Annotated in this window: 102 protein-coding genes, 2 tRNA genes and 3 pseudogenes (1 of these 107 only partly in view); 59 read left to right on the forward strand and 48 right to left on the reverse strand. The window is 58.5% G+C overall.

The annotated features are described in order from the left end of the window. The 5 genes from Enr8_RS04265 to Enr8_RS04285 form a co-directional block, all read left to right on the forward strand. Positions 1–504 carry the 3' end of a glycosyltransferase family 4 protein gene (locus Enr8_RS04265; protein ID WP_146429356.1) on the forward strand. Its footprint begins 660 nt before the window's first position, so 504 of the gene's 1,164 nt are visible here — the last part of the coding sequence; the start codon falls outside the window, past its left edge; its stop codon occupies positions 502–504. After that, a complete protein-coding gene (locus Enr8_RS04270; protein WP_146429357.1) occupies positions 501–2,753 on the forward strand; it encodes an O-antigen ligase family protein in 2,253 nt (750 codons plus the stop codon). Before Enr8_RS04265 ends, Enr8_RS04270 begins: the two co-directional genes overlap by 4 nt. Positions 2,754–2,839: 86 nt before the next feature. Continuing rightward, positions 2,840–4,003, forward strand: a complete 1,164-nt coding sequence (locus Enr8_RS04275) for a DUF1573 domain-containing protein (RefSeq protein WP_186767424.1) — start codon at positions 2,840–2,842, stop codon at positions 4,001–4,003. Positions 4,004–4,106: 103 nt separating this feature from the next. Continuing rightward, on the forward strand, positions 4,107–5,789 hold the full coding sequence (locus Enr8_RS04280) for a multiheme c-type cytochrome (protein ID WP_146429359.1): 1,683 nt from the start codon (positions 4,107–4,109) through the stop codon (positions 5,787–5,789). A 14-nt stretch (positions 5,790–5,803) separates the two neighbouring features. Further along, positions 5,804–6,232: a hypothetical protein gene (locus tag Enr8_RS04285; protein ID WP_186767425.1), complete on the forward strand. Its 429-nt coding sequence runs from the start codon at positions 5,804–5,806 to the stop codon at positions 6,230–6,232. 249 nt (positions 6,233–6,481) lie between these two features. On the opposite strand, the gene Enr8_RS04290 is transcribed toward Enr8_RS04285, so the two are convergent. From Enr8_RS04290 to Enr8_RS04305, 4 genes are all read right to left on the reverse strand, one after another. Continuing rightward, positions 6,482–6,979 carry an FAD-dependent oxidoreductase gene (locus tag Enr8_RS04290; protein WP_146429360.1) on the reverse strand — a complete coding sequence of 166 codons (498 nt, stop codon included), beginning with the start codon at positions 6,977–6,979 and terminating at the stop codon, positions 6,482–6,484. A gap of 261 nt (positions 6,980–7,240) precedes the next feature. Beyond that, the gene (locus tag Enr8_RS04295) at positions 7,241–8,797 is read right to left on the reverse strand and encodes a TrkH family potassium uptake protein (protein WP_146429361.1); all 1,557 of its coding nucleotides are present in this window, start codon (positions 8,795–8,797) and stop codon (positions 7,241–7,243) included. Between the two features lie 192 nt (positions 8,798–8,989). After that, complete coding sequence (locus Enr8_RS04300; RefSeq protein ID WP_146429362.1) at positions 8,990–11,164, reverse strand: S9 family peptidase; 2,175 nt, start codon at positions 11,162–11,164, stop codon at positions 8,990–8,992. Positions 11,165–11,298: 134 nt separating this feature from the next. Next, the gene (locus Enr8_RS04305; RefSeq protein ID WP_146429363.1) at positions 11,299–12,315 is read right to left on the reverse strand and encodes an aldo/keto reductase; all 1,017 of its coding nucleotides are present in this window, start codon (positions 12,313–12,315) and stop codon (positions 11,299–11,301) included. A gap of 98 nt (positions 12,316–12,413) precedes the next feature. On the opposite strand from Enr8_RS04305, the gene Enr8_RS04310 reads away from it, so the two are divergent. The 3 genes from Enr8_RS04310 (at position 12,414) to Enr8_RS04320 (ending at position 13,300) form a co-directional block, all read left to right on the forward strand. Beyond that, positions 12,414–12,686 carry a hypothetical protein gene (locus tag Enr8_RS04310; RefSeq protein WP_146429364.1) on the forward strand — a complete coding sequence of 91 codons (273 nt, stop codon included), beginning with the start codon at positions 12,414–12,416 and terminating at the stop codon, positions 12,684–12,686. Positions 12,687–12,809: 123 nt separating this feature from the next. After that, positions 12,810–12,977 (forward strand): type II toxin-antitoxin system RelE/ParE family toxin, encoded by a 168-nt coding sequence (locus tag Enr8_RS26565; protein ID WP_146429975.1) that lies wholly within the window; start codon positions 12,810–12,812, stop codon positions 12,975–12,977. Then, on the forward strand, positions 12,974–13,300 hold the full coding sequence (locus Enr8_RS04320; RefSeq protein WP_146429365.1) for a PF20097 family protein: 327 nt from the start codon (positions 12,974–12,976) through the stop codon (positions 13,298–13,300). Before Enr8_RS26565 ends, Enr8_RS04320 begins: the two co-directional genes overlap by 4 nt. Positions 13,301–13,303: 3 nt before the next feature. Here the strand turns inward: Enr8_RS04320 and trmB are convergent, their stop codons facing one another. The 11 genes from trmB to Enr8_RS04370 form a co-directional block, all read right to left on the reverse strand. Next, entirely contained in the window at positions 13,304–13,948 is a 645-nt protein-coding gene (gene trmB / locus Enr8_RS04325; protein ID WP_146429366.1) for a tRNA (guanosine(46)-N7)-methyltransferase TrmB, read from the reverse strand. Between the two features lie 29 nt (positions 13,949–13,977). Further along, positions 13,978–14,472, reverse strand: a complete 495-nt coding sequence (locus tag Enr8_RS04330; protein WP_146429367.1) for a 3-hydroxyacyl-ACP dehydratase FabZ family protein — start codon at positions 14,470–14,472, stop codon at positions 13,978–13,980. A gap of 60 nt (positions 14,473–14,532) precedes the next feature. Next, the gene (locus tag Enr8_RS26570) at positions 14,533–14,631 is read right to left on the reverse strand and encodes a 50S ribosomal protein bL37 (RefSeq protein ID WP_369299122.1); all 99 of its coding nucleotides are present in this window, start codon (positions 14,629–14,631) and stop codon (positions 14,533–14,535) included. A gap of 113 nt (positions 14,632–14,744) precedes the next feature. After that, positions 14,745–17,624: an MMPL family transporter gene (locus tag Enr8_RS04335; RefSeq protein ID WP_146429368.1), complete on the reverse strand. Its 2,880-nt coding sequence runs from the start codon at positions 17,622–17,624 to the stop codon at positions 14,745–14,747. 127 nt (positions 17,625–17,751) lie between these two features. Next, a complete protein-coding gene (locus Enr8_RS04340) occupies positions 17,752–18,150 on the reverse strand; it encodes an STAS domain-containing protein (RefSeq protein ID WP_186767426.1) in 399 nt (132 codons plus the stop codon). A 188-nt stretch (positions 18,151–18,338) separates the two neighbouring features. Beyond that, positions 18,339–18,524, reverse strand: coding sequence for a hypothetical protein (locus Enr8_RS04345; protein WP_146429370.1), 186 nt, complete (start codon positions 18,522–18,524; stop codon positions 18,339–18,341). A gap of 51 nt (positions 18,525–18,575) precedes the next feature. Beyond that, on the reverse strand, positions 18,576–19,025 hold the full coding sequence (gene nrfH / locus Enr8_RS04350) for a cytochrome c nitrite reductase small subunit (protein WP_146429371.1): 450 nt from the start codon (positions 19,023–19,025) through the stop codon (positions 18,576–18,578). Between the two features lie 220 nt (positions 19,026–19,245). Continuing rightward, complete coding sequence (locus Enr8_RS04355) at positions 19,246–20,082, reverse strand: PAS domain-containing protein (protein WP_146429372.1); 837 nt, start codon at positions 20,080–20,082, stop codon at positions 19,246–19,248. 216 nt (positions 20,083–20,298) lie between these two features. Continuing rightward, a complete protein-coding gene (locus Enr8_RS04360) occupies positions 20,299–21,447 on the reverse strand; it encodes an iron-containing alcohol dehydrogenase (RefSeq protein ID WP_146429373.1) in 1,149 nt (382 codons plus the stop codon). Between the two features lie 97 nt (positions 21,448–21,544). Then, entirely contained in the window at positions 21,545–22,984 is a 1,440-nt protein-coding gene (locus tag Enr8_RS04365; RefSeq protein WP_146429374.1) for an aldehyde dehydrogenase family protein, read from the reverse strand. A 236-nt stretch (positions 22,985–23,220) separates the two neighbouring features. Next, positions 23,221–24,354: a phenylacetate--CoA ligase family protein gene (locus tag Enr8_RS04370; protein WP_146429375.1), complete on the reverse strand. Its 1,134-nt coding sequence runs from the start codon at positions 24,352–24,354 to the stop codon at positions 23,221–23,223. A gap of 310 nt (positions 24,355–24,664) precedes the next feature. Between Enr8_RS04370 and Enr8_RS04375 the strand changes: the two genes are divergently transcribed. The 3 genes from Enr8_RS04375 to Enr8_RS04385 all read left to right on the forward strand — a co-directional run bounded on the left by Enr8_RS04375 (position 24,665) and on the right by Enr8_RS04385 (position 27,639). Next, entirely contained in the window at positions 24,665–25,171 is a 507-nt protein-coding gene (locus tag Enr8_RS04375; protein ID WP_146429376.1) for a hypothetical protein, read from the forward strand. A 918-nt stretch (positions 25,172–26,089) separates the two neighbouring features. After that, on the forward strand, positions 26,090–27,142 hold the full coding sequence (locus Enr8_RS04380) for a DUF1559 family PulG-like putative transporter (protein WP_146429977.1): 1,053 nt from the start codon (positions 26,090–26,092) through the stop codon (positions 27,140–27,142). Between the two features lie 23 nt (positions 27,143–27,165). Beyond that, complete coding sequence (locus Enr8_RS04385; protein ID WP_146429377.1) at positions 27,166–27,639, forward strand: hypothetical protein; 474 nt, start codon at positions 27,166–27,168, stop codon at positions 27,637–27,639. 12 nt (positions 27,640–27,651) lie between these two features. Here Enr8_RS04385 and Enr8_RS04390 read toward each other — a convergent pair whose 3' ends face one another. Beyond that, a complete protein-coding gene (locus tag Enr8_RS04390; RefSeq protein WP_246119942.1) occupies positions 27,652–28,620 on the reverse strand; it encodes an alpha/beta hydrolase family protein in 969 nt (322 codons plus the stop codon). A 175-nt stretch (positions 28,621–28,795) separates the two neighbouring features. After that, on the reverse strand, positions 28,796–29,248 hold the full coding sequence (locus Enr8_RS04395) for a hypothetical protein (RefSeq protein WP_246119943.1): 453 nt from the start codon (positions 29,246–29,248) through the stop codon (positions 28,796–28,798). A 255-nt stretch (positions 29,249–29,503) separates the two neighbouring features. On the opposite strand from Enr8_RS04395, the gene Enr8_RS04400 reads away from it, so the two are divergent. The 3 genes from Enr8_RS04400 (at position 29,504) to Enr8_RS04410 (ending at position 32,596) form a co-directional block, all read left to right on the forward strand. After that, positions 29,504–30,073 (forward strand): hypothetical protein, encoded by a 570-nt coding sequence (locus Enr8_RS04400; RefSeq protein ID WP_146429379.1) that lies wholly within the window; start codon positions 29,504–29,506, stop codon positions 30,071–30,073. Between the two features lie 57 nt (positions 30,074–30,130). After that, complete coding sequence (locus Enr8_RS04405) at positions 30,131–31,909, forward strand: DEAD/DEAH box helicase (RefSeq protein ID WP_146429380.1); 1,779 nt, start codon at positions 30,131–30,133, stop codon at positions 31,907–31,909. A gap of 99 nt (positions 31,910–32,008) precedes the next feature. Next, a complete protein-coding gene (locus tag Enr8_RS04410; protein WP_146429381.1) occupies positions 32,009–32,596 on the forward strand; it encodes a hypothetical protein in 588 nt (195 codons plus the stop codon). A gap of 25 nt (positions 32,597–32,621) precedes the next feature. Here the strand turns inward: Enr8_RS04410 and Enr8_RS04415 are convergent, their stop codons facing one another. Next, the gene (locus tag Enr8_RS04415; protein ID WP_146429382.1) at positions 32,622–32,888 is read right to left on the reverse strand and encodes a hypothetical protein; all 267 of its coding nucleotides are present in this window, start codon (positions 32,886–32,888) and stop codon (positions 32,622–32,624) included. A gap of 457 nt (positions 32,889–33,345) precedes the next feature. Continuing rightward, positions 33,346–33,588 (reverse strand): hypothetical protein, encoded by a 243-nt coding sequence (locus Enr8_RS04420; protein WP_146429383.1) that lies wholly within the window; start codon positions 33,586–33,588, stop codon positions 33,346–33,348. A 400-nt stretch (positions 33,589–33,988) separates the two neighbouring features. Between Enr8_RS04420 and Enr8_RS04425 the strand changes: the two genes are divergently transcribed. Both Enr8_RS04425 and Enr8_RS04430 read left to right on the forward strand, forming a co-directional pair. Beyond that, complete coding sequence (locus tag Enr8_RS04425; RefSeq protein WP_146429384.1) at positions 33,989–34,579, forward strand: RNA polymerase sigma factor; 591 nt, start codon at positions 33,989–33,991, stop codon at positions 34,577–34,579. A gap of 8 nt (positions 34,580–34,587) precedes the next feature. Then, positions 34,588–36,339, forward strand: a complete 1,752-nt coding sequence (locus tag Enr8_RS04430) for a serine/threonine-protein kinase (protein ID WP_146429385.1) — start codon at positions 34,588–34,590, stop codon at positions 36,337–36,339. Here the strand turns inward: Enr8_RS04430 and Enr8_RS04435 are convergent. Together Enr8_RS04435 and Enr8_RS04440 are read right to left on the reverse strand one after the other, a co-directional pair. Continuing rightward, positions 36,336–37,793 (reverse strand): sulfatase-like hydrolase/transferase, encoded by a 1,458-nt coding sequence (locus Enr8_RS04435; RefSeq protein WP_146429386.1) that lies wholly within the window; start codon positions 37,791–37,793, stop codon positions 36,336–36,338. The two genes, Enr8_RS04430 and Enr8_RS04435, sit on opposite strands and share 4 nt — an antisense overlap. A 163-nt stretch (positions 37,794–37,956) precedes the next feature. Next, the gene (locus tag Enr8_RS04440; protein WP_146429387.1) at positions 37,957–38,394 is read right to left on the reverse strand and encodes a hypothetical protein; all 438 of its coding nucleotides are present in this window, start codon (positions 38,392–38,394) and stop codon (positions 37,957–37,959) included. A gap of 235 nt (positions 38,395–38,629) precedes the next feature. Here Enr8_RS04440 and Enr8_RS04445 point away from each other — a divergent pair, with 235 nt between their 5' ends. Both Enr8_RS04445 and Enr8_RS04450 read left to right on the forward strand, forming a co-directional pair. Further along, on the forward strand, positions 38,630–39,490 hold the full coding sequence (locus tag Enr8_RS04445) for a tetratricopeptide repeat protein (RefSeq protein ID WP_186767427.1): 861 nt from the start codon (positions 38,630–38,632) through the stop codon (positions 39,488–39,490). 164 nt (positions 39,491–39,654) lie between these two features. After that, on the forward strand, positions 39,655–39,879 hold the full coding sequence (locus Enr8_RS04450) for a hypothetical protein (RefSeq protein ID WP_146429389.1): 225 nt from the start codon (positions 39,655–39,657) through the stop codon (positions 39,877–39,879). Between the two features lie 7 nt (positions 39,880–39,886). Here Enr8_RS04450 and Enr8_RS04455 read toward each other — a convergent pair whose 3' ends face one another. The 3 genes from Enr8_RS04455 to Enr8_RS04465 are packed head-to-tail and all read right to left on the reverse strand — an operon-like array spanning position 39,887 to position 44,025. Beyond that, positions 39,887–40,855, reverse strand: a complete 969-nt coding sequence (locus Enr8_RS04455; RefSeq protein ID WP_146429390.1) for a CNNM domain-containing protein — start codon at positions 40,853–40,855, stop codon at positions 39,887–39,889. Next, positions 40,852–42,117 carry a CNNM domain-containing protein gene (locus Enr8_RS04460; protein ID WP_186767428.1) on the reverse strand — a complete coding sequence of 422 codons (1,266 nt, stop codon included), beginning with the start codon at positions 42,115–42,117 and terminating at the stop codon, positions 40,852–40,854. Before Enr8_RS04460 ends, Enr8_RS04455 begins: the two co-directional genes overlap by 4 nt. A gap of 30 nt (positions 42,118–42,147) precedes the next feature. Then, on the reverse strand, positions 42,148–44,025 hold the full coding sequence (locus Enr8_RS04465) for an ABC transporter permease subunit (RefSeq protein ID WP_146429392.1): 1,878 nt from the start codon (positions 44,023–44,025) through the stop codon (positions 42,148–42,150). Between the two features lie 253 nt (positions 44,026–44,278). Here Enr8_RS04465 and Enr8_RS04470 point away from each other — a divergent pair, with 253 nt between their 5' ends. The 6 genes from Enr8_RS04470 (at position 44,279) to Enr8_RS04495 (ending at position 50,828) form a co-directional block, all read left to right on the forward strand. Beyond that, positions 44,279–44,836 (forward strand): RNA polymerase sigma factor, encoded by a 558-nt coding sequence (locus Enr8_RS04470; RefSeq protein WP_186767429.1) that lies wholly within the window; start codon positions 44,279–44,281, stop codon positions 44,834–44,836. Between the two features lie 11 nt (positions 44,837–44,847). Next, the gene (locus Enr8_RS04475; RefSeq protein ID WP_146429394.1) at positions 44,848–45,420 is read left to right on the forward strand and encodes an anti-sigma factor; all 573 of its coding nucleotides are present in this window, start codon (positions 44,848–44,850) and stop codon (positions 45,418–45,420) included. Continuing rightward, entirely contained in the window at positions 45,417–46,085 is a 669-nt protein-coding gene (locus tag Enr8_RS04480; RefSeq protein WP_146429395.1) for a hypothetical protein, read from the forward strand. The genes Enr8_RS04475 and Enr8_RS04480 overlap by 4 nt, the downstream gene beginning before the upstream one ends. Before the next feature lie 79 nt (positions 46,086–46,164). Further along, positions 46,165–48,873 (forward strand): DUF1549 and DUF1553 domain-containing protein, encoded by a 2,709-nt coding sequence (locus Enr8_RS04485; RefSeq protein ID WP_146429396.1) that lies wholly within the window; start codon positions 46,165–46,167, stop codon positions 48,871–48,873. A gap of 63 nt (positions 48,874–48,936) precedes the next feature. Beyond that, a complete protein-coding gene (locus Enr8_RS04490) occupies positions 48,937–50,235 on the forward strand; it encodes a DUF1501 domain-containing protein (protein ID WP_146429397.1) in 1,299 nt (432 codons plus the stop codon). A 98-nt stretch (positions 50,236–50,333) separates the two neighbouring features. Beyond that, positions 50,334–50,828, forward strand: coding sequence for a hypothetical protein (locus Enr8_RS04495; RefSeq protein WP_146429398.1), 495 nt, complete (start codon positions 50,334–50,336; stop codon positions 50,826–50,828). An 88-nt stretch (positions 50,829–50,916) separates the two neighbouring features. On the opposite strand, the gene Enr8_RS04500 is transcribed toward Enr8_RS04495, so the two are convergent. The 3 genes from Enr8_RS04500 to Enr8_RS04510 form a co-directional block, all read right to left on the reverse strand. Next, positions 50,917–51,687, reverse strand: a complete 771-nt coding sequence (locus Enr8_RS04500) for a 3-keto-disaccharide hydrolase (RefSeq protein ID WP_146429399.1) — start codon at positions 51,685–51,687, stop codon at positions 50,917–50,919. 193 nt (positions 51,688–51,880) lie between these two features. After that, positions 51,881–53,020, reverse strand: a complete 1,140-nt coding sequence (locus Enr8_RS04505) for a hypothetical protein (RefSeq protein ID WP_146429400.1) — start codon at positions 53,018–53,020, stop codon at positions 51,881–51,883. A 19-nt stretch (positions 53,021–53,039) separates the two neighbouring features. After that, positions 53,040–53,603, reverse strand: coding sequence for a sigma-70 family RNA polymerase sigma factor (locus Enr8_RS04510; RefSeq protein ID WP_146429401.1), 564 nt, complete (start codon positions 53,601–53,603; stop codon positions 53,040–53,042). Positions 53,604–53,841: 238 nt separating this feature from the next. Between Enr8_RS04510 and Enr8_RS04515 the strand changes: the two genes are divergently transcribed. The 3 genes from Enr8_RS04515 (at position 53,842) to Enr8_RS04525 (ending at position 56,138) form a co-directional block, all read left to right on the forward strand. Continuing rightward, entirely contained in the window at positions 53,842–54,801 is a 960-nt protein-coding gene (locus Enr8_RS04515; RefSeq protein WP_146429402.1) for a DUF1559 domain-containing protein, read from the forward strand. Positions 54,802–54,994: 193 nt separating this feature from the next. Next, positions 54,995–55,279, forward strand: a complete 285-nt coding sequence (locus tag Enr8_RS04520; RefSeq protein ID WP_146429403.1) for a hypothetical protein — start codon at positions 54,995–54,997, stop codon at positions 55,277–55,279. Positions 55,280–55,346: 67 nt separating this feature from the next. Continuing rightward, on the forward strand, positions 55,347–56,138 hold the full coding sequence (locus tag Enr8_RS04525) for an endonuclease/exonuclease/phosphatase family protein (RefSeq protein WP_186767430.1): 792 nt from the start codon (positions 55,347–55,349) through the stop codon (positions 56,136–56,138). Positions 56,139–56,153: 15 nt separating this feature from the next. Here Enr8_RS04525 and Enr8_RS04530 read toward each other — a convergent pair whose 3' ends face one another. Further along, a complete protein-coding gene (locus tag Enr8_RS04530) occupies positions 56,154–58,088 on the reverse strand; it encodes a tetratricopeptide repeat protein (protein WP_146429405.1) in 1,935 nt (644 codons plus the stop codon). A 98-nt stretch (positions 58,089–58,186) separates the two neighbouring features. Then, positions 58,187–59,749, reverse strand: coding sequence for a UxaA family hydrolase (locus Enr8_RS04535; protein ID WP_146429406.1), 1,563 nt, complete (start codon positions 59,747–59,749; stop codon positions 58,187–58,189). A 224-nt stretch (positions 59,750–59,973) separates the two neighbouring features. Here Enr8_RS04535 and rpmF point away from each other — a divergent pair, with 224 nt between their 5' ends. The 6 genes from rpmF to Enr8_RS04565 all read left to right on the forward strand — a co-directional run bounded on the left by rpmF (position 59,974) and on the right by Enr8_RS04565 (position 65,125). Further along, positions 59,974–60,165, forward strand: coding sequence for a 50S ribosomal protein L32 (rpmF, locus tag Enr8_RS04540; protein ID WP_146429407.1), 192 nt, complete (start codon positions 59,974–59,976; stop codon positions 60,163–60,165). 69 nt (positions 60,166–60,234) lie between these two features. After that, positions 60,235–61,143, forward strand: coding sequence for an ACP S-malonyltransferase (gene fabD / locus Enr8_RS04545; RefSeq protein WP_146429408.1), 909 nt, complete (start codon positions 60,235–60,237; stop codon positions 61,141–61,143). Between the two features lie 40 nt (positions 61,144–61,183). Next, on the forward strand, positions 61,184–61,954 hold the full coding sequence (fabG, locus tag Enr8_RS04550; protein WP_146429409.1) for a 3-oxoacyl-[acyl-carrier-protein] reductase: 771 nt from the start codon (positions 61,184–61,186) through the stop codon (positions 61,952–61,954). A gap of 223 nt (positions 61,955–62,177) precedes the next feature. Next, on the forward strand, positions 62,178–62,414 hold the full coding sequence (locus Enr8_RS04555; protein WP_002651224.1) for an acyl carrier protein: 237 nt from the start codon (positions 62,178–62,180) through the stop codon (positions 62,412–62,414). 30 nt (positions 62,415–62,444) lie between these two features. Beyond that, the gene (fabF, locus tag Enr8_RS04560) at positions 62,445–63,686 is read left to right on the forward strand and encodes a beta-ketoacyl-ACP synthase II (RefSeq protein WP_146429410.1); all 1,242 of its coding nucleotides are present in this window, start codon (positions 62,445–62,447) and stop codon (positions 63,684–63,686) included. A 218-nt stretch (positions 63,687–63,904) separates the two neighbouring features. Then, positions 63,905–65,125 (forward strand): IS256 family transposase, encoded by a 1,221-nt coding sequence (locus tag Enr8_RS04565; protein WP_146429411.1) that lies wholly within the window; start codon positions 63,905–63,907, stop codon positions 65,123–65,125. On the opposite strand, the gene Enr8_RS04570 is transcribed toward Enr8_RS04565, so the two are convergent. From Enr8_RS04570 to Enr8_RS04585, 4 genes and pseudogenes are all read right to left on the reverse strand, one after another. Then, on the reverse strand, positions 65,122–67,569 hold the full coding sequence (locus Enr8_RS04570) for a WD40 repeat domain-containing protein (protein WP_146429412.1): 2,448 nt from the start codon (positions 67,567–67,569) through the stop codon (positions 65,122–65,124). The two genes, Enr8_RS04565 and Enr8_RS04570, sit on opposite strands and share 4 nt — an antisense overlap. 71 nt (positions 67,570–67,640) lie before the next feature. Next, on the reverse strand, positions 67,641–67,943 hold the full coding sequence (locus Enr8_RS04575) for a mechanosensitive ion channel domain-containing protein (RefSeq protein ID WP_146429413.1): 303 nt from the start codon (positions 67,941–67,943) through the stop codon (positions 67,641–67,643). Between the two features lie 45 nt (positions 67,944–67,988). Further along, positions 67,989–68,261 (reverse strand): annotated as a pseudogene (locus Enr8_RS04580) (integrase core domain-containing protein); the annotation flags it as partial. A 213-nt stretch (positions 68,262–68,474) separates the two neighbouring features. Beyond that, entirely contained in the window at positions 68,475–68,936 is a 462-nt protein-coding gene (locus Enr8_RS04585) for an RrF2 family transcriptional regulator (protein WP_146429414.1), read from the reverse strand. 149 nt (positions 68,937–69,085) lie between these two features. Here Enr8_RS04585 and Enr8_RS04590 point away from each other — a divergent pair, with 149 nt between their 5' ends. From Enr8_RS04590 to Enr8_RS04600, 3 genes are all read left to right on the forward strand, one after another. Then, positions 69,086–69,661, forward strand: a complete 576-nt coding sequence (locus Enr8_RS04590; RefSeq protein ID WP_146429415.1) for a protoglobin family protein — start codon at positions 69,086–69,088, stop codon at positions 69,659–69,661. Positions 69,662–69,846: 185 nt separating this feature from the next. Continuing rightward, positions 69,847–73,836 carry a PVC-type heme-binding CxxCH protein gene (locus Enr8_RS04595; protein WP_222434793.1) on the forward strand — a complete coding sequence of 1,330 codons (3,990 nt, stop codon included), beginning with the start codon at positions 69,847–69,849 and terminating at the stop codon, positions 73,834–73,836. Positions 73,837–73,966: 130 nt separating this feature from the next. Further along, positions 73,967–74,040 (forward strand) — tRNA-Arg (locus tag Enr8_RS04600). A 161-nt stretch (positions 74,041–74,201) separates the two neighbouring features. Here the strand turns inward: Enr8_RS04600 and Enr8_RS25240 are convergent. Further along, positions 74,202–74,369, reverse strand: coding sequence for a hypothetical protein (locus Enr8_RS25240; protein WP_186767431.1), 168 nt, complete (start codon positions 74,367–74,369; stop codon positions 74,202–74,204). Positions 74,370–74,582: 213 nt separating this feature from the next. On the opposite strand from Enr8_RS25240, the gene Enr8_RS04605 reads away from it, so the two are divergent. The 4 genes and pseudogenes from Enr8_RS04605 to Enr8_RS04615 all read left to right on the forward strand — a co-directional run bounded on the left by Enr8_RS04605 (position 74,583) and on the right by Enr8_RS04615 (position 76,676). Next, positions 74,583–75,575, forward strand: coding sequence for a response regulator (locus Enr8_RS04605; RefSeq protein WP_146429417.1), 993 nt, complete (start codon positions 74,583–74,585; stop codon positions 75,573–75,575). A 302-nt stretch (positions 75,576–75,877) separates the two neighbouring features. Further along, positions 75,878–76,024: pseudogene (locus Enr8_RS25720) on the forward strand (type II secretion system protein); the annotation flags it as partial. Between the two features lie 121 nt (positions 76,025–76,145). Further along, positions 76,146–76,274: pseudogene (locus Enr8_RS25995) on the forward strand (H-X9-DG-CTERM domain-containing protein); the annotation flags it as partial. Between the two features lie 138 nt (positions 76,275–76,412). Then, entirely contained in the window at positions 76,413–76,676 is a 264-nt protein-coding gene (locus Enr8_RS04615; protein WP_186767432.1) for a hypothetical protein, read from the forward strand. Positions 76,677–76,772: 96 nt separating this feature from the next. Here Enr8_RS04615 and Enr8_RS04620 read toward each other — a convergent pair whose 3' ends face one another. Genes Enr8_RS04620 through Enr8_RS04630 form a run of 3 tightly spaced genes read right to left on the reverse strand, consistent with a single transcriptional unit; the run spans position 76,773 to position 79,373 of the window. Then, positions 76,773–77,207 (reverse strand): hypothetical protein, encoded by a 435-nt coding sequence (locus Enr8_RS04620; RefSeq protein WP_146429418.1) that lies wholly within the window; start codon positions 77,205–77,207, stop codon positions 76,773–76,775. 46 nt (positions 77,208–77,253) lie between these two features. Next, the gene (locus Enr8_RS04625; RefSeq protein WP_246119945.1) at positions 77,254–78,276 is read right to left on the reverse strand and encodes a M28 family peptidase; all 1,023 of its coding nucleotides are present in this window, start codon (positions 78,274–78,276) and stop codon (positions 77,254–77,256) included. A 59-nt stretch (positions 78,277–78,335) separates the two neighbouring features. Beyond that, positions 78,336–79,373: a glycosyltransferase family 9 protein gene (locus tag Enr8_RS04630; protein WP_186767433.1), complete on the reverse strand. Its 1,038-nt coding sequence runs from the start codon at positions 79,371–79,373 to the stop codon at positions 78,336–78,338. A gap of 157 nt (positions 79,374–79,530) precedes the next feature. On the opposite strand from Enr8_RS04630, the gene Enr8_RS04635 reads away from it, so the two are divergent. Both Enr8_RS04635 and Enr8_RS04640 read left to right on the forward strand, forming a co-directional pair. Beyond that, entirely contained in the window at positions 79,531–80,274 is a 744-nt protein-coding gene (locus tag Enr8_RS04635; protein ID WP_146429421.1) for a class I SAM-dependent methyltransferase, read from the forward strand. Positions 80,275–80,442: 168 nt separating this feature from the next. Continuing rightward, the gene (locus Enr8_RS04640) at positions 80,443–81,939 is read left to right on the forward strand and encodes a MauE/DoxX family redox-associated membrane protein (protein ID WP_146429422.1); all 1,497 of its coding nucleotides are present in this window, start codon (positions 80,443–80,445) and stop codon (positions 81,937–81,939) included. Here Enr8_RS04640 and Enr8_RS04645 read toward each other — a convergent pair. The 5 genes from Enr8_RS04645 to Enr8_RS04665 form a co-directional block, all read right to left on the reverse strand. Next, the gene (locus Enr8_RS04645; RefSeq protein WP_246119946.1) at positions 81,936–82,220 is read right to left on the reverse strand and encodes a type II toxin-antitoxin system RelE/ParE family toxin; all 285 of its coding nucleotides are present in this window, start codon (positions 82,218–82,220) and stop codon (positions 81,936–81,938) included. The two genes, Enr8_RS04640 and Enr8_RS04645, sit on opposite strands and share 4 nt — an antisense overlap. 159 nt (positions 82,221–82,379) lie before the next feature. After that, complete coding sequence (locus Enr8_RS04650) at positions 82,380–82,622, reverse strand: ribbon-helix-helix domain-containing protein (protein WP_146429423.1); 243 nt, start codon at positions 82,620–82,622, stop codon at positions 82,380–82,382. Positions 82,623–82,750: 128 nt separating this feature from the next. Further along, on the reverse strand, positions 82,751–83,182 hold the full coding sequence (locus tag Enr8_RS04655; protein WP_146429424.1) for a hypothetical protein: 432 nt from the start codon (positions 83,180–83,182) through the stop codon (positions 82,751–82,753). 61 nt (positions 83,183–83,243) lie between these two features. Beyond that, the gene (locus tag Enr8_RS04660; protein ID WP_146429425.1) at positions 83,244–84,164 is read right to left on the reverse strand and encodes a DUF1559 domain-containing protein; all 921 of its coding nucleotides are present in this window, start codon (positions 84,162–84,164) and stop codon (positions 83,244–83,246) included. A 304-nt stretch (positions 84,165–84,468) separates the two neighbouring features. Next, the gene (locus Enr8_RS04665; RefSeq protein ID WP_146429426.1) at positions 84,469–85,284 is read right to left on the reverse strand and encodes an MBL fold metallo-hydrolase; all 816 of its coding nucleotides are present in this window, start codon (positions 85,282–85,284) and stop codon (positions 84,469–84,471) included. Positions 85,285–85,634: 350 nt separating this feature from the next. Between Enr8_RS04665 and Enr8_RS04670 the strand changes: the two genes are divergently transcribed. The 3 genes from Enr8_RS04670 to Enr8_RS04680 all read left to right on the forward strand — a co-directional run bounded on the left by Enr8_RS04670 (position 85,635) and on the right by Enr8_RS04680 (position 92,771). Beyond that, on the forward strand, positions 85,635–89,345 hold the full coding sequence (locus tag Enr8_RS04670) for a preprotein translocase subunit SecA (RefSeq protein WP_146429427.1): 3,711 nt from the start codon (positions 85,635–85,637) through the stop codon (positions 89,343–89,345). Between the two features lie 134 nt (positions 89,346–89,479). After that, on the forward strand, positions 89,480–90,790 hold the full coding sequence (locus tag Enr8_RS04675) for a 3-deoxy-D-manno-octulosonic acid transferase (protein ID WP_146429428.1): 1,311 nt from the start codon (positions 89,480–89,482) through the stop codon (positions 90,788–90,790). A 973-nt stretch (positions 90,791–91,763) separates the two neighbouring features. Beyond that, entirely contained in the window at positions 91,764–92,771 is a 1,008-nt protein-coding gene (locus Enr8_RS04680; protein ID WP_146429429.1) for a methyltransferase, read from the forward strand. Positions 92,772–92,774: 3 nt separating this feature from the next. Here the strand turns inward: Enr8_RS04680 and Enr8_RS04685 are convergent, their stop codons facing one another. The 3 genes from Enr8_RS04685 to Enr8_RS04695 form a co-directional block, all read right to left on the reverse strand. Continuing rightward, positions 92,775–93,230, reverse strand: coding sequence for a carboxypeptidase-like regulatory domain-containing protein (locus Enr8_RS04685; protein WP_146429430.1), 456 nt, complete (start codon positions 93,228–93,230; stop codon positions 92,775–92,777). A 54-nt stretch (positions 93,231–93,284) separates the two neighbouring features. Beyond that, complete coding sequence (locus Enr8_RS04690; protein ID WP_146429431.1) at positions 93,285–94,274, reverse strand: DUF1559 domain-containing protein; 990 nt, start codon at positions 94,272–94,274, stop codon at positions 93,285–93,287. A 168-nt stretch (positions 94,275–94,442) separates the two neighbouring features. After that, on the reverse strand, positions 94,443–95,441 hold the full coding sequence (locus Enr8_RS04695; RefSeq protein ID WP_146429432.1) for a DUF1559 domain-containing protein: 999 nt from the start codon (positions 95,439–95,441) through the stop codon (positions 94,443–94,445). A 312-nt stretch (positions 95,442–95,753) separates the two neighbouring features. Here Enr8_RS04695 and metK point away from each other — a divergent pair, with 312 nt between their 5' ends. From metK to ruvX, 6 genes are all read left to right on the forward strand, one after another. Then, positions 95,754–96,932 carry a methionine adenosyltransferase gene (gene metK / locus Enr8_RS04700; RefSeq protein WP_186767434.1) on the forward strand — a complete coding sequence of 393 codons (1,179 nt, stop codon included), beginning with the start codon at positions 95,754–95,756 and terminating at the stop codon, positions 96,930–96,932. 97 nt (positions 96,933–97,029) lie between these two features. Beyond that, entirely contained in the window at positions 97,030–97,938 is a 909-nt protein-coding gene (locus Enr8_RS04705; protein WP_146429434.1) for a hypothetical protein, read from the forward strand. Positions 97,939–98,033: 95 nt separating this feature from the next. Next, positions 98,034–99,665, forward strand: coding sequence for a hypothetical protein (locus Enr8_RS04710; RefSeq protein WP_146429435.1), 1,632 nt, complete (start codon positions 98,034–98,036; stop codon positions 99,663–99,665). A 256-nt stretch (positions 99,666–99,921) separates the two neighbouring features. Next, positions 99,922–101,322, forward strand: coding sequence for a UTP--glucose-1-phosphate uridylyltransferase (locus tag Enr8_RS04715; protein WP_146429436.1), 1,401 nt, complete (start codon positions 99,922–99,924; stop codon positions 101,320–101,322). A gap of 12 nt (positions 101,323–101,334) precedes the next feature. Further along, positions 101,335–102,417, forward strand: a complete 1,083-nt coding sequence (locus Enr8_RS04720; protein ID WP_146429437.1) for a mannose-1-phosphate guanylyltransferase — start codon at positions 101,335–101,337, stop codon at positions 102,415–102,417. Continuing rightward, on the forward strand, positions 102,414–102,893 hold the full coding sequence (ruvX, locus tag Enr8_RS04725; RefSeq protein ID WP_146429438.1) for a Holliday junction resolvase RuvX: 480 nt from the start codon (positions 102,414–102,416) through the stop codon (positions 102,891–102,893). The genes Enr8_RS04720 and ruvX overlap by 4 nt, the downstream gene beginning before the upstream one ends. A gap of 145 nt (positions 102,894–103,038) precedes the next feature. Here the strand turns inward: ruvX and Enr8_RS04730 are convergent, their stop codons facing one another. After that, positions 103,039–104,313: an MFS transporter gene (locus Enr8_RS04730; RefSeq protein ID WP_146429439.1), complete on the reverse strand. Its 1,275-nt coding sequence runs from the start codon at positions 104,311–104,313 to the stop codon at positions 103,039–103,041. Positions 104,314–104,461: 148 nt separating this feature from the next. On the opposite strand from Enr8_RS04730, the gene Enr8_RS04735 reads away from it, so the two are divergent. From Enr8_RS04735 to Enr8_RS04745, 3 genes are read left to right on the forward strand one after another with little or no spacing between them, the layout of a single operon-like run. Next, on the forward strand, positions 104,462–105,745 hold the full coding sequence (locus tag Enr8_RS04735) for a phenylacetate--CoA ligase family protein (RefSeq protein WP_146429440.1): 1,284 nt from the start codon (positions 104,462–104,464) through the stop codon (positions 105,743–105,745). Further along, positions 105,735–106,967: a cysteine desulfurase-like protein gene (locus tag Enr8_RS04740; protein ID WP_146429441.1), complete on the forward strand. Its 1,233-nt coding sequence runs from the start codon at positions 105,735–105,737 to the stop codon at positions 106,965–106,967. The genes Enr8_RS04735 and Enr8_RS04740 overlap by 11 nt, the downstream gene beginning before the upstream one ends. Positions 106,968–106,970: 3 nt before the next feature. Then, complete coding sequence (locus Enr8_RS04745; RefSeq protein WP_146429442.1) at positions 106,971–107,294, forward strand: gamma-butyrobetaine hydroxylase-like domain-containing protein; 324 nt, start codon at positions 106,971–106,973, stop codon at positions 107,292–107,294. 231 nt (positions 107,295–107,525) lie between these two features. On the opposite strand, the gene Enr8_RS04750 is transcribed toward Enr8_RS04745, so the two are convergent. Then, positions 107,526–108,176, reverse strand: a complete 651-nt coding sequence (locus tag Enr8_RS04750; RefSeq protein ID WP_146429443.1) for a hypothetical protein — start codon at positions 108,174–108,176, stop codon at positions 107,526–107,528. A gap of 299 nt (positions 108,177–108,475) precedes the next feature. Here Enr8_RS04750 and Enr8_RS04755 point away from each other — a divergent pair. After that, a tRNA-Leu gene (locus Enr8_RS04755) sits at positions 108,476–108,559 on the forward strand. 65 nt (positions 108,560–108,624) lie between these two features. Here Enr8_RS04755 and Enr8_RS04760 read toward each other — a convergent pair. Then, positions 108,625–109,698 (reverse strand): thioredoxin family protein, encoded by a 1,074-nt coding sequence (locus Enr8_RS04760; protein WP_186767435.1) that lies wholly within the window; start codon positions 109,696–109,698, stop codon positions 108,625–108,627. A 722-nt stretch (positions 109,699–110,420) separates the two neighbouring features. Here Enr8_RS04760 and Enr8_RS04765 point away from each other — a divergent pair. The 4 genes from Enr8_RS04765 to Enr8_RS04780 all read left to right on the forward strand — a co-directional run bounded on the left by Enr8_RS04765 (position 110,421) and on the right by Enr8_RS04780 (position 114,070). Continuing rightward, a complete protein-coding gene (locus Enr8_RS04765) occupies positions 110,421–110,684 on the forward strand; it encodes a hypothetical protein (RefSeq protein WP_146429445.1) in 264 nt (87 codons plus the stop codon). Next, entirely contained in the window at positions 110,681–111,100 is a 420-nt protein-coding gene (locus Enr8_RS04770; RefSeq protein ID WP_222434794.1) for an HNH endonuclease, read from the forward strand. The genes Enr8_RS04765 and Enr8_RS04770 overlap by 4 nt, the downstream gene beginning before the upstream one ends. A 62-nt stretch (positions 111,101–111,162) precedes the next feature. After that, complete coding sequence (locus tag Enr8_RS04775; RefSeq protein ID WP_146429446.1) at positions 111,163–112,191, forward strand: aldo/keto reductase; 1,029 nt, start codon at positions 111,163–111,165, stop codon at positions 112,189–112,191. 289 nt (positions 112,192–112,480) lie between these two features. Next, the gene (locus Enr8_RS04780; RefSeq protein WP_146429447.1) at positions 112,481–114,070 is read left to right on the forward strand and encodes an alkaline phosphatase D family protein; all 1,590 of its coding nucleotides are present in this window, start codon (positions 112,481–112,483) and stop codon (positions 114,068–114,070) included. Positions 114,071–114,286 lie beyond the last annotated feature (216 nt).

Consider the following 114,286-nt stretch of genomic DNA (forward strand, 5'->3'; position numbering starts at 1 on the left):
CCGCAGTTGTTTACCGCCGGGTTCCTGCTGGTGCTGACGGGCTCGATGCTCGGATTCTTGTGGCACAACCGTCCGCCGGCCAAGATCTTTATGGGGGACGCCGGCAGTTACTTGATTGGCTTTTGTATCGCCATCATGACGATCATCGCCACGTTCGCCGGCTATGACGACAACTCGCGGCATGCGGTTCTCGCGCCGCTATGTATCCTGGCGGTGCCGCTGTTCGATCTGATTACGGTGTTAGGGATTCGAATTCGCGAAGGCCGCAGCCCGTTTCAGCCTGACAAGAGTCATGTATCGCATCGGCTGGTGGAGCTTGGTTTTACCAAGACGCAGGCCGTGCTGACGATTTACCTGATGACGGCGACCTGCGGCTTCGGGGCGGTGCTGCTGCATCGGGTCGATTGGATTGGCGCTGTGGTCGTGATGTTGATGGTATTTTGCGTGTTGGCGCTGATCGGCGTCATTGAATCGACCGCCCGTCGCTCTCGAAAAGATCCATGAAACGCCGCAAGTCGACGTCAACTCGTTCCAGCGACACTGCGCCGCTGGCTGCCGATAGCGGCTCTGTCGCGTCGGTCAAATATCCGTGGATATCGCTGCTGCTGTGCGGGTATGTCGCCTGGTTGACGGCGCTAACGCCGCTGATTGGCAGCGAAGGCCCGCCTGGCCGCGGCGTCGAGTTGCCTTGGGTGGCGATGTGGTTGTGGGGTTTGGCGCTCTGGGGCGTCAGCGGCATTCTCAACGGGCAGCTGACGATTTATTGGTCGAAGTGGGAGTCTTTGCTGCTGGGGCTGGTCGCGTGGCTAGCGATTGGCGTACCGATGGTCGCCGGCAGCGGTGAAGTTCGCCCGGCGATCAACCAGTTTTGGACCTATGCCGCTCTGGTTGTCGCTTACTTTCTGTATCGCCAGCTGTTTCGCTCCGACGTACGCAAGCGAGCGATCACGGCGGTCTTGGCCGCGACGGTAACCCTGTGTGCGACCTATGCGGTTTATCAATACCGTGTAGAAATCCCGCAGATGCAGGCCGACTATCAGGCGAATCCGGAAGAGGCCCGCCGCATCGCCGGAATTGTCGGCGACGCCGACGATCCACAGGTCAAGAACTTTGAGTCTCGGTTGATGAGCACCGAGCCTTCGTCAACGTTCACGCTGACCAATTCGTTGGCCGGTTTTCTGGCCGTCGGTTTGATCGTGACCGCCGGCATCGCGATCAGCCAGATGCGTGAGCGGGCTTTCTGGCAAGTCGCCGCTTTGGCGATCGTCGCATGCTTGTTGTGCGGCGCGCTCATCCTGACCAAGAGCCGCACCGCGGTCTTGGCGACGATCGTCGGTATAGGGATGTGGGGCCTCTTGGCGAGCAGTCTGCGACGGCATCTGCCTTGGAAATATCTGGTGGGCGGCGTGTTGTTGATGGTGTTGGCGGTCGGCGGCGGATTTACCAGCGGGCTATTGGACCGAGAGGTATTCACCGAGGCGCCCAAGTCGATTCTGTACCGGTTGCAGTATTGGCAAGGGGCGCTTGACGTAACGGTCGAACGCCCGTTGTTTGGGTGTGGGCTCGGCAACTTCCAATCGTTTTACCCGCGATACATGCCGGCGTCAGCCAGCGAAACAATTGCCGATCCGCATAACTTTTTGCTGGAGATCGCCGCTTCGGCAGGCGTGCCGGCAATTTTGTTGTTTCTTGGTTTTGTCGCCGTCTGGCTGATGCGTTTTCCGACCGGCGCCCAGGAGAGCGAAGATGCAATTGGCGAAGATCAGCCGCCGGAAGCGACCGAAACCCAGAGCGTGATCGCGATCTATGGCGGCGCGGCGGCGGCGATGTTGGTCGCGCCGATCGTTCGAGCGCTCATGCAGGAAGAGGCGCCGACCTGGGGGATTTGGCTCGGCGTGCCGTTGGCGGTGGTCGTGCTGGGGGCAACCTATCGCTGGGCGCAGCAGGGGAAATTCGATTGGCTGACGCTGCGGATCGCGGCGATCGTCTTGATGATCAACTTGTTGGCCGCCGGAGGCATCAGCTTTCCGTCGGTCGCGATCTGGCTATGGCTGATTTGGGGCCTCACATTTGGTGATGCCGACGACCGGACTTGGCGAAGCGATCGCTTTGCAATCCGGGCCGGGGCCGCAGGGGCGGCGGTTGTGCTGCTGTATGGGATGGCGTCGACGGCGCTCTTTCCGGTGTTGGCTTCTTATGGGCATTTCTACGACGCGATTGGGGCAAGTCTTCCGGCTCAGCAGCGACGCGAGGCGGAACTCGCTATGGACAAAGATCCTTACAGTGCCGAAGGCCCCCAACTGTTGGCCAATTCGTATCTACAGCATTGGAAGCAGCGACCCGATCCGCCGATCGTCGCTGGCGCCAAGCAAGCGGCCGAGGAAACGACGCGGCGTAGTCCGCGAAGTGCGACGCTGCAGAACTGGTTTGCCAACCAATACTGGGAACTCTACCAAAAGTACCAGGAGCCGGAGATTCTGGCGCTGGCGATTGAGCGGCAAGAGGCGGCCTGCCGTAACTTCCCCACTCGGGGGTATTTCCACGCCGAGCTTGCCCAAATGTACGCCGCCGCCGGACGAAAAGCGGACGCCGCGAAACAGGCGGCCGAGGCCCTCCGTTTGGACGGAATGCACGACCATAGCGAGCTGAAGTTCGAAAATCGCACGTTCAGCGACGGTCGCTCGGTTTTGGCGGCCACGCAAGAACTGGCCGATCCGCCGCCGGAAGAGAAAAATCAAGCTTCCGAGCCCTAATCGGGTTTGGCTCGGTTATCCTAGAAGAAGTCCTCGTCCTTTCGCCGATTCCGACGAAAACCTTCACGCCGCAGGAGATGAGTCCGATGCGACCGGCACTTGTTCTGATCGCCAGCTTGTTGCTGGGCGTCGCCATTGGCGCCGCTTCCACGATTCCCCAATGGACCGCCACCAACGATTTCGGCTCGATCAGCCATCCTGAGGTCAAGCGAGCCAGCTCGGCGGGTGAACCAATGCCCAAGGCGGTTGTCGTCGGTGACGCGATCTTTGAATTCGGCAAGATGAACGTCGACGCGACCGAGCGGCATACGTTCCAGATTCGCAATGACGGCGATGTGCCGCTGCAACTGGAAGAAGCCGGCACCACCTGCAAGTGTACGCTTAGCACGCTGGCCAAAAAGATGATCCCGCCCGGCGAGACGGTCGAAGTCGAATTGGAATGGCACCCGATCGCCTATGCCAACGAATTCACGCAAACCGCCACGCTGCGGACCAACGACCCGCGTCAACCCGAGTTGGAACTGAAGATCCATGGGGCCGTCGTCCGGGCGATCTACATGGAACCGAACGAAGTCAACTTCGGCCACGTGACCGCCGGAGACGAGCTTTCGGCCGCGGTGAAAGTCGTGTCGGTCGTCAGCGACGATTTCAAAGTGACCGGCGTCAAGATCACCGGCGACGAGACGGGGGAAGCGACCGCGAAGGTCGTTCCGCTAACCGCCGAAGAGTTAGAAGCGACCGAAGGTGGGCGCAGCGGCGACAAGGTCGAGATCTATCTTCCCAAGGGCCTACCGATCGGCGCGACCAAGATGCGGGCCGAGATTTCGACCAACGATCCGAAGACCACGATGCTGACGCTGCTGATCTCGGTACAGATCGGGGGCGACATTAACTTCATCTCGGCGGTCAAAATTGACCAAGACAAGAACGTCATGATGTTGGGGACCGTCTCGGGCGAAACCGGGAAAGAAGTGAAGGTCAATGTCTTGGTCAAAGGACCGCATCGCGACGAAACGGTTTTAAGCGTTGATAAGATCTTCCCTGATTTCCTACAGGTTGACCTCGGCGAACCGAAGAAGCTGAATCAGACCGCCGTCCTCTATCCGATGACTTTGAAGATTCCGCCCGGCACGGCGCCAGCATCGTATTTAGCTGGCAATACTGGGGAACTTGGAGAGATTCGCCTGGGTGTCAAGGGAAATCCACAAACCGAAGAAGTAAGCTTACGGCTCTATTTCGCGGTGGAGTAGAACGGGCAAATCCGGTAGAAGAGTGGGATTGTTGACCCATTTTCGCCGGGGCGAGAGGAAGCTCTGCACTAAACCTGCACCATTCGGCACGCAAGGCCAATCTATGTTGACGATCCCAGTCCGCACTCTCCCAGCGATTCTGGCGTTGGTTTCGCTCTCGCTTCCGTTGTTTATTGGATGCGAAAAGCCGCAGCCTTCACAACCTGGCGAACCGCCCAAGCCGAAAGGCACCGAAGAAAAGCCGCCGGCCGAAACTTCCCCGGCTGAAACCCCGTCGGCAATGGACAAGGGAACAACGCCTCCGCCGGCCTTGAACCCGCCATTGAATCAAACGCCGGCCGAGACCAAGACGCCGGCCGAGACGGAAACGACCGAAGCCGCCGACCCACCGCCGCTGCCGGCTCGCGAGTTGTTCGCCGGCTGGGAAAAGCCGCGGTTGGCTCTCTTTCTAACGGGCGAGCAACATGGCTACATCGAACCCTGTGGCTGTACCGGTCTCACAAATCAAAAGGGTGGTCTTAACCGCCGGTTCACGTTCCTCAATCAACTTCGGAAAGACAAAGGCTGGGATGTCGTGGCGCTGGACGCCGGCAACCAGGTTCGTCGTTTCGGTCGCCAGGCTGAGATCAAGTTCCAAACGACGGCCAATGCAATCAAGCAGATGGACTACGAGGTGATCACCTTCGGCCCCGATGACCTGCGGTTGTCGGTCGACGAAGTCTTTGTCGCCGTAGCGGACGAAGATCCGGAGAAGACCCGCTTTATGGCGGCCAATGCGAGTCTGCTAGGAGTCACGCCAAGCTATCGAATTATCGAGCAGGGCGGGTTGAAGATCGGCGTGACCGGCGTTTTTGGCGATCGCCGTCGCGACCAAGTCTCTAACAACGAAGTTGAATTCCAGGGGGCCGTGGAAGGCCTGGAAGCGGTTTGGCCCGAACTGGAAGCGGCAAAGTGCGATCTCTACGTCCTGCTGGCCAGTGCGTCGCTCGAAGAGAGCCGCGAGTATGCCCGTAAGTTCCCCGGCTTTCGCCTGATCGTGACCGCAGGCGGCGTCGGCGAGCCGACCTTGGAAATGGAAAAGATCGAAGGAACCGACGCCGAGATGGTGCAGGTCGGCGTGAAAGGAATGTTTGCCGGCGTGGTTGGTCTTTACGGCGATCAGGCGCAAGAGATGAAGTACGAACGGGTGCCGCTCGATTCGCGGTTCCCGGACTCCGATGAGATGATGCAATTGCTGGCCAACTACCAGCAACAGCTCGAGGCGCTTGGTTGGGACGGTCTCGGCATCAAACCGATCGAACATCCGACCGGGCGCGAATTTGTTGGCAGCAACAAGTGCGGCGAGTGCCACTCGACCGCATTTGAGATCTGGGAGAATACGCCTCACTCGCATGCGACGCAAACGCTGGTTCATCCGCCAGAGCGGTACGAAGTGGCTCGGCACTTCGATCCCGAGTGCATCGCCTGCCACGTGGTGGGTTGGAACCAGTCGCAGTACGTGCCGTACAAGTCAGGCTATCTCTCGCTCGAAGAAACTCCGCTGATGCAAGGAGTCGGCTGCGAGAACTGCCACGGACCTGGCGCCACGCACGTTGCGGCGGAAGAGGGAGAGCTGATGCTGTCGGACGAGGAAATTACCAAGCTCCGCCAAGACATGGTCTTGCCGCTGGACGCCGCTCGCCAAACCTGTATCAAGTGCCACGACATCGACAACAGCCCCGACTTCCACGTGAAGGGGGCGTTTGACGAGTATTGGGAACAGGTGGAGCACTACGGGAAGGATTAGCGACTATCACGCCGATGAATGACGTCCAAAAACCCAGTGTTGTCGTGATCGCCGGACCCAACGGGGCGGGAAACTCGACGCTGGCGCCCTTTCTGCTTCGAGACCACTTGGGTGTTTTGGAGTTCGTCAACGCGGATGTAATTGCTCACGGGTTATCCGCTTACGCGCCGGAAGCGGCGGCGTTTGAAGCAGGTCGAATTATGCTGACGCGGCTGCGAGAACTTGCCCAGCTGCGAAAATCATTTGCCCTAGAGACGAAGCTTGCCACGCGTAGCTACGCAAGACGATCGACCGAATGGAAGGCTGCGGGATTTGAAAACCATTTGGTTTTTTTGGGTTGCCCAATGAAGAGACGGCGGTCCAGCGCGTTGCCGCTAGGGTGGCTCGAGGCGGACACAATATTCCAGAACCGACGATCCGTCGTCGCTATCGAACTGGAGTAAAGAATCTCGTCAAATTGTATATGCCTATTGTCGATAATTGGGACATAATCGATGGAGTAAGCGTTGCGAACAACGCGATCGTGAGTGGGGGCCGAAACGGCAGAATCACCGTTCGAGACGATGCGACATGGAAAAAGATCCAAGAGATAGCGACGAGCTAAGCGGCAAGAGTGAAATCGCCAGAAAGATGGCGGACCGCAAAACGTGGCTTCGTCTGGCGCGCAAAGCTCAGATCGAAGCGATGAAGGCTCATATTCGAGATGGCGTTCCGTATGTCACCTGGCGCGATGACAAGGTCATCCACGAGATGACGTTGCCCCCGGATGCCGCCGATTTTGAGTAGATGGTGCGGTAGACGAAGACGCCGCGGCGCTTGACGCCGGGGACATTGGGAACGAACGGATACGAACCGGTCGCCATCACGACATGGTCGTATCGAATGACCGCTCCGCGGTCCGAGTAATCGGTCTTCGACTCGCGATCGATCCGATTGGCCCGGTCGCCAAGGTTCAGTTCGACGCCGTTCTCCTGGTACCAATCCATCCGCGCGATCATCAGCTTTTCGGCGTCGCGGTGGGCAAAAAACGAGGTCAGGCCAACGCGGTCGTACGCGGCGCGAGGTTCTTCGCAGAAGGTGACGATACGATACTGCCGAGCGGAGTCTAGCGCGATCATCTTTTCGACGAAACGATGACCGACCATACCGTTGCCGATGACGACGATGGTTTGCGGATCGTGAGAAATCATGACTCTGCTCATATCGAAAGAGGGGAGGAATGCCATTGCCGATCGCGATTGGCGAACTGGGCCACTTCCTGGAAAAGCAAGTCACGTGCCGCAATGATTCGATCGAATACGCACTCTGTTCGCCCATGCTAACCGCTTGTGGTAAAACGACTTGCGAGAGGGCGCACAAAGAATGGCCGCTGGTGAATTCGGAATGTTCAAGCGAAGTTGGCGATCCGATTTCGCGATTGCCGCGCTGTTGAGCAGCGCATTGCGGCTCGACTACGAGGCGGCGCGGCGCCACAATCCAGGCGTGAAGATCACCAGCAACGGGAAGATTTCGATCCGTCCCAGTAGCATCAACGCGGTGAAAACCAGCTTGCTGCCGATCGAAAAGCTGGAGAAGTTCTTTGACGGGCCGAGGGCGCCGAGGCCGGGGCCGACCCCATTGATACAGGCCGCCACTCCGGTAGCGCAGTCGAGCATCTTTACCGGTGGCGAATGGCCCGCTTCCAGCCAGGCGCTGTCGGGCTCCAGTAGCAGCAGCGTCATCCAGGCGATGATGAAGACGCAGCCGATCATGCCGAAGTAGATGAAGACCTCGTTGGTCAGTTCGTCGGCGTCGTCGACCGCCTTGCCGTTGAGCCGCATCGTCGTGACCAGGCGGGGGCGAAACGTGTGCAGGACGTAGTTGTAAAGCGACTTCCACAACACGACGTGGCGGATCACCTTCAAACTGCAACTGGTGCTGCCGGCGCACCCGCCAACAAACATCAGTACGAAGAGCATACCGCGGCTGAACTCGTTCCATTTATCAAAGTCGGCGGTTCCAAAACCGGTATTGGTTTGGACCGAGATGACGTTGAAATAACTAAGGCGAAACGCGGTGGCGATATCAGGAAAGTCGTGATGCCAAAGACCGGCCATCATCACGGCTAAAATGACGCCGAACAAGATGGCCAGGTAGCACCAGAGCTCGGTATTGACCCAGAGCCGCGTCCATTGCCCGAGCAGCACCGCATACAACAATGAAAAATTAACGCAGGAGATCATCATGAACGTGCCGATCGTCATCTCGATCGACACATTTTGAAAGTGGGCGACGCTAGAGTTGTAGGTCGAAAGTCCACCGGTGGCGATCGTGCCGAACGAATGGCACAAGGCGTCGAACAGCGTCATCCCTTCGATCATTAGCAGCGCGGTCAGAATGGCGTTCAGGCCGACGTAGATGCCAGCAAAGATCCAGGCGCTATGCTGCGATCGCGATGTGCCGACCTCTCCTTGGGGGCCGACTGATTCGGTCATCAGAAGCGCCTTGCCGGCCGATCCTTGTCCGAGCAGCGCCACAAACAGGACCATGATGCCCAGCCCGCCGACAAAATGGGTTTCGCTGCGCCAGAAGAGGAGGCACTTCGGCAGCATCGACTCGTCTTCGATGTCGTTCAGGATCGTCGCTCCGGCCCCAGTAAAACCGGACGCCGACTCAAACAGGTCGTCGACGATCAGCCGGGTCATCTGTTCCCGGCTTTCGGTTCCTTTGACGTGCCCCAAGATAAAAGGGAGGGCGCCGACGAAGGTAAAAATCAGCCAGCTGAGACCGACGATGGCGATCGCCTCACGTCGATATAGCTGGCCCTTCGCCTTGCGACCGGCCAGCATCAGCGCGCCGCCCAAGATGGCGGCGATGACCGACGACGACACGAGAGCAACAAAACCTCGCGTGTCGAACTGCTGACCATGCCCCAGCCAGGGAAAGGCCCAAGGGAGCGCAAACAGCATCGCCGACGCTAGTAGTAGCGTGACGACGCCGAGATATTTGCTGAGCAGCGGTAGATTCATCGCCGAAATCGTAGCGAGCGGGGAAGCCGGTTCGCAAGCTTATCTGCCTGTTGAAAAATGCCATCGTGGCATTTTTCAACCTCGCCAGGCTCAGAGCATAGCTCTTCGCGGCTCCCAAAATAACGACTTACGTCGTTATTTTGGGAGCGCATCCGTGCGATCACGCAGTCCGTCGAGAAAATCAACGGACTGTTATTCTTGAAGCGCCGCTTCCACGCCAGGGATGTCGGCTGCGCCAGCAGGGATTTCGAGCTTGGCGCCGACAAACGCATCGCCAATCGGCTCGAAACGACCACCCAGGTTTTCGGCCAGGAAGGCTTCGGTGACTGCGTTAAAGGCGAAGCGATTTTCCGGTTTCGCGAAACCATGCCCTTCTTCGGGGAACAGTACGTAAGTGACCGGAATTTTCTTCTCTTCCATCGCTTTGACGATCTGGTCGGCTTCGGCCTGTTTGACGCGGGGGTCGTTGGCGCCTTGGCCGATCAACAGCGGCTTGGTGATCTTGTCGACGAAGTTGAGCGGCGAACGTTCGTTGAGGAACTTGATGCCTTCTTCGGTCTCGTGATCGCCCACTTTGTCTTTCATGACCGGCATAAAAGGCATCCAGTAGGGCGGAACGTTGTTGAGCAGCGTGACCAAGCTCGACGGGCCGACGATGTCGACGCCGCAGCAGAATTTCTCTGGGGTGAAGGTCAGGCCAACCAGCGTCGCATAGCCGCCGTAGCTGCCGCCCATGATGGCGACCTTGTCGGGGTCGGCGATACCTTCGGCGATCGCCCAGTCGACGGCGTCCAGCAAGTCGTCATGCATCTTGCCGGCCCACTCTTTGTTGGCGGCGTTGAGAAAATCCTTGCCAAAACCGGTTGAACCCCGGTAGTTGACGCTGAGCACCGCATAGCCGCGATTGGCCAGCAATTGGTGCATTGGGTTGAAGCCCCAATTGTCGCGAGCCCACGGGCCGCCGTGCACGTCCAGCACCAACGGCAGCGGTTGCGAAGGCTTCAGGCCGCCGTCGGGATTCGAGCCTTTCGGCAGCGACAAATAGCTGACCAGCTTGAGACCGTCGCGGGCGTCGATCACGACCGGGTGCATCTTCACCAACGGCAATTCGGCCAACTCGGGTTGGCTGGAGAAGAGAAACTCCGCCTTCTTCTCTTCACCACGATGGTAGAGGTAGAAATCGATCGGGCCGTCATCGCGAATATAGGCGACAGTCCAGAGGTCGTCTTTCAAGGTGCGGCTGGTGACCTGGATTTCACCGTCCTGTTGTTCCTTCAGGAACGCCAGATCGGCTTCCAGCGACTTGTCGAGGATATCCCATTCTTGCCGCTCGTAGTTGAACGCAACCGCTTGGATCGTCTTCTCGGTCGGGTGCGTCAGCACGCCCGAGATATCGGCCTTGTCGTTTTCGGCAATCAGTTTCTCTTCGCCGGTCTTCAGGTCGAGCGACTTGAGGGCGGCCGTGTTGCGTTCGCGGCTGTCAAATAAATAGGCGACGTCGCCGCTCTTGTCGAAGCCAGCGATCCCGGTCGTCATGGCGTCGGCCGCGTCGATTTTCAGGAACTCTTTCCAGTCTTGCTTGCCGTCGGTTTCGGTCGGCGTCAGGTACAACTGTCCGGCGTCGGGCGTGTAGGTCATCGCGAAGCGAACTTTGTAGTTGTCGTCGGTCAGGAACCCGGCGAAACCAGGGTTTTCTTGTAGCAGCTCTTTTTCGCCCGTCTCGACGTTCAGACGATAGATATCATGCAACTGTGGATTGCGATCGTTCAGGCCGACCAGAATTTCGTTGGGGAACAGGTCGCTGACGTTGTCGATCTCGGCGCGGATGTTCTCCAGCGGCGTCAGGTCTTTGATTTCATCGGTCGACAGGTTGACGGCGTAGACGTGGAAGTTTTCGTCCCCGTCTTTGTCTTGCGTATAGAGGACGTGGTTGTTGGTGTACGACCAGCTAAAGCTGCGAATGCCGCGATGGGTGTCTTTGGTGATCGGCTTGGCGTCTTTGCCCAGCGACTGAGTCGAGCCGACCCAGACGTTAAGCACGCCGTCGACCGGCGCCAGGTAAGCGAGCTTCGTTCCGTCAGGGCTCAAGCGGGCTCGGGCTTTTTCGGGGTTGCCAAAAAACTTGCGGCGAGGAATCAACGGCACGGCGCTCATATCAAAAGCTTCCTTGTCTGTCGCGGTCGTTTCGGGCTTCATCTCTGGTTTTCCTTCCGCCGGTTTCGCTTCTTCGCCGAGCGAGACTTCCGGCGTGCTGACGTTGTTCGCCGGAGCGGTCGTCTTTTCGGGGGCTGGAGTACAGCCAGCTAGCCAGGCGAGCGCCGCCACGCCAAAAGCGAGCGAACAGAGATGCCGTTGCAGAGCGATCATGATGAGTTCCCTTCCGTGACGTCTTAGCCGCCTAAGCTGGCGGCGCGTTCAATTTTACCCAATCAGCAGCGCCTATCAGGATAAGGGATCGCAAGCGGCACGCCAACGGAGGGAACGACTTTCTATGGATGGGGCTATTTTTTACCAACCTGCACTGCAGCGCCCATGTTGGCGAGGCCAGGCCCGTGGTAGGTTTTCCCCAAAGGCAAGATCATCGGCTCTTCATACGGCCGATGGGGGAGCATCGAGGCGATTTCGTGCAATTGCTCGAGCGTTTCCGGCGGTAGCGGACCAAGCTTGGCCCCGGTGACGCTCGTTTCGAGTTGCTCGCGCGTTTTGGCGCCGATCAACGCGGTTGAAATGTTCGGGTTGCTCAGGACAAAACGGAGGCAGAGTTCAGGAAGATCGAAGCCGGTTTCCTCCAGGAACGTATAGAGCCGTAGCAATTGTTCACGGCGGCGGCGACTCATCCAGCGGGGGCGCTCGAGCACTTCCTTGTCAAAGCGGCGACCTAAAAAGCCTTGTCCCAAGGCTGAGCCGATGATGACTCCCATTCCTTGTTCTTTGGCGGCTGGCAACAACTCTTCTTCCGCCTCGCGAAACAGCAAGTTGTAGTTGAAAGCCGTCAGCAAGACGTCAAACAGGCCCGTTCGCACGAGTGACGTCATCTCGGTGACGGTCGTGCCGGCCAGCCCGATCGCTTTGACCTGGCCTGAGTCTTTTAGCTCTTGCAGATAATCGAGCACCGGCCCGGCAAGCGGTTGGTAGCCGCTCCACCACGGGTATTGTTGAGGGCGATCGGGCTCATGGACTAGCAGGATATCGATTTGCTCGCGACCGAGTAGACGCCGGCTTTCGGCCAACGATTGTTTCATGTGGTCGATGTTCTGCGGATCAAACGGGTGCGGTCGGCCGCCGAACTTGGTGGAGACGATAAATGGTTTGCCTGCCGCTTGCAGCGCGGCCCCCAGCACGCGTTCGCTGTCGGCGTAGGCGGGCGCGGTATCGCAGTAGTTGATCCCCAGGTCCGAGGCGGCGGCCAACAGTTGGGCCGTTTCGGCCTCGCCGCCAGCCAGCGAAGAGGTAAAGAGTCCGCCCAGCGAAAGCTCGCTGACTTCGAGTCCGGTACGTCCGAGGGGGCGCATTTGCATGGTGGGGCTAACCTGGAAAGACGATTCGGCGAAACAAGCCGTTTAGCATAGAATAGTAAGAGCCGAATTACCAATTCACCCGTTTGGATCGTGGCGCTATGGATCTACCTTTAAGCGAAAAAGCGGAATCGCTCATTCAAAAACATCTGGCCAGCGGCAAGTTCGCCACGCCAGAGCAGGTGGTTGAGCAGGCGCTGGCGATATTGGATCAGCAGGCGGCGGAATGGGCGGCGACGAAGGCCAAGATAGAGAAAGGGGGCGACGATATCCAAGCTGGTCGCTACGACGAGATTGCGACCCAAGAGGACGAAGAGCGACTGACGCAAGAGATTTTAGCAAGTCTCCGCCAGGGAAGCTTGCTGGAGCGTTAAATGTCCTACCGCATCACCGCTTCCGCCAAGGCGGACCTGCGCGAGATTGTGGAATACGTCGGCGATAAGTCGGAAGGCGGCGTACGTCGTCTACTTGGTCGATTTTACGACCGGTTTTGAGTTCTGGCGTCTCATCCGCTGGTCGGTCAAAGTGTCGAAGGCACGGCCGACTGGAGGCTAAGCGTGGTGGGTGTCTATGTGATTTATTACCGCTCGGCTGGTCCTCATGTCGAAATCCTCCGCATTCTCCATGGTAACCGCGACATTGCAGCTCTATTGCGACAATCATGACCGATCCGATCGACAATCTGAATGGCGAGAACCCATTTGCGTCTCCCAATCGCGACAAGCCGGATCGGCCCCAGCGCGATTGTCCCGACTGCGCGGCGCCGATGGAGTACGGGATGGTCACCTCCTACGCGCCGATTAAATGGCGGATTCTCGATCGGTCGATGCTCGAGCGGATCTTGGCCGGCGGCGACGAACCGGTGGTAGGCTCCGATTTTGCTCTGCGGCTCGGGCCGTTTCGCAGCGATAGCTTTCGCTGTCGGCTCTGCGGGATGGTGATCATCGCGCCACGCGATGTGCAGTCTGAGGATCCGCCGAAGAAGTAGCGCCTATTGCGGTTTGCGAAACTGGCTGCGGAAGACGTCCAGTTCGTTCTTGCGCATTCGGCGCTCGAAGTGGGTGCGATAGTCGAGATCATGCTCGGCCGGGCGTTCTTCGACGTCGATCGGGCCTGCCAGCTTCGTGTGAGCATGCAGCAGTTCGACCGTCATGTCGAAATACTCTTCAACGTCGGTCCAGAAGTGGAGCGTGCCGCCGGCGGCCAGCACTCGCTCGATCTGTTGCGAGAACGTTTCGTTCATCACGCGGCGGCGATGATGACGCTTCTTCCACCATGGATCGGGGAAGTAAACATGGATTGCTACGGCCGACGCATCGGGGAAGACTTCCGGAAAGATCTTCTGTCCGTCGCCATGCACCATGACCGCGTTGGTACGGCCTTCTTTGCCCAAGCGATACCCGGCGTACTCCGAGTACTTGTAGGCGATCTCGATGCCGAGAAAATCGTGCGCGGGATTGACGCCGGAGGCGGTTCGCATGAACAGCCCTTTGCCGCAGCCGACCTCGATTTCGAGCGGGGCGGCGCGGCCGAACAGCGATTCGGGATCCCAGGGGCGCGGCAGTTTTTCCGCCGTTAGGAAGTTGCGACTATAGTCGACGCTGGGATTGAGTTTGGGAAGCGCTTTACGGCCCATAACGTACGTTTGACAGAGCTAAAGGCCGATTACAGATTGGCGGGAAGAGGAACGCCGCGGATCTCTCCCTCGCAGACCAGACGCTCGTCGATGAAGGCCTGGAAGCGGCAGACGATGATTCGCCCGGCGCGACCCTTGGTCTTCTGGAGCACGATCACGAGGCGGTTGCCCGGTTGGACGATGCCGCGAAACTTGACCTGGTCGAGACCGCCAAAGCCCAGCTTGTAGTCTCCCATCAGATTATGACGAGTGACGTACCACGAGCTGACCTGGGCGGCCGCTTCGCACATCAAGACGCCAGGCATCAGCGGCATGCCGGGCATGTGCCCACGGACCCAGAACTCATCTTCTGCTAGGTCTTTGTACCCGACGCAGATGTCTTTCTCGGTGTCTTCATAGACGATCGCCGTCAACTGCTCCATTTCGAAGCGTTGCGGGTTCAGTTCGCGGATCGCTTCGAGATCAGCGATCACGTTGTTGCAGTCGATCGTCGCGGGATCGAGGATGTAGTCTTCGCGCGGCACGGCGCCACACTCCTCCGCAGGCGGTCAGCGAAACGAAAAATTCACGATGGAGGGAAGAGACTAGGTCTTGATCGAGCGGCGTTTGGCTTTGCGGGCCTTGGCGTTCGCCGGACGACGACCATGATTGGCTTTCTTCAGCTTGCGGTGCGGTTTCGCCATTTCTATATTCCTATTGCAGCGTAGTGATTACGGCTAGGTAGTTACGAATCCATGATTTTAACGCGCCGGCCCCCGAGGGGAAAGGACCGTTTGGAAGACCCCCAAGTGGCGGGTTAGGGAGAGCGGCGGACCGGCACGATCAGCGATTTGTCCGAGCTCACAACGCCGCTGGCCCCGCTTTTTGGCGATTCTTCCGGATCGGTCCCAGAGAAGGGCTCGCTCTGACGAGTCTCCTGCGAGACGACCGCCTCTTTGCCGATGGGATCAAAAATCCCGGGACGAATACGTTTACGCGTCGCCTCCGGCTTTGGTTTGCGGGGCGGCTCTTCTATTTTCCGATTGCCGGTGATCGTTGACAGGAACGCCGGCAGCAAGATTAGCGACGTGAACAGGCAGCAGGTCACGCCGATCGTCAGCACGCGTCCCAGGCTCTGCAGACCTTGGTGATCGGCCAGCATGAGCGAGCCGAAGCCGATCATCGTCGTCAGCGAGGTGATCAGCACGGCGGTCGCGGTCGATGCCGAGATACGATATCGCCGACCGGACTGGCAGCGGAAGTCGTGCAGTACGTGCACGCCGTCGTCGATGCCGATCCCCAGGATCAACGGCAACACGATCATGTTGGCCGGGTTCAGCGGGATATCCATAAAGCCTTGAATGCCAAACAGCATCGCACTGCCAAAGCCGACCGGCGTCAGCGCCAGCAGCGAGTGCCGCAGGCTGCGGAAGTCGAGGATCAGCACCATCAGCACAGCCAACAGCGAGTAGATCGCCGCGTGGATGTAGCTCTTTTGCATCTGCCGTGAGGCGTAGTAGGTTTGCAGCGGCTGCCCAGTCACTTGGGCGTCGACTGACTGCACTTCTTCGACAAAATCGGCCAGCGACTCCATGTCCCAGATATCGCCGTTGGGATAAATCCGCAGCAGGTATTGATTGTTCTTGCCGACGAATCGCGTCACCAGCGCTTCGGGAAAGTCGTCGACATTGGGCGTCGTCGGATCAGAGACCGCGTACAGCGAATGCATTTGCGTCAGCATCTCGCCGGCCGAACGTTGTTGCAGCGAACGCATGATCGCCTCGTAATGCGCTTGCGGCATCGTCCGCAATAGCTCTCGCGCCTGGGAGATTCGCCGGCGGGCCTGCATCGCAGTCGCGTCGTCGGCCGGAAGCAGTTGCTGCGATTGGGCGAGGACCTGCGCCAATTGTGGCGCCGGGGCGATCGGCAAGGTTGGCGGATATTCTGGCAAGTTGGTCAGGCGATTGCGAATTCGCAGAATCTGTGCCGAGCGCGACTCGTCGTCCGGCGGCAGCAGCGAGGCGATCTCCTCCACATGGTCGACGTGCGACAGTTTCTCGAACGTCTCTTTCCGCGCGATCAACTCTTGTCGACTGCTGGCGATCGAAAGGGCGAACCAGACGCTGCGGTCGGTTTCTTCCAGCAGCTTCTTTTCCCACTCGACGCTTTCCAGGTCTTGAGCCTGCAGGTTGAGCAGGTTGTGGTCATAGTAGAGCTTCGATGCGCCGGTCGCCAGGAAGAGGCAAAAGACCAGCGATCCCAGCAGCGTCGCCCTGGGCGCCTGCATCATGGGAGCGATCCAGCCGTCAATTCGCAGCGGATGCGGCATCAGGTAGCGGTTGCGACTGCGATCGCCGAGCACGATCATCGCCGGCAGTAGCGTGAACGCGCCAACCAGGCAGACCAGGATGCCGCCGCCGGCGATCACGCCCAATTCGGCGACGCCGGTGAATTCGGTCAGTGCGGCGGTGAAAAATGCGATCGATGTGGTGGCCGCGCCGGTCACAATCCCGGGGCCAACGCTGCGGGACGTTTCGATCAACGCTTCGCCGCTGTCGCCGATTTTCTCCCGCAGTTGCAGGTACTTGGCGACGTAATGAATGCCAAAGTCAATCCCCAGGCCGATCAGGATCACGCCGAACGAGACGCTGAGGATATTCAGGTGGCCGATCGAGACGGTGACGAAGCCAAAGCTCCAGGCCAAACCGACAATCAACGTGCCGACCGCCAGCAGCGGATGACGCAAGCCTCCAAAACCAGCGATGAACAGAACGGCGACGCCGACCAGGCTCAGGACGCTCGACAGGATCATGTCCTTCTGGCTTCCTTCCATCTCGTCATTTTCCATCACCGGCAGACCGGTCAGACCGATCCTTACCTCGGGATGGTCGTCTTGCACGTTGCGGATGATCCCGCGTAGCCGTCGAATCGCTTCGCCGCCTTGCGAGAAGCTTGATTCGTTTTTGACCAGACGCAACAGGACGAAACCCATGCGTCCTTCGTTGGCGGTGAAGTATTCGGAGTCGAGTTGGCTCATCACCGAGAGTGACTCATTCGGCTCGTCCCAGATCGAAGCGTCGTCGCCATCTTCGCGCAGGGCGTGGAGCAAACCGTCGGCCAGGCGATTCATCTCGGCGGCGGCGGCCTGTTTTTGTTGGGGAGAGTCGATCAGCAAACGCTGATTGGCGCCCCAGAGCAAGCGATCAAACGAGATCGCCTCCCAGTTGCCGTTTAAGACTGGCTCGAGCCCAACCAGCTTGCCTTCCATCTCGGCCAACTCATCGGGCGGTACGTAGTGAAGCGCTTTGGCTCGCACGTTGGCCAGACCGCGCTCATGCAAGACCGCGTAAAACGATTCGCGATTGGCCGAGAGGCGGCTGTAGAGCGCCTCCAGAACAGGCGAGACGTCGTCTTTGTCGTCTCCTTCGACGACGACCACGACATCATCGTCGGCGCCAAACTGCTCCAGGTACTCAAGCCACAACTGGTTGTAGTTGCTGTTGGGATTGATTAGATCAAGCCGGCTTGTTTTGAAGCCGAGCGACTTGGCTGTGCCTAGAACCGACACGGCGGCCAGCAGCAGCCCTAAGACGATGACCGTAACCGGATTGCGAATGACGAGACGCGTCAACTCGGCCAGCGGGATCGCCAGCATCGAGCGGTCGGCAGCGGTCTCGTCGGGCGATCCGGACGCCATGCTAAAACTCTTGGGGCTCTATTTTCGGCAGATTGGGAATCGGCGCGACCATAGAGCGCCAGCGGGGGATTCTAGTGAGACCGCGCTTAAGGGGAAAGAGCGAACCTCCGCTGATGCTAGCAGTTGGCTACGATTTGAGGCCGAACCAATTGCTGAGTGACGGGCTGTTGAAGGCCTCGATCGCCCCTTTTTCATCCTTTTGGATGTCCAGAACTTTGTTCAGCTTCATCAGCTGGAAAATCTCATTGATCTTGGCGCCAACGCCGCACAGTTTCAATTTGACCTTCGCCTCTTTGCACTTTTTCGACAGCCCGAGCAGCTTGCCGATCATCGCCGACGACATGTATTCGACGCCGCGGAAGTTAAGCAGCAGTTTCTTGGCCGTGACCGCCTCAAGAACCAAGCGGTCAAACTCGACCCCGATTCGATCGATCGCCGCTTCGTCCAAAATCGAGGACTGCTGGAAGTCGGCGACGACCACTTCGCTGTTGTCACGGACGCGTAGAAAGCTGTACTTGAAACTCATTGTGCGGTCCTCCGTGCTAAACGCATCGGTGATTTCAGATATTCCTAGTATCTTCGCAAAACCTCCCCTTGGGTAGGGGAAAACTTGATCCTTAGTAAACATGGACTCTCGCGGGGGAGTCCGCCAGCGAAATCTACGCTTCGCGGGGTAGAAAGCCGAGAAGTCGGCGCCATGGGGGGGATCGGTCGTCACTTCATCGACCTCGACCCGTCGCGCACAAACGGGACGCGGGCTTCCTGTTTGCGTTCAATGATGCTGACCAACGTGGCGGTCACGGCGAACGTCACGCCGGCAACGACCAAGGCCAGAAAGCACAAGCACAAGAAACGTCCGCCGGTCGAAGGGGAGGAGTCGCTGGCTGGTTTTCCGCTCATGGCTGTCTCATCGATGGCTAAAGTTGGTTCGCTAGGGTATCTACATTCCGTTTAGCGCAACGCATGCCCGACACTAGGGTGACAATGGACGCACGACATTGTCTCGAATTTCGAGCTGGTCGGTTCCATCGAATGAACGAAGTCGGCGTGGCTGTGCTGACAGGCATGCTGCGCAACGAGGGCGTTGCGCGGCCTGATTTGAATCGGTTCGTGAAAGTCATCCATCGTGAAGGCCAATGAATGAAAGAAGCCGTTGTCAGCTTTGGTGACCCATTTGCCCACAAAGTCGTGCGGCAAGTGACAGTCATTGCAGACGGCGACATCCTTGTGGCTCGACTTCTCCCACGAGTCCATATGCCCCTGCATCACATGGCAGTTGGCGCAGGTCTGCGGATCGTTGCTGAGATAACTCCAACCTTTGCCATAGCCAAAGGTGAATGCGCCTAGAACCGCTGGCCATTCCGAGAAGGATGGCGAGCACGGCGGAGATAATGCCGAAATAGGTCGCCGCCTTGCGACGTTTGCGTCGTCGAGTTGTGCTGGTCGGCTTCGCCATGTCGGTCGGTTCCCACTCCGTTAGAGAACTTTTCTGACGGGGGGATTGTAAGGGAAGTCGCGTCTGTAGGCGAATATAAATTTGAAGTACGCAAAAAAAGAGCGACGCCCGTTTTGCCTCGGACGCCGCTCAGAGCCTCTCGCAGCTGTTGTGTTGTTTCTGCGACTACAGTTTCGTCAGTTGTCCGCTTAGATGAACGAGATCTTCGGCAGTCGCCTTCATGCCGGTGATGATGGTCGATTGCTCTTCGATCGCCGCGCCGACGTAGTTTTGCTGGGAGTCGAAGACCGGATGCACCATCAGTTCGATCGTTTCGGGGCCCAGCGGGAACTGCGTTTTCACCGGCAGGTTGTTCGGGTCAGCCAGCAGACGGCGCTGATGGAATTGATCGATCTCGGCGCCAACAATTTGATCGACGGAAATCGGCAGCAGGCCGCGCAGCTTCGTCAGCGTCTCGCGGGATGATCGGTTGATGTAGAGAATGACCAGGTCGCGATCCGCGAACATGACGTTCAGCGGGATATTGTCGAGCATGTAAGCCGCTTGATCTGTCGATTGTTTATCGCCTACCAGCTGCGTGATGTCGTTCAAGATAGCGACGATTTTCGTCGGCCGCCCATCGGCGCCCAGGAGAGGATTGTAGACGCCTTGTAAATGGAGAGGGCGACCGTGCTTGGTGATGTATGGGAATTGTTCCTCGACCGCCTGGCCCAGGCGAAGCGATTCCCAGCAGCGGGCGAAATTCGGCGAATCGGCCTGTTCGGAATCGAGCAGGAAGCGATGGTTCCGTCCTTCGATTTCGCCGAGTCGATATCCAGCCAAGTGCAGTAATTTTTCGTTGGCGGAGAGGATCGTCCCTTCAAGCGAGAATTCGACAATCGTGGTCGAGCGACGCACCGCATCGGAGAAACCGCGGGGCTCGTGATATTCGGAATTGGAGAGGGGCGTTTCGGTCTCCGATCGCGTCGACGAAAACCAACGAGATGCGATTATTCCCAACATTTCATTCCATTTTTTAGATCACTGCAGCAGAGAGAGGGGGGCTACGGGATGCAATCCGTTTGACGTGACAGGACGCACGGAGATATATGGAACCCAAATGCCAGTAAGGCGATGAGCGTCTGCGGAATTCTGGCCAATTTGCACGACTTCGCGGTTCGTGTGCGAAGAAATGCGCACGACCCTTAGAGAGCCGTCGAGTCGTACCGAATATTCCGGTTAGAGGGCCGCGTCGTAGAGCGACTTCAGCGAATTCGCGTCAACTTCACGGGGATTAAAGCTGCCGGTCCATTGTTTGGCGGCATCAACGCCCAGTTGCGTTGTGCTGTCTGGCGTGACCCCTAGCGACGTCAGGTCGGTCGCCAAGTCAGCCTCTGCGACTAGTTGCTTCACAAAGTCGGCGAGAGCCGCCGGATTGTCCCCGCTGGGGAAACCGTCAATCGGAACGTCGACTTGCAGCAGTTCGCGATACCAGTCGCCGACCTTTTCGGCATTGAAGCGAATCACGTGCGGCAACATGACCGCGACCGCCTGGCCGTGGACGACGCCAAAGGTCGAGGTGAGCGGATTGGCCAAGGCGTGCGCCGCGCCGAGCATCGAGTTCTCGATCGCCAGTCCCGCAAAGCAGGCGCCCAATTGCATTCCGCCCCGCGCTTCCAGGTTGGTCGGATCTTTCAGTACGGTCGAAAAGTTGCTGGCCAGCATCCGCCAGGCGCCACGACTAAACGCCAGCGAGCAACTGTTGCGTTTGCGGGTGACGAACGTTTCGAGCGCGTGGGCGATCGCGTCGATGCCGGTAAGCGCCGTGACGCGCTGCGGCTGGGTAACGGTTAACTCCGGGTCGAGCAGCGCCACTTTGCAGCTTGCTTTGGGATCGCCACACGCCATCTTTACATGCGTCTCAGCGTCGGAGATCAGGGCGAACGATTGCGTTTCGCTGCCGGTCCCGGCGGTGGTCGGCACGGCGATCATCGGCAACATCGCGCTGTGCGCCTTGCCGACGCCCCAGTAGTCTCTCATCTGCCCGCCATTGGTGAGCAGGAAATTGATCCCCTTGGCGCAGTCCATCGCGCTGCCGCCGCCGAGCCCAACGATCAGCTGGACGTCGTTCGCCTTGGCGACGGCGATGCCGGCGTCAACATTGGCGGTCGTCGGGTTCTCTTGCACGCCGTCAAATAGGATCGATTCGACGCCGGCCGCGGCAAGCGAATCGATACCTTTCTGGCTGTGGCCGGCTTTGATGACGCCGGGGTCGCTGACGATCAAAACGCGCTTGGCGCCTAGCTCAACCGCCAGATCGCCCAGTTGGTTGACGACGCCGGGGCCGAAGACGATGCGGGTACGAGGTTGAAAATCAAACGGGATCATTTGGGCCTAGTCCGTTCCAGCTTTGTACGATGTCCCCGCGACTTCTTGCAACAGCGCCCGCCGTGGGAGACGACGGGCGATACCGATTTCGTGATGACTAGACGACGGCCGTTTCCAGCGGCGCCATCTGGTAGGCGCGGTTGCGGAACAGGAACTCGATCAGGTTTCCTTCGTGCGGCTGCAGCCAATCGAGCTTGATCGTTGGGATCGGCCCGATGTTCAAGCGATCGATGTTGGTCGCGTCGATCAATTGGCGACTCCACGCCTCGTCGCCGGTGATCGCTGTGCCGACTAGGGTATAGCCGATGTTCTTCAGCATCTGATCTTGCGGGCACTCGACCACGCTGACGAATGGGAACATGTATTCCTTCTTCGCGACGGCGCGTTCGGGGCTATCGGCATGAACCACCATCGGCTTCAGATAGTCGCACAGTTCACGTTCTTCCAAACGGGGGCCAAACTTTTCGGTCACGTGGGTTACGCCAGATTCGGCCAGGTCTTGTTCGATCATGCCCCAAACCGCCGTCGCCATTCCCTTTTGGGTGAACGCGGCGAGCGACGCCGTCGGATCGGTCGGGTCGGTCGGTTCCACTCCGCCAATCTTTTCTGCGATCGCTTCCGCGATTTCTTTGGTGTGTCGCGAAGCCCAGATGCCGGAGGCGTTGATGCAACTGCGACCGCTGTTGGCGAAAACGCTTTGCACTATCAGGTCGAGGTAGCGTTCCCAGTCGTCTACAACGTCGTCGCCCAGCAAGATCTTGCTGAAGCCGGGGCCGTGCGCCTGAACGCGGGGGTTGCCATGGTACTGATCGATCGTCTGCTGACCGCCGAAGACCATCGAGCGATCGCAAGCCGCCAGCAGCGCTGCGCCAACATCACCGCCGGCGCCTGGATACAGACCGAACGCTTCGGCCGGCACGCCTGCTTCGACCATGGCGTAGAAAATGCGGTACGGCGTCCACGGCTCTTTGCCGCCCGGCTTTAGCACCAAGCCAAGTTGCAGCGGAATCACCGGTAGCCACAAGGTGTGCACGCCGGGCGAGTTCGAAGGCAACACGGCGCCCAGTACCGGGCTTTGTGCCTGGTAGCTCAGCGTGACGCCGCGATCTTCTTCGCCGTAGCCGCGTGAGAGGATATCGAGATCGAGCCCGCGGGTCAGCGAGTCGAGAATCCGGTCCATGTTCGACAGGGCATAGGAGTTTTTCTCCATGTTGAAACGGCACATGTTTTCCGGCAGGCCGGTGCTGGCGCTTTGAGCATGGACGAACTCTTCCGGCGTCTGGGTTCCATCTCCCATCGGCAGCGTCGCGTTCATGAACAGGTCGGCCGCCTTCTTCAGCAACTCGAGCAACTCCGTCGGCGGGATTTCACGCAGGGCGTTGCGAGCCTTCTGGGCGTGTCGCATGTCGCGCTTCAGCAGACCGCCGCCAACCTGGCTCAATTGAGCGATCGGTTCTCCGGTGGCGAAGTGAACGACGTCTTCGACTTCCAGCGATTCGTACGGCTTGCCCCAACGGATGGCGGGAATTTTGAGCATGACGATTCTCGCAGACGAAAATGAAAGAATGGTGATCGATAGTCTTTCACTAGCCCGCAGCGCAAGCAAGGGAATGCGGCCGGCCAAGTGAGAATGGAAAGCGGGAAGTCGCTAGAGCGAATCTGGTGCAAGCTCTAGCGAAATGGTTGTCAGCTTCTGCCGGTTCGACCGCACTGCCTCGCTTGCGCTGCGGGCTAGTGTGGGGCGAACCGGCGGTTCTTATCTTACCACTGCGGTTAGTAAACGCCGACGGTGGTGCTCGACGCGATGCCGTGGAAGGGGCGAACGCCGCTGACGCCGTCCCAGGGGTATTTCTCGAACGGCATTTCGCGTTCGCCCTCGTCTCGTTCCAGGAAACCAGGAACGAAGAATTCCTTGGTCAAGGTCGTCAGTTTGACGCGACCCGTTTCGCCGTACGGTACGACTTGCATCGGATCGTCAAAGCTGACCACTTCGGTGACCGCCCGCGGTTGCGGTGCGTAGTAGCTGATCTTGTAACCTTCGGCCGCGGTGACCGGCTTGCTGCAAGCCAATCCCATCAGCGTATTGCCATAGGTCGGCGTCATGTAGATGCCGCTCTCTTCCGGTGGGCCGCCGAACAACTCTTCGACGCAGTAACGGGTCCACTGCGGGGTGAACTCAGTACCGCCGCTGAAGATGCCGGTTACGCCGACTTCGGCCAGCGTCGTGCCCCGTTCTTCCAGGCCCAAGCAAAGCGATTCGATCAGCTTCGGCGTGCCGAACATGCACTTCACATCGTGTCCAGCCGTCAGGATGGTAATCGCCTGATCGATGCAATGCTTTTTGTATTCTTCCAGGTGCTCCATCCACCCCTTCTTGATCAACTTGACGACCCACCGCGGATCCAAGTCGATGCAGAACGAGATGCCGCCCCGATGTTGGGCCAGGTGTTCGACCGCCAGACGCAAGCGTCGCGGGCCCGACGGGCCAAGCATCAACCAGTTAGCGCCTTTGGGGAAGTATTGATCGGGCAGGGTGTCGCTAAACAGCGAGTAATCGGTACGGAAGTCGGAGATCGCGATGCGGCTTTTCGGAATCCCGGTGGTGCCGCCGGTTTCGAACACGTAGACAGGATCGTTCTCAAACGCCTTGGGAACCCAACGACGAACCGGACCGCCGCGGAGCCATTCGTCTTCAAACAGGGGGAACTTCTGAATGTCTTCGTAGTTCTTCACTTCGGTCAACGGATCGAAGTTCAGCTCTTTCTTCTTTTCGAGCCAGAAGGGGCAGCCGGTCGACTCGTGAAAGTGCCACTGGACCGTCTCGTAAGCATGTTGATCGAGCTTGTCCTTTGCCGCTTGGGCTTTCGCCTGAATCTCGTCCGAAAAGACGCTTTCGCCAGAATTCATCTTCACCACCTGCGCGCAAAACATGGGGTAGGAAAATCGCCGCACGACGGACGCCGAAAGGGGTGAGAAACCGGGCGTCGCGGGCCTGTCCCAATCAGCATAGAAAGGAAAACTTGTTTCGACAACCATTGTCGGACGGAATAATTTGGAAAACAGCCAAATGGGGGTGTTTGCGGGTCTGTTGCGACGAGTCTCTCAGAAGCTGAATTTCGCCCGTTTTGTAGCCGGCGCTCAGAAATTGACCAGGAATCCGCACCTGGCTGCGAAGTGCTGTTTTCGGAGAATTTGGCCGACAAGTAGGCGCCATCGCATGAATCAAGCGGGCAAAACCAAGCCGACAGCCAAACAGGTGGCGAAGACAGTAAGGTCGCGCGCCCGCGGTATACGCCCATCAACCCTGGTCGTGATCATGCTCTTGTCGGGGATCGCATTTCTTGCGATGGGGATCGCCGGCGGTAGCGTCTGGCGCGGATTGTTGGCGGCGCCTTTTGGGGCGATCTTTGGTTGGTTTCTTGCGGTTGAGATTTACCATGGCATCCAGTTGACGAGGGGAACCTCGCGGACCCTCTTCGCTCCCAAGTCAAAATGGATTTGGCTTGTTTCTTTGGTGGTGGCGATTGGCGTGGCGGCGCCGCTCGCCTATCTGTTTGATTTGAGTATGGTGATGATCGGCGTCGCGATTGTCGTACCGTTTGTCGCAACGGCGATCGTATGTGATGTGGCGTTTCAGATCTTTCGTGATCTGGGATCGCTGGCCTCTTGGTGCTGGGGGTTGATTGCCCCTGCAAAGCGGCGTTCTGAATCTAAAGAGCCGTAAGAGCGAATTTCGCGACAGAGATGAAGCGATACGTTAGAACTAGGCAGGAGATATCTCTATACCGCCAGGCCTGCATTTTGGCCGCCTTCTACAAAATCTGCTGCGACCACTGCGATATCGATCCGAAGGTCGAGGAGTGGTTTGACGAAGACCAGGGGTGCTGGATTCGGCATGGTCGAGGGATTTCAACAAAGGGATATGGGTGCTATGACCCATGCGACGAAGAAGTTCGGGAGTGGTTCGCTCGCCCTAACTGCTACAGTACGCTGCGAATTTGGGTTGATGAGAATCGCCGGCCAAGTTCGACCAAGGGGTGGAGATATCGAGTCTTCCTGTGTCGCCAATGCGGTGCGGTAAATGCCTTGCCTTGCAGCGCATTCAGGAACGTCACCGTTCTCTTCTTCGCGACCTTACCGTTTGTCATTGCCGCCTGGCTAGAGAGCAATTCGTTTGGACTTGCATTGCTCACTTTCAGCTCTATCTTCTACCCATGCTTGGGTCTAGGGGCATTGTTTCATTCTTGGCTCGTCTGGTTTAAGTGGCAACCGTGTGCCGCATGTAGCTCGCACAAGTTCATCACCTTTCCGTGGGCAAAATGGCGTAAGAATCGTTGTCCGAATTGCGGCGAGCAATCGTTGCGCGTCACCGTGCGTCATGTGATATTGAACGGAAGTAGTCATGCACAATGACGATCTATTCGGCGCCGTTTGACTAGCATATCGACGCAATAAATAGCCTCAATCTCCTGTTATTTTCTTGACCCATTTCTCGCTCAAATTATATAAACGAAGAGCGAGATGATGACATACCTAGCGCCTTTGATTCGATCCTGACGTTTCCTTCGAAGCGTTTTCCCCGATTGATTGGCGGCGCGATTGCTTCTCTTTCCCTTATCCCCTCGGAACAGCGAGTCGACTTATGCGCTTTTCGAAGAATTCCCAGCTGCGCGATCGGCGATTCGCTTTTACGTTGGTCGAACTTCTCGTCGTGATCGCGATCATCGGCGTCTTGATCGCCCTGTTGTTGCCGGCGGTGCAGCAAGCTCGTGAAGCGGCGCGGCGGATGCAATGCGTCAACCGAATGAAGCAAGTCGGATTGGCGCTGCACACCTATCACGACGCCTACTCCGCTTTCCCGGCACTGCAGATGCAGGTGCAGCCGACCCGACCAGCCGGTTTCGCGGCGCTGTTGCCTTACCTGGAGCAGACGGCGATCTATGACGACATGACCAGCGCGAGTCCGCCGTATGGCGCAAACGACTGGAACCCGACTCATCAGAACACGACGATCAGCGAGTTTGCCTGTCCGTCCGATCCCAACTGGGGAAGCCGTGCTGGCGTCAGTGGGCGTCAGCCGCGTAGTTATCACCTGTCGGTCGGCGACAGTATTCGGAACAACCACACGACAAGTTCGTCGAAGCGCGGGATGTTTGTGCCGCTCGAGAATCGCACATTCGCCGATTTGAGCGATGGGACCAGCAACTCATTCGCCGTATCAGAAGTAGTGATCGGTCCGAACAGCGTGACTCGCTTCCTGAAAGGAAACGTCGCCGTCACACCAGGCATTAACACCAATCCGTCGAGCCCCGCCGATTGTTGGGCGGCTCGCGGCAGCAATGGCCTGGTCGCCTCGGCGGTCGAAGTGACGGCCGAGTCCTACGTCCATCGGGCGCCCGGCAGTCGGTGGGCGGAAGGTCGCGTCTTCTTTACCGGCTTTAGTTCTGTCTTGCCTCCCAATTCGCCTCGCTGCACGATCGCGCACAACGACGGAACCTGGGGCATCTGGACTCCCAGCAGTTTTCACACCGGCGGCGTGAACGTTGGTTTCGCCGATGGTTCGGTTCACTTCATCAGCGAGACGATCGACGCAGGCAACCCCACCGCGACCGAGGCCGCCAGCGGCCCGAGTCCGTACGGCGTCTGGGGCGCGCTGGGCTCGATCAACGGCGGCGAGACGCAAAGCGAATTCTAAGATAGAGCGGGCGGAGAGTGATAATGCGGACGAGTCAATTAGCTTTGCTGTTGATTGTGACGGTTGCCGGCATCGGTTGCGGAAAGGCCCGCGATCCGAATCGCCCAAAAACGGTGCCGGTCACAGCAGTGGTTACCTATCAGGGCAAACCCGTCGAAAAGGCGACCGTCACGTTCGCCGGAGCGGAAGTAAGAGGCGCCGTCGGTCACACCGACGACCAAGGGGAAGTCAAGCTCTGGACCTATGAAGAAGCAGACGGCGTTATCCCGGGAACTTACGAGGTTGCGATCCGCAAACTGGAAGTGCTGGCGCTGCCCGATCCTGAGACTGTTTCGCCGGCCGAATATAGTCGCTTGTCGCGGCAAATGAACTCCGCCCTCTCGGGCGCTCCGCAGCATTTGCTGCCGAAACGATACGCCAGCGAAGAGACGAGCGGGCTAACGGTCGAAGTTAAAGACCCCGGCGAGAACGTGTTTGCGTTTGAGCTAGAGGACTAAGCGATCGCGCTCTCACTTCCACTGCCAGACGTCGCTTTTCTTTAGCGTCGTTTCCTTGCGGGGCTGGTTCGACTGCAGCCACTGTTTGGCGGCGGCGTCGTTCTTCAAATAGGCGTCCCAAAACTTCAGGCTGATTTGCTGGATCGCCGGATGGTGGTCCGGATCACGTCGGCCGACGCGAAGTCCGGTAGTGTCAGAAAAGGCGGAGTGCTGGGCGCCGTCGAAAACCAACTCGTACTTATCGCCGGCCGGCAGCGCCTTGTAGACTTCGCGGCGCGACGCCGGCGTCGTATTGCCGTCGATGTGGCTGCTGTCTTCGGTGCCGGTCATGCAGAGCATCGGGGCTTTGATTTCGCCAAACGAATCTGCGGCTGACATGCCCTTGCTCGTCTGCGGGCTCATCGGCAGAAAGGCGTCGAGCCGCGGTTCGCTGGTGGTCATGCCGAGCGGAAACTTGCGACCGGCGACCGCCGTCGTGGTGACCGCGCCGAAGCTATGCCCGGCCATGCCGATATGTTTGAGATCGAGTTTGCTGTGTAGGGCGCTGTCGTGTTGTTTATTCCAGATTTCCAACTGATCAAGAATGAACGAGACGTCTTTGTTGCGGTCGAGCATGTTCTTGCCGTTGGCCGCTTGTTTCATTGCCTGCAAGATCTGGCGGCGCTCGACTCCTTTCCAGACTTCCTCATCGCTCCCGGCATGCTGCAGGAAGACGCTGACGTAACCATGCTCGGCCCAGAAGTCGCCCAGGTAACGACTGTTCTCTCGCGAGCCCCCCAGGCCATGCGAAAAGAGAATTACCGGTAACGGCTTCTCTGTTTCGGGCAGGTAGATGCGAATTGGGACGACGCGATCCCGCGAGGCGTCTTTCGGCTCTTGATCGATTTGACGAACCTGGGGCGCCGCTGCCGCTACGGTGGGCGCCAGCAATAGGGTGGTCAGCAGCAGGGGGCTGAACAAGGACCGATAGAGCGTCGCCATGGCAAGGTTCCCGTCGAAGATTAGGAGATGGGCGTCCATGGAAAGCTACTTCCCAGCTGGCAGACAGGTTTCAGCGGTTGAGCCGTGCGGCGAGAATTCGCGCAGAAAAAAAGCCCCGTCGGAAGCGGGGCTTGGTGGTTGGGGCGGCGATCGCGATGTCCATTGCAGGCAAGGTTTATTTGCCCGGCGAGTGCGGACTGCCGAGCTGCGCCAGCATTTGCAGCACTCCGTTCAGGTGGGCGATCCGCGGGCCGAAGCGATCGACGAATTCGGTCAGCATAAATTCGCTGTCGATCATGTCTTCGCCGCTATCGTCGATTTCGCTGGCGATCGAGTCGAGAAACTCGGTGTGGACTTTGCTTAGCGCTTCGGCCGCCTTGCGGCATTTATCGGCCAGCTCTGGGTTGGCTTTCCGCCAAGCCGCTAGCTCGGTTTGTCGTTGTTTTTGCTGCGAAATCTGGTTTTGCAGCATTTCCTCCATCAGTTCGGCCTGCCGTTCCTGCAGCGTTACCATACGTTGCAGCAAACCGGCGATATTGCCGCCTGTCGAATCGTCATTACCTGTGGGAGAACCGGCAGTTACGTCGACGTGAGTGAAGAGGGAGGGGAAATTATTCGGGCCAGACATTGATAAAAACTCCAGGGGGGGAAGACCCTAAGTATAGTCACGTTGGCCAGCGATTGTCGAGCATTTGCGGAATTTGGCAGTGCCGCTAGCAAGCCCCGCTCTTGGCGCCTTCGCTGCGACAGTTAAAGTCGACCGCCGCGCAGCACCGATTGTGAAGGAAGCATCGTCGCATGAGGGAATATGGGCGATGTGATAGCACCCCGGATTTGCACCCCTGAGAGAAAGCTGCCTGTGACCGCGAGGGACAAGAGTTCCGTGCCGACTGTAGGATACTTGACGGTGGTCGAAGACGAGCAGCACGGCCTGTTCGGCGGATACCTATTACTTAATTCCAACGGGCGACCGTTGGAATTCCATTGCACGACGCCAGTCAGAGCGAATCGTGCCCAGGAGATTTTGTACGGCCCGACGCTGCGTGAATATCTTTGTGGAGAGCAGATTGCGGCGGCTCTGGTTCGCAAGACGAAACTGGCGCCGCGATTGATCTGCACCGACATGACCGAGGTGCTTGCCGTCCGGCAGCATGTCGAGGCGCCGGTGATTGCGATTCCCGCCGTCGCCGCCGAGCCGCCTGCTAGCGAGTCTACGAGCGACGCCGCTGGTCAATCGTGGCGAGTCGACGCTCCCCATGCCATTGCCGCGCCCAAGTCGGCGGCTTCATTCGCCCTGGCTGGCGCCGACGTGTTGGTCAACGACGCGTATCCGCAGGATCAAGCGGACGTGGCCGGTATCTGGGAGACGTTCGAGGCCCGCATCGATTTGACCGAGCCGTTTGGACGTATCCACGAAGCGATCAGCGAAGCGCAACAGTCGCAACGCGGTTAATCCGACAGGTCGACCCAAGGTCGACGCCCAACAACTTCAGACCCCAAGGATGGGAAGATGAATCTGCCGGAAGCCGATGCGGCGGCGCCGTCGATCGTTTCGTTCGCTAATCTGGAAGTGAGCGTCGAAACGCACAGTCAAACGTTTGACGATTCGCTGGAGCTGGCGACCGAGTCGACGCCGCTGAAGATTGACGCTCCTAAGGTGGTGTCGATTCCTTGTCGAGCGCCGCGCGTGGCGGTCAAGACTTATGTCTTCCCCGAAGCGCCTGATTGGGCGGTCGGACCTCCGCCCGCCAAAAAAACGCCGGCCGACAATCAGAATGCCCTCGAGTCTGGCGTGGAAGATAAAGAGGCGAAGCCGAGCCAGGCCAAAAAGCCGGCGACGCGGATCAAGCCGCCGGCCGACGTGATCAAACTGCAAGATCGGCTCTACTACCTACTGCAGCCTTCGCTGGAGTCGTTGGTCAGCACCGGCTCATTGGAGTTTCCGTTCGAGCCGTTTCCGTACCAGTTTGAAGGGATCGCGTTTCTCTTTCCGCGTACGGCGGCCGTCTTGGCGGACGAGATGGGATTGGGCAAGACGATGCAGGCCATTTCGACGATGCGGATGTTGATCCGCTCGGGAGAGGCCCGCAACATCTTGTTGATCTGCCCCAAGCCGTTGGTGACCAACTGGAAGCGGGAGTTCGCCACGTGGGCGCCGGAGATTCCGGTCTCGATTATTGAAGGGGACCAGGCGCGGCGAACGTGGCAATGGCGCTCGACCGAAGCGCCAGTGAAGATCGCCAACTACGAACTGATGATGCGCGATCAAGAGATCGTCAACGACGAATCGCTGCGGTTTGACCTGGTGGTGTTGGACGAAGCGCAGCGGATCAAAAACTCCGGCAGCACCACGGCGCAGATTGTACGGGCGATCCCGCGAGATCGCAGCTGGGCGCTGACCGGCACGCCGATCGAAAATTGCACCGACGACCTAGTCGGGATCTTCGAGTTCCTGGTGCCTGGTTATCTGTACAAAGGGATGCCGCTCAAACAATTGTGCACGGCGACCAGCGAGTACATCATTCGCCGCACCAAGGATATGGTGCTTGAGGATATGCCGCCGCGGCTGTATCGCGACGCCGACTTGTCGCTGTCGCCAGCACAACAAGAGACGTACGAACTGGCGGAGAACGAGGGGATCGTGCGGCTCGAAAAGATGGGGGAAGAGCTAACGGTACAGCACGTGTTTGAATTGGTGCTGCGGCTGAAGCAGATCTGCAACTTCGATCCGCGGACCGGCGACAGCAGCAAGATGGAACAACTGCGGGCCGACATGGAAGAAGTCGCCGCCAGCGGCAAGAAGGCGATCGTCTTTAGCCAATGGACGCAAACGATCGAACAGATCCGCAAACAGCTGGAGCCTTTCGGGCCGCTCGAGTATCACGGCAAAATCCCGAGCAAACATCGCGACGGCGTGATCGACCAATTTAAGCATGACCCGTCGAAGCACGTCATTCTGATGAGCTATGGCGCCGGGAGCGTGGGGCTCAATCTACAGTTTTGCGAGTATGTCTTCCTGTTTGATCGTTGGTGGAATCCGGCGATTGAAGATCAGGCGATCAATCGAGCGCATCGGATCGGGGCCAAGGGCGCGGTCACGGTTTCGCGGTATCTGGCGATGAACACGATCGAGACGCGAATTGATCAGGTGCTCAACGAAAAGCGGGAGCTGTTCAATACGCTGTTTGCCGAGGCTGGGACTCCGCAGCCGGGCGGGTTGTCGAAAGACGAGATCTTCGGCCTGTTTAACTTGCGAAGTCCCAAGGGACCGATTCGCCTGGCCGCTTGATCAGGGAAATCCTGGCCAGAACTTTGTAAACGGCGGCGCCTGCACTACGATGGGATCGGTTCGCTCCTTCTTTTCCGGTTCTCTGCTCAAGGCGGTTGGATGACTTGGCTGATTATTGGCGGCGGCGTTTGTGCTGGCGTTGTGGTCTTAATCGTATTGGCGATTATCGCCCTGATTCTCTATAGCTCGTACAGCGAAGCCGCGGCGGAAAAGCGAATTCGCGAAGACGGCAAGCCGGTCTTGGCGGTGGTGGTGATGGCCAACGCTGAGTTTTTGCGGACCAAGAGCATCGCATCGGCGCCGGCCTTGGTCATTTTTTCGCAAGAAGATCCTTCCCCCGCGTTGGCCGACGCGATGCGCGATTTAGGCCTCGAATTGTTTGAGCTTTACACGGCCGAAGCGGATGATGTCGCCGGACTGCCGCCGTTTCAGCGAGAGACCGCCGAGCTGATCAAAAATGATCGTTATCAGGAAGGACGCCGTACCCGACTGCCGCTCGAACTGACGCGAGGTCGCGTCATCTACATGGCCGACATCTGGGTCGAACGCGAACGTCTACCGGACCATATCGCGCTATCACGCATCTTGGCGTGCCTGGCGACGGGACAGGACGAAGGGGAGATCATCGCATTGCCGCATCACGAGGAAGCGGCGAAGCGGATTTACGAGGCGGCTGGGGCGCAGTAGAGAGGGGCCTCACCGCGACTGGCAGCTAAGCGATCGTGCAGAAGTCGTGTTCGCGAGTTTCCGTCAGCTCGTGCGACGGATCAATACGCGAAATGTGATCTTCGTCGTGCGTCAGCAAGATGGGAAGTTCGATTTCGGAGGTGGGACGCGGTTTGGGGGGAGGAGAGTGCCAGGCGCCTCGGCAACTGAAGCGAGACATGCAACCGGTGCAGGGAGAGATGGCGACGCCGTCACTAGTAAACTGCTGTCCGCAGAACGGATGCAGTTGGACGGATACGGTCGATTGGCTCATACGCTCCCTTTCCAGGCATAGGCAGGACCAGCGGCGGTGCAATAGCCATCTGGCTACTCATCTATAGCTTGCCGTTGTGCGCATGCAGCGCCGAGGTGCTGAATTTCTGCAGGGATGCGGTAAGTAGAAAATTGCCAGAACGGCAATACTTTTGCTCGAAGAACGAGCCCTGAATCGGCGCTCCTTGATGAGTGGAGCAGGCCCGCGGCGGGGAAGGGGAGAGAAGTTCGTGAAACGATCCATAGGCAAAGCCGAAGTTGCTTCGACGATTCGCCCCTTCCCAGAAAAACAGTGGCGAAGACGCTTAGCTGCCTGTTGAAAAATGCCATCGTGGCATTTTCCAACCTCGCCGGGCTCAGAGCATAGCTCTTCGCGGCTCGCAAAATAACGACTTACGTCGTTATTTTGGGATCGCATCCGTGCGATCGCGTAGTCCGTCGAGAAAATCAACGGACTGTTAGGCGATCGACGAGTGAACTTCGTGGGCCGCACTAACGCGAGTCGATTGGTCGCCGCTGGAGGCGAGTCGAAACGGGGGCAAAGTGGCCGAAGCGGTCGATTTTTTCGCGGTCGTGAGGCCGCAACCTCGGCAGCTGAAACGCGACATGCAGCCGTCACAAGGGCTGTAGGCGGCCGCCAAAGGAGCGCCGACGCGGGTGCAAAAGAACGGCTGGCGGTCGCCGGTGGTGGAATGGGTCATGATTTCCCTCTCGTACATGTGAGAGGCCGCGGCGCATTTGGCTGATTCTGAAGGGCTTTTCCCGCAGAAACAGATGCCGGCGACCCCTAATTCAAACGTGGTCCCAAAATCCGACATCCAAATGGCCAGTACGACAATTCCGCCTCTTGGCGAACTAGCGATTTCTTTTGGATCTAAACGTCCACTTTACCAAATGTTCGGCGTAGTAAAAGAGAAAAACGAAGAACATCAATGAAGATTGCTTGCGGCGAATAATTGCGATTAGAATGACGAATCTCCCCTGATTATGGTAGCTAAGGCTCTGTTCTTTTGACGGTCTAGGATTGGCGGCGAGTCGCCGACCGTGAAATTCACCTTGTACCAACAACTTCCCTCTTGATGACGACAGGCCGGGCAGGGCATGACGCAAGAATCGATCGATATCGCGGAACTCATCCGCCAAATCCGTAGTGGACAACCAGCGGCCGCCGAGCAGTTGTTTCGATATTGCGAGCCCGAGATTCGAGCCGAGATTCGCTATCGGCTGCGCAGCACGGCTGTGCGGCGAGTGGTCGACTCGCAGGATATTTGCCAATCGGTGATGTTCTCTTTCTTCTTGCGGATCGGCGCCGGGCAATACGAGATCGAGCAGCCCCAAGAGTTGCTGCGGTTGCTGCTAAAAATTGCCCGCAACAAGACGCATGACGCCTATCGCTTTCAATTGGCTGATAGACGGGATGTGCGGCGGGTGCGATCACTGGACGATGCGAAAGAGTTGGAAGAGCGGCAAGGGCAAGAGAATGTGATCGCCGACAAGATGGAAATGTCCGAGCTGTTGGAAGAGTTGGAGCGGAAGTTGTCGACCCAGGAATTCGAGATCGCCTCGCTTCGTCGACAAGGCTATCGGTGGGATGAGATTGGGGCCAAGTTGGGCGATTCTCCCGAGACGTTGCGAAAGCGTTTTCATCGCGCCATTGAGAAAATTGGCCGCACGTTAACTCCCAGGTTTTAGTACCGCCGATGCACGCTCCCAAAGACGAAGACTTGCACGCAGATTTGCGTTTGATCGATCAGCTTTGCCAAGATCAAAACCGGCGCTGGCAAGCGGGAGAACGACCGACCGTCGAGGAGTACCTGGCGCAGAATCCTGAGTTAGGGGGCGATGCCGACGATCTGTTTGATCTGGTTTACAACGAACTTCAATTGCGACGATCATTGACCGAGTCGTTTTCGTTGCAAGATTACCAATTGCGTTTTCCGCAGTTTGCCGCCCGACTTGAGCGGCAGTTGCGTTTCCACGACGCTCTCGACGCCGTGCGCGAGTCGAGCTGCATGACGAAGACGCTGTCGCCTACTGTGACGCCGCGGGCAACTTGCGGTCTGGCCGAAGGGCAGACGCTGGGACGCTATCGCGTGCAGCGGCCAGTCGGCTCTGGCGGTTTTGGCGTCGTCTATCTGGCGATTGATACGCAACTTAACCGCGAGGTAGCGCTAAAAATTCCGCGGGTCGACGACTTGCCGGACCTACAGCGGAAACGCTTTTTACAGGAAGCGGAATTGGCCGCGTCGCTTGAGCACCCGCATTTGGTGGCGGTGTACGACGCTGGGCAGGTTGATGAGATCTCTTACATCGCGTCCGCCTTTTGTCCGGGGCGGAACTTGGCGCAGCATCTTGCCAGCCGCGGCGAGCCGTATGACGTTCGCACAGCGGTGGAGATCGCGGCGCATCTGGCCGACGCGATGCATCATGCGCACGAGCGGGGCGTCGTTCATCGCGACCTGAAGCCAAGTAACGTCATGCTGACCGGCAAGCCGTGCGGCGAGCTTCCCTTTACGCCGCAGATCACCGATTTCGGCCTGGCGAAGCTGGGTGAACAGCGGATGCGCGAGACCAGCACCAGCCTGGTGATGGGAACTCCCCTGTACATGGCGCCAGAGCAATATCGCGGCCGCGGGCCGACCGGCGAAACGACCGACATCTATTCGCTGGGCGTGATCCTGTACGAGATGTTGACCGGCAAGCCGCCTTACGAAGGCGAGACCTATTTTGAGGTCGCCAACGCAGTCATCCGCGGTCAAGTTGCGTCGCCCCAGCGATCCAATCGAGAAATTTCTCGCGACTTGGCGGCGATCACCTTGCGCTGTATCGAACGCGATCCTGCCCATCGTTACCAGAACTGCGCCGATCTGGCTCGCGACTTGCGACTGGCGGCGGACGGAAAACGAGTCAGCATTCGTCGCCCCAATGCGTGGGAGCGGTTTGTGCAGTGGGCGAACGAGGGGCAACGGATCTACGACGCCGGAGCGGTCGCTTGTTGGTTGGCGGTTTGCATGACGATTTGGATGGTTTCGGCGAACCTCGGAGCGGCTTGGATCTTCGTCGATTCAGAACATGTGAAAAGCGTCGACCTGGCGTCGGAGCATCTTACCTCCGCGATTCTGATCGTGACGACCGTGTTGCCGCTGTTCCTGGCGGGCGTCGCCGTCCTCCGCGACAAGATCTGGGGCATCTATCTCGGCATCCTTTTCGCCGTGATTCCCGTGGTGATGACCCTTCTTTCGATCAGCGAAGATCCAGTCGTTCATAAGACTATTTACGGAGACAATTTACTGGCCCGGTTCTTGGTCTTTACGCTGATCGGCCTTACCCACCTGGTGTTGCTGGTAATGTTGAGCAACGCCCTGCGCGTCGTTTGGCGCGAAAAGCGGCTTGATCGGCGATATCGTCCGGCGGAACTTGCCCCGTCTGCGGAACAAACGCGAGCGAGCTAAAACAAGGGCGTCGCCATCTCCTGGTCTAGGCTGCGCCATTGGCGAAGGATATCTTCCCGCCGTTTTTGGTGCGCTGGCGCGTCAGCTAGATTCGTTTCTTCGCTGGGGTCGCGAGTCAGATCGTACAATTCCCAATCGGACGAAGCGTCGTGTCCTCGATCGGCGACAAGCTTCCAGCGGCCCTGACGCAGCGCGGCGCGTTTTCCTTGTCTCCAGTAGAGCGTCCTTGGTGGCGGCGATGGGGCGAGATTTTGCGACCAAGCGACGCCGTCGAGCGGATAGGACGTTGGTCGTCCGATCACTTCGGCGACCGTCGCATACAGATCGAGCGAACTGAAGACGTTGTCGGTCGTCGTGCCCGGTTGCGTATGTCCGGGCCAACACAGGATCATGGGAACTCGGATGCCCCCTTCGTACATCGAGCCCTTGCCGGCTCGTAGCGGTAAGTTGCTGGCGGTCGTTTCGCGCGTCGGTCCCCCATTGTCGCTGAAGAACAGGATCAAGGTGTTTTCCATTTGCCCCGACTCCTCGACCGCTTGCAAGATTGCGCCGACGCTTTGATCAAGATCGGCCAACATCGCCAGGAAGATCCGGCGATGGATATCCTCGACGTCAGAGAACTTCTCCAGCGTTTCGTTCTTGGCCTGTAGCGGACTGTGGACGGCGTTGTAAGCAACGTAGAGGAACCAAGGATGGTTCTGATAGCGATCGACAAATGAGACCGACTCGCGGGTGATCGCATCGGTCAAATACGCTTGTTCCGCCACCGCTTGCCCACCACGCAAGATTGGATTGTTTGCGTCGTACGCCGGTTCGTCATGTCCCATATGGGATGAATAAATCAGCTGGTCGTTAATGCGATATCGCTCGCCAGCGCCCTTCGGCAATCCACGCCGCCGCAACCAGGTGGTCGTATCTTGCCAAGGAGAAGGAACGAAATAGTGGCCTTCGTGTAGAAATCCGAAGAACTCGTCGAAACCATGTCGCTGTGGATGAAAATCGGCGGCGCCTCCGAGATGCCATTTGCCGACCAGTCCCGTCGTATAGCCGGCGTCGTGCAGATACTCGGCCAACGTTTTTTGCTGCATCGGCATGCCGGCGCCGGGGTCTTCGTTCCGGGCGCCAATTGGGTTGAACTCGTACCCGAACCGGGTCGGAAACCGACCGGTCAGAAAGCCTGCCCGACTGGGACTGCAATTTGGCGCCGTTACGTACGCTTGGCGGCAGAGAAGCGACTTCGCCGCGAATTTATCCAGATGCGGCGTCCGAACCTCGGTATTGCCGTAACAACCAAGTTCCGCATAGCCCAGGTCATCGGCGACCAACAGCAACACGTTGGGCGGACGTTGGGATGAGGCGTCTTGGGCTGATGCGGCTGGCGTCAACCATTCAGGCGAAGTGTGCGTCAACAACCAGGCGAATATCGCCAGACGCAAGACAAGCGAGCGGGACATCGTAAACCCAAAGCCGAACAGATGGGGCGATGCGAAGTTCGGAACGAGACTCGACGAGAGCGATCAGGGAAGGGGGCGTTCGTCGCTTCGCAAGGGGCAGGGTTCCATCATAGGGCAAGCGCGGGCCCGGTTCCAAGAAAATCAGACGCGTTCGCGACAGTCTTTAAACGGCCATCTGCCGCTTTACCAGGTCATGGGTGATCGCGGAGAACACCTGACGCAAACGATCAAATTCGCGATCCTCTCCCTGGAACATGACCAGCACCTTGGCTTCGGCAAAGTCAAATGCGCGGACCTGGGCCTGGACCAACATGTCTAGGCAATAGAAGTGCATATTGGCGCCGTAGGTTTCGTAGTCGGCGAACGATTCGGTCGCCATCTCGTACTCGAAGTCGTCGTACGTTTCGTCCATCGCCTCGATGACCGCTTCCACCGCTTCACGCAGGTCGGCGTCGCCGGGATGGACGGTGATGTTCCAAAAAGCGTCGCTGGGACTGTAGACCGAGGCCGAGCGAGGCCATTCCTGGGCCTGTTCTTCGACCAGCTTCCAATTCTCAGGGTAAGAGAAGCTGATGCCAAAATTGTCGTATTCGGCCGCCATTGGTCGGGCTCCCCGGGACGATTGATTATCTAAACTCCCGATTTTACCGATCTGGGAAAAAAACGTAACCGGCGCCGCTCTGGTCGGATTGGGCTGGTTTTGATATCGTCCGGCGCCAATACCTTCCTTCCCCTCGAATTTACCGCCCATGCCGCGGCTTTTCGGCCATTGCAGAAACCGTAAATCGTGCCCCGCGGGTACGCAGGTTCTGCTGCGCCTGTCCTTGGCGGCGATCTTGCTAGCAGTTTCGGGATGCGCCGCGTTCTCGCGACAAGGGGCCGCCCATCAACGGGTCGTCAATGGCCGGCTGCTGACCCAGCAAGGGGTTGATGCGCTTCAGCGGGGAGATATCGAGAGAGCCGAGTCGCTATTGGCGAAGGCGAAGAAGTCATGCCCGGTCGACGTGCAAACGCGTTCCCAATACGCCGAAGCCCTGCATCGCAAAGGAGACATCGACGGGGCGATCGTCGAAATGAAAGAGGCGATCCGAATCTCAGGCGACGACGCAGCGTTAATGGTTCGGCTTGGTCGTATCTATTATCTCGCGGGTCGATTTCCCGAGGCGAACGAGCAGGCCCAACTAGCAATCTCGAAATATCCTCGCCACGCCGAAGCTTGGCTGTTAGCGGGCGAGCTGGCCGAGCGCCAGGGGAATTGGAAGGACGCGGAAGCGAGCTATCTTCGTTGTGCGTCTTACGCCGAGGACCTGCCGCCGGTCCATATTCGTCTCGCCCGAACGCAACGCCATCTATCCCAGCCGGACCGTTCGCTAGCAAGTCTAACCCGCGCCGAACGCGCCTATCCGCAAGGCGAAGCGCCGATCGAGTTGCTGGTCGAACAGGGGTATACCTGTCAGGCGGCGGGGCGCTATGAAGCGGCCTGCAACTATCTGATTGCGGCGATGGAGAAGGGGGCGCCGACGCCAGAGTTGATGTCCCGTTTAGCGCAATGCGAATTGGCGGCGGGGCGAATTGCTCGCGCCGAATGGGCTTTGCGGCAAACTTTGTCGATGGATCCGCAAAATGTCCGCGGCCGCGAGATCGCCGCAGAAATCCCCCTTGCTCGGCAGCGAATGGAGCAAACGCTGCGGCGTTAGCGGCGCAATCGCTACGACCGGCGCAACCCGAATCGTTCTGCTGCCTGCGGTGATACGCTTAACGTCTAATGGACGTTTGACAAGCGTGCGTTCGGTTCTACGTTATCCCTAGAAGCGCCAAAGTCGGCGAATTATTCACTGACACGGGGAACCGGGGTTCAATCATGTCACACTTGCTTGACGCGAATTTTGTGGATCGGCGCGATCCGAATCGACAAACTTCGCAACAGCACGAACGACGCCAATTCTCGAACAGTCATAGCGAACTGTCCGACGCGGCGCGTGAGATTGCGGACGCGATTGACGGCTATAAGATTCAGCACCGCCGTCGATTCGTCACCTACGAAGAGATCTTTCAGGTAATCTCGGAGCTCGGCTACCACAAGTAGTGCGCCGTTAGCTTTCGCTGTACAGAATCGGCCGCATCAGTTGGTCGAGCGTGACGATCCCCAACGTTTTGCCGTCGCGGGCTTTGACGACGGCCATGCTTTCTCCGCTGCTTTGCATCCGCAGCAGCGCCGCGATCTGCGTGTCGCTGCCGGCGACCACCGGCAACATGCGATACGATTGAATCGCGTCCTCTGGCGCCAAGATCAAGTCGCACGTTCGCACGTAGCCGATCAGATCTCCTTTGTCCGCGCCCTGTTTCGCAACCGGCATCGCGCTGATCTTGTTCTTCTTGGCGTAGACCAGGGCGGTCTTCTTCTCGGCGCCCAGAATCGCCACCTGGTTTTTCGTAATCGGCGCCGCCAAGGCTCCGACTGATTGGTTGGCGACGGCGAACAGCCCTTGCGCCAGTCGGCGTTGTGCGGCGTTGAGCAGGCCCGCTTCGCCCCCTTCTTCCAGTACATCAACCAGCTCTTTGCGGGCCAGTTGTAGGCGAACCTGGGTCGGCGATTCCCCTAACAGCCACTGCAGCGCCTGGCCCAAAACCCACAGCACCGCCGCGAAGGGGGCAAACAGAATTGCGCAAAGGAAAAACAGGGGACTGCCGCGCAACAGCAGCGTATTTGGGGCATGGAAGAAGAGGCTCTTGGGCAGCGACTCGCCGTAGACGAATAGTAGCGGCGCCAATAGCGTCGGCAGCAAGAGTTCGACGGTCGAATTGCCGGGGAATAACGCTCCGGCGGCGAGCACAATGGAGAGCGACACCAGGTAGTTCGCCAGGTTGTTGCCGATCAGCGTCGTGGCGACAAACAGCGCCGGGTGATTCGTCAAGAAGAGGAGAAACTTCGCCATGAACCGCCCGTCGAGAGCATCCAACACCAGACGGATGCGCGTCACGCGGTAAAAGCCGGTTTCGGTGCCGCTGAAGAACGCCGAGAGAAACACCGAGAAGATGAACAGGCCGATGATCCAGATCATGTCGACTCCTCCTCGTTCTCAATCAGAGACAGGCGGACGATCGGTTGACCGCGAAGCGGTACCGACACGACATGAAAATGAAACGAGCCCCAGGTCACTTCGTCGCCCGGCTCTGGCAATTGCTCCAACTCTTCGTGTAGCAAACCGTTGACCGTCGTCGGACGAACTGGCGGGATCTCGACCCCAAAGCGTTTCGCCAATCGACGCAAGCTGGTCATGCCGGGGATTAGCCAGACGCCTGGCTCTAGTTGCTCAAACGTTTGTCGCTGCAGCAGCCGCTCGCTACGGCCCGAGTGGTAGCTGAAGATCGCCTCGGCCGCGTCGCTGAGCGTCAGCACGCCGATCACTTCTCCCAACTCATTGACGACCGCGGCGACTTCTCGCTGCCGCGTGATCATCTGCTGCAGCACGACCGACGCTTTGGTGCACCAGGGAGCATACAGAACCGGGACCGCCAGCCGCTCCAGATTTTCTTCCGGCAGGTCGGTCGCCGTCATCAGGTTGAAGCCGCCAGCGACATCTTCCGAGTCAGGCTCGGTCACCAGCAAGTAGCCGCTAGGAGGCACTTCGCCGTCGAGATCCGCCTTCGCCACTGGCGGACGAAACGAACGGTATTGCCGACGGGGCCGCATCAGTTCGTTGACCGTTAAGTCGGAGAGCGAAACGATGTTTTGCAGCGCCACTTGTTCTTGCTCAAGCAAAGCGGCGTTCTCGGTCGAAAACTGGATCGCTCGTTCCAGGTCCGAGACCTGCAGGTACGGTTCTGGCTGAAAGCCGGGCCAGATGACGCGGCGCGAGAGGGTGATCACCATCCGTAGCAGCGGTAGGATCGGATCGGCCAGCTTGATGGCCAGCGCCACCGGCAAGGCCAGGATGGTCGCAATCGCCGGGGCGCGGAGCACCGCCAGGCTCTTCGGCAGCATTTCGCTGGAGAAGATGATCATCATCAGCGATCCGGCCGCGAATCCCGCTGCCGCGGCTCCGCCGAAGTCTTTTTCGATCCGAATGCCGACGACCGACGCCAAGCTGAAGTAGAGCACGTTGACGACGAGGTTCCAGAACAACACAGCCGACAACAGGCGATCGGGGTCGTTCAGTAGCTGCGCAGCAATCTGCTGCGTACTATTTCCGGCAGCCAGCTTCCGACGGTCATCGACCTTCAAGTAGAAGAAAGCCGCTTCGGCTGCTGAAAATATCGCGGATAGAGCGAGTAACGCCGCCATGAAGATCAACCACGGCGAGATCGCCGCAATCAATTCCATGACCATGTTCCGGCGTGAGGGCGATTCTCCTTACGAGTCATCTTGCCCCGACGTTCTCCCCATTTCGACGTCAAATTCAAAGATCGCTGGAATCAGCATAGCGCAGGTCGTAAAGCCGTAGGCGAAAACCGTCACCAGGAAGACTTCCAAATTCTTGTTCAGCAGCAGCGTCGTAATCGCGTAGAACGTCGCCAGCGGCACCATGAAGGCCGCAAGTGCGATCGCTCCCGAAGGATTGCGATGCCCGATCGTCACGTACAGCCCCAAACCGCCGCCAGCGATAAACCCGAGGAACGGGAAGAGCTGGAAGTGGAACGAGTCGCTAAACGAGATCATCAGCAATATACAGGTAATCACGCCGAGGAACAGGAAGAAAACCGTTCCCAGGCTCACGCCGATCGCCACGCGGCTGCTGGCATAGATCATGCCGCAGTGAATTCCCAGCGTCGTCACAAACAAATACATCACCGCCAGGCCGAGCGATAGGAAGACGAGATTCTCGGTGTACATTCCCCCTTGCCACCAGAGATAAAGGGTCAGCAGCAGCGGCGCGACCACCATTTCCTTGGTCACCCACAGCACGCCTGCCAGCTTGCCGAAGATAAACTCGCGTGGGGTCAGATCGGTCACCAACAGAATATCGAGTGATCTACCGTCCCGCTCGTTAGTGATCGAGGTGACCGCCAGGGCGTTCACGATCACCATGCTGACCAGGTAGAGCGGGGTGAGCGCCTGAGCTGCGTCCGGAATGATGGCGCCCGCCTGATCGATGACTGACTTGGCGGCATGGCTGGCGATCAGCTGATGCAGCGCCACCGCAGCCGCGGCGACCAACAGCATGTAGACGATGCGAATGATGATCACTTTGCGACCGTACGCCCAGGTCTGCGTTTCGCGCCAAAGAACCGGGTTGTCCCACACCTCGCGATGCTTGGAGGCCATTTTGCGAGTCCGGGCGTCGACATGCTCGGCGCGACGCGTTTCGTCGTCTCCGGCGGCCTGTTTGTCGTTTTGGGCCAGGTCATGTTCGGCGCCCCAGATTGACTCTTGGGTTTCCGCTTTCGGACCAGCGTCACGGCGGGCTTCTCGCGACGGATTCCAGACGCGAACCAGCCCGATCGCCAAGCCGTTCAGCACCAAGGTCGTTGCCGCGGCAATTGCCAGATAGAGCCAGATCGGATTGCCGAAGACGCCGAGATCGGTAGACAGGGTCGGAAACGGGCGAGCCGCTTCCAGCACGGCCCGAATCGGACTCAGGGCGGTCGCCAGCGTCGCCGGGGCCATCCCCAGCGGCAAGTCGCCAATCAGCCTGTTGAGGGCTCCGGCGGCGATCGCTTCGCAGAAGCCGAGCCAAAACACGATCGTCAGGGCGGTCAGGGCCAACGTCTGGAAGGTCTTCTCACGCCACAACGCCAGGGTCGAGCCCAAACTGCCGGCGGCGATCGTCGTAAAGAACGTGACCAGAAAGACATAAATGATTTGTGAGGGGGAAACGCCGCCAAATAGCACGATTGCCGTAAACAGCGGCAGGGCCGCCAGGATCAGCACCAGCACGTTCAGCAGACTGGCCAGCATCTTGCCCAGGACCAGCTCCGAGTTGTTCAGCCGGGTCATCAGCAGCAGGATCAGCGTCTTCTTGTCTTTTTCTTGCGCGACGGCGCTGGCCGAGGAGAAGGCGGCGAAAAAAATCACCAGACTCAGCTGAATCGGCGCCAAAATCTGGAAGAGAACCGCGCCAAACCGGGCCATATCCCCCACGTTGCGAATGATTTGCGTCCCCGCCATCACCAGCCAGGCGGTGCACATCAGCAGGAACAGGGCGGCGACGTAGACGGTGCGGTAAGTGTAAAACTTGCTGCGCCGCGGGGTCACGGCGGCTTCTCGCGTAAAGACAGGCCCGATAAACAACGTGCAGTCCTTGGTCGAACGTTAGCGGTGAAGCGCGGAAAAGCTTCGATTATAGCTAGAGCCGAGCGAATTTAGGACGCCGACCGCCCCGGCAGCGTGTTAAAACCTGAGGTGTTTTCCCACCTGACGCCTATCTGGATCCCCCCAGATGGGACTTTTCGGCGCGATTTCTCAATTTTTCGCCAATATCGATCCCCGTCGGCGGCTCTTAGCTGTGGTTTCTCGAGACGATCCAAAACGACAGACCGAGCCCTTGAGTAAGGCAGACGCCGCATTCCAAGAGGCGGCGCTTGATGCGGCCGCCGTTGAAACGTACTACCGCCAGCATGCCGATCGATTGCAACGATTCGTCTGGGGCGTGGTGCGCGACGCGCCCACGGCGGCCGATGTGGTTCAAGCGACGTTCGTTAAATTTGCCGCCTTGGGCGGCTCGGTAGATCCAGCCGCTCGCAAGAGCTGGCTCTACCAAGTCGCCTATCGCGAAGCCTTAGCGATTCGCCGCCGCTTGGCGACGGGCCGCAAGGTGGACGAGCGATTGCAATGGCTGCACGCAGGGTGGGACTCGGCGGCGCCCGATACCGAGTTGGTTCGCGGAGAGTTGGTGGACGAAGTTCGCCAGGCGATCGATCGCCTGCCGGACGACTTGAAGCAGATCGTTAACCTGCGGACCTACGAAGAGAAGACGTTCGCCGAAATCGCCGAGCAGCTGCAGATCCCGCTCGGGACCGCACTGGGGCGGATGCGAAATGCGCTCGCCAAGTTGAAAACTTCGCTCGCCAAACTGAATCAACAAACGAAACGCGAAAACTAACCGCTGGCAATATGAATCAACTCCCGGAAACTGACGACTTCGATCTCACCGCTTTGCGGTATCTGGCAGGCGAGCTTTCGCCGGCCGAGACGGCGGCGTTTGAGAATCTCTTAGCGGACGACGTAGTGATCGGCGACGCCACCGCGGGCGAACGCCTGGCCGACGTCGTCGAGCTGACCGCAGCGATGTTGACCGTCTCGAGTGCGCCGGATGCGCGGACGACGCGAGGCGGTCTCGCTGCGGCGCCCACACATCGGTTCTCGATCTGGACCGCCGTGTTGGCCGCTTCCATCTTGGTCGCCCTGACAGGCGGATTGATCACGCTGCTCGCTTCTGGCGACGACGCCGAAACCCGGCTCGCCCAATCGTGGCTCGATTCGTCGGAAGCCGTCGAAGAGATGATGCAGGTGGATGACCTGTTGGTCGCCGAGCAAACGCTAGCGCCGCAGCTTGACGTGCTCCCCTTGGTCGAGACGGACGATCTTGATTGGGATACGCCGCCCGCTTGGATGTTGGCCGCCGTAGAGCTGGATCAGCAGGACGATCTTGATCGAGAAGCCGCCGCCGAAGAGGTGAACCAATGATCTGCAACTACGGCCTGACGCTACTCGGGTTTTTTCTCTTGGTTGCTTCCGCGGCAGCGGAACCGCAACCCCGCGTCGTCGCTCAAAACGCCGTTTCGATCGAGGCCAAGTCGCCTGGCAAGAAGGCGTCGCGCGCCAATCAAGATGACGCAGTGAGCGAAAGCGAACTGGCCCGCCGTGAGGAGCTCGCGTTCGCGCTGGTCCGCAAGCATCATCCCGAACTCGTCACGCTGTTGCGTCAGCTGAAGCAGGCGCGTCCACGTCAGTATGACTCGGCGATTCGCGAATTGTCGCGGGTCAGCGAACGTTTGGATCAGATTCAAGAGCGGTCGCCTGAGCGGTACGAAGTGGAGCTTGAACTCTGGAAATCGAAATCGCGCCTTCAGCTGTTGACGGCTCAATTGCGGATGACGCCGGATGATCAGCCGTTGCGTGAACGCTTGCGGGAAACGATCGCCCAGCAACTAGCGTCACAGCGGCAGTTATACGAATTGGAAAAAACGCGAATGACGCAGCGAATTGAGTTTTTGAACAAGCAACTCGATCGACTCGACGGCGACGTTGAGACGCTGATCGACCAACGTTTTCGCTCGATCGAAGCGGCTGCCAAACGGGCGCCCAAAAATCGTGGCGGCGCCGCTGAGAAAGAAAAAAAGAAGAAGTAACGCTCAACCCACCCCCACACGCTTTCAAATCTCCCACAGTCGGATGTCGGTTCGACCCGAATCGAACAAGGAGTTTTCGATGACGCACCGCTCGCTCGCCCCACTCGGTTTGATTTCCGCGGCTTGGCTTTGTTGTTTCGCCATTGGCGAAATTAGCGCGGCGGAACTGCCGACGCTGGACCAGCGCTTTGCCGACGAAAATGTGGACGAAGTTCCCGATTTTCAGCGTCACGTGATTCCGCTGATGAGCCGTTTGGGATGCAACGGTCGCGCTTGCCACGGTTCGTTCCAAGGACGCGGCGGTTTCCAGCTTTCGCTGTTCGGCTACGATTTTCAGGCCGATCACGACGCGATGATGAAGGGAGAAAGCCCGCGCATCAATCTGGCTGAGGTCGACGAAAGTTTGATCATCTCCAAACCGACCGATGAGTTCACCCACGAAGGAGGCGAGCGGTACAAGCTGGGAAGTTGGGAGCATCGCGTCTTCACCAACTGGATCAACGCCGGCGCCAAGTTTGACAAAGACGACGTAGCGAAACTTGAGCGTCTGGAAGTGACTCCGGCCGAGGTGCTGTTTGGCGCCGATCCGAAAAAGGTTCCGCTCAAAGCGATCGCCGTCTGGGCTGATGGGACGCGTGAGGATGTAACGCCGCTTTGCCGCTACACCACCAACGACGAAGAGATTGCCGCCGTGGATGGCGATGGGGTGATCAGCTCGGGCGAAAAAGGGGATACGCACGTGATCGTCGCCTACGACAAAGCGGTGATCTCGGTGCCGGTTCTGCGTCCGATGACCAACTTGACCGGCCAAGACTACCCGCAAGTTGCGGCCGCGACCAAGATCGATCAGTTGGTTGGCGAAAAGCTCCGTAAACTGGGAGTTGTTCCTTCGCCGGTTGCATCGGACGAAGAGTTCCTGCGTCGCGTCAATCTTGATATCGCGGGCACACTGCCGACCCCAGACGAAATTCGCGCGTTTGTCGCCGACCAAGATCCGAATAAGCGACAGGCCAAGATCGACGAATTGCTGGAAACGCCCGCCTACGTCGCCAAGTGGACGACGCTGCTGTGCGACATGACCGGCAACAATGATCAGCAGCTTAACAACGTTTCGCCGATCCGATCGGGTCCGAGCCAGGAATGGTACGACTGGATCTATCGCCGCATCGAGCAGAACATGCCGTACGACGAATTGGCGACCGGGATCATCCTGGCCCGCAGTCGCGAACCCGGCGATTCCTATCGCGAGTATTGCGAAGAGATGAGCGATCTCTACCGCAAGAATGGCTCGTATGCCGAACGCGACACGCTGACCCATTACTGGGCGCGGCTCAACTTCCGCACGCCGGGAGATCGGGCTATTGGTTTCGCCTATTCGTTCATGGGCATTCGAATCCAGTGCGCCCAGTGTCACAAGCACCCGTTCGACGTTTGGTCGAAACAAGACTTTGACGACTTCAAGACCTTCTTCGCCCAGGCCCGCTTCTTGCGGCAACCGCGCAAGAACGATCCCTCGTACGAAGAGTATCAAGCTCTGATGGAGGAACTGGACGTCCAGGGTAAGAACGGGGGCGAAATGCGGCGGGACATTACCCGCAAATTGACCGAGGGCCGGACCGTGCCTTTCCCTGAGGTTGAACTGCTGCCGACGGCGGCGGTTTTTCGTCAGCCGCAGCGGAAGGGGAAAAAGAATCGGAACATGCCGAAACCTGACATGATGGCCAACATCCTGGGCGAAGAGGAGGTCGACATGTCGCAGGTCGAGGACATCCGCGAGCCGCTCATGAACTGGCTTCGCAGCGAGTCGAATCCGTATTTCGCCAAAGCGCTGGTCAATCGAGTCTGGGCCGCCTATTTCAACGTCGGGATTGTCGATCCGGTCGATGACTTGAGCCTTGGCAATCCGCCCTCGAATGGGCCGCTGCTCGATTACCTGGCCGCCGGCTTTATCAAGAACGGCTACGACATGAAATGGCTGCATCGTGAGATCACTGCCAGCGACGCCTACCAGCGAACTTGGAAGCCGAACGAAACCAATCGCATGGATTATCGCAACTTCAGCCGGGCCATTCCTCGCCGTCTGCCGGCCGAAGTCGCCTACGACATCGTCAATCAGGCGACCGCCAACGATAAGACTCTCGAGAACTACGCGGCGACCTTGGAGGATCGGGCCGTGTCGATCCCAGGCACCGCGCCGCAAGGGAAGGCTCGTACCGCTCAGTACGCCTTGCAAGTCTTCGGACGTTCGACGCGAGACAGCAACTGCGAGTGCGATCGGTCGATGGAAGCGAGCCTATTGCAGACGGTCTATCTACAGAACGACGCTGACGTGCTGAAACGTTTGACCGACAATGGCGGCTGGGTCGCCGACTTGGAACGTCAGATCAACGGCAATCCTGGCGGCGACAAGCAACTGGAACGTCGCGTCGAACAAGGTCGCGAGTTGATCGAGAAAGGTCGGCAGCGGGTCGCTCGCCTGAAGAAGAGCGACGCGAAGCTGGAAGCAATCGAACAGGCCAAGAAAAAACTGGCCGCCGCACGGTCGCGGCTAGAAACGCTTGAACGTCAACTGCGTCGGCAGAACCTGCCGACCGCGAAACAGTCGACGCCGACCGATGTCGCATCGCTGGTCGAGGAGGCGTATCTGCGGACCCTCAGCCGCTTGCCGGATGCAGAGGAAAAGGAGATCGCCCAGCGTCACTTGGAACAAGTCGACAACCCGGTCGACGGAATTCGCGATCTGATGTGGGCCTTGGTCAACACCAAAGAGTTCATCGTAAATCACTAACGACAAAACCGCAGGCACCCCGTGGCGCTCGGTCGCCGCGATCATACTTACGGAGACTGGACTATGTCGATTCATCGAACTTGCGACGGAGTAACCCGCCGCGACGTGTTGAAAATCGGCCTAATGGGCGGAGTAGGACTCAGCTTGTCGGGCTACTTGCAGCTTTCGCACGCCGGCCAGGTCGCCGACAAGAGTGCGAAAGCCGGGATCTTTATCGATCTGACCGGCGGTCCGACGCATCTCGACACGTTCGATCTCAAGCCCGACGCTCCGCAGGAGTTTCGCGGCGACTTTAAACCGATCGACACCATCGTTCCCGGCATCCGCATCAGCGAGCACCTGCCGAAGCTGGCCCAGCAGGCCGACAAGTTCTGCATCTTGCGGGGCGTGTCGCATACGCTGGCCGCCCATCGTCTGGGCTCGGAGTATGTGAATACCGGCACGCGGCCGATCGCGTCCCTCTCGTATCCGTCGTACGGTTCGGTTGTCGCCAAAGAATTGGCGGCGCCGACCGATTTGCCGCCGAATGTGGCGATTCCTCGCGCATCGCATACGTCTGGTTTTCTCGGTGTGAAGTACGCTCCGCTCAACACCAATTCGACGCCAAGGGCAGGCGTTCCCTACTCGGTGCGCGGCGTTAGTTTGAGCGGTGGATCGACGATCGAAGAAGTGAATCGTCGTCAGGACTTGCTCACGTCGCTGGACCGCAAGTTCCGCGGCTACGAGTCGGACGATCAACTGCTGGAGGGTTTGGACCAGTTCAGCAAGCAGGCGCATGCGATCATCACCTCGAAGAAGGCCCGCGAGGCGTTTGACGTCAGCAAAGAATCGCCAGCCTTCGCCAAAGCGTTTGAGGCCGACAACTTCAGTATGAGTTGCTTATTGGCGATTCGTCTGGTCGAAGCGGGCGTTCGCTTCGTCACCATCACCAACGGCGGCTGGGACACGCACCAAGATGCGTTCAATCGTCTGAAGGATCGTCAGTTGCCGCCGCTCGATAACGGCTTGGCCGCGCTGTATGGCGGCTTGGCCGAAAAGGGCTTGCTCGATCAAACGGCGGTCTTTGTGACCGGTGAGTTTGGCCGTACGCCGAAGGTCAACAACAACGGCGGTCGCGATCACTATCCTCGCTGCATGACCATGCTGATGGCTGGTGGCGGAATTCGCGGCGGCCAGGTGATCGGCGAAAGCGATGAGAAGGGAACGGCGCCAGCCGACGGTCACGGCATCACGCCCGATGACGCGGCCGCCTCGTTCTATCACGCCCTCGGTATCGACCATACGAAGGAATACCACACCAACACCGGCCGACCGATCACGATTGTGCGAGACGGCAACGTGATTGAAAAGCTGTTTGCGTAGAACCTCAAATATTTCAGAGCCCAAGCCTGGCGCCATTTGCGTTGGACAATGCGTACCGCGCGGCGCCAGAATTCTTTTCTTACGTGGAGTGCCCCCCCATGAAAAATGTTGTTCGTACCGCATTGATTCTCACCTTCGCCGCTTTGATCGCGCTTCCCGCTTTCGCCGCCGATAAAGCGGAAAAGAAGGGTAAAAAGAAACCGGCCGCCGGCGCCGGCGTCTTCGCGGTTGTCAGCAAGATCGAATTGACCGACGCGCAGAAAGAGCAAGTCGCCGCGCTGAAGAAGGAATTCGGCGGTAAACTGGCCGAAGCCAACAAGGCGGTCGGCCTGACCGACGATCAGAAAGCGGCTCGTAAGACCGCCATGGCCGAAGTCAAAGACAAAGGCCTGAAAGGCAAAGAAGCCCGCGAGTACATCATGGGCAAAGTTAACCTTTCGAGCGAGCAGCAAGCAGCGCAAAAGGAACTCGGCGCGCTGACCCAGGTCGTCCGCACCAAGTTGATCGCGATCCTGACGCCGGAACAAAAAGAAGCCGCCGGCATCAAAGACGCCCCGGCGAAAAAGAAGAGGAAGGAAAAGGCCGCGAAGTAAGCTTCCGAGCTCTTGATCTACAAGAAACGAAAACGCCGACGGGTAACCCGTCGGCGTTTTTTGTTTCGAATCCATCGATAGAGTTCGACTACTCGTCCAACTCCATGATCTCCACCTTGCGGAACTCGCACGGGTGGCTTTCGGACTGCAGCGAGATCGTGCCGCCGCTCAGCATCAGATCGCCATCTTTAGCCAGGCTTTTGGCGTGCGCGTCGCGGGCGTCGATCTGCGGCTTTTCGTATTCCAGGACCAGCTTGCCGTTGACGAAGTGTTTGATCTTGCCGTTGCCATGCACTTCGACTTCGCAGGTGACCCATTCGTCTCCATGGAAAGTGTCGCTGCTGCTGTTGGTGCAGTGCGGCATGAACAGTTCGTCCTTCATCACGACGTTGGTGCCCGGCGTGCAGAGGTTGGCGGTCGAACGCTTGCCTTTGCCGCTACCGCCCAAAAGTTGAACTTCAATCGAAGCGGGGAAGTCTTGGTCTTTCGCCATCGTTTCCGGCGATTCGCCATGGATCATGATGCCGCTATTGCGAAACGCCCAGCCAGGACCTCCTTTGCACTGATCGCCGACAAAACGGTACTCAACCCGCAGGCGATAGTTCGAGAACGGCTCGTTAAAGAAGATGTGCCCGAACGTTTCGTTGAACTCTGGATACTTCTCGGCGTCGTAACCGACCTTCATCACGCCATCTTCAACGCGGAACGTGTTGCCGTAGTTTTCGCCGGCTTCGTGATAGCGAATCTTCGGCGTCCAGCCTTCCAGGTCTTTGCCATTGAACAATTGTCGCCACTTGCCTTCTTCGGCAAACAGGGCGCCGGTCATCAACAACGTCAATCCAAGGGCGAGAGCTCTCATGGGGGTCGCTTTCTTCGTGGAATGGGGGAATGTGAACGCTGCGTCGATCAATGGCAGCGATTTGGAGGCGTTTCCATTTCAACTATAGTCGATCAATCGGGAGTCGTCTTGCCGCCCAATGCGATTGACCCCAATCGAGTCTATTTTCACGGATGCTTAGAGGTTTTTCCCCACAGCGGCCAGTTTGAGCCGGCTAGGGGATCGCCGATTTGGGGGCGATCGGAGTTACATCTTGGAAGGTCTCGCCGAGGCGAATCTCGTCGAAGTCGGTGGAATAACGGCCCCGGATCGAAATCGTATCGAAGCGGAAGTCAGGCGTCGGCAGTCGGAGCGTCGAATCGGTATCCTGAGGGACCTCCGTCAGATCGGGATTGATCCAGATGGTGGCTTGTTCGGCCCCGGGACGAAATTCAATCCGCGCTACGATTATGACGCCTTCGCCTGATGGTTTTTCACTCGCGCGCAGATTGATCTCGGCGCGGTTGGTGACGGCGGCGACGGACCAGTTGCCGTTCGGAACATTCCGAAGTTTGCCCAGACGCAGACCAGCGTCATCGTCCCCTAATTGCAAGTAGGCGTACCGGCCATCGCCGCTGCTGTCAAACGACTGTGCCAGGAAACTGATCCAGAGTTGGCTGCCGTCAGCGCCAAGTTTGTCGCCATGGCGGAGCGAAGCGGACGCCGCGGAAACGTCAATCTTTCGGTGCGTATCGGACAAGGGGCCGGCGCTAGACCGCAGTTGATTTCCGACGCTCTGCAAAATGTTCCCAAATCGATCGGAGTATCCGAGCTGGCCAAACTGTCGCATATCCTGCGGCGTCCAGGGGTGGTCAGACGGATTCGCTTCGATAATCGAGACCAACGAGCCTGACTCGACCCAGGCGGCGGCGAAGCCTTCGCCGCCATCGCGGCCGTCGAGTCCACCTGTGGCCGGCCAGTCGCCCAGAGGCGGCGGAACCTCATCCGGCGGATAGTCGAAGCCTTCGTAGGCAAACGGGTGCGAGCGTCGCGGTTGCGGAAGAGTGCTGATCGTGGGAAGCAGCAAGCCGCCCAGAACGATCGCGATCAAAGCAAGGACCGCGCCAACGGCGCTCCAGCGCGAGAAACGTTGCGGTGGACCAGACGAACCGTCGAGCGAAGACTGGGGCGATTCGTTTTCAAGATCCGGCAGCGGCGGAAGGGCCTGTAATTGCTGACGCAGATAGGAGTGCAAGAAGATCCGTCGAAAGGCGTCGTCGGCGTTCTCTTGGCGACGCTTAATCCATTCGGTGAGCGCGTCAGAGTCCGCGTCGCTCAGCGGTTCGCCGTCGAGATGGGCGTCGATCAATTCCAACGCGCGCCTCGTGTCCATTTTAGCCGTTGGCCCTTCCCAAACGCTGATTCACGCAATCGGAAAGTGCGGTTCGAATTCGCGACAGGGTGACGCGAACGGCAGCCGCCGACATGCCTAACGCTGTGGCGATCTGGCGCGGCTTCATATCCTGGGCGTAACGCAACGTCAGCAGTTCGCGCGATCGGCCCGACGTCTGCGCCAGGCATTCGCGCAGCGCTTGCTGTTCCTCGGTCATCAGATCTTGGACACGGGCGCACGCCTCGACGAGGGCATCCATCGCTTCGCCGACGAAGACTAACTTTTCTCGTTTCTTGCCGCGGTAGAAATCGGCGATCTTGATCTTGGCGACCCACAGAGCCCAAGGAAGAAACGGGCGGCTGGGGTCATAGTCGTCAAAGCGAATCGCCACCTCGGCGGCCACCTCTTGCAGCAAGTCCTCGGCGTCGGTGAACTGCGGCGCCGAGGCGATCACGAACGCCAAGACCGACGGTTGCGCTTTCACCCAGTTCCGCGCCAAGAGCTCGCGAGATTGTGCCGGAGTCAGTGCGTTGGTAGATGGCGTTTTCTTAATTGGCTGGTTCATAAGGCCAAGTTGCAAAGAAAGGACGTAATGGCCGGGATTCAGGGCGATATCATTCGACTGTCAATACAGGTGGTCTTGTTGCCCTAAATGGCGGGTTTGTTCAGGTTTGATGAATTCGGCAGCGGATCTGCTAACGAAATGCGGCGTCACGCGACATTCACATGTGCGGAGAATTGGGCCTTCGTTCGGCCCGGTCCGGCACGCGTTATCGTAGCATACTACTCCAGGATTTCGTTTGATGCGTCGAGAAATAGAAGTTGCCGTTCGCCGTGGCTTTACCCTTGTTGAGTTGTTGGTGGTCATCGCGATCATCGGCGTGTTGATCGCCCTTTTGCTGCCGGCGGTACAGCAAGCCCGCGAGGCGGTCCGTCGAATCAGCTGCAACAACCAGAGCAAGCAACTGGGCTTGGCGCTGCACAACTACCACGACACGTTCAACTCGATACCTCCGGGCAACTACGGCATGAGCGGCTCGGGCAGGTACGACGGCGCCAACTGGCGGGTGCTCGTTCTGCCGTTTATCGAGCAGTCGGCGCTGTTCGATCAGCTCGACTTCACCGGACGCTTTGAAGGGGACAATCTCGCAGGAAATGAGATTCTCCGGGAATTGATCGTGCCGGGACTGATTTGTCCTTCGAGCGCTCTAGACCCGTTCTCCAATCCGCATGGCCGCAACGATGAAAAGGCGATGAATATCAGCTACGCCGGAATCTCTGGCGGCGCTCCCTCGACGACGCAACCGTTGGTCGGCTATATGGATTGCGGTTACGGTTGGTTCGCCAACAACGGCATGCTGCTAACCAACGAGGCGACGAAACTGCGCGACGCGACCGACGGAACTTCCAATACGATGATCGTGGGAGAGCAATCCGGACTGACTGACGGTCAAGAGCTGACCGCAAATTACCGCGGCGGTTGGCATGGCGCCAGCAGCAAGGATAAGGCCAGTACGCCGACTTGTAGCAAGACCTGGTTCGCCGGGACGACCACGGTGCGATACAACCCGAACTACGACATCATCACCCCCGGCAACAGCTATCAATATCGTCACAACACGGTTCTGAACTCCTTTCACCCCGGCGGCGTCAACATTTTGCTGACCGACGGCAGTACCCGATTCATTTCCGATACGATCAGCTTAGAAACGCTTAAGAACCTAGCGGTTCGAAACGACGGTCAGGTGCTGGGTGAGTTTTAGCGTCAGCGTGGTTCGATTGGTCGATAGCCGCTTGGAAAAGGAATATTTTGTGAACAGCCTCGTATCACTTGTACTCGCGTCACCGCTCCTGTGTTTGTCTCTCGGATGTGGCCCACCGCAGCCTGAGGGGATTGTCGAAGGGAAGCTCCAATGTGATGGGCAAGCCGTCTCGGGCAACGCACGCGTCGTGTTGATGAGTATGCAGACCGGCACCGCGGTGGCGGCCGATCTGGACGCCGAGGGCGTCTTCGCCGCTGAAAAGCGACTGCCTCCGGGGCACTACGTCGCTTTTCTCGTACCGAAGACCTATGATGAAGCGGCCCCCGAGGCGCCGACTGGCCGGAGTCGGGCGACAAAATCGAAAGATAGCGCCGGAGCCAGCGTCGTGCCGCGAAAATACTGGGACGAAGGAACCAGCCCGTGGCGCGTTGATGTAGTTGCTGGTCTGAATGACATCCAGTTGCAGGCCGATCGGTAATCATCCACAGTCCATCGCCTTGCCGATCGCCTCTCCTTTGTTCTCCTTGTTGAAAGTTCGAATCTTCGTGAACTGTAGCCCGTTGGCGATCACGATTGCGCTGTTGTTCGCCTCGTTCGCCTCTGCCGAGACGCCGCAATCGCTCCGAGTACTTTCCTACAACATCCACCACTGCGAAGGCAGCGACGGGAAGGTCGACTTGCCGCGGATCGCCAAGGTGATCAAATCGGCGGCGCCTGACGTGGTGTTACTGCAGGAGGTGGATCGCCACGTCGCGCGATCTGGAAATATCGATCAGGCGGTCGAAATCGGCAGGCTGACTGGGATGCATGTCGCGTTCGGCGGCAACCTGAAGATTCGTGAGGGAGACTACGGCAACGCGATTTTGTCACGTTATCCGCTCCGCGACGTCGAGAACCGCCAGCTTCCCAACAGTAACGGTGGAGAGCCGCGCGGCGTGCTAAGCGTTGTCGTGACGGTGCCCAATGCCGAAGGGGAGCAAGATTGCCGCATTTTGGCGACGCATTTCGACCATCGACCCGCGCCTGTCGATCGTTTGGCCTCCGTCGACGATATCGAACAATGGCTCTCGACGGAGAATCGACTGGTCGTCTTGGGGGGCGATTTTAACGCGACGCAGGTAAGCTCCGTCTTGGAGCAAATAAGGAAGTCGTGGCGTCTGGCCGTCGATGGTCAGAAACCGACGTTTCCCGCGACCACGCCTAGTCGGCAGATTGACTTCATCAGTTACCGCTCGCCGGCGCCGATCCAGGTCAGCGAAGTTCGCGTCTTGGACGAAGCGGTCGCATCGGATCATCGCCCGATCCTCGCGACGTTAATTCTGGCGGGCGACCAGTAGCATTTGGCGGGCGCGTCAGTTGGGCGTCGCCAGCGCTTGCCGGACGGCGGCCAGGTTTCGCTTGATGGTGGCGTTTTGTGGATCCACGGCGAGCGCCGCCTGTAGATGCTGGCGAGCCAGGTCGTAGCGCCCAACGCGGACGAAGAGGTCGGCGACGTTGTTGTGGGCCTCGATGTTTTGAGGGGCTAGTTGAATCGCCGTTAAAAAATGAATTGCCGCCTGCTTGTCGTCTTGCCCGGCCAGACAAACGCCGAGCAGATTGTGGGCGATCGGCTCGAGCGGATTGGCCGCCAACTCTTCACGCAGATATTTCTTCGCCTGTTCCTTGTCGCCAATTTCGATTTCAATCGCGGCCAGCATGAGCCGCATACGTGGAAAGTCATGACTAATCTGATAGGCTTCTATTAGCTGTTCTTTCGCCTCCGCATACCGCTTTTGGTCGATCAGCATCGACCCGTAGTTAAAGCGAGCGGCGCCAAATCTTGGATTGTCGTCGATCGCTTGCTGGTAGCAAATTTCGGCCTGGCGGTAATCTTGCCGCTTGGTTTCCAGGATGGACGCGTAGTTGGTCAGCGTGCGATGGTCAGTAGGATTTAGCTCGTACGCCTTAGTAAAGAATGGCATCGCCTTGGCGTATTCGTTGCGTCTGGCGTAGTAGTTGCCGATGTTGGTGTAGCTGCGCCAATGATGCGGCGCTTTGTGCATCACGTCGGACCAGAGTGTAAGCGGAGTATCGTAGACGTCGTTGCGAAGCGTCGTAGTGATCCCGAGCGCAAGTGCGATCGCCCCTGCGGCCGTCGCTGCAATCTTGAATTGCTGCGTCGCTGGAGCGTAGCGGACGATCAACTCATATCCGCCAACAACCGCCATCGCCGCCAGCGTCAGCAGCGGAAGATACATCCGATGCTCAAACGCCAAGTCCATGATCGGCGCAAAGCTGGACGAGGGCGCCAGAATGATAAAGAACCAGCCGCCGAGAAAGCCGAGAGCCGGCGCTTTCCAAACCGCCCAGATCGTCAGACATAGCAGGATCACGATCGCCAGATCGGCGGCATAGAGCGCGGCGTGATTGTCCCAGGGTTGCCAGCCGTAGTCCAGGTTCTGCCCCTGCGGCCAGAACGCCAAGCGAATGTAATAAAGAATGACGGGGCCTTGATTCATCGCATAGGCAAGTGGCGATAATTGCTCGTTAAAGAGCGTCCCGCGCCGCGAGATGACGCTCCACTGCCAGGCGAGGAAAAAGGCGAGCGCCCCGAGTGCGACGAGAAAAAACGCGTAGTAGCCCCAGCGCTTGCGCCACAACTGCCGCCAACTGTCGGCGAGGAAAACGCGGTCATACCACAACGCCATGATCGGCGCCGCGGCCATCACTTCTTTGGTCCCCATCCCCAGCAGGCAAAAGCCGAGCGATGCGACGTACCAACTCCATTTACCGCTATCGGCCCCGCGAATCAGGCAGGCGATCATCGACAGGAAGAACAGTCCCATCAACGATTCGTATCGCTGCACGATGTAGGTGACGCTCTGCGTCTGCAGTGGGTGCAGCGTCCAGACGAGCGTGATGATCCCGGCCAGCGGGATCGCTACGGCTGCGTACCGCTGGGAGAGTCTAGCAGACTCAAAGGTGCGCCAGACGAGCCAGTAGAGCACCAGCGCCGCACTTAGATGAATGACCAGATTGACCAGGTGATAGCCGAAGGTGTTGATTCCACCTAGCCGGTAGTTCAGGCCGAAGGTCGCAGCGCCGACGACGCGGGGGCCGGGACGAACCCAGCTGTTCCAAGAGGAGGCGGCCAGACGCTGCGAGTGAGTCAGCATCATCTCGTCATCGAAGACGAACTCGCCCCGAAAGCTGTTGGCGTAGAAGATCGCTCCTAAGAGGACGATCATCACGATCCAGAATCCATGCACGCGATAGAGCGGGGGCGAATTGGCGTGACTGGGAGACATCCGGTAATCTGATCGAGAGCGATTTCAAAACGACAAACCGTCTAGTTTCTCCGTTCTGTGTTCAGATCTTGTGAAGAATTTGTAAAGACTGCCGCGGCTTACAGCGTTGGCCCGACCAGCCAGGGGACGAACTCTTCTTCCCCGATTCCCAGCTTCTCGCTCTTGGTCGGCTTGCCGCTGGCGACCGCCAGGATCTCGTCGAAGATCTTCTCGCCCATGGCGTCGACCGAAACCCCGCTCAGAATCTCGCCGGCGTTAATGTCCATGTCATCGACCATCCGCTGGTACATCGGCGTGTTGGTGGCGATCTTGATCGACGGTGCCGGCTTACAGCCAAAGCAACTGCCGCGGCCGGTCGTAAAGACGACGACATTCGCCCCGCCGGAGACCATGCCGGTGACGCTGGCCGGATCGTAGCCTGGGGTGTCCATCACCATCATGCCGCGCTTGCTCGGCGGTTCGGCGTATTGCAAAACGTCCACTAGGGCTGTGCACCCGGCTTTTGCGACGGCGCCAAGCGACTTCTCGGCGATCGTGGTGAGGCCGCCTTCTTTGTTGCCGGGCGAAGGATTGTTGTCGAGTTCGGCGCCAAACATCCCAACGTAGCCCTTCCACCATTCGATCCGCTCGATCAACTTGTCGGCGACGCTGACGCTTGTCGCACGGCGGGTTAACAGGTGCTCGGCGCCGTAGATCTCCGACGTTTCCGACAGGATCGAAATACCGCCGGTCGCGACCACGCGATCGGCCGCCGCGCCAACGGCTGGATTGGCGGTGATGCCCGAGTAAGCGTCGCTGCCGCCACATTCGGTCGCTAGGACGATTTCGCTGGCCGGGATCGGTTGTCGGCGAACGTCGTTGACCCGCGGCAGCATTTCGACCAGTCTCGCGACGCCAGCTTCGATCGTTTTGGCGGTGCCTCCTTGATCTTGCATCGAGAGGATCAGCGGAGCGCCTGCCGGTTGCGAGGCGCCGCCGTCAAGCTGAAGCAGTTGCTCTTGCTGCACCAGGTAACCCATCGCCCCGGTCTCGCAGCCAAGCCCGATCAGCAGATAGCCGCCGATGTTGGGGTGCCGTGCGATGCCGGCCATGACCCGATTGAGCGTCTGGTGCATGTCGCCGCCAAATTGCATGCCGCAGCCGCTATGATGGGTGAAGGGGACAATGCCGTCGATATTGGGAAAATCGGCCAAGCGGCTTTGGTCAAACGCATGGGCGACATACTTGGCGACGCTGGCCGAGCAGTTGACGGTCGAAATGACCGCAATGTAGTTGCGCGTACCGGCCCGGCCGTCGGCCCGTCGGTAGCCGTCGAAGGTTCGCCCGGTGATCGGCGTTGGCGGCGGGGGCGTCTGGCTCGCTTTGGCGTACTCGAGGTGCAACTCGCCCAGGTGCAGATTGTGGCTGTGGACGTGTTCGCCTGGGGAAATCGGCCGCGAGGCGTAGCCGATGACCTGGCCATACTTGTAGACTGGCTCACCGGCCGGGATCGCCGCCAGGGCGACTTTGTGGCCAAATCGGACCTCTCCGATGGCCGTCAGAGAACCGCCTGAGAGGGCGAATTTCTCACCGCGGGCCAGCGTTTTGGCGGCTACGGCGACGTTGTCAGCCGGGTGAAGGTGGATAACGCTCGGCGGGGCAGAGGAGTGGGACGCGGGCATGGCAGGGGCTCGGATGTGCGTAAATCGAGTGCTGTTAATAGCTTACAGCCCGTCGCGGCTTGCGGCAATCATTCTGCTAGAAGCGGGGACCGCCCTTTGACACGCTGGCCGAAGATTCCTAAAATGATCCGTTTACTCTGAGGCGATCGGGGCCGAGTGTAGTTTTCGCTCCCAAGCAGCAGGGATCCAGCTGGCCGCCAGTCTTAACGTAAAGCGAAGTCGCCATGGCAGTACCGAAGCGTAAACAATCGAACTCTCGTACCGGAATGCGTCGCTCGCACGACGCCCTGAAGGCTCGCGAACTGCAGTCCTGCTCGAACTGCGGAATCGCCGTACCGACGCATGTCGTTTGCCCGAACTGCGGCACGTACATGAAGCGGGCCATCATCAAAGACGAACAAGCCGCCGCCGAGTAAGTTCGCTCACGCGTCGCGTTTGTGCGACAGCACGCATTAGCGCATCGCGACCATGAGAAGGGGAATCGCGTGAGCAAGATCGCGTTCTTGTTCCCTGGTCAGGGAGCTCAATACGTCGGCATGGGCAAGCAGCTCGCCGCTTCGAGTCCGAAGGCGGCTGAGTTGTTCGAGCGCGCCGCTGACATTCTTGGCTACGATCTCGCTGAGCTTTGTTTTAATGGTCCGGCCGCTCGGCTCGATTCAACCGTTTACAGCCAGCCGGCTTTGTTCGTAACTAGCATCGCCGCGCTCGAATCGATGCGCGAAGAAAACCCCGATGCACTTCTATCGTGCGAAGGAACCGCCGGGCTAAGCCTGGGCGAGTACACCGCGATGGTCTTCGCCGGGGTGATGCAGTTTGAAGACGCCTTGAAGGTCGTGCAGATCCGGGGCGCTGCGATGCAAGCTGCCGCCGACGCCGTCCCCAGCGGGATGGTCAGCGTGCTGGGACTCGATCGAGATCAAGTCGCCGCCATCTGTGCGGAGGCGCGCGAAAACGATATCCTCGAAATCGCAAATCTGCTTTGTCCCGGCAATATCGTCGTTTCCGGGTCCAATGACGCCTGCGAACGCGTCCCGGCCGTTGCTGAAAAAGCAGGGGCGATGAAGGTGATGCCGCTGGCGGTAGCCGGCGCGTTTCATACGCAAATCATGCAGCCTGCGGTCGAAAAACTGACCGCGGCCCTGGCTGATGTGCCGATGTCGGCGCCGCGGATTCTGGTGGTGTCGAACGTCGACGCCGTGCCGCACAGCGATCCAGAAGAAATTCGCCAGCTGTTGATTCAGCAGGTTTGCTCCCCGGTTCGCTGGGAAGATTCGATGCGTTTTCTGCTAGAAGCGGGATTCGACGAGTTTTATGAGATCGGCGCTGGTCGCGTGCTTCGCGGCTTAATGAAGCGAATCGATCGCAAAGCGCAATTCAACAACATTTCGGCCTAAGGCTCAATCGCGCCGCAGCCAACAACGTAAGGTGATTATGATGAGCGACACAGCCCACGCCGTATTGCCGGTCGACCTGACCGGCCTAACCGCCATCGTCACCGGCGCCTCGCAGGGGATCGGTCGATCGATCGCCATCGCGTTGGGTTCGCGTGGCGCCAAGGTCGCCGTTATCGCTCGCAACGCCGAGAAGCTGGCCGACACCGTCAAGACGATCACCGAAGCCGGCGGCGAAGCCGAGGCCTACAGCTGCGACGTGACCCAGCGCGAGAGCGTCGAGTTGGTCATCGACTCGGTCGTCGAGAAATGGGGCAAGCTCGATATCCTGGTCAACAACGCCGGCGTGACTCGCGACAACCTATTGCCGGTGATGACCGACGACGAATGGGACAACGTCATTGAGACGAACCTTCGCGGCATGTTCCTCTTCACCCGCGCTGCGTCGAAGCAGATGATGCGTGCTCGCTTTGGTCGAATCATCAACATCAGCTCGGTTTCGGGGTTGATCGGCAATCCGGGCCAGACCAACTACTCGGCCTCGAAGGCGGGCATGATTGGCTTCACCCGCAGCCTGGCCCGCGAGCTTGGCAAACGTAAGGTGACCGTGAACGCGGTTTGCCCTGGTTTTATCGAAAGCGATATGACCAAAGCCCTGGGCTCGGCGGTGATGGACGAGGTCAAAAAGCGGATCCCGGCACAGCGAATGGGAAAACCGGAAGAGATCGCCGATGGCGTACTTTTTCTGGCAAGCCCGCAAGCTGCCTACATTACTGGGCAAATTCTGACAATTGACGGCGGAATGATCGGTTAATCGGGGGTTCCCCTAATCGACGAAACTTGCTGACCTGAATACATTTAAGACTAGAGTCTCGCAAGTCTTCCGGATCGGAACGAATTACCGCGGCACAGGTCTCTTCCACCTTGACCTGTCTTGCAGAATTCCTCTATCTTGTTGGACTTGAATTTTTAACGTTTGCACAGTTTACAAAGTAAATAAGCCAGATTCATTGGTTTCTTGCGGAGGGCTTCAGGCCGTGTCGGTACAAGAACGCGTATTTGAGATCGTCGCCAGCCAATTGGGCGTCGACCAAGACAAAATCACGATGGAGAGTTCGTTCGTCAACGATCTCGGCGCCGATTCGCTCGATACGGTCGAGTTGGTGATGGAACTGGAAGAAGAGTTCGACATCGATATTCCGGAAGACGCCGCTGACAAGATCGAAACGGTCGGTCAGGCGATCAAGTTTATCGAAGAAGCTAAGAATTCTTAATTTCGTCGACCTTCGGAAGAGTTCAAGGGAATGAAACGACGAGTCGTCGTTACCGGTCTGGGAATCGTCACCTCCCTCAGCCATCGTCTAGATGAATTCTGGACGAAGCTGACGGCGGGGGAGAGCGGCATTCACGACCTGAAGCTGCTGGATACCTCCCGCTTCAAAGTAAGGTTTGGCGGGGACGTCTACGACTGGAACCCGGTCGATTACTTTGATTCGAAAGAGATGAATCGCGTTGACCGCTTCACGCAATTTGCGATGGTCGGTGCGGTTGATGCGATCAGCGATTCGAAGATCGACTTCTCGAACTACGACTCTTTCCGTTGTGGTGTGATTCTCGGATCTGGAATCGGCGGTTTGCAGACGATCGAAGATCAAGTCGAGCGTTTGCTGATGAAGGGCCCCGACCGGGTCTCGCCAATGACGATTCCGAAGCTGATGCTCAACGCAGCTGGCGGAAACATCTCGATCCGCTACGGCCTTCGCGGTCCCAATTTCACGGTTGCGACCGCCTGTGCCAGCGCCACCAACGCCATCGGCGATGCGATGAAGGCCATCCAATACGATGAAGCCGACGTCATGGTCACCGGCGGTACTGAAGCCGCGATCACGCCGATGGGCATGAGCGCCTTCGCCAATATGCGAGCCCTCTCAACTCGCAACGCTGATCCGACCAAAGCCAGCCGTCCGTTTGACCTTGGTCGCGACGGGTTCGTGATGAGCGAAGGCGCAGGCATCGTCGTGTTGGAAGAATTGGAATCGGCCAAAGCTCGCGGCGCCACCATCTATGCCGAACTGGTTGGCTATGGATGTAGCGGCGACGCCGGGCACATCACGTCGCCGGACGAAGAAGGACGTGGAGCCGCTCGCGCGATGCAAAATGCACTGAACGACGGTCGCCTCGATCCGACCAAGATTGATTACATTAACGCCCACGGCACCAGCACGCCGCCGGGTGACATCGCCGAAACGACGGCGATCAAAAAGGTGTACGGCGATCACGCCTACAAGCTGGCCGTCTCCAGCACCAAGAGCGCCTTGGGGCACTCCCTGGGCGCCTCGGGCGGTATTGAAATGGTGATCTCGATCATGGCGCTCAAGACCAGCACCATCCCGCCGACAATCAACCTCGAAGATCCTGATCCGAAGTGCGACCTCGACTACACGCCGAACGTCGCCAAGCAGCGCGATCTTACCTACGTGATGAGCAACAGCTTTGGCTTTGGCGGCCATAACGCTTCGGTCATCATCGGTAAGTATGACGGCTAAGCGCCGCGACGCTTTGAACCAACAAAGGCGTTCCGCTAGGGACGCCTTTTTTTATGCGCTTTCGTCAGTCCCGTTTCGCGAATTGGGAGAGATCCCAGATGCGGGCCTCTCGGCTTGAGCGATAACGTCCTAATTCCTGCGCACATTTGAGAGCCAGCCCTGGCTCTGGTATGGATTTGATTACCAACATCAACCACCACCAGAACCAAGGACTGACCATGACGAATGTACCAGAAGAACGGACCAGCGAAGAGATCCGGGATGCGATTAAAATTGACGGCGACGCGGTGCGGGGGCATCTTGATGAGCTGGTCCGCTCAACCGTCGAGGAGACGTTGAATCAGATGCTCGATGCCGAAGCGGATCAGATTTGCAAGGCGAAACGCTACGAACGTTCACCAGACCGCGTCGATTCGCGAGCCGGGTCGTATTCGCGGAAGCTGCAGACCAAGGCGGGCGAGGTTTCGCTGAAAGTTCCGCGACTGCGGAGCTTGCCGCTCGAGACGCAGATCATCGAACGCTACAAGCGACGCGAATCGAGCGTCGAAGAGGCGCTCGTTGAGATGTATCTGGCAGGCGTTTCGGTCCGTCGCGTTGAAGACATCACCGAGGCGCTTTGGGGAACGCGAGTCAGCTCCAGCACCGTCAGCGAGCTGAACCAGAAGATCTACGAGCGGATCGAAGCGTGGCGAAATCGGCCGCTGGAAGGCGAACATCCGTACGTGATGCTCGACGGCATCTGGCTGAAACGTAGCTGGGGCGGCGAGGTGAAGAACGTGGCGATCTTAGTGGCGGTCGGCGTCGGCGCTGATGGACATCGCGAGATTCTCGGGGTCGCCGAAGGGAAGAAGGAGGATAGCGAAAGCTGGCGAACGTTCCTGCGTTACCTGAAGGAGCGCGGATTGAAGGGCGTGCGGCTGATCACGAGCGACAAGTGCCTCGGCCTGGTCGAAGCGCTGGGAGACTTCTTCCCAGACGCGGCCTGGCAGCGCTGCATCGTCCACTTTTATCGCAACGTGTTGAAAGACGTGCCGCGAGCGAAGTCAGGCGACGTGGCGGCGATGCTGAAGGCGGTTCACGCGCAAGAGGATCGCGCGGCGGCGGAAGCGAAGGCAGCACTGGTCACCGAGAAGCTGATCTCGCTTCGGCTGGGCGCGGCGGCGAAATGCTTCCGCGACGGCTACCAGGAAACGCTGGCGTACATGGCGTTCCCGCGAGAACACTGGACGCGGCTGCGGAGCAACAACATGCTGGAGCGGATCATGAAAGAGATCCGGCGACGAACACGAGTCGTGGGAGCGTTTCCGGACGGCCAAAGCGCCCTGATGCTGGTCGCAGCCCGGCTGCGCCACATCGCCGGCACGCACTGGGGGACAAGGCGCTACCTCGACATGGACCGCCTCCGCGAACCGGAGGAGCGAGAAGACGGCAAAGTTTAAAAAATTGTTTTTGCCGCGCGCGGCAAAAACAATTTTCCAGAGTCAGGCTGAAAATCAAATGTGCGCAACTTGACGGACGGTACCCTTGAGCGACTGACCAGCGAATCGTTCTGAGGAGAGAACGCGACCGCGACGGCGCCCGGGTGGGGCAGATGTGCGATCACCGCGCCGCTGCGTGATTCTCGTAGCGTAACTCCTTGCGGCGCGTCAGAATCGATGGTCGCCGCCACCGCTCCGTCGTTGGCGAATTCGATATAGCCCGCGTGCGGAAGCGTGGAAACGATCGCCCCGGTCGCGGCGTCATAGAGGCGCGTCTCGAACTCGGCCGGCGCTCCGCCGGCTTCCAGTAGTTGCGAGCCGTCAGGCGTAAACTGAACTGATTGGGGCGCGCCGCCGATCGGCTGTTCCAGCGACCACCGAGTTTCTTCGCCTGCGATCACCAGTTTGACGACGCTTTGGTAGTTCCTTTCATCGGCCCTGACTGCTGCGAACAGGTCGAGTTCGGCTCGATTTCCCATTACCACTTCGCTGCCGGTAGGCAGCGTCTGCGCGATCGCATTTTTGTAAGGAGCAAGCGGAGTCGGTCGTGGGGGATCGACTTGCGAGTAGGCGAGTTCCCACAGCCCAGAGCTGGCCATGTACAGCGACTTGCCCGATGTGCTCCACCAGATTCTCTCAACCCGATCGTGGAATGAGTGGACTTGTTTCCGCTCACCAGTGCTGCGGTTCCAGAGCGAGAGTTGACCGCCGGGCTGGCGTCGGTCGCCACCTCCCAGGACTACGTCTTCTCCATCGGCGGAAAACGTAATCGTGCTGACGTTGGCCAGACTCTCATGACGCTTCTGCCCCAGGGGCGTGCGTAGTTCCTGTTCGCAGGCGAAAGTCTGTAGATTCCAGAGACGAACCATTGCCCCCAGCTGTCCCGAGGGCTTCTTGTTGCGCTCGTCACTGCAGTCGGCGATCGCCAGGTACTTGCTGTCGGGGCTGAAAGCGAGGCAGTGCGAGTCGGCGGAGCATTCTTGAATCGTCTTCAGTTCGCGTCCCGATGCTAACTCCCATAGTTTGACTTCCGCCCGGTTAGCCGCCGCACTTTCGGCCGCACTCGAAGACTGGGAAGCGGTTGCCAGCAATTTACCATCGGGCGAGATGGTCATCGTCAGGAAGCAAGGGGCCTCGTCGCGAAGAGAAAATCGCTCGGTTTGCGTTGGCCAATCCCAAACCGATAGATAGGTGCGGCTGTCGGGCGAATTGGGGTAAGCATTTTCCTCGCTGAGTAAGACGAGCGTATGAGCATCGTCGGACAGCAAGATTTTTTTCACCTGATGCGGGAGGTTGATCGTTTCGATTACTTCGTTCGTCGAAAGATCCCACAGATTTAATCTCCCCCGTAGCGGCCGACGGAGCGTTAACGCCACCAGCTCGTTAGCGAGGATCTTCGTCGCATTCCCCGTCTCGGCTTGAAAGGGATCGCCAAGAGCGGCCGCCAATTGGATCTCGTGGATCGACTTGCCGGTCGTAGGGTCCGAGATCGTCAGGCGGCGGTCGCTCAGACGGGCAATGTTTTTCGTGTCGATTTCTGGCAAGATCGGGCGCAATACTCGATGAACAGGTACATCGGTTCTGGTTGGATCGAAGGCGCCTTGCTCGATGTCCCAGAACTGTGTTGTCTCGGGCCCAGTTTGCGAGATCGAAAGACCGGAATTATCGGCGGCGAATGCAAGGGATGGCATGGTTGGCTCTTCGGTCAGCGGCAGAACCGGAGAGGGAAGGGGAACGCCGGTCAACGCGTCCCAAATTGATATCTGCAGCGTTCCCCGCTCTGGATCGACAAACGATTGGGGAACGAAGCCGGTTAGATATTTTCCGTCGCGAGAAGCCAGCGGATTGGCGATGACGCCATGCGGAACGTTAGCGATCTTGACCGGATCCCAGGTTTGGCGATCTAGGATACGGACTTCGCACAGACGCTCGGCCGGCAGTCGCGCATCGTAGCAAGAGGTGATCATCACGTTGGCTTCACTGACTAGAAACTCGATCCCGTCGATGTTGCGTTGTTGCAACTGGGCGATCTTGTGTCCCGATGCGCAATCAACGACGCTGCAAAAACGATCGTCGCTCCAGACGAAGAACTGGCTGTCGGGGGAAAAGCGAAACTCGCGCCAGCCGGTTCGAACGCAGGCGATCTCTTGGCCAGAGTCGACCCGCCGAAGCGAGAGGTAGTTATCGCGCAGCGACCAGGGGCGGTAGTAATCGTGCGGTTCCTGTTGACGCGACAAGACGACATACTGCCCGTCTGGACTGTATTGCATTTGCGGCAATGGAGCGTCGAGTGAGACGATGGCAGCCGGGGCGATTGGCTCGGCGGCAACTGGCGTCACTTCTTGCGCGGTGAGGACTCCCGGGGAGAGAGTGAACAGTCCGAGAAGAATCGAAGTGCGGAACATGTTGTCGGCCCTGGCTTGATCAAGTTACAGAGGATCACATCCATGTCTCGGCCCCTATTAGAACGATCCGCTTATCGATTGCCAGAATGTTTTTGCAGATTACGACAAGGCGCATGCGTCGTTCGCACGTGAACCAGCAGTACGATTGCGCGCCCGGTAAGTTGCTGCGTCATTTGGTCGGGCCCGAGTTCTAGGATCGTTGTCGTCAGGACGTTATGGTCGATGACGTCGCCGCGAATGTTATGGAATTCGATCCGATCGCCGAGTTTGAAAGGTCGACCGACCGCCTTCATGATCGAACCGGAGATGCACTGAATCAATTCTTTCAGTGCGATTACCACCGCTACGGCGAACGCCAAGATCGAGATCGTCACGTGCTAAATCTGCGACTGGCCTGCCCCCTTTTTCTGTACCAAGCCTTATGAAAGATCGGTTTGGGAAACAGGTAACGATTGGGTGGGGTCGCTGTGCTGCTGCAACGCAGGGAGCGCAGCGACTGGAGTGGAAGCGGCACAGCAACGCGCGAACTCGGACGGGATCAGGTAGCCCAAGCTGCTGTGCGGGCGTCGCTCGTTGAAGTCTTCTCGCCAGGCCCGAGCTTTGATCCTCGCGTCCTCCTCGTTCAGCAGGTCGGTCTGGTGCAGGTACTCGTCGCGAAGGCGGCTGTTGAAGCTTTCGCACAAGCCGTTCTGGCTGGTTGCGGCCGCGCTGGTCGGCGTTGACCTGCATCGACGAATCTTGAGGATTCGCCTGCTTCGGTCGCCTGGACCAGCTTGCCTCACTAACGCCAGAAACGCTACACCTATCAGCAAAACGCTCTAATCGGGATCTTGTAGCTTTTTCGCCCGCTTAGACAGGGGGAATTTCTTTTGGCTCGGGGAAACCGTAGCTCCATCAAAGCCGGTTTAATCGGCAGATGGCTCTTTGGGGATTGGAGATTTGCCCGGAAATTCACATAAGGGGACGCTTTCGCTTGGTTCCGCGATCACTTCGGCGAGTGTCGTGCCGCCAAACGCCTCTTCGACCCCTTTCATCGCGTTGTCCAATCGGCGGTGGAGTGGGCAGAGCCGAACCCCGTGAGTCGAAATTCCCAGCGGACAGGTGTGAATCCTCTGGATCGGATCGACCGCATTGACCACCTCCAGGATCGTAAGTTGGTCGGGCGTCTTGACCAACGACATCCCGCCGCCAATGCCCCGTTGTGACCGGACAATTCCGCCGCGAGCCAGCCCTTGCAGCACCTTCGAGAGATAGGCCAGCGGAACCTTGGTGCTGGTGGCGATCTCCTCGGTGGTGCACGAGTTAGGAGCCATGATCGCCAGGTGACAGACGGCTCGTAGGGCGTATTCAACGGTTTGCGAAAACATGCAGACGAAATCCCATTGGGGTTAATTGGATATTGACGTCCAATTATTAGTGGCTTATACTTCAGGAAATCGGACACAATCGTCCAGGTAGTCGATTGATTCCAATTCTAGCCAAAACTACCTATCCGGACAGATCGAAGGTGATCGCCATGAAGAACATTGACGAACCGCGTCTTGAGGAAGATGTCGCTTATCGCTTTGAGTACTTGATGGAGTTCACCGGTTTTGGCGCCGATGACATCGCAGCGATCCATGGCGCGGCGCCTGTGCTGGCACCGGTCGTGCCGGCGCTGGTTGACGCCGTCTACGACAAATTGCATCAATACGACGCCACCTGGCGGCATTTCATGCCGCGTCAGCATGGCTATGACGGGCCCATGCCCGACAAGATGGAAGATCTGGGGATGGATCACGACCAGATCAAGTTCCGCAAGCTGCACCTATCGCGTTATCTCGAGTCGCTCGTGACCCGGCCCTACGACGGCAAAATGCTCAGCTATCTGGATATGGTGGGCAAGATCCATACTCCGGACGCGGGCAACAAAGAGATTGTTGTGCCGCTGGTCCAGATGAACGCCCTGATGACGTTTGTCGCCGACGCGATCATCGTCACGATCTGCGGCCTCAATCTGCCCCGCGAGACCGAAGTGGCGACGCTACGGGCCTTCAACAAGCTGTTGTGGATTCAGATGGATCTGATCTCCCGCCACTACGTTCCTTCGTAGTTCCAAATTTGCTCGGATGCAAAGGGGCCGGCGACGTCTGTCGTCGGTCCCTTTTTTTCTGTCGTCGCCCAGCCGGGGCGGTTTGCCGAGCAGGGAAAATCGGACTATTCTGAACATAATCCTCCGCGTCGCTGAGCCTGGTTTCGCTAGTGGCGTTTTCCCTTCCGCTAACCGCCCACCACCACATGTATCGAAGCATCTTTCTCGCCCTGTTTTGTCTTCTTGGCTCGACTCCGCTATTGGTAGCCGAGCAGCCTTCTGACTTGCCCTTGGTTGTCTCTGACGGGTTTGAGCAAGGCGCTGGCGCCTGGAGTCCAACCGATCCAGCGACCTGGTCGGTGGTCGAGTTGGAGGATGGCGGCCACGCCTACAAGCTGAGCGGCGTCGGCAAGTACAAGCCGCCGTTTCGCAGTCCCTTCTCCCTCTCGATTCTCAAGGGAAAGCTGTTTGGCGACTTTGTCCTGACCGCCAAGGCGAAAACCTTGCAAACCTCGCGCGGTCATCGCGACATGGTGGTTGCCTGGGGAATGCAGGATCCGGCCAACTACTACTATGTGCATCTGGGCGAAAAGACCGACGACCACTCAAATCAGATCTTCGTGGTCGATGACGCACCGCGGATCAAGATCAGCGAAAAGACGAGCGGCGGTACGTCCTGGAAGGACGACACCTGGCACGAGATCAAGGTCGTCCGCAAGGTCGACAGCGGTTTGATCGAAGTTTACTTCGACGATATGGAAACGCCGCAGATCGTCGCCCATGACAAACGATTCGCCTGGGGCGAGGTTGCGATCGGATCGTTTGATGATCTCGGTTTGTGGGACGACATCAAGATCAACGGCAAACTAGTTGCCCGCGCCGACGCAACTCCACAGCCGAAAGAGGAAACGCCAGAGGAGCAGAAGAAGGCCAAGCCGCCAGCCAAAGCGAAGGGGGCGGACGCCAAGATGATGTCGAAGGCGGATCCCTCGACGCTGGAGTTCATCCGCTGGAGCGGCGACGTCAATGTGCCCGATCCGGTCGCGATCAGTTTAGATAATCAAGGTCGGGCCTACGTCACGCAGACGATGCGGCGAAAGTCGCAAGACTTGGACATCCGGGCCAACACCGACTGGATACCCGATGACGTCGCGTTCGAGTGGCCTGCCGACAAGCAGGCCTTTTTTCATGCGCAAATGCCCGTCAGCGGTCCCGAACCGAAAAAGAAGCGAGTCGACGACATGAACGTGGATGGCGTCAAAGATTGGCGCGATCTGATGGTCCTGTCGGAACAGATTCATCGCCTGGAAGATATGGATGGCGACGGAACCGCCGACAAGATCGAGACCTACGCCGACGACTTTCGGACCGAAATTACCGGAATCGCCGCAGGCGTGTTGTGGCACGATGGCGACGTCTACGCGACGATCGCACCCGATGTCTGGCGAATGCGCGATACCAACGGCGACGGGAAAGCGGATCAGCGCGAGATCATGGCGACCGGCTTCGGCTTTCACATCGCCTATGCCGGCCATGACATGCATGGTTTGACGGTCGGTCCCGACGGCAAGATCTATTGGTCAGTCGGCGATAAGGGGATTCACGTCGTCTCCAAGGAAGGGCGGGAGTACCGCTTTCCAAACCAGGGAGGCGTGATGCGCTGTAATCCTGACGGAACCGACTTCGAAGTCTTCGCCCACGGCTTGCGGAACGTGCAGGAGATCGCGTTTGACGCGTATGGCAACCTATTTGGCGTCGACAACGACTCGGACCAAAAGGGAGAGAAGGAACGGGTCGTCTACATCGTGAAGGGAATCGACGCCGGCTGGCGCTGCAACTATCAGTACCGGGGCGATCGCTACAACCCCTGGATGAAAGAGAAGCTGTGGGAAACGCGGCAAAATTCGCAGCCCGCCTACGTGACGCCGCCGCTCGCCTACTCGCTCGATGGACCAGCCGGATTCACCTTTAACCCTGGTACCGCCCTCAGTCCCCAGTACAAAGATTACTTCTTTCTGACCGGGGCGCCGGGCGGGATTCAGGCTGCGTTTCAAGCCGAGCCAGCTGGAGCGTCATTTAAGGTGATGAACGAACATCGCATTGGCAAAGGGGTGCCGCTAGTCGGCATTAACTTTGGTCCCGACGGCGGACTTTACGGCGTCGACTGGGGCGGCGGATATCCGCTGAACCAAAAGGGCGCCGTCTGGAAAATTGACGTGCCGGGGGAAGCCTCTTCGCCGGCTCGCCAAGAGGTGCGCCAGTTGTTGGCGGCTGGTTTTGTAATACGCCCTAGCCCCGAGCTGATTACCTTGCTGGGGCACGCGGATCAACGGATTCGCCTGCAGTCACAGTTCCAACTGGTCAAACGGAACGATCTGGCCTCGTTAAAGTTGGTTTTGCATTCCCCGACAGATCAGCTTGCCAAGATTCACGCCATCTGGGGACTCGGGCAATTGGCTTGTCAGGGGAACGTCGCGGCTATCGAGCAACTCGGTAAATTGACCAGCGCTGGCGACGCCGAACTTCGCGCCCAGGCGTTGCGGATGATCTCGGATTCGCCCAGCTACCAAGGTCTGAAATTGGCGCCTCTGCTGAAGGACGAAAGCCCCCGCGTTCGCTTCTTCGCCGCCCAGGCTTTGGCCGCTCATCCCGAAGCGGACGCATTGCCGGCGATTGCCGCAATGTTGGCGAATAATAACGGCGACGATCTCTATCTGCGGCATGTCGGCGCCTTGGCGCTTGCGGCGTGCGATAACGTCTCTACTTTGGCTGAACATCCGTCGGCCGAGGTTCGCCTGGCGGCGGTCGTCGCGCTGCGTCAACAAGCCGATCCCGCCGTGACCAACTTCCTGGAGGATGCCGATTCCCGGGTTGTCCGCGAAGCGATCCTGGCGATCCACGACGACTATTCGATTACGGCTGCGATGCCGGCGGTGGCTGCGCTGTTGACGGACACGCAGATTGAAAACGAAGGGGCGCTGCTCCGGATGATCAACGCTAATTATCGGCTGGGTGATGCGGCCAGCGCACAGCGCGTTATCGCTTTCGCCAAAGAGACGCAGCGGCCGCTTGCGATGCGTTTGGAGGCGATCGACGCTCTTGCCAATTGGCCCCAGGAGCCGCGTTTGGATCGCGTTGATGGTCGTAACCGAGAGAAATACCGCATTGCGACCGAACGGATGTTGCCGCCGGAAGGCGTGACCTCGCTGATCGTCACGTTGATGGAAGATCCTAGCCAAAAACTTCGTGCCGCGGCGATCGCGATGGCCGACAAATTGAAGATGACGATGCCGCCCGACGTCTTGCAGCAGATCGCTTTGGATACCCAACTGGAAGTTGAGCTCCGTATCGAAGCGATGCGGTCGCTTACCAGCGCCAAGTCCGAACATCTTCGCGAGACGTTGCCGAAGCTATGGGAGTCGAAGTCGGAAGAGCTTCGGCTGGCGACGCTGCGGCAGATGGAAAAGCCTAGATTTTATGACGCCGGGATCGAGCGGATCGCTCAGATCCTCGGTAGTGGCAAGTCGTCGCTGGCCGAACGTCAGGTTGCGATTTCGTTGCTGGGACGAATGCCGGAAGAAGAAGCTCAGGAACTGCTGATCGCCGAGATTGAGAAACAACTTGAAAACTACATGCCGCAGGTCGCGCTTGAGTTGGAAGAAGCCGCGGCCGCCAAGGGACGCTCGTTGCCGCAATTCGCCGAGCTGGCCGAACGGCTAGGCCCCAATGCCGACGACATGTCGGCGATCGCTCCGTTTCGCGCGGCGCTTTCTGGCGGCGACGCTGAACTGGGTGAGCGGATTTTCATGACCCATCTTGATGCGGCCTGCATACGATGTCATCGGATTGGCAAACAAGGGAGCGACGTAGGTCCGGCATTGGATGACGTGGCCAAGCGTCGCGATGCAGAGTACCTGTTGCGGGCGATGGTCGCCCCCAGCAGCGATATCGACCCCAAGTACCGCGCCACGACCGTGCTTTTGATCAGCGGCAAGACGGTGCAGGGGATCGTTACCGAAGAGGATGACGATAAGCTGGTGCTACTCGACGCTCAGGGTAAAAAGGTGGTGATCCCGCAGGACGATATCGACGACTTGGCGGAGCAGCGGATTTCGCTGATGCCGGAGATGACCAAGGTGTTGACCAAGCGGCAACTGCGGGACGTCTCGGCGTATCTGCAGACGCTGAAAAAGTAGCCGGGCGAGAAATCTTATCGCGAAAAATGGCCGCCGAGGTGTGATCCTTGAAGGCCGTTCTTGCGTCTGATGAGCGGCGCCTATGGTGACCGTCCGTTTTTGCTAGAATTAGGCGGCAGCTTCTGCACGTGTCCCCGTAGCTCAACTGGATAGAGCACCCGCCTTCTAAGCGGGATGTTGCAGGTTCGATCCCTGCCGGGGATGCCTTTTCTCACTTACTTCAGGTAAAAATCGACCGAGGTTCCCCCTTCCGGGATCCTCCGCTTCCAGCTTGCTGCGGACGTTGTAGGCCGGCGGCAACGCTTCTCTTTGCGGTTGGGCGCCGGTAGCGTCGACCTGGCCGAACGTTTGCGGCTCCCAGATCTTCACTTGTTTGACCCTTTGGTGACCAGGGCGGAAAACTCGCCGTCGACGATCCGAGCCGAAGAGTCGCAGCCGCGATCGATCGCGGCCAGGCGCCCGAAGGGCCGCAGATGGCGACATTCGATATTGAGCTGGATGACAAGCCATACGGAGAGTTCTTCGACTTCCACTTTCTGCTGCCGGCGAAGTGATCACGAGCGAGCGTTTGATTCCCCGTCAGCGATGCAATCGATCCGCCATTGAGGAAGGATTTCAGTCGGTTTCTTTGCTAGATTTTAACTCGAAGCAAACGAGAGCTACGGGGAAGTTCGCATACGCTAAATGATTGTCGCTTCCAGTACGCATGCGGAAGCTATCGGAAATCGTCGGGAATCTCCGGTCCTATGTCTTCGCCAGAGCAGGATGTTCCAGCCGAAAACTCGCCGGTGGGCGGTCTCTACGTCTCCGGCTTTGAGAAGATTCGGGTCTTAGTCGTTGACGACAACCCGGTCGATCGCACCCTGGTTGAAGGTCTCTTAACCAGCAATAACCGCAGCAATCTACAAATCGCCATCGCTACTTCCGGCGAAGAGGCGCTTCGCATGCTCGAAGACTTCGGGCCAGACGTCGTCTTAACCGATATGCAGATGCCGGGGATGGACGGGCTTCAACTGGTCGAGCGCATTCGAGAACGGTTTCCGCTGGTGCCGGCAGTGCTGATGACCGCGTTTGGCAGCGAAGAGCTGGCGATCACCGCATTGCAGCGAGGCGCCGCCAGCTATGTGCCGAAGCGGAATCTCGCCACGTCGCTTCTGGAGACCCTTGGTAAAGTCTTGGCCGCCGCACATCACGACCGCCAGCAAGCGAGATTGGGGCAATGTTGGAGTCAGACCGAGTTTCATTTTGTGCTCGACAATGACGTGCAGCTGATCGGGGCGGTAACGTCGCATGTGCAACATTATCTGAAGCAGTTTCGACATCTCGACGAAGGGCAATTGCTGCGCGTTGGAATCGCGTTGGATGAGGCGATTCGTAATGCGATGCATCATGGCAATCTTGAACTTAGTTCGTCGCTGAAGGAGGCGGGGGGCGATCGCTATTTCGAGGAAGCGGCGCGACGCCGAACGATCGACCCGTACAATTCTCGCCGCGTCTATTTCACCGCTCGCGAGTTAGGAGACGAGTCGCACTACATCGTCCGGGACGAGGGGCCCGGTTTCGACGTCTCGCGGATTCACTACGATCCAGACGACGTCGAGCAACTGACGCGCCCCAGCGGTCGAGGGCTATTCTTGATTCGGACTTTCATGGACGACGTCCGCTTTAACGAGCACGGCAATGAAATCACGATGATTTTTCGCCGCTCCGACGCTCCCGTGGCAGTCAACGCGACCTAATCGATTCGCTTCGGATTGCCGCAGTCTCCTCTCGTTAGTGCCGCAATGAATGCCGCTGAAAAAGTCGCTCCTCCCCTGGTGAAAGGGAAAAATGCGGATTTGTGCCACCTGTGGTAATTTGCGCCATCTCCAAAGCGGGCAAAAAATCTCATGCCAAAGCTCCGGGCAGGTATTTTCGTTCCTAAGCCGTACTTAAAGGAGCCGAAATACTGGTTGTCCAAAACTTATTGATGCAATGTGTCTGCAACTTAGAATTTGGGGGGCCTGGGGTTTTTGGGTTTATCGTCTAAGGCCATTTCATCATGTCGATTTCTAAGTCACGCTCAGGCTTCACGCCTGTCGAACTCTTGGTCGCTATCGCCATCATCGGCGTCTTAATCGCGCTGCTTCTGCCGGCGGTTCAGCAAGCTCGTGAAGCGGCCCGTCGCACCCAGTGCGTCAGCAACATTTAGCACCAAGTCGTCGGTTGACGGCGGTCGTCGCTGCTGGGATCCGAATCACTATCCGACGCACAAGATTCCTTGCCACACGTCCACCGGCGGATGGCGTAGCGCCACTTAAGCCGCGTTCAGCATGCATCCAGGCGGCGTCAACGCCGGCAACGTTGACGGTTCGGTTTCGTTCGTGCCGGAAACGATCGACATCTGCACTTGGCGTGCGATGACGTCGACCCAAGGTGGCGAAGTCGTTGACAACTAGCAAAGTCCAAGGGATTAAGGCGGCGAGTCGCATCTGACGCTCGCCGCTTGCGTCTTATCTACTATTTATTGCGAACCGATCCAGGACGGGTCGATCTCGTTTACCCCTGTCGACGGCAAAGGGGCGTCGGGAGGCGGCGTGATCGAAAACGGGCAGATCGTCCGGGGCAAGTCTTCGCCAGGCCAAATCGCCGTGCAGATCTATGCCAACAAAGCGATCGAAAAGAAAAAAACCACGCGAGAAGAGATCGAGCGCGGGATCAGTTCCGATCGCGTTCAGTTTCTCCCGGCGCCGTACAACCAGCAATCGAAACTGCGAGTTACGATTTCCAATTCTGAGCGGCACTTTGATTTTGATTTGAACGACCGGGGAGAGATCCCCGCCGGAATGAGCGGAAACTAGCCGCCGTTGTACCATTCAGGAACGGCGCGATAACAAAGGTCGCTTCTCACGAGAAGCGGCCTTTGGCGCTTTCTTGCCGTCGCTCGGCGCTGCAACTTATTCGGCGCTGTTTTCGTCCACTGAATCCTGGGGGGGCGATTCCCGATCTTCACGGCTCTTGCCGTATTGCTCTTCCAACGCGCGACGCCGCGCGATGTGGCGATCACGTTCGATCAGCAACAAGTTGCGGATCGCCATGATGTCGACCATCGCCAGGATCACCATCCAAAAGACTAGCAGCATCACGCAGCCCCAAAAGATCAGATAGAAGATCGAGTGGGGGATGAAGTGGCCGATCATGATCGCTCCGGCGACGCCAGCCAGGATAAAGCAAACCGCCGTCCGGCGACGAAACTGCGAAGCGTGAAACGAACGGAGGTAATCTGGCTGATCGCGAGCGGCCGAAGAGCGACGATAGGAAGCTTGATTCATCCCGTGCATCAAGATCGCCAGACAAAGCAGCAGCGTTGAGACGATAGCCGATATAAGCATGAATAACCTGAGCCAAGCAGTCGAGGAGAGATCCGCGGGCGATTTCTTATCGCGCCGGCTCCAGTTCGTTAAGCCACGTCAGCACGACTTTGCCTACCTTGGCCAGCGATAACGCCGAGCAGTTTGCCGGGATATCCTTTTCGGTATGCCAATACTTAGGACCGTATCCCGGATTCGGGTAATCGAAGTCGATAATGTCGCAGGTCGGAATCTTGGCGATGTCGTTGAGCACCAGGTGATCGTCCCGCACATCATGCCGCGGGCGGGCGATAAACTCTCGAATTCCCAGCTTGCGGGCGGTCGCCCAGATATCTTGCACCAACGGACGAACGTCGGGATAGCGCAGACTATTCTTCTCTTCAAAGATCTGTAGGTCTTTGTCGCCGACCATGTCTAACAGCACGCCGTAGCGATAACGGTGCGCCGGCGGATTCTGAGCATAGTCGCGAGCGAAATACTCAGAGCCTAAGAAGTACGGGTCGCGGCGGTTGTCGTAGACCAACTCTTCGCCATCAAAAAAGACGATGTCGACGCCGACGTTCGATTTCAAGTCGTTCAGGTGCCGCGCCATCTCGCACAGCACCGCCACGCCGCTTGCTCCGTCGTTGGCGCCAACGAACGTCCCTTGCGGATTTAGCGGGTCTTGATCGGGGAAGGGCCGGGTGTCGTAGTGGGCGCATAACAAAATGCGTTCCGCTCGATCAGGATGAAACCGACCGATCAGATTGGCCATCGGCACTCGCGAACCATCCTCGGGATGACGCACGTCAAACTCTTGTCGCGTGACCTGCGCCCCGGCCGCTTCCAAGATCTTGGTCAGGTATTGTTGTTGGCGAGCCATCCCCGGCGAACCGCTCACTCGCGGTCCGATTGCGCACATCGCTTCGAGGTACTCCATCGCCTTGGCGCCGTCAAATGGGGCGTAATCTTCCAGCTTATCCGGCGCCGCCGCCAACGCGGACGGTTGACGGTTGTTGCGATACTGCGATACGCCCAAATAGCCCAGCACGACGATCGCGACGGCGATCATCGCCGCGAGAAAAAGAGTCGACCCGTCGATTTTGCGCATTAGCTTTTCCATCGCATTCCGCTGAGCGAGAAGTTTGTTCGATTATACGGCGCCAACGGCTAGGCCGCTTCCCGGGCGTGGGGTTCGAAAATCGAATCAATCGCGTCGAATACCATTGAGGTCGAAATCGCCCGCATCGCTTCGTTGCCGGCGCGGGCTCGCTCGCGGGACGTCAACTGCTGATAGTAGGCCTGAACCACCTGCTGATGCGGCCCCAGCGGTCGACATAGTTCGATCGGCGTGACGCCGAACAGGGCGACGCAGGGGGTATCAACCGCCGCCGCCAGGTGCAGCGGCCCCGTATCGCAGCCAACAAACAAGTTGGCCCCCCGGTATAGCTCCTTCAGTTGCGGCAGCGTCAGCTTGGGGACGACGGCCGCGGCGCCGTGCGACATTTGGGCGATTTCCTCGGCCCAATCCGCCTCTTGTTCGTTGCCCCAGGTCACCAGCGACGGCAGCTGATACTTGTCCTTCAAGCGTCGCGCCACCTCGGCGAAACGCTGCGGCATCCAGGTCTTGCTGAACCACCCCGCGCCTGGATTGAGAACGGCGAACGAGCCGCCGCGGCCCAGTTCGCGGCGAATCGCGCTGACCTCGTAGCGGGCCTGTTCGTCAATCGGCAGTCGGAACTCGATCGACGGTGCGTAGATGTCGACCGCCCGGCCGAGTTCTAAATAACGGTGGACCACATGGGTATGCTGGGGCGTAACGTGTTCGGTCGCCAGATTGGGGGCCAATTCGCGAGCCTGACCCCGGGCGAACGTAATGCGGCGTGGCGCTCCACTAAGCCAGCCAGCAGCCGCGCTTTTGGTTAAACCTTGAACATCAAAGACGATATCGAACTTCGCCTCCTTTAGCTGGCGGCGGAGCGAGACGATCTCACTCGGGCGTTTCAGCCAACCTTTTCGAACCGTAAACAGTTGGTCCAGGCACGGATGGCCAGCTAGAATCTGCGTAGCGACCGGTTCGGCCAGCCAAGCGAGATGAGCCCCTGGGAATTTCTCTCGCAGGGCGCAAAGCAGCGGCAGCGTGAGAATCGCGTCCCCCAGCGCGCTCAACCGAACGATCAGTATTCGCGGCGAATCGGTCGAAGCCATGGCCGCTCTCCTTCCCTGAATGTCGAACGGGCCAGATCGGATTGCTTTCCCTGCAGTCGGCTGCCCGTTCGAAATGCGTGCCCGCATGTTAATTGCAGGCGCCCTAACTAGGCAAGGCGAACCCCAGCCCCGTTTTATTCCCATCACAGGTGTTTGCATGTCTACGCTCGGCGATTTCTCGCATCAGGCTTCCGCCTATGGTCCGTCGCGTCCTGGATACCCTGCCGAATTTATCGCCCTGCTAGCGGAAAAAGCAGGCATATCGGCGGGCGACGCCATCGTCGATCTGGGCGCTGGAACCGGCATCTCGACCCGCCAATTGGTTGACGCCGGCTTTGAGGTCACCGCCGTCGAGCCGAACTCCGCCATGCGCGAACTGGCTAGCGTACCAGGCGCGACATGGGTCGACGGAACCTTCAAGGCGACCGGCCTGGCGGCTGAGTCGCAGTCGTGGGCCGTATCCGCTCAAGCGTTTCACTGGGCCCATCCTCCGGCTGCGCTCCCTGAGATCCGCCGCATTTTGCGTCCGCAGGGAATGTTCACCGTTCTGTGGAATAACCGCATTGCCGCGACCGGCACGACCGTTGGCTGGACCGAACAAGCGATCCGCCGCCATGTGCCTGACTTCAACGAAGCGTACCGCAATCGAGACTGGGACCAACTGCTCGCGTCGACCGGCGATTTCCGCTTTGTCGGTCGTTTTGAAAAGCGGCATGCTGTGCTGATGTCGCCCGATCGCTATCTGCAACTTTGGCACAGTCACAATCGCCTGGCCAATAGCGCCGGACCGGAGCGGCTCGCCGCGTTTCTGGCCGAACTAAAGGACTACCTGCAGCAAGAGGAAATTCCGCAGGTCGAAGTCGCCTACCAGTGTGAGGCCTGGATGGCCCAGCGGATTTAGGCCACATGCACGGGGCCAAGATTCCATGCGATTTGTCCATCGCCGAAAATCGTGTGTCGTCACTCGGATAGACACCGCCTACCGTTTGTGGCACAACGGAAGGTGGGCCGAGCGCGTCTTGCTGGGAGATGCGTCAGCGATCGGGCGGCGCCGAAGACAGGATAATCGGTGACGACGAGTTCACTCAATACCGCGACCGAGGAGGGGACGGCCCCTCCCCTGAAGGACATCCGGCGCTGGTTTGGCTTGTCCAAACTGCGGTATGGGATGTTGGCGGCGTGCATCTTGGCGCAGACGGCGACCATACTGATAACTTGGCCGCTGTGGCAAGTTCGTGAGGCGCCGGTTCACTTACCGGCGATCGATCTCCCGCAGATTCCGTTTGGCGTCGCGATCTTGGCGACGCTGCTGTTAACGCTGGTGCGGCCGAGGATTGGTTGGTGCGTGCATGTCGCTGCGCTGCTTTTGTCGTTTGTATTTGACCAGTTTCGTACGCAGCCCCAAGTGATCGCCAATGCGATTTTGATGGCGGCGGCGCTCGATGACCATGGGCTGCGCGTCGTCCGCTGGTTTCTCGCTTCGCTCTGGTGTTGGGCAGGCCTGCACAAACTGCTTTCGCCGGACTGGTTCACTTTCAATGCTTGGAGCATCACCACGTCGCTGGGGCTCGATCCAAGCCAGTTTGGCGAATTGGTCGGTTGGGGCGTCGGGCTGGGAGAGCTGACGGTTGGCCTGTTGGCGATCTTCTGGCCCCGCGGCGCGTCGATTCCGGCCGTGCTGATGCATGTCGGTATTGCGTTGTTCCTGACGCCGCTGGCGCACAACTGGAACTATAGCGTGATTCCGTGGAACCTCTGCGTGGCGGTGGTTGGCGGTTGGGTAATGTGGACAGTATCACCGCGGCTGCCGCAATTTCGCGCCGAGTGGATTGCCGCCGTGTTGCTGCTGCTTTACCCGGCCGGCTTTTACGTCGGTTGGGTCGATCATGGAATCGCCAGCGTGCTTTACTCGGGTGGCATCCCTGATGGATTGATCACGACCGAGTCTGGCTCAGAATACATCGATGGCTGGGGAGATCTCCGCGTGCCGTTTCCGAATGAACGGCGTCTGCTGCGGCAGTACTTCGCCCGCTCGGCGCCAGTTGGGGCGAAGCTCCACATCGCCGATACCCGGACGCTATTAGGCGATCTCTACTACGTCAAACGAGCCGACGGTCAGATCGAAGAGATCACACAGGCTCAGTTCTTCGCATCCGCTCCAGGCGTCGTCGCGGGTATCGCCCTGGACGATCAATACACTGTTTTTCGCCTGGGCAACGACGGTGCGACGATGTTAAAGCGAGCCGTCGACGCCCCGATTTATGCGGTGCAAATTGATCCAAGCGTCTATCAGCCAGAGATGCTGCCGCTGCTCGCGCGGCTGCACAATCTTGAGCAGTTGAATCTGGCAGGCTGTCCGGTTACCGATGAAGAATTGGCCCGGCTGCCGATCTTGCCCAAACTGCAAGGGATTGGCTTGGCCAATACCACGGTAACCGACGTCGGACTGCAGACACTGTTGCGGCAGCCGAAACTGGACTACGTGGAAGGAGAGGGCTCTGCGATTACGTCGGAAGGGATGGCGGAGTTCTTAGAGCGGCGTTCAAATGAGATAGGGAATGACTAAAGCGAGCGTATGTCGCGTTCACCTGCAATGACGCGAACGATCTCCGCGCCGTTTGGGATCTGACGAAAGAAAATCACATAATGCCCAAAAACGCTGCTACGGATTTCCACGCCAAGCTCTGGGCGATTTTCTCCTAGTGTCGGCATAGCCGCGAGTAGACGGCACTTTTCTTCGATCGCATTGATCCACTTTGTCGCGGCTAATGGCTTGTCAGATGCGATGAAGTTGTACGCTGCCAGAAGATCATCACGCGCACTTGGTGCAAAAACCAAAACAGGCATTTAGAGCGGTTTTCTTCAATCTGTATCGTTCTGGCTGGTTGCGGCCGCGCTGGTCGGCGTTGACCTGCATCAACGAATCTTGAGGATTCGCCTGCTTCGGTCGCCTTGACCAGCTTGCCTCGCCAACGCCAGAAACGCTACAGCTATCAGAAAAACGCTCTAGTTCGCCTGATCTGACGATCTTCGCGAATGTTCGCGCAATTCCGCGAATACACGGTCGCCGTCAATTCCGTTTCCAGCATCGAGTTCGTCGATGCCGATTTGAATGTCAGTTCGCAGTTGTTGTCGGGAGAGCAATAGTTGGATGCCAGCGGCGACGGCTTCTGGTGGGGACTTGAATTCACCCGTCGCAACTAACCGCTGAATGCTGGCGGCGTCTTCCGCGGATAAATCAATATTCATGACAAGTCTCTACGAGGAATCGATCGCAATCGCCCTCAAGGTTCGGAATAGCGCGAATTGCAATATTCTATCCCAACGCGGCAGAGACGCCAAACTTCCAGAAGTAGCACGCGATTTTGAATTTCGCCCTAATCCTTCAGCTCAAACACAAAGTGATTCTTCTCCCCCTCTTTTACTTCGGCATTCAGGCCACTGGTCGAGAAGGCGGTGTATTTCGCCGGGATCAGTGACTTGGGCACCGGCATTTCGACGCCTGCTTCGACCGGCTTTGCGGTGCCGGCGTGAAGTTCGGTGGCGCTGATCATCACGTCGTTCATGCCGAGGATCGCGCCGTCGCCGTCGCGATAGGTCGACATTTCAAAAGTGCCGTCCGATCCAATCGGGCCGGTGGAAGGGGGGCCGGCCTTGGGACGGAAGCTGATGCTGCCGTAGGGAAGCGGCTTTCCGCGGTAGGTGATTTCACCCGTGGTAGGCGCCGTGTCTAAACCATTGCCACCGCCGCAGCCGCAAAGCAAGCTACAAGCCAACGCGGCGATCGCCCAGCGTTCTATACGCAGCATCAGATAACTCCCAAGATTAGTCGTCCCGCGCCCCAAAGAACTGGCCCAAGCTGGCAATCGGTTACGGCAGTTGCGCCGTCTCACCGCCATTGATCGTCCCCAAGCCGCGATACGTGTCGAAGTCGATCGTCTCCGGCAGAAAGTGGACGCTGGCGTCGGCCATGACAAAGTTGGCCCCGCCAGGATGCTTGCTGGAAAAGGGCAAGTTGCTGAACTGGATGCCATCGGTCCGATCGCGACGCGAGTTAATCGTGTCTTGATAAATGATCTTTCCGCCGTAGTAGGCCTGGTTAGTAAGGGCGCCAATTGTCCAGACGCGAACGTTGCCAGGAATGCCGCTGTTGGTTCCGGTTCGATCGCGATGGACGTACTCACCGATCATCAGCGTGTTGCTCATGCCATCGGTGATCGCGGCGGCGCGTCGCGGCCCGGTGAAGGAGAAGGCGCCATTGTCAGGGATCTTGCCGTGTGTGGCCGAAATCAGCGTGCGATCGAGCGAGCTGTCGTTGTAATACACGCCGCCGACCGCCTGATAGGGAAAGAGGGCGCCGTCGGAATAGTTCGTCGATGAGGTGTTCACTTGCTGCCCATCAAAGCTAGGGCAGAAGTAGGCGTTGATGGGCGACTTGCGTACGATTTCGTTGGTCGTTGAGTCTGGTGCGGCCGAAAAGTTGTACAGCTCATACAGCGCCGACTGCTCGACAAATGGCAGAATCGCGACGGCGAAACTGTGCGAATTCCAGACGGCGGGCGTCGAGCCGTTGGCCGGGATGTGATAAGCGCCCGGCGGAAGATTGGTCGGGTAGGTGTCCATGTAGGTGTGGCACGCCAATCCCATTTGCTTGAGATTGTTGGTGCACGACATGCGGCGGGCCGCTTCGCGGGCCTGTTGCACCGCCGGTAGCAGCAAGGCGATCAAAACGCCGATGATCGCGATCACGACCAATAGTTCGACGAGCGTAAAACCACGTCTGTTGCGCATAGTAAAGCTCCGGCAATTTTAGGAAAAGATAGGTAGATCAGCGCGAAATTGAAGGACGAGCGATCGCCGCGAGGGGAGGGACTCGCTGGCTAGCCGGGTAGTTTTTTCTTGCGCGATATCGGAAAATTCGAGCAAGGTGTAATTGGTCGGTGCTAGACGATCTTAATGGCGATTGTAGCCATTCCCCCTTGCGCGCTAAACAGTTGGGTCATAAAAAAGAGAAAATAATGAAGGGAAATTGTGCCCTCGTGCGAGGGGGGGCGGCGCGGGCAGAAGGTCTACGGAGATTGGGTAGGATGCAATGCTACGAAAGTGGGATCTCTTGCCGATCGTAGGCGAGTTGCATGTTGCCAGGCAACTTCGCATTCGCCTCTTGATGATCCATCCGGCAGGAGATGTGGGTAAAGTAGGTCTGCCGGGCGCCAATTCGCTCGGCGACGGCAACCGCTTCGTCGAGCGAATAGTGGGTTGGGTGGGGATCATAGCGGAGCGAATCGAGGATCAGTACGTCGAGCCCTTCCAGCCGAGCGTAGCTTTCCTCTGGGATTTCGTTGGTGTCGGTGCAGTAGGCGATATTGCCGATGCGAAAGCCGAGCACCTTGAATCGGGGCCCATGTTTCAGGCGAATTGGCGTTACCTGAACGCCGAGCGTCGTAAACGGATCGAGTCCGATCGGCCGTAGTTCTAGCGCAGGCGCCGCCCCAATATGGGTCGCAGGGGCCGAAGAAAAGGCGTAATCATAGGTCGTACGTATCCGCCGCTCGACGTTCGCTTCACAGTACAAGGGAACCGAATGTCCCAGGTAAAACTGGAACAACCGCAGATCGTCGAGCCCGTACAAATGGTCGGCATGCTCGTGGGTGTAGGCGACGGCATGAACGATCCCAATGTCCTCTCGCAGCAACTGCGAGCGGAGGTCGGGGGGCGTGTCTATCAGCAGATTTCCTTCTGGAAGTCCCCAAATTGCCGCGCATCGCATCCGTTTGTTATGCGGATCGCTGCTAGTGCAGACCGGGCAACCGCAGCCGATCGCCGGAACGCCGACCGAGGTACCGGTTCCGAGCAGGATCAGTTTTCCCCGGATATCGCGAGTCTTTACTGGTTTGACTGCGGAGTTCAAGAGACAGGCGACCTAAAGTGTTGAGGAAACTGGCGTTTGGTCGAGTCGAGGCGCATCGATAGGGTCGACTGGATGATTGTTTCGGGGAGCCGCGAGCTTTTCAAGCTCTGATTGGGTAGAGTCGACAATCTTCCCAGAATCGACCCAGATCGGGATGAAGATTCAGGCTTTTTGAGCGAAGAGCCCCGTTGGCGCGGATCGAAGCACGGTTGACCGGGTGATATAATCCTTATAAGCTACCCAGCGGAAAGGGTTTGCGCACATTTCGCCTGCGCAATTCATGTCTACTTCGGGACATTTTCACCTCTAACCTTTCCCTATTTATTGACCCGACATAAGCAAAGCGACCGATGGAGCTTTTGGAACGGATTTGGGAGCAGATTTGCGCGTTTTTCGGCGGTCTGCTTAGTGGTTTTGAACGACTGATCACGTCGGTCTTCGGATCGTCGAACGCTCGGTACGTAAAACGACTGCAATCCAAAGTCGACGCTATCAATGCGCTCGAATCGAAATATGAGTCGATGTCTGAGGAAGAGCTGCGCGATCAAACGCGGCTCTTCAAGCAGCGCCTAGCCGCAGGCGAAACGCTCGACGATCTGTTGGTCGAAGCGTTCGCCGTCTGTCGCGAAGGTGGCAAGCGGTTCCTCGGCATGCGGCATTACGACGTGCAGATGCTCGGCGGCATGGTGCTGACCTCCGGCGCGATCGCCGAGATGGTGACCGGTGAAGGTAAGACCCTGGTGGCGACGCTGCCGGCCTATCTCAATGCGCTGGAAGGCAAAGGGGTTCACGTCGTTACCGTGAACGATTACTTGGCCCGCCGCGACATGGAATGGATGGCGCCGCTGTATCGTGGTCTGGGGCTGACCGTTGGCACGATTCAAAGCAACATGCCGGTTCGTCAGCGGCAAGAGTCGTACTCGTGCGACATTACATACGGTACGAACAACGAGTTCGGTTTCGACTACCTGCGTGATAATATGCGCCCGGCGGCGCGCGGCGACGAACGCTTCCCCAAAGATTGGCAACAGTCGCAAGGACGGTTGCATTTCGCGATCATCGACGAAGTCGACAACATTCTGATCGACGAAGCGCGGACGCCGTTGATCATTTCGGGGCCGGCCAACCAAGACAAGCAGAAGTACGACACCGCCAACGTCATCGCCCGGACGCTGCAGAAGGACGTTCACTTTGAAGTGAACGAAAAGGACCGCAGCACGAACCTGACCGACGAAGGGGTGCGCGAAGCGGAACGCCTGGCGAAGGTCGAGAGCTTCTATACCGCGGGTAACATGGAGTGGCCCCACCTGATCGACAACGCGCTCAAGGCGCACTACCTCTATATTCGCGACGTCAATTACGTCGTCGAAGATCGCAAGGTAGTCATCGTCGACGAACATACCGGCCGTAAGATGGAAGGTCGACAATGGAGCGATGGTCTGCACCAGTCGGTCGAAGCCAAAGAAGGAGTGCCGATCAAGGAAGAGACGCAGACGCTGGCCACGATCACGCTGCAGAACTTCTTCAAGCTGTATGACAAGATCGGCGGCATGACCGGTACCGCGATGACTGAGGCGGGCGAGTTGTGGAAGATCTACCAGTTGGAAGTGATCGCTATCCCAACTAACCGCACCATGCAGCGGATCACCCATCCCGACGTAATCTACATGTCGGAGAAAGAAAAATACGAAGCGGTCGCCGACGAGATCGAGCGGTTCCACAAGTGGGACGTGCTGGAGATGAAAGACGGCAGCGAGCGCTGGGGGCATATTGCTCGCGAAGACGAGAACGTCGTCGTCTTTGAAGAGAAGGGGGGGAAAGGGAAAACCGAGTTTCCCCGGTCGCAGATTCGCCACATTCAAAAGAAGGGGCGCCCGGTTCTGGTCGGTACAGTCTCGATTGAAAAGAGCGAACGACTCGCCCATTTGCTCGAACGCCGCGGCGTGCGTCATCAGGTTCTCAACGCCAAGCAGCATCGTCGCGAAGCGGACATCGTCGCCCAAGCGGGGCGGATCGGCTCGGTCACTATCGCCACCAACATGGCCGGTCGTGGTACCGACATCGTGCTCGGCGGTAATCCGGAGACGCTCGCCTGGGCGCAGCTGCAAGACAAGTATCCAACCCGGCTGGAAGTGCCGGAAGAAGAGTGGGATACGTTGATCGCCGAGATCGAAGCCCGCGAAAAAATGAAGGAAGAGGGCAAGGTCGTCCGCGAACTGGGCGGTCTGCACGTCATCGGCACCGAGCGGCACGAGTCGCGTCGTATCGACCTGCAGTTGCGTGGTCGTTGCGGTCGTCAAGGTGATCCCGGCAGCAGTCGGTTCTTCCTGTCGCTGGAAGACGACCTGATGCGGATCTTCTTTGGCGAATGGATCCGCGGCTTCCTGATGAACATGCCAGGCGGTATGAAGCCAGGCGAGGCGATCGAAAGCCGGATGGTCACCCGCCGCGTCGAAGGCGCCCAAAAGAAGATCGAAGAACGCAACTTCGACATTCGTAAGAACCTGCTCGAAAGCGACGAAGTGATGGACGAGCAGCGCAAGCGCGTCTACGGCTTCCGCCAGCGGATTTTGGATGGCGACGACTGCAAAGAGCTGATTCTCGATATGGTCGAGCGGCAGATCGACCGCTTTGTCGACATGCTGTTGGCCAAAGACTACGGTGTCGAAACGTTCTCCCGGTGGGCTGGCATTGAGCTCTCCAGCGAATTGGATCCCCGCGATTTCCGCGGTCTGGATATCAACGCCGCTTCGGAGCATGCCAAGGACGAAGCGGAACGTCAGGCCGAATCGAACGTGATGGCGGCGATCGACGAAAATCTGCCGTCCGAAGAAGAAGAGTCGGAATGGAACTGGCAGGCGATGGCCCGCTTCTCCAATTCGATGTGGAAGACCAACTTCAGCGATCGCGAACTGAAGAAGGTTGGCCGCGATCATGTCGATACGCTGCTGGTCGAAAAGGCCCGCGAGCAGATCCAGAAGATCGACCTGTCGGAAGGGGCCAAGTTCCTTGATCCCGATTTCGGCTACAAGAGCCTGGCCGGCTGGGTCCACTACAAGTTTGACCTGAAGGTCACGGTCGAGGATCTCCGCGATAAGAGCAAAAAAGAGATCGCGGACATGATTCTGGAGATGGCGACCGAAGCCTACGAACATAAGGAATCGCAGTACCCGGTTCTCGCCGGCATCTACAAGTTCAGCGATAAGTCGGGCGGTCGTTCGCGCTTGGATCGCGAGGGCTTGGTCGACTGGGCCGCGCGACGGTTCGAGATCAATCTGGACCTGGAAGACGTCAAGAGCAAGCAGCGCGAAGAGATCCAGGCCCTGCTCGAAGAGAAGAGCCGCGGGCACATTCGACAAGCGGCCGAGAAGCTGCAAAAGGTGCGCGACAAGGTCGCCTCGATTTACGAGTCAGGTTCGGACAGCCAGACCGTCTCGATGGTCAGCGGCGGCAACGGCAAGCTCAGCTCGCTGTCGGACTGGATTCGCTCGACAATCCAGAAAGACGTCGATCCGGACGAACTGGCGTCGCTCGATCGGGCTGAACTCGAGAAACGCCTAATCCGCGAAGTCAACGAACGCTATCGTCCCGAAATGACTCGGATGGAGCGGAGCGTCCTGCTGGAACTGATCGATTCGATCTGGAAAGATCACCTGCTGGCGATGGACCACTTGAAGAGCGCCGTGGCGTTCTCGGGTTACGCCCAAGTCGACTCGAAGGTCGAGTTCAAGCGGGAAGGTATGCGGTTGTTCGAGACGATGTGGCAGTCGATCGGCGAACGGGTCACCGACCTCGTCTACAAGATCGAAAGCCTGAACGAGGACTTCGTCAGCTCGACCTGGACCGAAACCGAAGCTCGTCATGACGAAGCTGGATCGGCCGCAGCCGAAATGGCTCGCCAGAAGCAAGAGTCCAACGAAGGCTCGACCGGGACCGAAAAGGAAGTGGTCGAACCGATCCGAAACGTTGGAAAACGGGTTGGACGCAACTCGCCTTGCCCGTGCGGCAGCGGCAAGAAGTACAAAGATTGCCATATGGGCAAAGACCGCGGAGTTGGCTAGCCAACCTGCCGATAAACTAGAGTGCAGGGCCGGCCGGCGCTTTGCACTTATCCCTACCAAGAAAACGCCCTGCGAATGGCTCACCTCGCAGCGTCGTCGCTGAAAAGCAATTAGAGCCCGGGAAAGGATTCCCCATGGGTTGGTTTCTCAACATCCTCTATCTTGGCGCTCTCGTTGCAGCCATGCCGTTTTTTGCCTGGTCGAAGCTGGTGCGTGGGCGTCGTCGCGGCGGGTTGCTGGCGAAGTTCTTCGGTCTGATTCCAGTCCGCCGCGGAGATGCTCCATGCGTTTGGCTGCATGCCGTCAGCGTTGGCGAGGTAAATCTGCTAGCGACCGTCATCCAGGCGATTCGCGCCCAATCTCCCAGTGTAGAGATCTACGTCACCACCACCACGCACAGCGGCTACGAACTGGCCCGGGCTCGCTACGATGACTGCATCGTCAGCTACGCCCCGCTCGATTTCACCTGGGCGGTCAAGACGGCGCTGCGGCGGATCCGCCCCCAGACGTTGATCCTGGCCGAGCTGGAAATCTGGCCCAACCTGATTTCGCTGTCGAAGGCCCGCGGCGTCAACGTGGCCATCGTCAACGGACGGCTGAGCGAAAAGAGTTACCGCGGTTATCGCCGCGTCAGTTCGCTGCTGCGTCCGGTCCTGCGAAAAATCGATTGCATCGCGGTGCAAGACTGGTCGATCGCCGAACGGTTTGTGGCGCTGGGCGTTCCGGCCAAGCGGGTGATCGCAACCGGCTCGCTCAAGTTCGACGGCGCCGAGACCAATCGCCGCAACCTGAAGACGATGCGGCTCTGCCGCTTGGCAAAGATCCCCTCTAGCGCGGTCGTCTTTCTGGCCGGCAGTACGCAAGCCGGCGAAGAAGAGGCGGCGCTAAGCGCGTTTCTGGCAGCCAAGCCGCGGCATCCTGACCTGCGGCTGATTTTGGTCCCCCGCCATCCGGAACGTTTTGACGAAGTCGCTGCGATGTTGGACGAGTCTGACGTCAATTGGTCGCGTCGGTCTTCCCTCGAACTTAGCGTGGTTGATCCAACCGCTAGCGTGCTGTTGGTCGATACGGTCGGCGAACTGGGCGCCTGGTGGGGCGTGGCCGATATCGCTTTTGTTGGCGGCAGCTTTGGTCGCCGCGGCGGCCAGAACATGATCGAACCGGCCGCGTATGGCGCTGCTGTCAGCTTTGGGCCCAACACCAAAAACTTCCGCGACATCGTCCAGATGCTGTTGGCCGAAGAAGCGGCCGTAATGGTCGCTGACGAAGCGGAGCTGACCGCGTTCGTCGGACGCTGTCTGGACGAGCCCGATTGGTGCGAGACGCTGGGAGACAACGCCCAGCAAGTGGTCGCTTCGCAGATTGGCGCCGTCGAGCGGACGATGGAGGCCCTCCGCCCTTTCTTGCCGCCGCCTGAGTTTATTCGTCACCGGCTGGCGGCGTAGGTTCGTCGTTGTCCAGGGCCGAAGGATTACGATTTTTTAGCCATTGAACCGCCTCTTTGGCGCGCCCGTAAAGAACTTGATTTCTTCCGGATCGCCAACGACGAAGGTAACGTCCACCCCCAGTTGTCTCAGCGTCTCGGCAAAGTTCTGCGTATCGGCAAACTCCGGCGCCTCTTCCCATGGCGGGTAAAACAGGAAGACAGGGCACTGAATTCTTTCTGGGTGGCTTAAGGGGTTTGCTCGGCGTTGAAAGAGGCAAGCTGGTCGACGATTGGAATGGCTTGTGACATCTGCTCGAACCGGGCTTCGACGTCAATGATTGGTTCAAGCGCGATACAGCCAGCCAGGCGAGGTTCGTTTTCGGCCAACAGCAGCGAGATCGTTCCTGCGGCGTCGTGGCCGGCGGCGTAAATCCGCTGCGGATCAACTTGGGGAAGTTGACGGATCGCATATTCGACTGCGTTTCGTCCATTGACGACGCCGAAGCAGGCTTGGTAGTTCCGGCGATGGGCAAGCTCGAATGAGCGGCGGAACTCTTCCTCGGATTGTTCGTTCGCGTCAGATTGAGATCAAGCTTGGGAAGTAGAAAAGGAGCGATGCAGACGAAGATGCTGCCGAACACGAAAACCACGCATGACCAAAAGAGAATCCGAACGACCATCCGCGCCTTGTACGCGTTGAACTCCATTGTGGACCGGTCGTCGCTCGGACTCGGCCGGCACAGTCACCAGGGCGGCGCAGGCGTCGCATGTAAACGTTTGCCCAATCATGGCGTCGATTCGATCCTGGTGGTGCGGCAACAAGGCGAGCGACGCCCAAGTAGGCTGGGCGTCAGGTTGGGCTCACTTGCGATGATACCAGCGGTCCTTTGTTCTGTTTTCGAATTTTTCACCGCGGCTTCGCTTGTCGCCCGCTAGAATGGCTCCTTCGTTAAATGCCGACAATAACGTTTCTCGTAGGGAGTCTTAACCCGATGTCGAGCGCTTCTCCGGTTGAGCAATTGATGGAGATGATTGGCGGCTTCCAGATCTCCCAGGTCGTATTGACCGTGGGGGAGTTGGGATTGGCCGACTTGTTAAAAGACGGTCCCTGTTCGGTCGAAGACTTGGCTCAAGATTGTGGCGCCAATCCAGAGCGACTTTATCGTTTGCTGCGAGCTGCAGCGTCCGTCGGCGTGTTTGCCGAAACCGATCCCCACGTCTTTAAGATGACTCCGCTGGCCGAGCCGCTGGCGAGCGATCATCCGTACTCGCTCCGCAGCTTCTCACAGATGATGCGCGACGAGCACTTCGCCGTCTGGGGGCGGCTGGCGAGCGCAGTCCGATCGGACGAGAACGCCTTTCAGGAGATGTATGGCCAGGAGTTTTTCACCTACCTTGGCGATCATCCGAAATCGGCCGCCATTTTTGACGCCGCGATGACCAGCTATCACGGCCGCGAAACGGAGGCGATTTTGGACGCCTACGATTTTTCGCAGTTCGACATGATCGCCGACATTGGCGGCGGAAATGGATCAAAGCTGGCCGCAGTGCTGACTAAGCATCCGCAGCTACGCGGCCTCTTGTTCGACCTGCCGCATGTGGTGGAGCGAGCGGCGGAGAAACTAGAGTCAAGCCGCGTCAGCGACCGGGCGACGCTGATCGGGGGCGACTTCTTTGCCGAGGTTCCCCGTTCGGCCGACGGCTACATGATGCGGCACATCATCCACGACTGGGACGATGAAAAGAGTACGCTCATTCTGAAGAACTGCCGCGCCGCGATGGAGCCGGGGCAGAAGTTGCTGTTGATCGAGTACATCATTCCGCCTGGCAACGAACCTTCGTTCGGCAAGTTCATCGATCTGACGATGATGCTGATCCCTGGCGGCAAAGAACGGACCGAAGCCGAGTATCGCGACTTGCTGGCTGGCTGCGGTTTTCAGCTTGAGCGCGTGATCAATACCACGCAGCCGATTTCGATTATCGAGTCGTCCGCCGTTTAGCGACTATTTGGAGGCGATGTCGAGTTGGACTGGTTCCATCCCCGGCGTCACGTCGACCACCAGGTCGGTCGTCAGCGGCGACGAATACTTGACCGGGGTGAGGAACGAAACGCCTTGTTCCATCGCCCCCATCGCGGCGTTCTCCGGCGATTGGTCTTCCTCGTCGCTAGCGGCCGCTTGGGCTTGTCTCTTGGTGTTGATCTTGACGATCGTCACCTTGTAGCTGCCCGGCGGAAGTCCATCGCCGGCGGTGTACGAAGCGATCGTAAACTTGCCGTCCGCATCCGATTTGCCGGAGGCGGGTCGGCCTCCTTCTACTGGGCTAAAGCTGATGGCGGCGTCCGCCAGCGGCTTGCCATCGAGCGTGACGGTTCCGGTAAGTGGTTGCAGCTTGCTGCCGCCGCAACCGGTTAGTAGCGTTGTCGCCAAGAGAAGACTGAGGAATCGTAGGGCATGCATGAGAAGGGGTTTCCGTCGATTGGCGGCTGGGCAAATGAAGGGGCGCCGCACGGATTACAGGTCGATCACCAGGCCATCGTCACGTTGCCCCAGTCGTTGGTAAGTATTGTGATTGATCGTTTCCGGCAGGAATGAGACCGAGCCATCTCCCTTCAGGAACTGGGCGCCGCCGGGGTGGAGCGAGCGGAAGCCGAATTCCAGGTTCCAGTTGCATATCGCATAGCAAGTGTCGCCGCCGGGGGCTTCAGCCAGGGTGTGGCAGGTGTCGGTATTGATGGGGATCAGCGTTGTCGCCAAACCGCTGCCGTTATTGGAGTTGGCCCACCCCTTGGCGTGATGCGTTGAGCAGCCGGGGCGAGTTTCTCCAAAGAAGATTGTGTTCGACAGGCCATCGGTCACGCTCGAAAACTTGCCGATGAACTTATTGCCGCGGCGGGTGAATGGGCCCGCCGGTTTGATCTCGCCATGCGACGTGTCGTTGCGGAAGCCGTTCATCGCCGCTCCCTGCGAACAGGGGCAACTTGGATTGCCGGCCGCGCCGACGCCGCTGGGCCCAAAGCTGGGTGAATAGTTGTGCGCGGCGAGCGTCGTTCCCTCAACAATGCCGCCGGTGGTGTCGCTTGGGCAAACGTAGGCGTCGACGATCACCTGCTTGACCTTCTTCGAGTTGGTCGGAGCGTCGACGTACTGTTCGTGCACCGACGTGCCTGACGCAAAGTTGATCTTTTCGTATATCGCCGACTGCTCGATGAAAGGGAGCAGGCGGACGTGGGTTGAACCACGTTCCGGATTGGGCGAAGGAGGCGTCGGGGTCGACCAAGGGGTGTCGTGCGCCCAATAACCGCCCGGCGGCAAGGATTGAAAAGTGTCGTGGTAGTTGTGCAGCGCCAGGCCGATTTGCTTTAGGTTGTTGCTGCAGTGCATCCGCCGCGCGGCTTCGCGGGCCTGTTGGACGGCCGGCAGCAACAAAGCGATCAGGACGCCGATAATGGCGATCACGACCAGCAACTCAACTAGCGTAAAGCCAAACTTTCTAGACTTCATGATTGGACGACCCCAGCGAACGGAAGAGACTTGTGCCGCTATTGGCTATCTTAGGCAGTTAATAGCGAGGGGATTTATTGTATATTCCCGGCTTTGGTGTTCAAGGCTTGATTTTTGCGTTTCTTGGTTTTTTTGGGCGGGATTCGATCCACGGAGGAGTGGGGGGCGTTAGAGGTCGATCACTAGGCCATCATCCCGCTGTCCCAATCGCTGGTAGGTGTTGTGGTTGATCGTTTCGGCCAGGAATGAGACCGAGCCGTCACCCTTTAGGAATTGGGCGCCGCCGGGATGAAGCGACTTGAAGCCGAATTCCAGGTTCCAGTTGCACATTGCATAGCAGGTGTCGCCGCCAGGAGCTTCGGCCTGGGTGTGACAGGTGTCGGTGTTGATCGGCGTCAAGGTTCCGGCCAGACCGTTGCCGTTGTTGGCGCCTGCCCAACCGGCGTTGGCGTGATTGGAGCACTCGGGACGAACTTCGCCGAAGTAGATCGTGTTCGAGAGCCCGTCGGTCGTCTGGGCGAAGTTGCCGACGTAGCGATTGCCGCGACGCGAGAACGGCCCAGCCGGGTTGCTTTCGTTGTGCTGGGTGTCGTTGCGGAAGCCGTTGAGCGCGGCGCCTTGCCCGCAGGGGCAGTTTGGATTGCCGGCGGCGTTGATCGAGCTTGGGCCGTAGTTGCCGGAATAGTTGTGGGCGCCGTAGTTGTTCGACGTCACACCGCCGGACGTATCGCTAGGGCAAACGTAGGCCTGAATGATGACGTCACGAACCCGCTTGGTATTGGCAGGGCTATCGGCCCATTGGTTTTGAATGGTCGTCGCTGATGTGAAATCGATTTTGTCGAACAACGGCCCCTGTTCAATAAACGGCAACAGGTGAACCAGGATCGAACCGCGCTGCGGGTTGGGGCCAGGCGCCGGGTTGGTGTCGCTAAAGGCCCAGGCGACGTCGTACGCCCACAATCCGCCAGGCGGCAGTGTGTTGAAGGTGTCGTGATAGTTGTGGACCGCCAGGCCGATCTGCTTCAGATTGTTGCTGCACTGCATCCGCCGCGCCGCTTCGCGAGCTTGTTGAACGGCAGGCAAGAGTAAGGCGATCAGGACGCCAATGATGGCGATAACGACGAGCAATTCCACCAGCGTAAACGCTGTACGGGTTCGAAAAGTCATGGCAATATCGGGGATGAGGATGGGATGTTGATGAGAATCGCAGGGCAGGGAGAGAGAAGTCAGGGCGGAACCTGCCGACCACGATAGTTACTTCGTAGGACATTTCGGACGAAATTGCAATCGAATTTTCTTTCACCTGCGACCGAGGGGGCGATGGACTTCGTAAATGGCCGAGAATCTCACGCAGATGACAGCATCAGCCGCTGTTAAAGCCGGCCAATCGTCCCTATAATGCGAGCTTTGCTGGATTGTTCCCACTCTATTCGGGGGTCGGGAGCGCCTTCGCTTTTTATCGGTGTAGGAGTGGGATCTGTGGCTTCTGGAAAGTATTTGTTCACGAGCGAATCGGTCAGCATGGGGCATCCCGATAAGATGTCTGACCAGATTTCTGACGGTATCCTCGACGCCCTGCTGGCCCAGGATCCGATGAGCCGCGTCGCTTGCGAGACGCTGGTCAACACGGGTTTGGTCGTCATGGCGGGCGAAATCACCACCAAGGCGGTAATCGACTATCAAGACATCGCTCGCTCGGTGGTTCGCGATATCGGTTACACCGACGACAAGATGGGCTTCAACGCCGACACTTGCGCCGTCATGGTGACGCTCGACAAGCAGAGCCCTGACATTGCTCAAGGCGTGAACGAAGACACCGACGCCGGCAAGCAGATTGGCGCCGGCGACCAAGGCTTGATGTTTGGTTATGCCTGTAACCACACGTCGGAGCTGATGCCGCTGCCGATCTCGTTGTCGCACAAGATCCTGAACCGCCTGACCGACTCACGCAAACAAGGCGAAGTCAACTGGCTGCGACCGGACAGCAAGAGCCAGGTGACGGTGCAGTTTGACGGCGACAAGCCGGTCCGCATCGACACCGTCGTCGTTTCGACTCAGCACAGCGAAGACGTCGCCAACGCCGAGATTCGCAACTACATCATCAACGAAGTCATCAAGCCGCTGTTGCCGGAAGAGCTGGTCGATGGCGACATCACCTATCACATCAACCCGACCGGCAACTTCGTCGTCGGTGGTCCGATGGGCGACTGCGGTTTGACCGGTCGCAAGATCATCGTCGATACCTATGGCGGCTGGGGCCGTCATGGCGGCGGCGCCTTCAGCGGCAAGGATCCGACGAAGGTCGATCGCAGCGCCGCTTACATGGGCCGTCACGTCGCCAAGAACATTGTCGCCGCCGGCCTGGCCGATCAGTGCGAAGTTCAATTGGCCTACGCCATTGGCGTGACCGAACCGGTCAGCGTTCATGTCGAAACCTTCGGCACCAACAAAATCGATGACGCTCGCATCGTCGAACTGATCCGCGAGCACTTCCCGCTTAGCCCGGGCGGCATCATCGATTACTTGGATCTGCGCCGCCCGATCTATCGCGCAACCGCCGCTGGCGGTCACTTTGGCCGCGAAGAATTCCCGTGGGAAAACACTAAGATGGCGGCCACGCTCGCCTCGGACGCCGGCGTCGCCGCGACCACCGGCTAATTCCGGCGGTAAACCGACTTGCACCCGTAAAACCTTCCTGCCACACTACCGCGGCAGGAAGGTTTTTTCATGCGCCTCACGGAATGGACTCGGAGTGATGACGAACCCGCCCAAAGAAAATGACGCCCGACTGCTGTTGCTGCCGACCGCCTGGATTGGCGCGATCGCCTTGGCGTTGGTGACGCTGCAGACGGTCTGGCTGCGGTTATCAGGCTGGACGTTGGTCGAGGTCTCCGGTTTCGCGATCTTCTTCGCCGCCGTTGCGCTGGCGGGCGTCTGTGCGGCGATTCGCGCTCTCTGGTTGTTCGGCGGACGTTGTCGTTCGTTGCCGCCGGTCGAGTACGCAATTGCGATTGCGCCGCTGATTTGCAGCGTCGTGTTGGCGGCGTCGCTTACCACCGGGCAGATGTCGGGCTTCGTCGTCTTTCTGCTGTGGTTTATCGTCGCCGCGGAAGAGGCGATCACACTTCTTTTTTTCGTCCCGCAAATTCTGCCAGTCGGCCAGCAGGAAGAAGAGCCGGTCAGTGCCCGTGATGAATTGCGACAGGCGCACGCCATCGCCTCCGAACCGCCGATGCGCCGCTTCGATGAGCCGAACGCTGCGGCTTCGCCGCTTAGCAGCACTCCGCCCCCCGCGATGGACGCCGAAGACAAGTTGTGGCGATTTGATGAGGCGGAAGTTCCGGCTCCGCACTTTGTCGCCGGCAATGTCTCGCAGCAATTGACGCGAGCCCGAGAAGCGACGACCGAGGTCGTCTACGGCTTTTTGCGGGCCGACTTTGCGGTAGGCGAGCGTCATCAGACGCTGCATGTCGCGTTTTGTCCCCCCTTAGCGTCGCCGCCCGAGATGGAACTCTGCCAGGTCGAAGGGCCGGAAGTGTCGGTCAAAACGTCGCTGGTCGAAGCGCATGGCGCCCGGGTCGAACTGCGCCGCAGCGGCAGTCTGGATGAAGCGTTCTCGGTGGTATTGGAGCTGCACGCGGCTTCAGAATTTGGCGAGTTTTAGCCGCCGCAGCCGAGGATGTTTTGCCGCCGCCGTCGTGATAGAATGAGCCTCAACTAGTCTCGTTCGTTCACCTCTGTGATTCTCGGAAATTCGCCATGCGACGTCGATACGTCTCTTTGGTCGTCCTGTTCTGCTTGTGTACTGTGCAAGGGGTCTCGCCATCTCCGTCGTTTGGCGAAGAGCCTGATCAGCAGCAGCTCTCGAAAGAGGAGCTAAAGAAGAAGCTCCGCAAAATTCAGATTGGCAAAGAGACGACCCATATCGAAGGGCCGCTCGACGCGGACGGGAACGTCGACTATCTGAAGGCGATGAACGCCCGGCTGAAAGAAGGGGTCGAGCCCGAGAATAACGCGGTGATCGAACTCTGGCTGGCGGCTGGGCCCGACTATTGGGCGGCGGAGAATATCGGCACGCGCGACTTTTTTGGCGAGATCGGACTGCGTCGGTTTCCGAGCTACGATCCGTTTCTAGTCGACTGGCAAGATTTTGCCCTCCCTCCGCCGACCGAGAAAGCGGATGACGAGGATGTCGACTACGAGCTGGAAAACAAGCAATACTACGAACTGGAAAACCGCCTGTTGGAAGCGACCGCTCGTCCTTGGACCGACGAAGAATTTCCGCAAATGGCGAAGTGGCTAAAGCGGAATGAGAAGCCGTTGCAGCATATCGAGAAAGCGGTCGAGCGTGATCACTTCTACGAACCAGTCTGCTGGAGTCTCGGCTCGCTGGAGTACGAAATGTACGAAGTGGCGGAGCCGACGGTTGAAATCGCGGTGAACGCCGCCGACTTGTTGGCTGCCCGGGCGATGCATCGGCTTGGCGCTGGCGATCTGTCAGGCGCCGCGGAAGATGCGGTTCGTCTGCACCGCTTGGCGGGACTCGTTTGCACTTCGCCGACCGTCTATGCCTGGCAGTGCGGCGGCGATATTCGCTACACGGCGTGCGGCGTCAGCCGGACGCTTGCAGATCATCCAGAAGCGACCTCGGATTTTCTACTGGCTCACCAGGCGAAGATCGACGAGGTTCCTCAAGACAAGTTTCTGTTGGAGCGATACGGTTACTTCGAACGTCTCTTGTGTCTGGCCAAAATCGAGCTGACGATTCGCATGGCGTTGCATGAGGCGTTTGACAAGACGCGCGATCGGGATCGCGATTTCGCCAAGGTGCTCGACGCGGCGTTTGGCAATCACCTGATGGACTGGAACGAGCCGCTGCGGATCGGCAACGAATTCTACGACAAGACCGACGCGGCGATGCGGAAGCCGACCGTCAAAGCGAGTCATGAGGCGCTCTCCAAGGTGAGCGACCAGTACTGGGAGTTCGTCTCTGAGGACGAAGAGGAGCAGCCGAACCTGTTGCTCCGGATTTTTCAGCAAAAGTCGATTGGTAAGGCGCTGGGGCGCGACGTGGCGAAGTCGCTGCTCGATCGCTACTTCTATCCGGCTGATGACTACTACGACTGCTATCGGCGCGATCGCAAACTGCTCGACATGACGAAGATCGCCTTGGCGGTCGCCGCCTATCAGCGTGACCACGGAAATTTTCCCATGTCGGCCGCAACGCTGACGCCAAAGTATCTGCCGCAGATGCTGATCGACGACGATAATGGGCGTCCTTATCAGATTCGGCTGAGCGTCTATTCGCTGGGAATCGATGGCCAGGATGACGAGGTGAGCCAGGGATATGACGACATGGATGTTCGTCTGCGCGAGCTGCCGGCCAAGTAAATCAAGATTTCCTGGCCGCTTCATCGATTGTTCTTCGTCGCGCGGTTGTTCGATTGCGTAAACCACGAATAATAGAGGTCTTGTGGGAGAGGAGTCGCTTCAGGTCCGTGCCGCCGCGACTTGCCTGCGTGACGATCGCCACGAACGGCTTGATCTTCGCTGGTTTTTCTCTCTCGGGTCTGGCGCTTTGGCGTCGGTGCAGGGACGGCGTTAGTAACAGCGCAAGCTGAAAAAATACAGGAAAAGGACTGACGAAATGTCGATCGATCCGCAACTCTCCGCAAAACTGTCTGACGCCGGCGAAACGCAACTGCTTGAGTACCTGCAATCGGCCGATTCAAACGTCGTGGCCCATTTGTCGAAACAGCTGGAAGCGGTCGATCTGCAAGAGATCGCCGCGACGCTCGAAAAAAAGAAAGAAGCGACGAGCGTCCCGGCGCAGATGGACTCTCCCCCGGCGATTCGCCTGGATGACGCCGTCCCGCGGATTGGCGAAGCGGAGGCGATCGCCGCAGGCGAAAAACTACTGTCGGCCGGCAAGGTCGGCGCGTTGTTGGTCGCTGGTGGTCAGGGGACGCGGCTTGGTTTTGATCACCCCAAGGGGATGTTCCCGATTGGCCCGGTCACCGATCGGACGCTGTTCCAGATCTTCATCGAAAAGCTGCTCGCCCGCGGCAATCGTTACGGCAAGCCGATTCCGCTTTACCTGATGACCAGCCCGGCCACGCATGACGAAACGGTCGACTTCTTCGCGGCCAATGACAACTTCGGTCTTCCCGAGTCGCAACTGCACATCTTTTGCCAGGGAACGATGCCGGCGGTCGACGCCGAAACCGGCAAGCTGCTTTTGGCCGATCCCGAGCATCTCGCCCTCAGCCCCGATGGGCACGGCGGCACGCTCGCCGCTTTGGTCAAAAATGGCTGTCTGGCCGACATGCAAAAACGTGGGCTAGAAGAGATCTACTACTTCCAGGTCGACAACCCGCTGGCTGACGTTTGCGAGCCGCTCTTTTTGGGTTACCACCTGCTTAGCGGTAGCGAGATGTCGACCCAGGTGGTCGCCAAGCGGCGTCCCGAAGAAAAAGTAGGCGTCCTGGTCGAAGTCGACGGCCGATTGCGATTGGTCGAGTACAGCGAGCTTTCCGAAGAACTGGCGGCCGAACGCGACGCCAGCGGCTCGCTGAAGTATTGGGCCGGTAATATCGCGATTCATGGAATCAATGTCGCGTTTCTCGCCCGCATGGCGGCCGACGCCGAAAGTCTGCCGTGGCACTTGGCGAGTAAGAAAGTTCCGTACTGCACTTTTGCCGGAGAGCAAGTGGCGCCCGAATCGCCCAACGGCATTAAGTTCGAGCGATTCATCTTCGACTTGCTCCCGCACGCCAAAAATGCGATCGTCGTGGAGATCTCGCCGGCGACGACGTTCGCACCGGTCAAGAACGCCGATGGCGCTCCGAGCGATACGCCCAGCGCCGCTCGCGCCGCTTTGACGGCGATTTACGCCGAGTGGCTGACCGCAGCCGGCGTCAGCGTCGAGTCGGGCATACCGATTGAAATCAGCCCGCTCTACGCGATCGATGCGGAAGAACTAAAATCGAAGGCGGAAGGATTGTCCCCAGTCGTCGAACCGACGGTCCTGGGGGACCTGTCAGAATAGGATAAGCAGCCGATGCTACATGCGGTGATTATGGCCGGCGGAGCCGGAACCCGTTTTTGGCCCGCCAGTCGCGCCGGCCGGCCGAAGCAATTGTTGGATCTGACCGGCGACGGCACCATGATCCAGGCGACCGCAGCCAGGTTGAGCGACTTGGTCGATCCGTCGCGGATTTTGGTGGTGACCAGTCAGCGACTGGTCGAGCCGATCCAGCAGCAGTTTCCGCAGTTGCCGGCCGCTGCGATTGTGGGCGAACCGTGCAAACGCGACACCGCGCCTTGTATCGGACTGGCGGCGCTGCTCGTGTCGCGCGACGATCCCGAGGCGATCATGGTGGTGATGCCGTCCGATCATGTGATCTCGCCCGAGGCGTCGTTTCAATCGGCGGTTCGCTACGGCGCAGGTTTGGTCGCCGAGTCCGAAAATCGGATCGTCACCTTTGGCATTCAGCCGAAGTACGCCGCCGAGACGTTCGGTTACATCGAGCGGGGCGAGTCGCTGACCAGTGACAGTTCGGCCCCGCCGACGTTTCAGGTCGCTCGGTTCCGGGAAAAGCCGAAAGGAGACGTTGCACGCGAGTACTTCGAGTCGGGCAACTTCTATTGGAATAGCGGCATCTTTATCTGGAAGGCGAAGACGATTCTGGAAGCGCTAAAGCGCCACGAGCCGGAGATGTTTGCACACTTGGAAGCGATTAACGCCGACTGGGGAACTCCGCAGCAAGCTGAGACGTTCCAGCGGGAGTTCGCCGCGATTCAAGGGAAGTCGATCGACTACGCCGTGATGGAGCATCATCAGGATGTCGCTGTGATCGAAGCGCCGTTCTTGTGGGATGACGTCGGCAACTGGCAAAGCCTGGAGCGTTTGAACGACGCCGATTCAGACGGCAACACAGTCCTCGCCAATCATCTCGGCATCGACACGAAAGACTGCATCATTAAGGCGGACGGCGATCATCTAATCGTGACGCTCGGTATGAGCGGTACGATCGTGGTGCATACCGAAGATGCGACGCTCGTCGCCGATAAACAGCGCGAAGAAGATATTCGCGAAGTGGTGAAAAAGCTGCAGGCCAACGGCTGGGACGCTCATCTATGAGCGACGCCGCGATTCCCGAGATCCCGCCGGTTGGCCGCATCGCCGGCGTCGACTTCGGTACGGTTCGCATCGGCATCGCGATCACCGATCCCGAGCGGATCTTGGCCAGCCCGCTTGATAACTACAATCGCCGCACGCAGAAGCTCGATCGCCAGTACTTCGAGCAATTGGCCCGCGAAGAGCGGATCGTGTTGTTTGTCGTCGGCGTGCCGGTCCATATGAGCGGCGCCGAAAGCGGCAAGTCGGGCGAGGCTCGCAAGTTCGGCAAGTGGCTTGGCGACATCACTGGCATCCCGATCATCTACTACGACGAACGTTTCACCAGCAGCATTGCCAAAGAAATGCTGGGCGGCTTGGGGCTGACTAAGCAAAAGAAGAAAGCGAAGATCGACAAGCTGGCGGCGCAAATCTTGTTGACCGCCTATCTGGAAAACCCGACCCGGGCCGAAGCGGGGCTGGAATCGCTGGACGACTAGCACGTTAGTATCCAGCGTAGGGTCCGCTGTGCGGACCAGCACGATCCAAGCGAAGCGATGGTTGTGCTCCGTTCCTGCAGTTTGTCAAACTGCCTCTTGAAGTTGTGTGGCGGGGCGGTGGTCCGCACAGCGGACCCTACGAAGATTAAGATTGCTCGACTTCATAGTCTTTCCCGCTCTTGGCGGCGATGATCACCAGCAACACGCCAACCCCCATTAGTCCTGCGGCGACGTAGGCTGGCAGCGTCATCGAGATCTTCAGCAGCGGAATTCCCAGCCCTGACCCGACGATGCGGGCCATCGAGTTGACGCTTTGCGCCAGTCCCAGGATGCCCCCTTGTTTCTCGGGATCGGTTCGCCGCGATAGCAGCGAGTTGAGTGACGGCGTTACGAACGCGAAGCCGCTGACGATGATCGCCAACGCCCCGAAAAGTAGCCCGAGCGAGCCGGAGCGAACCGCTCCGGCGATCATCAGAAAGCCGGCGATCTGGGCAACGCCGCCGCCAGCGGCTAGCGCGCCTTCCGAGATTCGCCCGGCGAGTCTACGGACAATTCCACCCTGGACGATCGCCAGCGTGAAGCCGATGAAGGCAAACGTCAAACAGACCTGGCCAAACGTGAAATGAAACGGGCTGTTTTCCAAGTGACTGCCTGAGATCATCAGGCCGAGCGTCGTTTCAAAATTGGCGAACGAGAAGACGCAGACGAAAAAAGCGATCAGCAATCCGCCAATCGACTTGGTGGTCAGGGCCGAGCCAAGCGAACCGAGCGAAAAACCGCGGTGCGAATTCTCGCGGCCGGCGCTGGCGTTTTTCGGCAACGACTCGGGCAGCTTGAACCAGGCGAGCGCCAAAGCGCCGGCCGATAGAATCGCGGCGACATAACCGGGCCACGGACCAGGATCGCCTTCGCCGGTAGGAACCGCCAGAAAGCCGACCAAAGGACCAAAGGTAAAGCCAAGGCCAAACGCCATGCCGATCAGCGCCATGCCCTTGGGGCGATTCTCTAGGCTGGTCGTATCGGCGATGTAGGCCTGGGCGGTCGAGATCGTCGCCCCGGCGATGCCAGCGCCAATCCGCGAGAGAAACAGCAGCCAGACGCACTTCTCAACCGTCGCGATGCCGAAAATCGTGTAAAAGATCACGCTCCCCAGCAGCCCGATCATGATCACTGGTCGGCGGCCAATTCGGTCGGACAAGCGTCCCCAGAACGGCGCAAACAGGAACTGCATCGCCGAAAAGCTGGCCATCAACAGGCCGAGCGTGATTCCATGCTCGTCAACGCCAAACTGGTCGGCGTAAATCGGCAGCAGCGGCAAGACGATGCCGAAACCGAGCAGATCGATAAAGACCGTCAAAAAGACGACCGCTAACGAGCCGCGGCTGGTGTTTTCGACTTTATCGGCAGGTGCAGAGCTCATGCGGTGCGTGGGCGTTAGAGGGAGGTCAGGGAGAGTAGGGTGGAAAACGGCCTATTGTAGCACTAGTTCCCCGTTTGGGGTCAGCGGCGGTTGGCAGGCGCCGCAGGGCCGACTTTTCGCCGGTCGCCGCACCTTCTATGATGCAGGCATGACTACTTATAACTGCGCCGAGCGAGATGAGCTGCGGCGTCTTACCGCATCAGAACTCGCCGCCCACCAGTTAGCGAAATTCAATGCGCTGGTTGAGGAAATTCTGCCTCACAATGCGTTTTACGCCGACAAGCTGGGGTCGCTGCAGCGGCCGCTGAAGTCGCTCGACGAACTCGCGGTATTGCCGTTTACCTTTAAGGACGAACTGGTTGGCAAGGTGGAAGGGGGCGATCTGGCCGCCAATCGGACCTATCCACTGGAACGCTACGTCCGTTTTCACCGCACCAGCGGCACCCGCGGACGCCCGATGGTGGTGCTCGACACGGCCAGCGACTGGCAATGGTGGCTGGATGGGTGGCAATTTGTGCTCGACGCGGCCGAGATTGGCCCGGAAGATCGCTGCTTTCTGGCTTTCAGCTTTGGACCGTTTGTGGGGTTCTGGAGCGCCTTTGACGCCGTCGCGGCGCGCGGCTGTCTGGCGATTCCCAGCGGCGGGCTCAGTACGGCCGCTCGGTTGGAGCTTATCCGGCAAAACGGGGCGACCGCTTTGTTTTGTACGCCAACATACGCTTTGCATCTGGCCGAGGTCGCCAATCAGCAAAAGCTGGACATCGCCGACTCAAATGTCCACCGGATAATTTTGGCCGGCGAGCCTGGCGGTTCGATCCCCAATGTTCGCCAGAAGATTGAATCGGCTTGGAACGCCAAAGTGATCGATCACACTGGCGCCACCGAGATCGGCCCGTGGGGTTTCTCCGATGACAAGCAGCGCGGCGTTTACGTCAACGAAGCGTTCTTCCTGCCGGAGTTCATCTCGGTTGAAACTGGCAAGCCAGCCGGCGAGCAAGAGCTTTCCGAGCTGGTGATCACCACGCTCGGCCGTTCCGGCGCCCCGGTCATTCGCTATCGGACAGGCGACCTGGTTCGCCCCAGTTGGAATCACAACGGGCCCTGCAATTTTGTGCTGCTGGAAGGTGGCGTCCTGGGCCGGGCCGACGACATGCTGATCATTCGCGGCGTGAACGTCTTCCCGTCGTCAGTCGAGCAAATCGTCCGCGGCTTTCCCGAAGTGGTCGAATTTCGCATGACCGCATTCAAGCAAGGGCAGATGGATCAGCTGTCGGTCGAGGTCGAGGATCGTTTAGATCGGCCTGAGCGCGTGGCGAAGGAGTTGCAGATCCGGTTGGGTCTGCGGATAGAGGTTACTTCGGTCGAGATTGGCTCGCTTCCTCGGTTCGAGGGAAAAGGGCGTCGCTTTGTGGATCAACGAAATGCTTCCTGAATTCGTCTCACGCAGTCGTGAGCAGTTTCCCGCCCTCAGGCGGCAATTGAATGGCCAACCGATCGTCTATTTCGATGGCCCGGCCGGTACGCAGGTTCCGCAAAGCGTTGGCGACGCGGTAAGCGACTACTTATTGCGTCACAACGCCAATACGCACGGTGCGTTTGCGACCAGTCGCGAGACCGACGCCCTGATGGATGACGCGCATGCCGCCGTCGCTGATCTGTTAGGCGCCAACTACTCGGACCTGATCGCCTTTGGCGCCAACATGACCAGTTTGACGTTTGCGTTGTCGCGGGCCTTGGCCCGCACCTGGCAGCCAGGCGACGAAGTGATCGTCTCGCGCCTGGATCATGACGCCAATTTCAGCCCGTGGGTGTTGGCCGCGCAGGATGCTGGCGCCTTGGTCAAAGAGATCGATATCAACTTTGACGACTGCACGCTCGACATCGATGACTTCCGCAGCAAGCTTTCGAGCAAGACCAAGCTGGTCGCCGTTGGCTGCGCGTCAAACGCCGTCGGTTCGATCAATCCGGTGGCCGAGATTACTCGGCTTGCTCATGAGGTCGGCGCGCTCGTCTTTCTCGATGCGGTGCACTACGGGCCGCATGCGCTCATCGACGTAACCGATTGGGACTGCGACTTTCTCGCATGCTCGGCCTACAAGTTTTTTGGCCCACACGTCGGCATCTTGTACGGCAAACGCATGCTGATGGAGACGCTGCGGCCCTACAAATTGCGTCCGGCGCCAGAAAACCTGCCTGGCCGCTGGATGACCGGCACGCAAAACTTTGAAGGGATCGCCGGCGTCGTCGCTGCGATTGAGTACCTCTCGCAAATCGCTGGCGGCGGAGGTTCACGCCGCGATCAGCTGAAGGCGGGCTTCGCCAAGATCGTCGCGTATGAGCGATCGCTGAGCGCTCACATGTTGGACGGACTCGCTCATAACAGCGATGTGAAGGTCTACGGCATCACCGATTCGCACCGAGTTGGCGAGCGACTACCGACCTTTTCGATTCGCCACAAGGCGATGCTGCCCAAGCAATTGGCCCATTACCTGGGCGAGCGGGGCGTCTTTGCCTGGCATGGTAACTACTATGCGCTGCCGCTGACCGAAGTGCTGGGCTTGGAACCGGAAGGCGCCGTTCGCCTGGGGATGGTGCACTACAACACGCCGGAAGAAGTGGATCGCGTCTTGGCGCTGCTGCGGGAGATTGGTTAAGCGATGTCTGCATTTCCCCAAGAGCTGAAACTACTCGACGATGGGCGACTTTGGATTCATTGGTCGGACGATGTGCAACTGGTCTATCCAGTCCGCATGCTGCGCGAGCGCAGTCCCGATGCGCTGACCATGGAAAAAGCTCGGCTAGAAGCGGCCAAGCCATCGACCGACCTGCCGATCCTCCGCCCTGAAGAAATCGCCCCGCTGAAGATTACCGGGATGAACCCCATCGGCCGCTACGCCTATCAAATCCAATTCAGCGACGGGCACTACTCCGGCATTTACACCTACGAGTATCTCTACTCACTCGGCACGCCCGCCGACTAGAAACGCCTAGCTGCCTGTTGAAAAATGCCCTCGTGGCATTTTCCAACCTCGCCAGGCTCAGAGCATAGCTCTTCGCGGCTCGCAAAATAACGACATACGTCGCTATTTTGGGATCGCATCCCTGCGATCCAGCAGCCCGTTGAGAAAATCAACGGACTGCTAGCAATATGGCGCCATGTTCTTGCGGCGTCTTCGCTGGATGAGCATGTCTTCGTGCTGGTCTGATCCTCACTAAAACATCATCAGCTCACGCCATTCCAGCGCCGCCAAATCAGGCCGTCGCATCAGTTGCAGAAAGACCAGCACGCTGATCGAGAACGCGATCGTCAGCAGGATGCCGCCGTAGGGACTGGGCGTCGTCGTCTCGCGCCGCAGTGCGCCGCCTAGGGCCAGCTCCAATCGTCGCCATGACAAGAAGTCTTGCCGACTGCCGACCGAGTTGATCTGCACGTTCCGCATCGCCGACGATTCTTCCAGCACCAAGTGAATGCCGAGGGTTGGAAATAGGATCGCATCGCCCGACCAGCGGGCTTCCGCATCCAATTCATTCGCCACGCGGCGGAGCACCGGTTTCAGCTGATCGATCGACGAGTTGAAGACGACCAACCGCGGCTTTTCCATCAGCACCCAGAAGGTAACCGCCAGAAAGTAGAGCGACAGCATCAGCAACCAGATGTAAGGCCCAAACAGGGCGGCTGCATTGTCAGGCAGGAAGAGTTTCATCGGCCCGGCGATCATCAAACCAACCACCGCCACGCCCAAGGCGTACGAATCTCGCCCCCCGGTGGTCAAAAAAGGACGCCGCGATAGGTTGATCGCCCCCAACAAAAACATGTAGGCGGCCAGCGGGCACAACGCGATGCATAAGTGAAGTGGATTCATTCCGCACTTTTCAGCCGAGGTTTCGGCGGAAGCCAACTCGGCCGCCGGGGGAAGCAAGCAAAAACTCGATTCTAAGCCCGATCGTCCGATTTGGCCACGACTTAGGCCGCGGAAGCAGTCCGATTATTCCGGCCATAGCGGTTACCGCCAGCGGTCGAACCTCTTTTCGGAACGGTAGTTGCGTCCGAAGCCCTTCCAATTTAAAATGCGAAATTCTCAAATAGGGCGGAGCTTGCTCTTCCTACCCAAGAGAAGACCGCGAACCGCCCCTGGGCGAAAGCGGTCTAAGAGATGCCTTAGCCGGAGTGGCGGAATTGGCAGACGCGCTGGATTCAAAATCCAGTTCTCGCAAGGGAGTGTGGGTTCGATTCCCACCTCCGGCACTAAGAATGAAAAAGGCCCGATGCATTTCGCATCGGGCCTTTTCTTGTTTGTCGATCTCGGCCAGTTACTCGCCGGCGGTTTGGAAGAACGCGGTCATTTGCTTCACCGAGCGGTAGCCGGTGTAGCGGGCCGTTTCTTCGCCTGACGGATCAAGCAGGATACCGGTCGGATAGCCTGTGACTTTCAGCTTGTCGGCTAGGTCCCGGTGTTTGTCGCCGTCGACTTTAACGCAGACGACTCCCTCGGCCTCGACCGCGTTGACCACGTCTTGGGCGGTAAAGACGTAGGCGTCCATCTGCTTGCAGGGTAAGCACCAAGTGGTCTCAAACTTTACGAAACAAGGCTTGCCGGCATCAGCGGCCTTTTTGATGGCGACTTCGCAGTCGGTTTCAAACGGCACCGGCTCTTTGGCTTGTTTGGCCATGCGATCGACGCGCATGAAGTCGCGATTCTCGATATCTTCTTGGCGAGTGATGCCGGGGTCGTGCGGCAGGATCTCGCCGGAGGAGCCATCGGTGCCGTTCATCCAAATGTGCCAGGCTTTTTCTCCACCCCAAGTGAACTCGCTCATCCGTCGCCAGATTGGCGGTTCGGCTTTCGCATCGTCCGAAACCAGGCAAATCGCCCACGAATCGTACTTGGCGATGATGCCGTCGTTGTTGGCGTCAGCGACCACCACCTGGTACTTCTGGTCATCAATCTTGATCTCGCCTTGCAGAAAGCCGGTGCGGGTAAAGCGGATCGCATCGGGGGTTTCCGCTTCGTCAGCGACAACGACCCAGAGCGAAACAGGATAGTCGACGAGCCCGTCCTCGCCCGCCGTATGACGAACGGGCAGCGTGACCTCGGTAAACGATGACCAGATCTTGCCGCGGAGGATGTTGGGCGTCGTGGTTGCTGGAGCCTTGTCGTTGAGCTTGCCGTCTTGATTGAGGTCGACTAGCAGCGTGTCATACGGCTTGCCCGCTTCACTGCGAGAAATGCAGATCAAGAGGCCCTCGCCACGCATTTCTTGCGGCCCGAGCTCAATGCGGCCGACCAGGTGATCGACGCCAGGCAGGCCTTCCTGATCGCCAGGGGTAAGCGCAACGGCGGCTCCTTTCGGAGTAAATCGAGGCGCTAGTGCTGACTTTGGCACGCCGGCAGAGAGCTGTAGAGGAAATTGTTCACGCCCGGCGATGGCAGCATCTTTCTGGTCGCTGGCAGGGGGCGTTTCCGCCTGGGCAAAGCAAAGTCCAGTAGAAGTGAGAGCGACGGCAAGCAGCGCGCGCGCAGAGGATGGGACGATCGGCATGTTTGGCCTTTCAAAACCTACACTTGAAATTGGGAAAGCGAAGGCAAAGTGCAAACCCAAACCGTCGTCCCTGGGCGCCATCGACCAATCACGGAAACCGCAACCTGCCGAAATCGCGCAGCAGTTTAGGCCGCACTTCACAAGAGACCTTAACGTGGCAATCGCTGTGCCAAGCGGATCGGCTTTGGATGAAGTCGTCAGTTTTCCGCAAGGAAAGACCAATCTTCATTCCATGACTCGCAGATAGCGGTCTAGGGCGCCCATTGGCTGTGCAGAAGGTCATGCGTGAGTGATGAAAAAAGACGCAAGTATCCATGCAGGAAATAGGGCGAGAGTTTGTTTGGTGATTTTTGTTTAGTTTTCGATCTGCTTGGGGCATCTCTAACGCCACTTATTGGCGAGCCACGTATCGAGCTTTTCTTTTGCTCTCGCATCGGTTGGGACGATTTAAAAAGACTGTGATGATAGGGGCTTAGGGTGAGTTGGCGAGACCTCGGGGCCCACTCAAAGGGCAGGGCTGGCATGGTGTAATTCGATCTTGTCGGTCGACAGGCTATAATTCAGACATGAATCCAGCGACTGAAATCTATGACGATTCCATTCTTGCGAACCTTGATGGTGTGATCTCTCGATCAGCCGCCGAGGATATTCTTGCTCTAGGATTTTCTGCAGAGCAGAAAGAGCGGATGAGCCTGCTGGCCGCAAAGGCACGCTCGGGAGAATTGACGCAGCAAGAACGCGACGAAGCTGAGAGCTATGAACGAATCAGCAGCTTACTCGGAATCCTCCAGTCGCGAGCTCGGATTGCGATGACGCGGACTAGTTCATGACGATATCCGTTGCGCTGCGTCGCGCCATCTGGCAACGAGCGGAGAATCGTTGCGAGTATTGCCAGATGCCGCAAGACTTCGATCCCGTGACGTTCGAGATTGACCACGTCATTCCGGAGAAAATGAATGGCGCGACGGAACTGCAGAACCTTTGTTTAGCGTGCTTCAAATGCAACAATCACAAAGGCCCTAATATTGCTGCGATCGATCCTAAGACAAGTGAAAAGGCGTTTCTGTTTGACCCCCGCAGTCATAACTGGTTTGAACACTTTCGGTGGGATGGGCCGATTCTAAGAAGCGAAACTCCTGAGGGCCGGGCTACTATTGAGCTTCTTCAGGTCAACGTCGGACATCGCGTCGCTCATCGGCGGCAACTCATCGTCGAAGGGGTTTTCCCGCCAGGGAATCGTGCCTAGCTAGTTTTGTTTCGCGCTTCTAGCTTTGCGTCTTTTCTAAATACCACCCAATGGAGTACACCATGAAAACTCGCCCCCTAGGAAAATCTGGCATCGAAGCTTCCGTCGTCGCGTTTGGCGCTTGGGCGATTGGGGGTTGGACTTGGGGTGGGGCGGACGAGAAAGAGTCGATCGCCGCGATTCATGCGTTTCTCGATGCTGGCGGCAACTTGATTGATACGGCGCCCGTCTACGGATTTGGGGCGAGTGAGGAAGTGGTCGGCAAGGCGATCGCCGATCGACGCGATAAAGTGGTGTTGGCGACCAAGTGCTCGATGCGGTGGGATCTGAGCGACGAGCAGCGCAAACGGGCCAAGAAGCGATTTTCGACGACGCGGGAGAACGTCGACTGGACCGGTGAGAAGAGCGAGGAGAGTTTCGACGTCTATATCTACAACGGTCGCGACGGGATTCGCGAAGAAGTCGAACGAAGCCTGAAACGCCTGCAGACCGACGTGATCGATCTCTATCAAACGCATTGGCAGCTGGACGCGACGCCAATTGAAGAGCGGATGGGTGCGCTTCAGGAGCTGAAACAGGAGGGAAAGATCCGCGCTATCGGCGTCTCGAACGCTTCGCCCGAGCAAATGGAGGAGTATCGCAAATTTGGCCAGCTCGACTCCGATCAGGAGAAGTACTCGATGCTCGACCGTGGGATGGAGTTGGCCAATTTGGAGAAGTGTGCCAGCGACGACATCGCGTTTCTCGCCTATAGCCCGCTAGCCCAAGGTTTGTTGACCGGCAAGATCACGCCCGAGCGTGAGTATGGGGAAGGGGATCAACGACGGTACAAAGATCGTTTCAAACCCGACAACGTGCGTCAGGTGCTGGCAATGCTCGAGCCGATGCAGGCAATCGCCGAGCGGCATCAGATCAGCTTGGCGCAATTGACGATGGCCTGGACGCTCTCTCAGCCTGGCTGTTCGCATGTGCTATGCGGCGCTCGGACGCCGCAGCAAGCGATTGATAACGCCGGCGCCGGCGATGTGCAGTTGACCGCGGATGAACTGGCCGTAATCACGGCGGCGGTCCATCGCTACGAGGGAGTTTAGTAGGAGTTCTTCAGAACTTGTTGCGGTCTGCTGAATGAATCGATTTCGAGTCGACTCGTCCCAATAGCGAAGTTGTTGCGCAAATCGGCGAGTCTGCTGCGCGTCAGAGATAGTATTGGGCATGATTTCCCGTAAAACGGAGCCTGCGGTTCAACTTCATCATTCGTTAACTTGATCCGTCAAAGCTCGATTTACTAGACTTCGAGTGTCAACAGCGGGTCAACTAAGTTGATTCAATATCTACTTCCCGCCCGCTCAATCTCGCCCACCGCTGCCGGAGATCTGCCCGATGTGCGCCCAAAAGATTCATGTCCCTGGTCGAACCTGGAACCGTCGTCAGGTCTTGGCGATGGGAGGCTCGCTGCTCGCGGCCTGGCCGACCTTGGGGGGCGTCGCTTCGGCCGCTTTTCGTCGCAACGTCGGCTTGGGCGACTATCCGTTTTCGCTCGGCGTCGCCTCAGGCGATCCAAGCTCGGACGGTTTCGTTTTGTGGACGCGTCTGGCGCCCAAGCCGCTAGAGCATGACGGCGGCATGCCGAACGAGAACGTCGAAGTTCGCTGGACTGTCTGCCATGACGAAGCGATGACCAAGGTCGCCGCGCAAGGGACCGCGATCGCGACGCCCGACATGGGGCACTCGGTCCATGTCGAAGTGCCGGGGCTCGACCCGAACCGTTGGTACTTTTATCAGTTCGCCGCAGCCGGCGAGATCAGTCCGAAGGGACGCGCTCGGACCGCTCCGAACGCCAATGACATGCTGTCGCAACTCAAGTTCGCGTTCGCCTCGTGTCAGCACTTCGAATCGGGGCACTATACCGCGTACCAGCACATGACGCGGGAAGGATTCGACGTCGTCGCACACTTGGGCGACTACATCTACGAGCGGGAAGGGAAAGGTGGCAAGACGCGGATGCACGCCGGGCCGTACATTGACAGCCTGGGCGACTACCGCGTCCGTCACGCCCAGTACAAGACCGACCCACATCTGCAGGCGGCGCATGCGATGTGCCCTTGGCTGGTGACCTGGGACGATCACGAATTTGACAACAACTACGCCAACGAGATTCCGCAACATCCCAACGCCAAGCGGAACCAAAACGGCGAATACATGAAGCGACGTGCTCGCGCCTACAAAGCGTATTACGAGAACATGCCGCTCCGCATGGCGCAATTGCCGACTGGTCCTGACATGCAGCTTTATCGCAGCGTCAAGTTCGGTCGTCTGGTCGACTTCGACGTGCTCGATACGCGGCAGTATCGGACCGATCAGCCGTGCGGCGATGGTCGCAAAGAGCCGAATGACGAAGTCTACCTGCCGGAAGCGACGATCCTAGGCGATCAGCAGGAAAACTGGTTGACCAAACAGTTCGAGACTTCGGACAGCGTTTGGAACGTGCTGGCGCAGCAAGTGATGATGGGCCGCGTCGATCGCGACCCGAGCAAAAAGGTCGGCTATTCGATGGATCAATGGCCCGGCTACGAAGTGAACCGTCTGCGGATGCTGAAGTTCTTCGAACAACACCCCGACAAGAACCCGGTCGTCTTGACCGGCGACATCCACTGCAATTGGGCGAACGACTTGCAGGTCAATTGCGAAGACGCCGATTCGGCGGCTGTGGCGGTCGAATTTGTCGGCACGTCGATCAGCTCGGGCGGCAATGGCGCCGAACAGCGCGATGATACCGCGATGGTATTGGCGCAAAATCCGTTCGTCAAATTCAATAACTACGAACGGGGCTACGTCGCTTGCGAAGTCACGCCGCAAACCTGGACGACCCACTATCGCACGGTGCCGTTCGTCACCAAGCCAGATGCACCGCTCAACACGCGAGCCAGCTTCGTTGTCGAAGCAGGTAAGTCGGGTCTGAATCCGGCGTAACGCGATCGCGAACAAAGAACCACGGTGGACTTGCGCCTCGGTCGAAAGACCGGGGCGTTTTCTGTTGGGAGTGACGACCTATCGTAACCCGAGGCGCGAGCCGAGGGAGTGCGATCATCGCTGTGATCAGAGCTTATTTCTTGTTCGAGGCTCAAAGCTGGTAGAAGCCTTATTGTCGCTGGCGAACGCTTTCCCTCGGCTTGCGCCTCGGATTCG

This window comes from Blastopirellula retiformator, assembly GCF_007859755.1.
Taxonomy (GTDB): Bacteria; Planctomycetota; Planctomycetia; order Pirellulales; family Pirellulaceae; genus Blastopirellula; species Blastopirellula retiformator.

What these genes read in the sequence shown, in the direction of transcription:
- Enr8_RS04270 (WP_146429357.1), top strand. Translation starts at nt 501, where the DNA reads ATGAAACGCCGCAAGTCGACGTCAACTCGTTCCAGCGACACTGCGCCG.
- Enr8_RS04275 (WP_186767424.1), top strand. Translation starts at nt 2,840, where the DNA reads ATGCGACCGGCACTTGTTCTGATCGCCAGCTTGTTGCTGGGCGTCGCC.
- Enr8_RS04280 (WP_146429359.1), top strand. Translation starts at nt 4,107, where the DNA reads ATGTTGACGATCCCAGTCCGCACTCTCCCAGCGATTCTGGCGTTGGTT.
- Enr8_RS04285 (WP_186767425.1), top strand. Translation starts at nt 5,804, where the DNA reads ATGAATGACGTCCAAAAACCCAGTGTTGTCGTGATCGCCGGACCCAAC.
- Enr8_RS04290 (WP_146429360.1), bottom strand. Translation starts at nt 6,979, where the DNA reads ATGATTTCTCACGATCCGCAAACCATCGTCGTCATCGGCAACGGTATG.
- Enr8_RS04295 (WP_146429361.1), bottom strand. Translation starts at nt 8,797, where the DNA reads ATGAATCTACCGCTGCTCAGCAAATATCTCGGCGTCGTCACGCTACTA.
- Enr8_RS04300 (WP_146429362.1), bottom strand. Translation starts at nt 11,164, where the DNA reads ATGATCGCTCTGCAACGGCATCTCTGTTCGCTCGCTTTTGGCGTGGCG.
- Enr8_RS04305 (WP_146429363.1), bottom strand. Translation starts at nt 12,315, where the DNA reads ATGCAAATGCGCCCCCTCGGACGTACCGGACTCGAAGTCAGCGAGCTT.
- Enr8_RS04310 (WP_146429364.1), top strand. Translation starts at nt 12,414, where the DNA reads ATGGATCTACCTTTAAGCGAAAAAGCGGAATCGCTCATTCAAAAACAT.
- Enr8_RS04320 (WP_146429365.1), top strand. Translation starts at nt 12,974, where the DNA reads ATGACCGATCCGATCGACAATCTGAATGGCGAGAACCCATTTGCGTCT.
- trmB (WP_146429366.1), bottom strand. Translation starts at nt 13,948, where the DNA reads ATGGGCCGTAAAGCGCTTCCCAAACTCAATCCCAGCGTCGACTATAGT.
- Enr8_RS26570 (WP_369299122.1), bottom strand. Translation starts at nt 14,631, where the DNA reads ATGGCGAAACCGCACCGCAAGCTGAAGAAAGCCAATCATGGTCGTCGT.
- Enr8_RS04335 (WP_146429368.1), bottom strand. Translation starts at nt 17,624, where the DNA reads ATGGCGTCCGGATCGCCCGACGAGACCGCTGCCGACCGCTCGATGCTG.
- Enr8_RS04340 (WP_186767426.1), bottom strand. Translation starts at nt 18,150, where the DNA reads ATGAGTTTCAAGTACAGCTTTCTACGCGTCCGTGACAACAGCGAAGTG.
- Enr8_RS04345 (WP_146429370.1), bottom strand. Translation starts at nt 18,524, where the DNA reads ATGAGCGGAAAACCAGCCAGCGACTCCTCCCCTTCGACCGGCGGACGT.
- Enr8_RS04355 (WP_146429372.1), bottom strand. Translation starts at nt 20,082, where the DNA reads ATGTTGGGAATAATCGCATCTCGTTGGTTTTCGTCGACGCGATCGGAG.
- Enr8_RS04360 (WP_146429373.1), bottom strand. Translation starts at nt 21,447, where the DNA reads ATGATCCCGTTTGATTTTCAACCTCGTACCCGCATCGTCTTCGGCCCC.
- Enr8_RS04365 (WP_146429374.1), bottom strand. Translation starts at nt 22,984, where the DNA reads ATGCTCAAAATTCCCGCCATCCGTTGGGGCAAGCCGTACGAATCGCTG.
- Enr8_RS04370 (WP_146429375.1), bottom strand. Translation starts at nt 24,354, where the DNA reads ATGAATTCTGGCGAAAGCGTCTTTTCGGACGAGATTCAGGCGAAAGCC.
- Enr8_RS04375 (WP_146429376.1), top strand. Translation starts at nt 24,665, where the DNA reads ATGAATCAAGCGGGCAAAACCAAGCCGACAGCCAAACAGGTGGCGAAG.
- Enr8_RS04380 (WP_146429977.1), top strand. Translation starts at nt 26,090, where the DNA reads ATGCGCTTTTCGAAGAATTCCCAGCTGCGCGATCGGCGATTCGCTTTT.
- Enr8_RS04385 (WP_146429377.1), top strand. Translation starts at nt 27,166, where the DNA reads ATGCGGACGAGTCAATTAGCTTTGCTGTTGATTGTGACGGTTGCCGGC.
- Enr8_RS04390 (WP_246119942.1), bottom strand. Translation starts at nt 28,620, where the DNA reads ATGGCGACGCTCTATCGGTCCTTGTTCAGCCCCCTGCTGCTGACCACC.
- Enr8_RS04395 (WP_246119943.1), bottom strand. Translation starts at nt 29,248, where the DNA reads ATGTCTGGCCCGAATAATTTCCCCTCCCTCTTCACTCACGTCGACGTA.
- Enr8_RS04405 (WP_146429380.1), top strand. Translation starts at nt 30,131, where the DNA reads ATGAATCTGCCGGAAGCCGATGCGGCGGCGCCGTCGATCGTTTCGTTC.
- Enr8_RS04410 (WP_146429381.1), top strand. Translation starts at nt 32,009, where the DNA reads ATGACTTGGCTGATTATTGGCGGCGGCGTTTGTGCTGGCGTTGTGGTC.
- Enr8_RS04415 (WP_146429382.1), bottom strand. Translation starts at nt 32,888, where the DNA reads ATGAGCCAATCGACCGTATCCGTCCAACTGCATCCGTTCTGCGGACAG.
- Enr8_RS04420 (WP_146429383.1), bottom strand. Translation starts at nt 33,588, where the DNA reads ATGACCCATTCCACCACCGGCGACCGCCAGCCGTTCTTTTGCACCCGC.
- Enr8_RS04425 (WP_146429384.1), top strand. Translation starts at nt 33,989, where the DNA reads ATGACGCAAGAATCGATCGATATCGCGGAACTCATCCGCCAAATCCGT.
- Enr8_RS04430 (WP_146429385.1), top strand. Translation starts at nt 34,588, where the DNA reads ATGCACGCTCCCAAAGACGAAGACTTGCACGCAGATTTGCGTTTGATC.
- Enr8_RS04435 (WP_146429386.1), bottom strand. Translation starts at nt 37,793, where the DNA reads ATGTCCCGCTCGCTTGTCTTGCGTCTGGCGATATTCGCCTGGTTGTTG.
- Enr8_RS04440 (WP_146429387.1), bottom strand. Translation starts at nt 38,394, where the DNA reads ATGGCGGCCGAATACGACAATTTTGGCATCAGCTTCTCTTACCCTGAG.
- Enr8_RS04450 (WP_146429389.1), top strand. Translation starts at nt 39,655, where the DNA reads ATGTCACACTTGCTTGACGCGAATTTTGTGGATCGGCGCGATCCGAAT.
- Enr8_RS04455 (WP_146429390.1), bottom strand. Translation starts at nt 40,855, where the DNA reads ATGATCTGGATCATCGGCCTGTTCATCTTCTCGGTGTTTCTCTCGGCG.
- Enr8_RS04460 (WP_186767428.1), bottom strand. Translation starts at nt 42,117, where the DNA reads ATGGAATTGATTGCGGCGATCTCGCCGTGGTTGATCTTCATGGCGGCG.
- Enr8_RS04475 (WP_146429394.1), top strand. Translation starts at nt 44,848, where the DNA reads ATGAATCAACTCCCGGAAACTGACGACTTCGATCTCACCGCTTTGCGG.
- Enr8_RS04480 (WP_146429395.1), top strand. Translation starts at nt 45,417, where the DNA reads ATGATCTGCAACTACGGCCTGACGCTACTCGGGTTTTTTCTCTTGGTT.
- Enr8_RS04485 (WP_146429396.1), top strand. Translation starts at nt 46,165, where the DNA reads ATGACGCACCGCTCGCTCGCCCCACTCGGTTTGATTTCCGCGGCTTGG.
- Enr8_RS04490 (WP_146429397.1), top strand. Translation starts at nt 48,937, where the DNA reads ATGTCGATTCATCGAACTTGCGACGGAGTAACCCGCCGCGACGTGTTG.
- Enr8_RS04495 (WP_146429398.1), top strand. Translation starts at nt 50,334, where the DNA reads ATGAAAAATGTTGTTCGTACCGCATTGATTCTCACCTTCGCCGCTTTG.
- Enr8_RS04500 (WP_146429399.1), bottom strand. Translation starts at nt 51,687, where the DNA reads ATGAGAGCTCTCGCCCTTGGATTGACGTTGTTGATGACCGGCGCCCTG.
- Enr8_RS04510 (WP_146429401.1), bottom strand. Translation starts at nt 53,603, where the DNA reads ATGAACCAGCCAATTAAGAAAACGCCATCTACCAACGCACTGACTCCG.
- Enr8_RS04515 (WP_146429402.1), top strand. Translation starts at nt 53,842, where the DNA reads ATGCGTCGAGAAATAGAAGTTGCCGTTCGCCGTGGCTTTACCCTTGTT.
- Enr8_RS04520 (WP_146429403.1), top strand. Translation starts at nt 54,995, where the DNA reads ATGAGTATGCAGACCGGCACCGCGGTGGCGGCCGATCTGGACGCCGAG.
- Enr8_RS04530 (WP_146429405.1), bottom strand. Translation starts at nt 58,088, where the DNA reads ATGTCTCCCAGTCACGCCAATTCGCCCCCGCTCTATCGCGTGCATGGA.
- Enr8_RS04535 (WP_146429406.1), bottom strand. Translation starts at nt 59,749, where the DNA reads ATGCCCGCGTCCCACTCCTCTGCCCCGCCGAGCGTTATCCACCTTCAC.
- rpmF (WP_146429407.1), top strand. Translation starts at nt 59,974, where the DNA reads ATGGCAGTACCGAAGCGTAAACAATCGAACTCTCGTACCGGAATGCGT.
- fabG (WP_146429409.1), top strand. Translation starts at nt 61,184, where the DNA reads ATGAGCGACACAGCCCACGCCGTATTGCCGGTCGACCTGACCGGCCTA.
- fabF (WP_146429410.1), top strand. Translation starts at nt 62,445, where the DNA reads ATGAAACGACGAGTCGTCGTTACCGGTCTGGGAATCGTCACCTCCCTC.
- Enr8_RS04565 (WP_146429411.1), top strand. Translation starts at nt 63,905, where the DNA reads ATGACGAATGTACCAGAAGAACGGACCAGCGAAGAGATCCGGGATGCG.
- Enr8_RS04570 (WP_146429412.1), bottom strand. Translation starts at nt 67,569, where the DNA reads ATGTTCCGCACTTCGATTCTTCTCGGACTGTTCACTCTCTCCCCGGGA.
- Enr8_RS04585 (WP_146429414.1), bottom strand. Translation starts at nt 68,936, where the DNA reads ATGTTTTCGCAAACCGTTGAATACGCCCTACGAGCCGTCTGTCACCTG.
- Enr8_RS04590 (WP_146429415.1), top strand. Translation starts at nt 69,086, where the DNA reads ATGAAGAACATTGACGAACCGCGTCTTGAGGAAGATGTCGCTTATCGC.
- Enr8_RS04595 (WP_222434793.1), top strand. Translation starts at nt 69,847, where the DNA reads ATGTATCGAAGCATCTTTCTCGCCCTGTTTTGTCTTCTTGGCTCGACT.
- Enr8_RS04605 (WP_146429417.1), top strand. Translation starts at nt 74,583, where the DNA reads ATGTCTTCGCCAGAGCAGGATGTTCCAGCCGAAAACTCGCCGGTGGGC.
- Enr8_RS04620 (WP_146429418.1), bottom strand. Translation starts at nt 77,207, where the DNA reads ATGCTTATATCGGCTATCGTCTCAACGCTGCTGCTTTGTCTGGCGATC.
- Enr8_RS04625 (WP_246119945.1), bottom strand. Translation starts at nt 78,276, where the DNA reads ATGCGCAAAATCGACGGGTCGACTCTTTTTCTCGCGGCGATGATCGCC.
- Enr8_RS04630 (WP_186767433.1), bottom strand. Translation starts at nt 79,373, where the DNA reads ATGGCTTCGACCGATTCGCCGCGAATACTGATCGTTCGGTTGAGCGCG.
- Enr8_RS04635 (WP_146429421.1), top strand. Translation starts at nt 79,531, where the DNA reads ATGTCTACGCTCGGCGATTTCTCGCATCAGGCTTCCGCCTATGGTCCG.
- Enr8_RS04645 (WP_246119946.1), bottom strand. Translation starts at nt 82,220, where the DNA reads ATGCCTGTTTTGGTTTTTGCACCAAGTGCGCGTGATGATCTTCTGGCA.
- Enr8_RS04650 (WP_146429423.1), bottom strand. Translation starts at nt 82,622, where the DNA reads ATGAATATTGATTTATCCGCGGAAGACGCCGCCAGCATTCAGCGGTTA.
- Enr8_RS04655 (WP_146429424.1), bottom strand. Translation starts at nt 83,182, where the DNA reads ATGCTGCGTATAGAACGCTGGGCGATCGCCGCGTTGGCTTGTAGCTTG.
- Enr8_RS04660 (WP_146429425.1), bottom strand. Translation starts at nt 84,164, where the DNA reads ATGCGCAACAGACGTGGTTTTACGCTCGTCGAACTATTGGTCGTGATC.
- Enr8_RS04670 (WP_146429427.1), top strand. Translation starts at nt 85,635, where the DNA reads ATGGAGCTTTTGGAACGGATTTGGGAGCAGATTTGCGCGTTTTTCGGC.
- Enr8_RS04675 (WP_146429428.1), top strand. Translation starts at nt 89,480, where the DNA reads ATGGGTTGGTTTCTCAACATCCTCTATCTTGGCGCTCTCGTTGCAGCC.
- Enr8_RS04680 (WP_146429429.1), top strand. Translation starts at nt 91,764, where the DNA reads ATGTCGAGCGCTTCTCCGGTTGAGCAATTGATGGAGATGATTGGCGGC.
- Enr8_RS04685 (WP_146429430.1), bottom strand. Translation starts at nt 93,230, where the DNA reads ATGCATGCCCTACGATTCCTCAGTCTTCTCTTGGCGACAACGCTACTA.
- Enr8_RS04690 (WP_146429431.1), bottom strand. Translation starts at nt 94,274, where the DNA reads ATGAAGTCTAGAAAGTTTGGCTTTACGCTAGTTGAGTTGCTGGTCGTG.
- Enr8_RS04695 (WP_146429432.1), bottom strand. Translation starts at nt 95,441, where the DNA reads ATGACTTTTCGAACCCGTACAGCGTTTACGCTGGTGGAATTGCTCGTC.
- Enr8_RS04705 (WP_146429434.1), top strand. Translation starts at nt 97,030, where the DNA reads ATGACGAACCCGCCCAAAGAAAATGACGCCCGACTGCTGTTGCTGCCG.
- Enr8_RS04710 (WP_146429435.1), top strand. Translation starts at nt 98,034, where the DNA reads ATGCGACGTCGATACGTCTCTTTGGTCGTCCTGTTCTGCTTGTGTACT.
- Enr8_RS04715 (WP_146429436.1), top strand. Translation starts at nt 99,922, where the DNA reads ATGTCGATCGATCCGCAACTCTCCGCAAAACTGTCTGACGCCGGCGAA.
- Enr8_RS04720 (WP_146429437.1), top strand. Translation starts at nt 101,335, where the DNA reads ATGCTACATGCGGTGATTATGGCCGGCGGAGCCGGAACCCGTTTTTGG.
- ruvX (WP_146429438.1), top strand. Translation starts at nt 102,414, where the DNA reads ATGAGCGACGCCGCGATTCCCGAGATCCCGCCGGTTGGCCGCATCGCC.
- Enr8_RS04730 (WP_146429439.1), bottom strand. Translation starts at nt 104,313, where the DNA reads ATGAGCTCTGCACCTGCCGATAAAGTCGAAAACACCAGCCGCGGCTCG.
- Enr8_RS04735 (WP_146429440.1), top strand. Translation starts at nt 104,462, where the DNA reads ATGACTACTTATAACTGCGCCGAGCGAGATGAGCTGCGGCGTCTTACC.
- Enr8_RS04740 (WP_146429441.1), top strand. Translation starts at nt 105,735, where the DNA reads ATGCTTCCTGAATTCGTCTCACGCAGTCGTGAGCAGTTTCCCGCCCTC.
- Enr8_RS04745 (WP_146429442.1), top strand. Translation starts at nt 106,971, where the DNA reads ATGTCTGCATTTCCCCAAGAGCTGAAACTACTCGACGATGGGCGACTT.
- Enr8_RS04750 (WP_146429443.1), bottom strand. Translation starts at nt 108,176, where the DNA reads ATGAATCCACTTCACTTATGCATCGCGTTGTGCCCGCTGGCCGCCTAC.
- Enr8_RS04765 (WP_146429445.1), top strand. Translation starts at nt 110,421, where the DNA reads ATGAATCCAGCGACTGAAATCTATGACGATTCCATTCTTGCGAACCTT.
- Enr8_RS04770 (WP_222434794.1), top strand. Translation starts at nt 110,681, where the DNA reads ATGACGATATCCGTTGCGCTGCGTCGCGCCATCTGGCAACGAGCGGAG.
- Enr8_RS04775 (WP_146429446.1), top strand. Translation starts at nt 111,163, where the DNA reads ATGAAAACTCGCCCCCTAGGAAAATCTGGCATCGAAGCTTCCGTCGTC.
- Enr8_RS04780 (WP_146429447.1), top strand. Translation starts at nt 112,481, where the DNA reads ATGTGCGCCCAAAAGATTCATGTCCCTGGTCGAACCTGGAACCGTCGT.